A 115343-nucleotide genomic window follows, 5' to 3' on the forward strand; every position below is an offset into this window, starting at 1 on the left:
CGCCGGATTGACTTACCGCAGGCTTCATTCGTTCAATATAGTCCGCATCTTGCTTTGCCTGTAGGGCAGCAGCCCGGTAATTCGTCGTTTTTAACGCTATCGCCATATTATGGTCGGTCAAAGAATTAACCCGGTATTCATGGCGCGCATAGGCCATAATCAAAATCGAAATAGCAAACAAGCCCACAACTTTGTTAAAGTGTTTAAAGGCGTTCCTCGCTTGCTCGTTAAGGTCCCGCCAAATCAACCAGACAGCCGGTATAGCGGGCACGCCCCCTATAAATAACCAAATTGTAACCGTCCAGCTCATTCCTTCGGCGGGCAAGGTGATCCATGCAAGCATACCCGTCAATACCTGGACCAGCACCGCGCCTAAAGCGAATGAATAAAAGAATCGGCGAACATCGAGAATGCGCAGCGTGTTGACGGGCGCCTCCAAGGCAAAAGCACGCCGTCCCGTCAACCAAACCAAAAATAAAGAACTGATCAATACCGCTGCCGATAAGAAATGCAAATAACGAGGCAAGACATTGGGCAACAGCATGGCCGAGAAAAAGCCTTTGACCTCCGGCCAGCGCTCCGGAAATAACATTAAGTTGACGTTGGTCATGAAAATTAAAGGCACCAGCAAAAAAATCGTCGTTTCAAGGAACGCGATGCCGATATGCATTACCTTGAAATCGACAAAACGGTTCCACCAAAACTTGTGCGCATAAGCTGCCAAAAAAGCAATGGTCACCAGTGGAATCACCGCCATCCATACATCGCCCATCAAGGCGCTAGAAGCGTAAAATTGAGGCGCATACAACGTGTTGATAATCAGCAACGGAGCCACCCCCATTACGACAGCCAAGCTTTTGTTCACGGTAATACTGCGCATGATGTAATTGGCCAGCCGGTCGTAATCGGGTACATCTAAACCTTTAACCTGACACACCAAACTAAACAGCGAACCGCCCACCATCAAATGCACGAAAATGATATGTACAACAAAAGAAACGATCAACAAGATTTCCAATAAGCCTTCCGAGGCTGGTAAAGGCAAAGGTATATCGCGTGGAATCGGTGCATTCATTTATTTTCTCCAGGTAGGAAGCGTGATAAATCGGGTAATTGTCCGTACCGTGTCGATCCGGAGATACTATCGGGCCTTGGAATTCCGGTAATTTGAGCACCATGATACGGTTCCGTATTGATTTGCAGGGAGGCCAGATATGCCGCCAAGGCTTTGAGTTCGGTGTCGTTGCCCGGAAAGGGCGGCATGAAATAACGAGCGCCATGCATATTTTCCAAATAGGCGGCAATGACGTCCGCTTCCCAAGGCCGGTCTCCGTACATGCGGCGTAATTGATAGTCGATCCCGTTGACGCCCCTAACGGTATGACAACGCGTGCAGGCAAGAGCGAATATATCTTTGCCTGCCTGCAATCGATTGTCCTCACCGATCTCCCGGTTTGCGGCATAAGTAGCATGCTGAAGGATGCCGTCGCGCTTCAACAACGGGTATTCATCCACGCGTATGCCATTAGCATACATATATTGTCCAATTATAAAGGGTTTGCGAATAAACTCGCGAACACGTTCAAATTGCCCTAGCACGGCAAACAGTATCAATGTCGACACCCCATAGCGGTACAGACTTATTTCACCGGGGCGCTTGATGCTTCCCCGCAATACAATGCCGACATAAATCAGGCCCAGCACCATTAACCATTTGAGACTGTTATGCCAATTTACATATTCTTGTGTGGTAATAGCTACAGGAATACTGTCTAACATGTAAAGTGGCACTACCCGATAATACCAAATAGCGGCAACGACCAAAACCATCAGCCAGATACCTGACCAAAGCGATGTCAATTTAACTGCGGCTTTTTTAAATTGGATTTCACCATGGGTGTAAGCGCGGCGCTGAAAAAGACAAATCAAGCATAAGACAACACTTCCGCCCATCACCATCGCCAATGCGGTTCGAAAGGCCAATTGAGGCAAATACATCGGATTGAACAAACCCGAAAGCAACGTTTTATCGCTTAGCCAATTACCAGGATCCATCATAAAGCCGAGAATCGCCACGATAATTGCCATCGTTATCCAAGAAAAGACCGCTAGGAATATACCTAACCGGCAATGCAGCCATTTGCTTCGGGCATCGGTTTTCGATTTTTTCCAAGTTAAAAAGTACAATAAAATCAAACTGACTTCACTGACGAAAACGATCCATTCCGCGAACCATCCCCAGAAGAAAACCCGTATCAGGCTCCCTATCGCAGCAGGATTGACCAACGCCGCCGAAAACCAAATGCCCACGCCAGTTAGAGCGCCAACTGTAGTCGTCAATATGAATATGACTTTTAAAATGCGAAATGCCAGCATATCCCACTGCTGATTCATGGTCTTTATCCCTTTATATTCGAACAAAGCCACAAGCGGCAAAGCACCAATCGCAAAAGCGTGATTTATAATGACATGCAAAATCGCATCGAAAGCAATCAGCATTCGATTACCTAAAAAGTCAATATGAAAAATTGGAAAATCCATTGATTACCTCTAAATGTAGGCCGGTTCTTAACTGAAATTGCTGTTACCGGCTTAAATAATCGGCTTAACCCATCCTTAAATAATTGCCAACCATAGATTATCGATATCCCGACATAATTTATTCTTATGGCACTGCATTTGTTAAAGCAGGGTTAAAATGTTTATCGTGTAGTTTTTACGTTCTTGTTACCTACTGCATTCTTACTGAATAATCGTTCAATTTTGTCAAGTATGGTGATGCCTCTATCAAGGAAAGCCATGATCCCATCCTCTCCTGGGGGTCTTGACGGCAGTTCGAACGCCAAGGTTGGCGTGCAACCGACATCCTCGCTAGGCATACTTCACATTTTCTCGTTCTTAAACGGTTTTTCGGCCAAAAGGGAGTAAAAAACCGCTGGTCCCGAAGAAAGATTGTGCAAAGCTCCGGCCACTCGGTCATTTTTATCGACAACAATTAACGTGCCATTATGCCTGTCATTCAAGCCGCGTATGGTCAATTGTCCCGGCGACTTTCTAAGTCTTGAAAGATAAGGTTTTAATGAGTCAGATCGAATCATGCTGAATTAAAACCTTCCATCGCCCCCCCCCTAAATCTTGAAGCTTGAACGTCCAATAAATTTACACTGTCGAAAAAATAGACAAGATGAATTCAGTGCCGAGCAATCGAATACCTTCCTCTATCGCTTATATTTGTATTATTTAATCAATTCGCAACATTTTCAGATCATCTTTAAGTGTCCGGATTTCGTCATTAAGAATCCCGCCATCGCTCCTTAACCGGATAAGCAGACATTAAAAACATCTCGATAGGTCGCTGCTTTACGGATATCGCGAATTGCAGTAGTATTGCCGGGCATTTCATCCCTTGTGATCTTTGTATTTTTATATTTTCGACCGGGCACCAGTAGATAATTTCTTACCGGTATTAACGTTTTCCATCATTCATTGACCGACTCATGTCAACAAACGAAACGCTGCCTTCCAATTTCATTCGCCAGATCATTAATAGCGATCTGAAACAAAACAAAAACGACGGCAAAGTCGCCACGCGGTTTCCTCCGGAACCGAACGGCTATTTGCACATCGGTCATGCCAAATCGATTTGCTTGAATTTCGGCATCGCGGGTGAGTATCAGGGCACCTGCAACCTTCGTTTCGACGATACGAATCCCGAAAAAGAAAGCGTCGAATACATGGAAGCGATCGAACGCGACGTGAGTTGGCTAGGCTTTCAATGGCACGAACTTCGCCATGCCTCCGATTATTTCGAACAGCTTTACGATTACGCCGTCGAGTTGATTCAAAAAGGCTTGGCCTATGTCGATAGCTCGACACCCGAACAAATGCGTCAGCATCGGGGCACGCTGACCGAACCCGGCAAGGAAAGCCCGGACCGCAACCGACCTATCGAAGAAAACTTGGACTTGTTCACGCGCATGCGCGCTGGCGAATTTGCCGACGGGCAATACGTCTTGCGGGCGAAGATCGACATGGCTTCGCCGAACATCAACATGCGCGACCCGGTCATTTACCGAATTCGCCGCGTACATCATCACCGCACCGGCAACCAATGGTGCGTTTATCCGATGTACGACTATACGCATTGTATTTCCGACGCGATCGAAGGCATCACGCATTCGCTGTGCACGCTCGAATTCGAAGACCATCGACCGCTCTATGACTGGGTACTCGACAACATTACGATTCCCTGCCATCCGCAGCAAATCGAATTCGCGCGACTGCAACTCGAATACAGCATCGTCAGTAAGCGTAAACTGAATCAACTGGTCATCGAAAAACATGTCGGCGGCTGGGACGATCCGCGCATGCCGACGCTCGCCGGCCTGCGCCGCGCGGGCGTGACGCCGGCCGCGATCCGCGACTTTTGCGAACGCATCGGCATCACCAAAAAAGATTCGTGGATTGAAATGGCCGTTCTGGAAAACTGTATCCGCGAAGATTTGAATGAAAATGCCCCGCGCGCGATGGCGGTGCTAAGCCCGTTGAAGCTGATCATCGATAACTATCCGGACGACAAAGTCGAAGCGCTCGAGCTCGGCAATCATCCGCAAAAACCGGAACTCGGAACGCGTAAAGTCGAGTTCAGCAAGGTTTTATATATCGAACAGGACGATTTCGCCGAAAATCCGCCGCCTAAGTACAAACGCCTAGTCGAAGGCGGCGAAGTTCGTCTACGCGGCGCCTACGTGATCCGGTGCGACCGCATCGTCAAAGACGAAAACGGATCAATCATAGAGCTGCATTGCAGTTACGATCCGGACACATTAGGTAAAAATCCGGAAGGTCGTAAAGTCAAGGGCGTGATTCATTGGGTCAGCGAACGCCATTCCGTACCTGCTGAAATACGCTTGTACGATAGGCTATTCAGCCAGCCGAATCCCGATTCGCTCGATAACTTTCTGGACGCTTTGAATCCGGATTCGCTGGAAATACTAACCGAATCGCGCGTCGAGTCGAGCCTTACCGATGCGCCGCCTGAAAGCCGTTTCCAATTTGAACGCATGGGTTATTTCTGCCTTGATGCGATAGACAGCACTCCCGGCAAGCCGGTCTTCAACCGAACCGTTACGCTACGAGATACCTGGGGAAAATAAATACCTAGTTCAACCGTTGAACCTAAAAAGAGCAGTTGAGAGCCTCAAACTACCGTTCGCCCTGAGCCCGTCGAAGGGTCAACGGTAGTTTGAGGCTTCACCACGACGGTGAAAGTGTTGTAGACCCTTCATGCTTCGACTTAGCTCAGCACGAACGGTCTACAACACATGTCAACTGCTCTTTTTACTGTGAAAGTTCGTAGATATAGACTCTTTATCTAATTTTTCGATATACGGAGCTCGTCAGAGAAAATGCCGGTTCCGGAGAGGGTGCGGTTGCTCGACCGACAGGCGTCGGCGGGCACTGCCGAAATTTGAAGTGCGAAAGGTATAAAAGCCGCAAGCCACATAAATCATTGCTTTCAAAAAAGCGCATTTTGAGGTTGAATAAGATCAAACGCATACTTTTTAACATCTTGAATTTAAATAAATTCCAAATTAATAATCGCTGCTATACTGCTCTATCGAAATTCAAATGTCAGCATTAGCGCATGGAAGCGCCTGGGTGTTCGCAAAGGTCCTGACGTCATGAATGCTGAGCATTCACGTCGTTCTTTGACGGGTACCCCAGCGCCGAAATTTGACTATCAAATGGGATAAATCCCATCATCACCCCACTGACTGTATGCCCCTTGACTTCAATCAAACCCCCTTCGGTACTAGCCTTCGTCGATGGGCGCCTCAATTACTGACCGGCCTAATGCTTATTATCGGAGTCGGCACTACCGCTTTTTTTTGGCAACACGCACGCGAGGAGAACTCGGATAGTCTAGGCACCGCCTTCGAATTATCGGCAAATCAAATTACCCAAATTATCGGCAACAGGATCGATATCTATATAGTCCTCATGAAAGGGGTCAAAGGCTTTTTTGAGGGTTCGGACGACGTCACTTTAGAGGAATTCCGCGACTATGTGAGCGCGCTGCAAATCCACAAAAACTTGCCCGGCATTCAGGCAGTAGGACTGGTGATACCTGTCGCGCATGCCGACAAAAACCGGCATATCGCCGAAATTCGGCAACAAAACATACCGAACTACCAAATCAAACCGGGTGGCGATCGAGAACAATACGCCCCCATTACCCGTCTCGAACCCTCGACAGCAGAAAACCGGAAAGCCTTGGGATTCGATGCCTACACCGTGCCCGCCGCACGAGAAGCCTTGCAACGGTCGCGCGACACCGGCGAAGTCATCATGACTTCAAGAGTTATTCTCGTACAAGATGACGATAAAACCGATACATACGCCTTTGTGATGTATTTACCTATCTATAAACTCGATTCGATAAGCGACCGGCAATCGGCCATTTCGGCCTGGGTCGACGTCCCTTTTCGTATCAACGATCTGATGGTCGGATTACGCGAAGAACTCAACCCGACTATCGAACTCGAAATTCATGACGGAGAGCCCCTATCGAATCAGACGCGGATATATCACTCGAGTGACTTAGCCGCGGATCGGCTATCCGGCAACCGCAGACTGGAAACACGACGTCAAATCAATATCGCAGGTCGGCAATGGACCTTGCTAATGCGCACCACTCCGGCTTTCGAAGCCGGCATCGCCCAACATAACCCTGCATTGATCGCTAAGACCGGTATAGCGCTGACACTGTTACTCGGCATACTAACTTGGCAACTTGCCAAAAACCACAAAAGCACTAAACAGCGTTACCGGCAACTCTTCGATCAATCGAGCGACGGCTTACTGGTGATGCGCCGAGCCGACCATGGCTTCATCGACGCCAACCCTTCCGCATTAAGACTGCTGGGTTATCGCCATGAAGAACTGTTGCACCTGCAGTTACAAGACATCCTGACTCACGATGAATTGCCGAAATCGACTCCCTGCGCCGATAAAATCATGTCCGATACGGCGCATGCTGAAGAATGGACTTGTCTGCGTAAGGACGGCTCCGAGTTTACAGCTGAGGTCTGTGTTCACAAACTTGATGCCCGGCATTGTTTCGCGATCTTACGCGACTTGACAGAACGCAAAAAGGCCGAGCAACGCATCGAACGCTTGACACAGCTCTACCAAGCACTTAGCGAAATTAATCAAGCCATCGTGCGCACGGGAAACCAGGTCGATTTATTCCAATTAGCCTGTCGATGTGCGGTTGAGCGTGGCGGCATGGCGCTTGCCTGGGTAGGTCAACTCGACAGAATGGACTCCCGAATCAAATCCGTCGCCGCATTCGGCGAGGGAATAGAATATCTTAAAGATCTGACATTATCTTCCGACCCTTCAATTCCTGAAGGCCGCGGCCCCACGGGCACGGCCTTACGTGAAAACCGCGCTATCATAGTTAGTGACTATATCAATGATCCGATGACTCAATACTGGCAGGATAGGGCCAAACGATTCGGCTGGGCTTCGGGTGCCGCATTCCCTATTCAACGTAACGGCGAAGCCTTTGCGATACTGACGGTTTACCACGACCAACGGGGCGCCTTTGATGATGAAGTCGTGAGTTTGCTCAATGAAATCGCCATCGACATCGGCTTTGCTCTGGACAATGTCGACCGAGAAAATCAGCGGCTAAAACTACAACAAGAATTGTCTAGCTATTATCAGCACATTACACATATCATCGATGTGAACCCGGCCATCATTTATGCGCTAAAAGCACAATCTCTTGATGAGAACGATTTCGTGATCGATTTTATCAGCGTAACCGCGCGGAACATGACCGGCTATCCACTTGAAGAATGGCACGCACCCGGATTCTGGATCACTCATGTTCATCCGAATGATCGACAACTCGCATTACAAGCCCAGCAGCGCTTACTGAAACAAGGCAGAATTAATTACCAATACCGATTCTTGCATGCCGACGGTCATTATTGTTGGATTCACGATCAATCGATCCTACATCGGGATAATACCGGACAACCTTTGGAAATCATCGGCACCTGGCTAGACATCACCGAACAAAAACAGGCTGAAGAGAGGGCTCATGAACAAGCACGTCTGCTAGCCGAGTCGCAAGCTATCGCTCATGTCGGCAGTTGGGTTATCGAGATACCGAACAATCGAGTCATTTGGACCGAAGAATCCTATCGGTTATTTGGTCTTTCTTCGGGAAAAGACCCGTTCACCCTCGATTACTTTCTTCACCTGCTGAATCCCGCCGATATCGAAACGATGCAAACCTGGATAGCGGACTGCTTAGCCGGAAAACAGCCCGAAGGCATCGAATTCAGAACACGTCCGATAAAAGGCAGATGCCGCTGGATATTCGGAACAGGCGAACTCGAAACCAAAGAAAACGGCGAACCACTGCGCATTATCGGTACCCTTCAAGACACCACAGAACGCAAAATTGCCGAAAACGCTTTACGGGATAGCGAAGCGCGCTATCGTCAACTTTTTGCGGCCAATCCTTTGCCGATGTGGGTCTACGATCTCGACAGTTTGGCATTCCTTGCCGTCAATGATGCAGCAGTTATACAGTACGGTTATAGCCGAGAAGAATTTCTAAGCATGACGATAGCGGACATTCGCCCTGTCGAAGACCTCGAGGAACTATACGAGAATATCCGGCAAACCGCTCTAACCATGGATCAATACAACGAAGCATCCATTTGGAGACATCGCAAGAAGGACGGCTCCCTAATCTGGGCCGAGATAACCGGCCACACGCTAACATTCGAAAACCGCAATGCCGAAATCATTCTTGCCCACGACGTTACTGCGCGCATCAATGCGGAACAACAATTACGGCTCCATGCACAAGTCTTTCAATCCAGCCAAGAAGGCATCATCATCACCGACGCCGAAAACAACATTATTTCGGCTAATCCCACCTATATCGAACTCAGCGGATACACAGAAGAGGAAGCGCTCGGCAAGAATCCCCGTCTGATCTCGTCAGGTTTACAAGATAAGTCATTCTACGAAAACATCTGGCAGGAAATCCATCAACGCGGACATTGGCAAGGCGAAGTCATCAATCGCCGCAAAAATGGCGATCTGTATCCACAGTGGCTTTCGATCACTGTGATTCGTAATCCGCAAGGCCGAATCACTCATCATATCGGCATCATGAGCGACCTGACCGAACACAAAGCGGCCGAGGAGCGCATCCAATTTCTGAGTCATTTCGACATATTGACTCAATTACCTAACCGTAGTCTGCTCCGCGATAGAACCGAACTAGCAATAACCGGCGCCAAACGAGCGAATGCCCGCATTGCATTGATGTTTATCGATCTCGACCGCTTCAAAATCATTAACGATTCGCTAGGCCCCACTATCGGCGACCGGTTACTGGTGGAAATTACCGCTCGACTGGTCGATCATTTACATCCTAACGATACGTTATGCCGACAAGGCGGCGATGAGTTCATTTTATTGATGCCGAACACCGATACCGAAAGCGTCGCCCACGTCGCTCAAACCATTCTACAACTGATCGCCCAACCGTTTGTTATCGAAGATCATCGTTTGACACTGACGGCCAGTATCGGCATTGCCGAATTCCCCCAAGACGGAAACAATTTCGAACAGTTGTCGCAAGCCGCCGACGCCGCCTTATTCCGCGCCAAGGGGACCGGTCGCAATAATTTTCAATTTTTTACACGACAATTGCACGAACAAGCCAACCGGTTATTACAAATCGAAAATGAACTGCATCTAGCCCTTGAGCGAAATGAACTGCTGCTCTATTATCAACCGCAGGTAGATGCGAAAACTTCGACGATTATCGGTTGCGAAGCATTGGTTCGCTGGCAACATCCCGAAAAAGGCATGATTCCACCGGGACAGTTTATCCCTATCGCCGAAGAAAGCGGCTTGATCTTGAAAATAGACGACTGGGTGCTAAAAACCGCAATTCGCCAAATCGTCTCGTGGCAGGCTGAAGGCCTGCCCGTCGTTCCTGTTTCTGTTAATCTGTCGGGACTGCAATTTCAACAAGCGTCACTCTATGAAACAGTCGCCCAACTATTACAGATGAATCGGCTCGACCCGGCAATGCTGGAACTCGAATTAACCGAGGGTATAGCAATGGACAATTCCGAACGCACGATCAGCCTACTCCGTCGATTTCATCAGCTCGGCATCTCACTTTCGATCGACGATTTCGGAACCGGTTATTCGTCGCTCGCTTATCTCAAACGTTTCCAAATAGACAAGCTTAAAATCGATCAATCGTTCGTACGCGAGCTGGGCCGCGACCCGGAAGACGAAGCAATCGTCAGTGCCATCATCGGCATGGCCAAAAGCCTGGGTTTCAAAACCATCGCCGAGGGCGTAGAAACACGCGATCAATTGGAATTTTTACTCCATAATCAATGCGATCAAATTCAAGGCTATTATTTCAGCAAACCGCTACCGGCAAACGAGTTCGCCGAACGACTGCGCAGCAATGATTTATACATCGGTCAAACTAGATAAGCAGCAATTCCCAGTTTGAGCAGTTTCGCCGACTTTAGGGTGTGGGGTATGCCTGTCGAGAAACGCCGTAAACCCATCCATGAGGGCTTGGCGGCAGCTAAGCGCCAAGGATGGCGTGAATGCAGATTGTGCAAGAGCAAAAATCTGTCCCGCTGCCGACATTCTCGCCAAGCATACCCACACCCTTTTTGATCTCCCAATTGGATATTGCCGCAAGATAAGTCATTCAAGCACATGCCCTTTACCTGTCAAATTCCGATGCGGGTATACCTTTCGCACTTCAAATTTCGGCAGCGCCCATTGGCGGGCGCCCCGGTGCCGAATTTTGATCTACGATAGGTATAAATAAATCTCTGATCTATACCGATCGCATATTTCGGCACGAGCATTTGGAGGCGCCGAAACTTAATGTCATAGAAGTATGACTTTATTGCGTTTTACAACCTGATATAATAATTACTTAAATATTTCGATAAATTTCTTTAAGATATACCTTTCGCAATTAAAATTTCGGCGATGCTTAGCGCCGGAGTGATCGGTCCCTCACTTAATGCTAGGTGAGAGACCAGCATGGATGCTGGCATAGAGCCTACATGGAAGTATTCACTCAGCACCTAAATTGCATAGCCATTGACCATGGTTAATAGCCTTAGATAATTAGGTGCTGGGTTCACAGAGTCCTTCGACGGTCACCCCCCGGTGCCGAATTTTGATCTACGATGGGTATATAAGCCTGCATATTCCTGTAAAATCCTTTTCCAGCCATCAATTCCCATCCTAATTTCGGGGTACGTCTAACCTATGTTACGTAAAATACTGATTGCCAACCGCGGCGAAATCGCCGTACGCATCATTCGCGCCTGCGCCGAAATGGGCATTCGCTCCGTCGCTATTTATTCGGAAGCCGACCGCTTCGCCCTTCACGTTAAAAAAGCCGACGAATCCTATTGTATCGGCAGCGAACCGATGTCCGGTTATCTCAATATTTATGCTTTGGTGAATCTGGCGGCAGCGACAGGCTGCGATGCCATTCACCCGGGCTACGGCTTTTTGTCCGAAAATGCCTTATTCGCGAAAGCCTGCAAGGAACGAGGCTTGATCTTCATCGGTCCCGATGCGGAAGTCATACATCGTATGGGCGATAAAACCGAAGCACGCAAAGCGATGGTTGCAGCCGGCATTCCGGTCACTCCTGGCTCGAGCGGCAATCTCGAATCGGTTGAAGAGGCATTAGAGATGGCCGAATCAATCGGTTATCCGATTATGCTGAAAGCGACTTCCGGCGGCGGCGGCCGTGGCATACGTCGCTGCGACAATGCCGAAGAACTGCAGCGCAATTACAGCCGCGTAATCTCAGAGGCTACCAAAGCCTTCGGCAGCGCCGACGTGTTTCTTGAAAAATGTATTGTTAACCCGAAGCATATCGAAGTACAAGTACTGGCCGATCACCACGGCAATGCGATACACCTCTACGAACGCGATTGCTCGATTCAGCGCCGCAATCAAAAACTGATCGAAATTGCGCCGTCGCCGCAACTCGACGAAGCGCAACGCCAGTACATCGGCGGCTTAGCCGTGATCGCGGCAAAATCGGTCGGCTATACCAATGCCGGTACCGTCGAATTTCTGCTCGACGATAACGACCGCTTTTATTTCATGGAAATGAATACGCGCGTTCAGGTCGAACACACGATCACCGAAACCGTGACCGGCGTCGATATCGTCGAGGAGCAAATCCGTATCGCAGCCGGTTTGCCGTTGCGTTTTAAACAGCACGAAATCGTTCGTCGCGGTTATGCCATCCAGTTTCGCGTCAATGCCGAAGACCCGAAGAACAGTTTTCTACCGAGCTTCGGCAAGATTACACGTTATTACGCGCCGGGCGGGCCGGGCGTACGCACCGACACCGCGATTTACACCGGCTACGAAATTCCGCCGTATTACGATTCGATGGTCGCGAAGGTCATCGTTAATGCGCTGACTTGGGAGGACGCGATTCAACGCGGTGAGCGAGCGCTCAAAGACATGGGCTTATTCGGCATTAAAACGACGATTCCGTATTATCTACAGATCCTGAAACACCCCGAGTTCCGCACGGCCTGTTTCAATACCGGTTTCGTCGAACAGCACGGCGAACTCGTCAATTATTCTAACAAGCCGCGCCCCGAAGTGCTCGCGAGTGTCATCGCTGCGGCGATGGCCTCACATACCGGCTTGTGATTTCCTGATTCAAAAAACCGACTGCCGACAAGATTCAATAGGATACAAAATGCCAAAAGTTCATATTACCGATGTGATATTGCGCGACGCCCACCAATCGCTGATCGCGACACGACTACGCACCGAAGACATGCTCCCTGCATGTGAAATGCTCGACAATATCGGCTACTGGTCGCTCGAATGTTGGGGCGGCGCGACTTTCGACGCATGCCTGAGATTCCTAAAAGAAGACCCGTGGGAACGTCTCAATAAACTGAAAGCCGCGCTACCGAACACGCGCCTGCAAATGCTGCTAAGGGGGCAAAATCTGCTCGGTTACCGCCACTATTCGGACGATGTCGTTAAGGCCTTCATCGAACGAGCCGCCGCGAACGGAATGGACGTCTTTCGCATTTTCGATGCGTTGAACGACGTACGCAATCTGCAAACCGCCATAGAAGCCGCCAAGGCGACCGGTAAACATGCACAGGGGACGCTATGTTACACGACCAGTCCCGTGCATGATGTAAACAGTTTCGTGACATTAGCCAAGGAGTTGTCCTTGATGGGCTGCGACTCGATCGCGATCAAGGACATGGCCGGCTTGCTAACGCCCTACGCAGCTTCGGAACTGGTCAAAGCACTGAAAGACACGATCGACTTACCGTTGCATCTACACACACACGCCACTTCCGGACTCGCCGAAATGTGTCAAATCAAAGCCGTCGAAGCCGGCTGCGAGCACATCGACACCGCACTGTCGTCCTGGTCCGGCGGCACGAGCCATCCGCCTACCGAAAGCCTGGTCACGGCGTTGAAAGGCACCGATTACGATACCGGTCTCGACCTCGACAAACTGCAAACCGTCAACAACTACTTCGCCGAAGTGCGCAAGAAATACCGCCGCTTCGAGAGCGAATTCACCGGTATCGACACACGCGTACACGTCTTTCAGGTGCCGGGAGGCATGATCTCGAATCTCGCGAACCAATTGCGCGAACGCAATGCACTGGACCGAATCCAGGAAGTTTACAAAGAAATTCCCGAAGTTCGTAAAGATCTGGGCTATCCGCCGCTGGTCACGCCGACATCGCAAATTGTTGGCACGCAAGCCGTATTGAACGTATTGACCGGTAAACGCTATGAAACGATCACCAACGAGGTCAAACGTTACCTGCAAGGCGGCTATGGCAAGGCACCGGCCCCGGTCAACGAGAACCTACAAAATAGAGCCATCGGCAAGGAAGAGCCGATCGACTGCCGACCGGCCGACTTACTCAAGCCCGAGTTCGAGCATTTACGTACCGAAATCGGCCATTTGGCGTTGAATGACGAGGACGTGCTCAGCTATGCGATGTTCCCGGAAGTCGGCAAACAGTTTCTCGAGCAGCGTTCGAACGACAATTTGGTTCCCGAACCGTTGGAAATTGAAACTCAGGCAACCGATGCCGTGCAAAAAGCGCCGACCGAATTCAATGTCGCGCTCCACGGCGAAGCCTATCATGTCAAAGTGACCGGTGCCGGACCCAAAAACCAAAGTCTTCGCCATTTCTATTTCATGGTCGACGGCGTGCCGGAAGAAATCGTCGTGGAAACACTCGACGAAATCGTCCTGGACGGCGGCACGCAGGGTGCGGTAAAAAGCACGATTTCAAGTAAACGCCGCAGGCCATCCTCGGAAGGCGATGTCACAGTCAGCATGCCTTGTAACATTCTCGAAGTCTTGGTTAAAGTCGGCCAATCAGTCACAGCCGGTCAAGCTGTTTTGATTACCGAGGCGATGAAGATGGAAACGGAAATCACCGCACCGATCTCGGGTACCGTAAAAGCCGTGCATGTCGTCAAAGGCGAACCGGCCAATCCGGATGAAGTGTTGGTAGAAATCGAGGCCGCATAAGAAAATGACTGAAACGGTTTTTGCCGACGATGCCGCAATCGCTAAAGCGGTTGAATTGTTGAATCAAGGCCGTTTAGTCGCCTTCCCAACCGAAACGGTTTACGGTCTCGGCGCCGACGCCGGCAATGCCGAGGCCGTAACCGGCATATTCAAGGCCAAAGGCCGTCCGGCCGATCATCCTCTGATCGTTCATATCGCAAACCCCGCCCAGTTATCGGACTGGGCAAGCACGGTGCCGGCAACGGCTCAATGCCTGGCGAAACGCTTCTGGCCGGGACCGCTAACCTTAATCTTGAAGAAACGTCCCGAAGTGCCGAATACAGTCACCGGCGGACAAGACACGGTAGGCCTGAGAATTCCCGATAACCCGGTTGCCTTGCGACTCTTGCGAGCATTCGGCGGCGGCATTGCCGCACCTTCAGCCAATCGATTCAAGCGCGTCAGCCCAACGCAAGCCTCGCATGTCGCCGAAGAACTTGACGGATTGGTCGATTTGATTTTGGACGGCGGACCTTGCCGAGTCGGCGTCGAATCGACCATCATCGATTTAAGCGGAGCAAGCCCCTTGCTGTTAAGGCCCGGCAGCATCACTAAAGCCGAAATCGAACAGGAACTGCAATGCGAATTGACCGTGATAAGCACTACGAGCAACGATACGCCCCGTGCGCCCGGACAAATGGCCGTGCATTACGCGCCAACAACCCCGACTCGTTTGTGCCCTTCCGAGCAACTTAACGAAACGATTAGGCAATTGTCCGAACAAGGAAATAAAATCGGTTTACTGGCATTTCGCTTCGAACCGAACTTATCGATGACTATCATTCATTTACCTGAAACTGCCGAAGCTTATGCACAAGGTTTGTACGCAGCCCTACGCGAACTGGATCGCCTAGGATTGGACGTCATTCTGGTCGAACAACCCCCAGAATCCAATGAATGGCATGCAATCAACGACCGTTTGAAAAAAGCGGCTGCGGCATTTTAGTCTTGGCCACACTGCTACGGAAAAGTCCTTAATGGCAGTAATTCTAAGCCCCTGGTTTTCGTTCAGTTTCTTGGGCCTGGATCGCTGTTATCACAACGGTATTGACGATATCGTTTACGGTACAGCCTCGGCTTAAATCGTTGACCGGTTTATTCAAGCCTTGCAAAATAGGCCCGATGGCAATCGCTCCGGACGAGCGCTGAACTGCTTTATAAGTATTGTTGCCGGTATTTAGATCGGGAAAAATAAATACGTTCGCTTGCCCTGCCACCTCGCTGTCCGGCATTTTGGTCTTGGCAACACGGCTATCGATCGCCGCATCGTATTGAATCGGCCCTTCCAGTTTCAATTCCGGTTTCAATCGTTTAGCCAATTCGACTGCCGACCTAACCTTATCGACCGCCTCGCCTTTTCCGGACTCGCCGGTTGAATAAGAAAGCATCGCAACGCGTGGCGTGATATTGAACATACTCGCGGTTTGCGCGGAACTAATCGCAATATCGGCTAATTGTCTGGAATTAGGATTCGGATTGACCGCGCAATCCCCATAAACCAGCACCCGGTCTTCCAAGCACATGAAAAAAACGCTAGAGACGATCGATGTTCCCGGTTTGGTTTTGATGATTTCAAAGGCCGGCCTGATCGTATGCTGGGTCGTATGTATTGACCCGGAAACCATTCCGTCGGCAAGATTATGGTGTACCATCATCGTCCCGAAAAAACTGACATCTGTCATAAGATCAAACGCCAATTCGTAATGAACGCCCTTATGCTTGCGTAACTCGAAATAAGTTTCGGCAAATTTCTGACGCAGTTCGGAAGTCATCGGATCGATAATCTCGATGTCTTCTAATTGCAAAGCCATCGCAGCGATTTTTTGCTTGATCGTTTCTTCATTACCTAGCAGCGTCAACTTGACGGCTCCCCTAAGGAAAAGAATTTCGGCCGCTCTTAAAATGCGTTCTTCCCCGCCTTCCGGCAATACAATGTGTTGCGGATTGGCTTTGGCGCGCTGCAAAATTTCATATTCGAACATGATCGGCGTCACGCGCGGCGTTTTGCGCGTAAACAGGCGCTGCTGCAGCTCCTGCATGTTGATATTGTCTTCGACCAAACTCAAGGCCGTGGCGATCTTGCGTTCGTTATTGGAATTTAAACGCGCATGCACTCGAGTAACATTCATCGCTGTCGTGAAGGTGTCGGTGGCGACGCCTAAAACAGCAAACGGCAAAGCACCCAATCCTTCGATTAAATATTGCACCTGCGGCGCGGGCTCTTGCTCTCCGGTCAGCAATAAACCGGCAATTTGCGGATAACTTTTCGAATGATAAGCCATCAAACAAGCCAGAATGATATCCGAACGATCCCCGGGCGTAATGATCAAATCGCCTTTCTCAATGTAGTCGAGAAAATCCGAAACTAACATCGCCGCAACCTTGTAGTTATAAACTTCAAGGTTGAGCGTTTCGAAATCATGCGATAAAAACTTTGCATTCAACGACCTGGCAATATCGCCCATACTGGGCTTTTCCAGTGACGGTTCGGAGGGTACGACATAAACAGGAAAGTTGGATTGCGGATCGTGTCCGAATTGGTCTCTAAGTTCGCCAACCTGAGCCGCCGGAACACTGTTGATCACCGTTGCCAACAGGACAGCATTTTTTTCCTGAATATCATGTCGGAGCCCGGCCAAAGCATCGATTATTTGTTCATTGGATCGATTGCCTCCTTGAATAATTGGCATCAACAGACAATCTAAATTGTTCGCGACATCGGCATTAAAATCGAACTCAAAAATCGACTCGCCGCTTTTATAATCGGAACCGACACAAATCACATGATCCGATTGAATTTTTAAGCTTCGGTATTTAGCGAGAATCAGTTTTATTAAATCGTCATAACGATCATGAGCCAATAGGCGCCGAGCTTCCTCATCGGTGCATCCGTACATCGATTCGTACGGCCACTCGAGCTGATAACGATAGGTTACCAGTTCAATCAAGTCGTCCTTTTCCTCTCCTGCATGAATAATAGGCCGAAAAAAACCGATCTTTTGGGCAAGTCCGGAAAACATTTCGATCATGGCCAACATGATCACCGATTTACCGCTGCCCTGCTCGGCACCGGTTATATAAATATTTTTAGAAACTTGGGACATTTTTGTTTAAAGAATCAATTATGGAGAAAGAATTATTTCTGGTTCCCACGGTCCTCCGTGGGAACCCATACCTTGGTTTGTCGAGGCAAGACCGGTATGCATCCCAAGCAGGGGCGGTAGGAATGATGAAAGAGGCTGAATGATGTCAATAGTCTTTAGGGTTTCGCAATAAAAACATACTTCCTGAAACTATGAGCTTTGTAGTGACTTCAGCAACTCATACAAGGCGTTATCGTTTTGCCATATTTTGCAAGCAATTGTATTTTTTGGGCTCTGCCATGCCCGGGTTTATCATAAGACTAATGCGACAGTAGCGAGTTAATATATTCCAAATCATTTTCGCTCAGACTGCTGGCTGCTTGTTTCAGGCGAATACTGTTGATCAGATAATCGTAACGGGAGCGCGCATGATCTCGTTTTGCACGATAAAGGTTTCTTTGTTCGGCTAATATTTCCACCATGGTTCGAGTACCGACATCTAAACCGGCCTCGGTTGCTTCCAACGCACTCTCCGCCGACTTAACGGCCGATTGCAATGCGCCGACGCGACTGATACTGGCATTCACGCCTCGGTAGGCATTGTTCACCTGACGTATCACGGCGCGCTTTGCCGCGATCAGATTTTGTTTGGCCGCCTCAAACTCTTGCCTTGCTTGCCGGGTACGCGAATTCACCGCACCGCCTTCGAATAGCGGCACATTCAATTGCAAACCGATGCTTTGCGTGTCGCCGCGAAAACCGAAAGTACTGGTATTATCCGACACGCCATAGGAACCGACGATATCTAATTGCGGCAGATGACCGCTGTTTTGCAAATCGACGGCCTTCCTGGCAAACTCTGCCTGATTGAATGCCGAAATGATAGAAAAGTTGCCGTTTAGCGCCGCATCGCTCCATGCCTTCATTTCATTGGGCTCAGGGACAATCAACGGCAACTCTTTTCCTATGGGACTAAGCTCCTCGTCAAATTCGCCGATGATTTCACGCAAAGCTTCCTTTTGATTATCGAGGTTATTATCCGCTTCGATTTCATTAGCTAAGGCTAAGTCATGAGCAGCCTTCGCTTCATAAACATCGGTGATCGCAATCAAACCGACTTCGAAACGCTGCTGAGCTTGTTCCAGTTGACGAGCAATCGCATTTTTTTCGGCAACCGCAAAGTCTAGACCGTCCTGCGCAGACAACACGTTGAAATAAGCCTCGGTGATTTTGACCATTAAGTTCTGTAGTTCCGCTAAATATTCGGCTTCGGTCTGAGCAATTTGATTATCCGACTGGCTTAATTGAATCCAGTGATCCCAATGAAAAACCGGCTGCACAAAATTAAGGCTAAAAGTGTTATTCCAAAACTCTTGATTAGTCTGCGGACCTCGAAAATCGAAACCGGCACCGGCTTTTTTGTTGTGAAGCCATTCCCGGCTACTAGCCCCGGTAGCCGAAAGACTGGGCAACAAACGAGCAATTCCTTGATCCTTGGATTCCGCGTTGGCATACTGCCGTGCAAGCGCTTGCTTTAATATCGGATCGTTTTCAAGTGCTTGCGTATAAACCTCAACAAGATCTTGCGCAAAGGACTGACTTTGAATAAGTAAAGCAAATAGCCCTACGACGGCGCTTTTAAAAAAATAAAGCTTGCTACTATTCATTTATGGATGAACCCGGTTTAAACATATTAATTCGACCCATGTCTCCATCCTGGAACACAGTAGGTGTTAATTCTAACACCTACACCCTAAAAAATTTCGTTACTATTTTATTTTCTCAACGACTGATTATAGGAATTATCCGTAACCAATAATAAAAGTAAAATTAGAAGTTTAAATAGCTCATTTAAAGTAAAATTTTGTTTTATATTTTTTATTAATGTTCTTTAAACCTGTTGCCATGAAAAAAATCGAACACCTTCTCATTATCGTCATTTTCAGTATACTTTCCAGCGGTTGCGCCAGTTTCGGACGAGGCATCGCCGAAGCTTATTTCCAAAAACAAGAAGCCGCCGATACCCGATTATGCGAAGTTACCGGCAGTCCTTTTGAAGGTATCAAACCGCATCTAAAAAATCCGATCGGCAAAATGAAAGTGCTGATAGTCCATGGTGTCGGCGATAGACTGCCGGGCTATTCAACGCAATTTCTCGAAAAGCTTGCCAAATCGCTGAACTTAACTGTCAGAGCTAAACGTAACAAAGATATTTTTTTGCGTGATCCTTTGGACGAATCGAAAAAACTCGGCAATTTGAGAATTCATCGCTTATTGAATAAGGAGCGAGATCAAGAACTGTTGTTTTACGAGCTCACTTGGTCCGAAATCACCGCTCAACAAAAATCGATTCTGGCCTATGACAACTCCGGCGAGTACTCCTTTCGCCGCGCCGAGGTCAACGATGTATTGAAACGTTTTTCCAACGATACCGGACCCGATCCGATTATCTATCTCGGCGATAGCCGAGAAGATATTTTGATTTCATTTACCCAATCGTTTTGCTGGATGACTAAAGGCCTATGGGACGATTTACCCGACCAGCAGGCAAAAAGCTGTACTTTCGACGATTTAGCGGCGGTTGAAAATTTAAAAAACGACCAATACGCGGTCGTATCACATAGTCTCGGCAGCCGAATCACAATCGATGGATTGCAACGGCTTGCCCGCTTTTTCAGCGATAGCAGTTTCAGGCCGGAACTCGACCGCCCGAAAGAATTGGTAAAAGCCCTGCAACAAAAAATCATTCCGATATACATGATGTCGAATCAACTTCCGATGCTGCAGATGGGGCGGCAATTACCGGAAATCACGGGCCAACAGAGTGCCTTTTGCAGTCCCGAAGGCGAACATTATGATAAAAGAATTCTGAGCGAAACACCGATTATCGCCTTCAGCGACCCGAACGATTTATTGAGCTATGCGATACAGCAGAATTTTGTCGATAGATTCATCGACTCGAGACTGTGCGCTGAAGTCACCAACATTAACATCAATGTCGCAAAAATATTCGATGCTTTCGGCTTGGGGAAATTTGCCAATCCGCTCGACGCCCATATCGGCTACACCACCGACAAACGGGTAATCGCAATGATCGCCAAAGGCATCGGCAACGCCAATACTTCCAAGCTGGTCAAAAAGCGTTGCAGTTGGACCGAAACAATCGATTGAAAGACTATGCCAGCTATGCTATAAATCACTATATTAGAGCCCACTAATATTAAAATAAATTGACCACTTCTTCCACATCCTTCAATCACCCACTAGACCGCCTTGTCGCTTACGCGCTGCAGGGCGGCCTGCCGGTATTCTTTTTTACTCTGTCTTTGGCGCTCGGCGCGATTGCGCTGACATTTACGCCGCGCGAGGAAGAACCGCAAATCGTCGTGCCGATGGCCAATGTCATCGTTGCCGCGCCAGGCCTGTCCGCAGGACAAGTCGAAAAGCAGATTACCTTGCGCTTGGAAAAACTGCTGACTCAAATTACCGGTGTCGAACACGTTTATTCCCGCTCGAGCAATGGTCAAGCTATCGTAACTTTACGCTTTTTTGTCGGCGAGGACCGAGAAGATGCCTTACTGAATACCTATAACAAACTCTATTCGAATCAGGATCAAATTCCGGCAGCGGTAACCGAATGGCAAGTCAAACCGGTCGAAGTCGACGACGTTCCGATCGTATTGGCTTCGCTTTGGAGCCGGGCGCCGGACTTGTACAGCGACTATGAATTGCGCCGCTTTGCCGATGAAATCACCGTGCAATTGCAGCAGATCGCCGACACTAATCAAATCAACGTGGTCGGCGGGCGTGCACGGACGGTAAATGTCATGCTCAATCCGCAAAGCATGGCCGCCCGAAAAACCACGGCTATAGAAATCGCAAGCGCCATTCGACAAGCCAATCAACTGCATAATGCCGGACTCGTCTCGGTTAATAATCGTTCGATTCAATTGCAAGCGGGCGATTTCATCAGGACGACCGAGCAATTGAGCGCACTGGTCGTCAATATCGTCGACGGCATTCCGATTTATTTGCGCGATGTCGCCGAAATCACCGACGGCCCGGAAGAACCGGATCATTACAGCTGGATTCAGTTTGCCGACGGGCACCCCTTATCCGCCGATTTCAAGGACGATTACCCGATGATCACGATCGCGGTCGCAAAAAAACGCGGCGCCAATGCGGTCGCGGTCGCCGAGAATGTGCATCGTAAATTGGCGCAGTTGCAACAAGAATTGCTGCCGCCCGAAATTGGCATCGAAGTTTTGCGCGATTACGGCCAAACCGCCGATGAAAAAGTCAATAACCTGACCACGAGCCTGGCGTTTGCTGTGGTTACGGTGGTGTTATTCATCGGTATCTTTCTTGGCTGGCGCCCTGCCCTCGTGGTCGGCTTGGCGATTCCGGTCTGTTACGGCGCAACCTTGGCGCTGGATATGTTTTTCGGCTATACGATCAACCGCGTGACCTTATTCGCTCTGATCCTGTCGCTCGGGCTGCTGGTCGACGATCCGATCACCGGCGTCGACAATGTCGAACGCTATATGCGTCTTGGCCAAGGTAGCTTGAATGAACGTATCGTCGCGGCGATCGCCGAAATCCGCCCGGCGCTGCTGATGTCGACGATCACGATCATTCTGGCCTTCATTCCGCTGGCCTTCATTACCGGCATGATGGGGCCTTATATGGCGCCGATGGCATTCAACGTGCCGGTAGCGGTCATTCTATCGACAGTCACGGCCTTCATCGTAACGCCGTGGCTAGCCGGCAAGGCTTTGAAACCGGCCGAAGACGATCTTGAAACGACAACCGGACCTAGCCGCTATGAAAAACTGATCGAACCGTGCATCGCCAATCGCAAGTCGGCTTGGATCGTCATCATCGCGATGCTGGTCTTGTTCGTTTTGACTGCACTACTGCCGGTATTGCGCCTAGTACCTTTAAAATTACTGCCTTTCGACAATAAGAACGAAATGCAGATCATCGTCGACATGCCGGAGGGAAGCACGCTCGAACACACCGCGGCCGTTACTCGTTCGGCCGCCGCAATTGCGGCACGACTGCCGGAAGTCAATGCGATCGCAGCTTTCGTCGGCACCCCGTCGCCGATCGACTTCAACGGCTTGGTCCGACAATACGATTACCGCATCGCGCCGCATTTGGCCGACATCCGCTTGACCTTGGCACCGAAGGAAGAACGCGAACATCAATCGCATGCCGTGTTATTAAGACTTAGAGCCTTGCTGGCGCCGCTCAATGCCGACGGCATTTCGATCAAGGTCGTCGAAGTTCCGCCCGGCCCGCCGGTCATCAGCACACTGGTCGCGGAAATTTACGGCGGCACACTGACGCCTTACGAACGACAACGCCAGGCCGCTCAAGTCGTCATGAATAGAATGGCGAAGGAACCCTTTGTCGTCGATATCGATTCGAGTGTTGAAGACAGTCAACCGCGTTGGCGTTTCGAAACCGATAAGGAAAAAGCCGCGCTGGCCGGAATTTCCACCGAAAACCTCGCAATGAACTTAGGCCTTGCGAATCGAGGCCATATTCCCGGCTATTTCCATCTCGAACGGGAAGTCCGCCCTGTCCCGATTAAACTCAGGCTTGCGCAAAGCGCTCGCAGTAGCCGGCGCGATCTGGGCGTATTACCGATCAAGCCCGATAGAAATCCGGCCGCCGAAGCCTTGATGCTGGCCGAACTGGGCTCCTTCGTCGAATCCGAAACCGATAAATCGATTTATCACAAAGATTTAAAACCGGTCGTCTATGTCATGGCCGAATTGGAAGGCCGCACGCCCGCCGAAGTGATCGCGGATATCAATGCCGATTTGAACGGTTCGAAAACCTCGGCTCCGAATTGGAATAGCCGCACGTTTCTAAATTCCGGCGGCGGCATTCCCTGGCAATTGCCCGACGACATCACGATCGGTTGGGGCGGCGAAGGCGAATGGAAAATCACGGTCGACGTATTCCGCGACATGGGCATCGCCTTCGCTTTCGCGCTGGTCGGTATCTTTTTCGTATTGCGGATACAGACCGCCTCGACCACATTGTCGCTGATCATCATGTCGTCGATTCCGCTGACCGTGATCGGCATCATGCCCGGCTTCTGGATGTTGAATCAATTCGGAGAACGTTTTATCAACGGCAGTCCCGACCCGGTCCTATTCACCGCAACCGCGATGATCGGCATGATCGCTCTGGCCGGCATTGTAGTCAGAAACTCGTTGATTTTGGTCGAATTCATCACACAAGCCAGAAACGAAGGACTGGGATTGAAGGACGCCTTACGGCAAGCCGGCAACATCAGAATGCGCCCAATATTATTGACCGCCGGAACTACCTTACTCGGTAACCTAGTTATCGTGCTCGACCCAGTATTCAGCGGCTTGGCGATAGCGATTATCTTCGGCATCATCGCCTCGACATTGTTTACGTTGTTCGTGATACCTGCCGTTTATTATTTGATCTATGCCAAAAGCGAGAACGCCACAACATGACTAGCCACAATATAACTTTATCGAATAATCTAAAGACGCTGGCTCTATCAGGTGTTACCCTACTGATCTTGTTATTGATGATTCTGTGGATGGCCGGCGCCTTTCAAAGCAAAATCAAACCCGAAATCTTAGCAAGCAGCCCGGCTTATCAAGGCCCTAGTCTAACGGTCGAAAGAGTGACGGTGCCGGTCTTCGAAAAGGCCACCGGCACGCTGGAATCGAAGCAGTCCGGTGATATCAGCGCCCAAGTTCAAGCACGCATCAAAACGATTCATGTCAAATCGGGCGATAGCGTCAAGCCGGGCGATTTATTGATTACGCTCGACGATGAAGCCATTGCCGCCCGAACCGCGCAGGCGAGACAAAACATTAATGCGCTGAACGCGCGCCTGGCCGGCGCCGAGTCGCATTATCTGCGTACCCGAAAACTATTTGCACAGGAAAGCGCAACTCAAGCGGCTCTAGATGCGGCCAAGAGCGACTATGAAAGCCTCAAATCGCAACGCGCGGCGGCCGGATCACAGCTACAAGAAACCAGCTCCATTCAGGATTTCAGTAAAATCAGGGCCACTTTTCCGGCCCGAGTCATCGACAGGCACGCCGAGCCTGGCGAAGTCGCCTATCCGGGCAAAAAACTGCTGACGCTTTACGATCCGGCGGCGCTTCGCGTCGAAGCCTTTATCCGCGAATCGGTCGCAATCGGCCTACAAACCGGACAGTCACTCGAAATCAGTATTGAAGCATTGAAACTGACCTTACCTGCGGTCATCGAAGAAATCGTCCCGGCCGCCAACCCCGGCGCACGAAACTTTTTAATCAAAATGCGCATCGACAGCCGCCCCGGCTTGTACCCCGGCCTGTTTGTCCGAATCCGCATTCCGCAAGGCGAAGAGCGATTGCTTTCGATTCCGCAAGACTATGTGCATCAAGCCGGCCAACTCGATGTCGTCTGGATACTAAACAACGGCCAAATCGAGCGCCGTTTCGTCCGCCTAGGCCGCACCTTGCCGGACGGCCAAATCAAAGTCGTGTCCGGTTTATCCGGCGGCGAGCAATTGGTTCCACCGAAACGCGCATTGGCTGAAGGCGCTTGAACCGGGTCATTGTTTCTCCTAAAGCTTTCGTAACAAAAAACTTCCCGATTATTCATCGTTCCTACACTCTGCGTCACTTCCACTAAGTTAAGGAAAACCCGTCATTCCGCCAGGGATTGGCGGAATCCAGGGCCAAGGATGGCAATGCCTAGCGCCACTTCCATGCAACATGGATATCGACAACCCATACCGATATGACGAATAAAGCCATAAACGCACCATAGAGTAGGCACTAAGTTGGCGCGCTTATGAGCTTTCACCCTCCGAGATTCGCAGTCTTGCTCGCCGCTACTTAGGCGACCCCATCCGCCCTGATCCCATTCCCCAAAAATGATTATACCTTTCGCACTTCAAATTTCGGCAGTGCCTGAGGAGGCCAGCAATTCCCAGTTTGAGCAGTTTCGCCGATTTTAGGGTGTGGGGTATGCCTGTCGAGGAACGCCGTAAACCCATCCATGGGGGCTTGGCGGCAGCTCGAGCGCCAAGGATGGCGTGTAGTAGGGCAATGCAGGAGCAATTGCCGAGGAGCAAAAATCTGCAAGCGCCAAGGATGGCGTGAATGCAGATTTTGCAGGAGCAAAAATCTGCCCTGCTGCCGACATCCTCGCCAAGCATAATACCCCACACCCTTTTTGATCTCCAAATTGGGAATTGCTGCTGAGGAAGCGCCTGGGTGTCCGGTCGATTTTCGCTCCTGCAAAATCGACATTCACGCCATCCATGGCGCTCATAAAGGCTTTGCCAGTATGGTGCTGGCATAGAGCCTACATGGACGTATTCACGGCGTCCTTTAGCGGACACGCCGGCGCAGAATTTTGATCTACGACGGGTATATCTTCTATATCCTAATCTATGTGTGTTGGCGTACAGAGCGTGTCCGTTTCTAAGCGTATGGTGTGCGCTAAGCGTTGGGAGCACATTCCACGCTGTTTTGGTAAAACTCATAATTCCCGAGGGGTTTATGAATAAGAATCAAGCATAAGGCCTTGTTGGAAAAGCCAAAAGCAACGTTAAGGAAGCCTTTGGCAAAATAATGGACAGCCAGAAAATGGAAGAGGAAGGCAATGTCCAGAAAAACCTCGGCAAAGCCTGCGCGGGTTTTGGCGATTCCATTTAATTTGTAAGGAGTTATTACATGAAACAAAACATTAAGAACACATTGGCTGTTACCGCACTGATATTAGGCGGCAGTTTGTTCAGCATTCATTCACAAGCCGCACTAGTTGGTATCGATGGTAGTTCGTCTATCGGCACATCGGGTGCAACCATCACGGGAACCGATTTAAGCAACCCGGGGTTCATAACGATTGTTTTGCCTGTCTACGGTATCAATACAGGCGATTACAGTGATTTTGTCACTGGAACCGTTTTTTCGCTGGCCGGACCATTAAACCTCTCTGATATTTCGTCATGGAATATTGTCGGTGATGCAACCTTACAAGGCTCCTATACGGCAACTGAGCTGGCTATCATTTCTCAGAGCGCCGACTTTCTGAATGTCTTCACTAGAGGAATATATTATCCAGGCAACCAGGTAGGTACTCAGGTTGGAGGGTGTGCAACGGGAGGAAACTCATGTGATAATACCGATACCAGCCTCCGATGGAGTTTCACGAAAACCGGAGATTCAGTATCGGCAAGCGGTACGCTGGCTTCACCGGCGATCCCTCTAACCTCCGTCCCAGAACCTGGCAGCCTGGCGTTATTGGCGATAGGCTTGACCGGTCTAGTGGCCAGAAGCCGTCGTCGCTCGGCTAATCAAATAGCTGCTTGACGGGAGGCCTGTTTCAATATCCAGCTTCTAGATTGATGCTCGAGCAGCAATTGCTCACTGTCGCTTTAATCTACAGTAAAAACGGAAACAGGGGTGGCGCCAGGGCATAAGCGCCAACTTAAGGAAGGAACTCGTCATTCCGCCAGGGATTGGCGGAATCCAGGGCCAAGGATGGCAATGCGTAGCACCATATCCATGCAACATGGATATCGACAACCCATACCGATATGTCGAATAAAGCCATAAACGCACCATAGAATAGGCACTAAGTTTGCGCTTATGAGGATTAACCTTAAACTGTCCCGCGTTAAGTGAGTAGCCCATAAATTTACCTTGACAAATACTCTGTGACCGCAATAACGGATTATGAAGCATGAATGGTCTACAACACTTTCGCCGGCATAGTGAAGCCTCAAACTACCCTTCAGCCTTCTACAGGACACCCCTGAGCGCTGCCGAAGGAATCAAGGTGAGCGGTTAGTTTGTGGCTCCCAACTGCTCTTTATAGGATTACCTGATTAGCAAGATGCTTCAGCTTGCTGAAGCTAATTGTCCGAGCAGTGGCGAGTCGTAGCCACTTCTGCGGGACGGGTTATTTAACCCGTCCCCAACGTTTCGGTTTGCCCTAAACATTTCGGCTGACTTCGGCCAAAGTCAAAACGTTTAGGACGGGGTTGCAAACCCCGTCCTGCTAGGGACATGCTGGTTTTTGGGCTTTAGCTGAAGAAACTTGCTAATCAGGTAGGATTATGAGTATTCGGTTTATTACATTAAAGCCTTAAACTCCCGGTACCAGCGGGCTAGTTGCTCATGATAATGATGGGCTTCGTATTTCGGTCCGTTGTAATATCTGGCGACACTCCGAAAATCAGCCTCTTCAGGCTTTGCTTTTTTAACCGCGTCTTTTCTGCCGGTTAGGAATCGCGCGACAAAAGCCACCTGTTGTTCGGCCGGCGCGGTAAAAAGCTCCGTCGCCGATTTCGCTCCGACCATTTTGAAATTAGCTCCCATGATCTGCCCCAATCCGAGACTCATCGATTGCATGCGTAGTTCTTCCAGCGGCACGTCGGGATGCTGTTTGTTCAAACGCGACAAATAATGCTGTTCGAATCTCGGTCTTATGACGCCGGCGGTTTCTTGACGAATGATCGCTAAAATCCATTCGGGGCGGACTGTAACGCCTTTTTCTTGCTCGACTTGTTTCGAAGCCTGTTGCGCCATTTCTCCATAGCGACCGAGAATGCCCCGGCAATCCAAAAAACGCCTTTTATGCAATGCATTCAAATGAAAGATCGCATCATCGAACCGCCCGGTCATGATATGTCCGGCGTCAATCCTATCTAGCATGGCTTTGAGCATTTTTTCCAATGTAGTCAAAGTCAATTTGGCATCCGGTATGACTGTAATTAAGGATCGCGCGGTATTCCACTGACACTCGTAGCATATCGTTTTTCGGCTAATCGCCGGATTCAAATCGTGCTCGAACTGAAACTGTGCTACCGCACGATTGGTGCCGCGGCCGAAATCGCCATCGATCGAAAAGGCGCCGGTCGATGTCGTCGAATAACCCAAGAAAATCAGCAAGCGCTGAATCGCCTTGATACCGCTTTCGCCGGCCGATGTTCGCGTCAACGAAGCATCGCCGTTCAAAAAACGCTGTAGATCGTATCGCCATTGGTCGTCATGATCATTTGCATCTGCGATAATCTTTTCGATTCGCGCATCATTCATTAAGGTCGTTATAGTCATAGCATCAAACTCCAAAAAAGAAATGAACTCATCATCGTTAGCATGCGTACCAATTCACGCTGTCAATAGAGGTTTCAAAATTTTCTGCGAGAACTCAAAGTCGCTCTTCGCATCGCTGTCTATCCAATCAATTTTTGTAAGACTGCTTTTCAGTAAATGCTCGGCCGTTTCTCTATCCGTCTGTTTATCGAACAAAATGATCAGCTTGCGTAAATGCGGCATAGCGGCGAGTACACTAAGTTCATAACTGCAACCTCGCCGTTCCGAACAATAACCCCTTAAATCCATCAAAACACAATTCGCTCGATGCGCCAACACGGACAATACCCTCTGCCAAGTACCGTCGAAGCAAAAAAAATCGTTGACACGAAACCGCCCATCCAAGTCAGGTAACAAATCCAAATCCTGCAAAGCTTGTTGCAATCGCGCCTCGCTGCTGATGAAACGGTCTTGTATATGTCCGCTCAAAAACGTAAACAATTCGTCAGGCTCAAGCGTGCGCAATGATAAATCCTTGCCTGCTATCAACAAGGTATTGCCGGAATAACGCCACCGCTCGACGACTTGATCGAATAACGTTTCAATACGGTCATCCGACCGAAACACGCGCAATAGCAACAATGTCGGCGCTTGATGACGTTGCCGCAACACTGGGGTCAACACAACAAACGACAGAGGAATAATAACCCAGGCAAATAAGACTAAATACGCCTGAAAACCGAGCGAATGACTAAGCACCATCGCATGAAAAAGCAAGGCAATAGCCCATAAACCCAGGGCAAACGCATTAAAAATACTGTTAAAACATAGAGTTTAGAGGTATCGTATCGGAATTTTGCGTATGTTACCAACGGACTGCAGTTTAATTAAGCACTTTTCCAACGTGACTGATCCCCGAATTGAACGTAAGAAACTTCATCAGTTGATGGATATCATTGTACTCACTGTTTGCGCCTCGTTAAGCGGTGCTGAGGGATGGGAAGCCATTGAAGAGTTTGGCCATAATAAATTAGATTGGTTAAGGCAGTTTGTACCGTTAAAGAATGGCATTCCATCGCATGATTGCTTGGCGTATGTCATTTCTCGATTGTCACCGAAAGAATTTCAACGTTGCTTTATAGATTGGGTGAACGCCATTCGCGAAGTGATACCCGATGAAGTGATTGCGATAGATGGCAAAACCGCACGCCGTTCGCATGACCGCAAACGCGGCCAAAATCCGTTGCACATGGTCAGCGCCTGGGGTTGTGCGAATGGATTAGTGCTCGGCCAAGAAGCGACCGAAGAAAAGTCGAATGAAATTACCGCAATCCCGAAGCTATTGGCTTTGCTAGAACTTAAAGGTTGTATTGTGACCATTGATGCCATGGGCTGCCAGCGCACGATTGCTGAGCAAATCGTCGATCAAGGCGGTGATTACTGTTTGGGCCTGAAAGGCAATCAAGGCGAATTGCATGAAGCCGTCGAGGATTTTTTCAACACGGCCAAGCAAGCGAATTTTAACCACGTCGAATACGCTTATCACGAAGAAATCGACAACGACCATGGGCGTTTAGAAATCCGCCGTTATTGGATTACCGAGGAGCTTTGTACGCTCCCGAAAACGGAGCTCTGGAAAGAATTACGCAGCATTGGCTTCGTGGAGCGCGAATGCCACATCGGCGATAAAGTAACAATCGAGCAGCGTTGTTTCATTAACAGCATTAAAGCCGATGCGCAGCTATTTGCGCGGGCTGTGCGCCATCACTGGGGTATTGAAAACCAATTGCACTGGCGCTTAGACGTGGTCTTTCGAGAAGATGACAACCGAATTCGAAAAGGTAATGCCGCTGCGATTATGACCACCATCCGGCATATCTGTGTCAATCTGTTCCAGCAAGAGGAATCTAAACTCAGCATGAAAAAGAAAAGACTCAAAGCCGCCTGGAACGATCGCTACCGCGCTAAATTGCTGTTAGGAAAGTAATTTTAATGCGTTTGCCCTGCCCATAAACCGGAGAACAGGTATAAGGGTTCCGAAAATAGTTTTTTGCGATAAGCCGTAGCAACGCTTCTCGCCAGTAGACGAACCGGATAATAAGCCAACAGCCATGGTGCAACACTGAACAAGATAAAAACGAAATAAGCATTCGTTGCCGAAACCCAATCCATTACCCAAGAATCCGGTTCGTCCCCCAGCGCTTGTTCGAGAACACTTAAGCAGGTCAGCGATGAGGCGGCCAATAAAAAAAACACGACCAACAAATAAGGTCCGACGGCGCGTAATTTCGGACCGGTCATAAAAAACACAAAGACTAATAGCGGCACCTGCTGACCGAATAACCAAAACATCATCTCGATCGAAATCTGTCTGTCGTAAGAGCTTACAATAACCACCATGCCGGCCAATAACATATAAGACACAGATACGATCAGAATTCTCCATCGCGACCAACGCTCCAACAATCCTATTCCCGGCACTAACGGCCACGCATAAACCAAAGTCAGAATCGTCGTCCGGCGCCAACTATAGGCCTCTTCCACATAAGCTACCTGTGCGCTAACGGCAACAATTATTGCAACGATAGCCGAAACCAGCGTAAATGCGATGCGTAACCGCCAAAGTGCATGGGAATTCTGCCGAAACAAATCGACACCTTCGACCGAAAACCGGTCACCCTCACTATCGGCCAAAAACGTTGAATCGGCCTTAGAGTTTCTTGATAAATAACGTCCGGGAGCTATGAGCTTTGCTGAGGGTTCGGTAACTCGCTTGACAGGACGCCGTGAAATAGGAAAGTTATTTACGACCAAATCCTTAGCAACCGAGTCATCGGGTGCATCACCAACCATCATCAGCTCGAGTACTTTATTGCGATAACGCCGAGCAATAAGCAGGCCCGCAAACCAAGACAATATCAGTGCGGCAATTAATGCAAAAAAAAGCTGCCCGTCCAGTAAATTCATAAGACCTCACTTTATACCTTTCGCACTTCAAATTTCGGCAGTGCCTGAGGAGGCGCCAGGGTGTGCGGCAAAGGCATTGCCAGCATGGAGCTGGCATAGAGCCTAGAGGGATGTATTCACGGCGTCCTTTGACGGACACCCTGGTGCCGAACTTTGATCTGCGATGGGTATATCTTCGGTCCTTAATTTCGCATTGCCGGCCTGTATTGCACACGGTTTGTTTATTTCAAACTTAGCAATCGCGCCAGTCGGCCTCGTTCCAAAAACAAACGATCGAAAAGCAGCAAATGCAGCTTGGCCATGAGGTAGCCGGTCAACGCAATCGCGACCTTGATGACGATGCTGCGAACCTCTTCTTTAGGATTCAACCACTTCATCGCCGGTAAAAATAAAGCCGCCACGAGGCCCACCAGAGCAAGCACCAATCCGCCCACCGACATTGAAAATACGATGCTGTGCCATTGCGAAACCACCAATTTGTACAACATCCACAGCATCAAGCCGATGGCGGCAAACGCAGCGATTTTCAAAGCGGGCATCAGATGCCAGGCCTTGAAAAACAAGCCGTTGCCGACTTTCAATTGCAAATCAAGGTCCTTTCTTTGCACTGTCGCCTGTTGCCCTGGCTTTTCGGCCAGAATGTCTTTCAATTTCAAGAATTCCCAATTTCTTTGGGGTGCTGCATGTATGTCGAAATCGCCCCAGGTACCTGGATTCCCCTCCGCCTTGTGCCTCTGATCCAAATCCTTCATTTGCCGCTCCGCCATCAAATAGCCGCTTGCCATCAGCGAATACGCTTCCACTTCGGTAAACGAATCAAGATCGGTGCGTAGTGCGGCAATTTTATCCTGCAGATCCTTGGCGATACCGTAAGACGTCAGCTGCTCTTCACTAGCTTGCTTACTGGGATTGTCGCAGCCTATCCAATCCAAAGGTTGCGTCGCCAAATCTTTTCGGGTATGTACAAAAAACAAGCCCTCCAACGCCTTGCTATCCAGACGTGCCTGTAAATCTTGATACTGGGCTTCGCGAATTCTGTCCTGCAACACCGACACTGTCCGCAATACCACGCCGCCCGGATCGTCGGCCGGATCATACGAATCGTTCAAATGCCCGCTGGCGTCACTGCATAAAATCAACGTGCATCCTTCCGCTATCAAGCCCTGGATGCCTTGATTATCGAAGACGCCGCCATCGATCAATTTGACGGCACGCTCCGGATACAAACCCTCCAATACGAGCGGTTCGAACAAACCGGGCACACAAGAGGATGCCGCCGCTGCATGACCCAATCGGAAATTTTTCAGGCTTTCTTCCGGCGCTTGCCAATAATACAGCCGACGATAGCGATCATTGCTGTCGATATCGATCAACCCTGGCGGTTCGCCCATCCAACTGGCGGTAAAGAACCAATTATGGCCGGAGTTCAGCGAGGTGGTATTCAGCATCAAAATCGGCACCTTAGCCCGCCGTCGCCAGTTATGGAAATTAGGCCTGAATTCCTTGCCCTTGAACCTGCCTTGTGCGGGTTCCACCAACAAATCCGGCATTTTGCGCGGCAGATCGGTTTTACCATCGTCCACTTGAGAATACAATTTACTTTCGTAAAGCTCGCCCAATTTATGACTGCGCGTATAACGCTTGGAAAACAACATCCTGACATTATCGATAAAATCGTCGAAAGCGCGCATACGGATGTTGCTTTGTACGCCCCGTAAAAAATCCTTTTGCAGCTTTTCGATGATATCCAAATAATCATCGCGATTGAGTTTCTTCGTCGAATCTTCAAGTAGCTTCTGCACTTCCAGATAATAATGAGCACCCAAAATACTACCGCCCGAAACGGTGGACAATACATCGACACCGCGAAGCGCATCGGCCTCTGCCAGTCTGGCCAATACCCCCAAATGGAAGAACGATGCGCGGAATCCCCCGCCCGACAAAGCCAGCCCGACTTTGCCGCGATAACACATCAACGCATTGGCCGTTTCGTCCCCCAGCAGTTGGCGCAATGCTTGCCAAGCTTCATGCCAAACATCAGGTTTTTCCGTTTCCGCGGGCACATCGAGACCTCGAATTTTCGCCAAACTCACCCACTGTCTGAACGTGGATTGAATCTCCCATTCTTTCGGTTTTGTCGCACGCGCCTTGGCCAACCATTGGCCCGCTTCGGCATAATTTCCCAAACCGAAATTCGCCTCGCCGATCGTGGCCGAAAACCAATAATTTTTGGACAGGTCGGGATCGTTTTGCCGAGCCGACAAATTCTCCAAAATCTTTTCGCGCAGACCCGATGCCTCTTTTCGGAATTTTTGCGCTTCCTTGGTCTTTATGTCGTTTCGGTGCTCCAGGCTTTCGGCGCGCGCCGCGAGTAAATCCAAGATGTATGCCGCGTTATTCGCAGCATAACCCAAATCCCGTTCCGGATCGGTTTCAAAAGCTGCCCGATAAAACGACAGACTTTCATAAAGATGGTCTATTTGTCCGCAGAATTCCCAGAGTCTTTTATACACCGCTCCACCCAACGATAAGGTTTCAGCGTCCCGTTTTTTGGAGTCGCGCAGACCGATAGATTCCAGCAATGTCAATGCTTCTTCGAAGCGATGCTTGGGATAGCGTTCTTCGTCCTTATAGGTGCATAAGGCCAATTGTTGAACGACCCAAATGTCTTCCGGATAAAGGTCACGAGCCTTTTCCAACACCCTACGCGCTTTACCGAATTCCAACTCGCCTTTCAGTTCTCCGATCAGTTCTTTTAAGCCGGTTAAATCAGGAAATTCGCTTCCCGATAAAATTTTGTCCGCCGTTTCGACTGAATTCATCATCCCACCTCTAATTGTTATTGTTGGTCAACTCTACATATTGCGTGAGCAAATCTTTCAATTTTATCGCTTGAGTTTCGCGGGTTTTCTGCATCCAATTCGGCACGTCCATGGCTTTGGCCTGGGCGTACCATTTAGCTGCCGCCTGTTTGTCACCAAGTCCTATCGCCGCTTCAAAGAGCGTGGCGATCACCCAATAACGACCATGCTTATCTTCCAACTTATCGACTAACGGGCTCGCGTATCGAATGACATCTTTACGCACGCGTTTGGCATGCACAAAGTCCGCCAAAGCCTCGTCGCGATTACCGTCTTGCAACGCGTGAACGGCCCGCTGATTCAATAGGTAAGCCAGATTGATACCGTTGTAATGGTCCTGTTTAATATAAAAACCGCGTTCATAAGCGGATATGCTCTTTTCCAGGCATTCCGGACGACTGCATTCCTCCCACATGCGTTTATGTATCGCGCCCCATAAACCCAGCGTCTCAGGATTGTTGGAAGTTTCCGGGGTCAATACTTTGAGAATCTCGCAGGCCGCATCCAACGCCTCGAAAACGGAAGGTTGCTTGCTTTTATAAGTTGCCAAGGCCAATTGCTGAACTACGAACGAATCGTCGGGGCGCATTTTATTAACTTCTTGCAACAAAAGTCTGGCCGACGAAAAGTCGTCGTTTTTGATGCGCTCCATTGCCTTGTCAAGCATCGTCTTGGCGCTGGGATTATCCTCCCCGACGATTTGCGCGACCGGGCTCGACGAAGTTCCAGCTAACGTAATGGACGGTTTCGGTGCGGAAGGTATAGCCACCGATTTAAACAGTCGCGATGATAATTGCGGAGGCTTCAATTGCGGCAAATAGGTATAGACAGGGCTGTCGGTTACGGGGTTGCCGATAATTTGTTTGATCGCCTCCTGTAACTCTTTCATGAGGCGCCGAGCTTCTTTGTAGCCGACCTCTTCTCCTAAATGTTTATAGCGCCGAATTACGATATGCGACATATCGAAAGGGCTTTTAAACTGCTCTTCGGCTAAAACGATGGTCGTATGCGGTCGCAAAGCATAACGCACACCGAGTTCAAAAGCTGCATTGACGTTGTAAGTGGACAGGTCGGCAATGACCAGATCGGCATTCAATAGGCGTTCGTACATCGGCACATCGATCGTACCGGAATGAACGATTTCGTCGGCGCGAACACATTCCAGCCCCGCCGACTCGACCGCCGTTCTGATGATTTCGTAAGAGGCATCGAGATCAAGTTCCCGGCCGTTGGTGTAATCGATTTTCTTACCGTAGCCTTGTATGACAAAACATTGTTTCATACTCCTCCCTTTATATACCTTTCGCACTTCAAATTTCGGCAATGCCAGAGGAGGCGCCGGGGTGTTAGGTCGATTTTTGCTCCTGCAAAATCGACATTCACGCCATCCATGGCACTGGCAAAAGCTATGCCAGCATGGAGCTGGCATAGAGCCTACACGGACGTACACGGCATCCTGTCAAGCGAGTTACCGAACCCTCAACAAAGCTTACAGTTCCAGGACGTTATTTATCACGTAATCCTTATGAAGGTATGGGGTGCGGCTAGCACAGTTTTTCAATCAAAACGGAGTAAACATCCTTACGAAATATTTCGGTTTACGATGATCGACCGTTTATTCCATACCGCCCCGTCTATTGTTGATCCAAGCGTCAGTAAAAGCAATACGATCCGTGAAGCACTTCACCACAATTCCCGGGTATTCAACCAATACACCTGACCGGCCTTATCGTTCACTTCATGATACATATGCGCCGTTCCTCCCGGGGCATCTCCGCCCTCTCCGTTCCAGAGACAAATGAAGCGCACTTTTTCCGTGCCGTAAGCCAATGCCGAGTATAGCAGCCAAAGGTTGCAGCGTTCATAAGGATTGACACCCTCAGGCAGCGGACCCAATTCGACCGGTGCGGTTTTAATTTTTGCGTGCGGTTTAATCGCGAAGTAACGGTCCCGCCAAGACTCACCTCCTGTCAACACCGATCTCTGAATGAATGTCGGTTCTTCAAATGGCAACAAAAAATGGAGCCTTACGTCACGTTGCAGGCAGGCTTCGGCAAACAGAATATCGCCGCCGCAGGCGCCTTGCGTTAATGCCAAGTCTTCCGGGCCCGCTCCAAGTGTATCGAGGGTATCGGCTATTTTTTTCGCGGCGACAGCTTCCTTATCGGCTGGAAATCTGGGTTTGTCCCGATCCGGCGCATCGATCATATGTCCGCTGAACAACAAAACCTGACGCGGCCTCCATCGGCTTTCATTTTTTCGAAATGGATTCATGCATACTCCGGAGCTAAGCAAGCCATAACATTTTTATATACCTTTCGCACTTCAAATTTCGGCAGTGCCCGAGGAGGCGCCGGGGTGTCCGACAAAGGCTTTGCCAGCATGGAGCTGGCATAGAGCCTACATGGACGTATTCACGGCGTCCTTTGGCGGACACCCCGGTGCCGAATTTTGATCTACGATGGGTATAAAACTCATCCAACTCATGCACCAAAATAGGGAGTCTGTTTCAATAAAACGTTACTTTTGGGCATTAAAAGCCATTGTTTCGTATTGATGCCGACTATCGCGCATTGACCGCGCTGCCAAGTCAAATAATTTATTATTTAATATCAATAACTTATTTGATTTTAGAAAATTTGGCATAGGAAGTGCTTCAGTATAAGTAAGCAGAAATGCTTTCGTTGTGTGTCCTCCTCCTTTGTGATTGTTTGTTAAGGCCTTGGCGCTTTATTCTTTCGAATAAAGCGCCTTTTTTATGCGGCAAATGACTTATTTTTTAAGCCTGTTGCGGCATTTCAGCCTTACGCTCCTCGCCTTTGCCGATCGTTAGCAAGTCCCAAACCAACAAGACTAACCCGCTTGCCGTGATCAATCCGAAAAACAAACGCCACGTCATCGCGCTTTGGAAGGCCGGCTGAGACTGCGCGGCGAAATAGCCGCCCCAAGTCGAGCCTTCGACGGCACGCTCGATAAACGACTGCTCATAACCGGCAATCAATAACGCAATCGTCATCCCAAGTACACCGGCATTCAGTAGACCCAAGGCCCATTTCCAGCGCCAGGCGTTTTTGATGCCACCGGCCATCCAGACATCGCCTCGCCAGTGCTGTATCGCCAAATAAAAGAATGCGATATTGATCGTCGCATAGGCGCCGAAGAAGGCCAAATGTCCGTGCGAAGCCGACCATTGCGTGCCGTGCGTGTACAAGTTGATCTGCGGCAGCGTATGCATGAAGCCCCAAACGCCCGCTCCGAAGAAGTTACCGAAGGCTTGCGCGATGATCCAAGCCAACGCCGGATGGTTGCCGGTTTTGAACGAATGCGCGCCGGCGTCATAAACCGCATGCACGACCATCGCGACCAACGGTATCGGCTCCAGCGCCGAGAAAAAACCGCCGATTGTGAGCCAATACTCTGGCGTGCCGATCCAAAAATAATGATGTCCCAAGCCCAGAATGCCGGACCCGAACATCAACGCCACTTCGATATACAGCCAGGTTTCGACGATTTTCCGCCGCACGCCTAACAGTTTCATCAACGACCAGGCCATGATCACGCCGACCAAGACTTCCCAAGTCGCTTCGACCCAAAGATGAATAACCCACCACCACCAATATTGTTCGTGCGTGATATTGGTCATGTAGAACATACCTGCCACATACAAGCCGGCCAATGCGACCAAGTCTAATGTCAACACACCTGCGATTCCGGACCACTTACCTTTGCTGAAGGTCGCGACGACATTGTAAAAGAACGTCAACACAACCGCGACGATGCCGATATCGGCCCAGCGCGGCGCTTCGATATATTCGCGGCCTTCGTTGATGAACCATAGACTGGAGTCCTTGCCCGGCCCGATTTGCACGAGCAAATAAACCAATACGACAATCGTTACTGCCCCGGTCAACACCCAGAACGCAATATTGCCGTATTTTAAGCCAACAATTTCGGTACCGCTTTCATCTTCCAACAGCCAATAGATACAACCGAAAAAGCCGTAGAGCATCCACACAATCATCGCATTGATATGCACCATACGATTGACACTGAAATCCAAAATTTCATAAAGAAAGCCCGGAAAGATAAATTGCAGCGCAGCCAACAGACCGAACAGAATTTGCGCACAAAACAAAATCACCGCAACGATGAAATATTTTACCGCCAGTTGCCTGCCCGGACTCAGCGTACTACTATCCAGTTGCACCCAGTTCTGAAAATCCTGCCAATAACCGCGCGACCGGTCAACCAATACGCCCGCGTTTTCAATCACACCCGCTAATCCACCCGATTTCATGATCAATCCTCCGCGTACAAGGTTTTAAAGTTATAGGGAAAGCCGTTCGTGTCGATACTCGACATCCATTTCAAAAAGGCTACGACGCCTTTAGCTTCGGCTTCGGTAATGCCCAAATTCGGCATCTTGCGTCCTGTACCGAAAGTACGCGCGTTCTTTTCCGGGTTCATTAAAAACTGAAGCATCATGTCCTCACGCATCTCAGGACTGATCCAGCCTTGATCCAACCAGGCTTTAGTCAAATCCGGCGCGTAATAGGCGCCGTTACCGAGTAAGGTATGGCAATTCATGCAATTTTTAGCCTGTGTGGTCTTTTTACCCAAATCGACTAACTCTCTGGCTTCTTCTTCGGTGTACTCCTTACCGAATAACAGCTCTTCTCCGCCGATGACCGGCATAAATTTATTCAATTCCTTATCGAATTGATAATCGATTTTTTTATTGATCACGTCATAGGCAGGCACCCTCTGCGTTCCTGCCGTAGTTTGTTTGAGTGAATCGAATGTTAATACGACTAAAATTAAAAACGATCCGGCCGTTACCCAGATCGCGGTTTTTTTCCAGAATGACTCCGATGCCCACAGCGGTGTTTCATTCATCGCTCCTCCTCTTATTTATTGTTATAGCGACCTCTTCATCATGATGCGTTTTAACACATAGATGCCAGATGCCTATCGGTGCAAAAAAATAGCCGATGATCATCAAAGCGGTGACAATCAGCCAGTAACCCGAAAAATTCGCGGCATTCGACAATACGCCCACCGATACGACCAGCACGGCGTAAGAAAAATAAGCGGCAATTTTGATTCGGGAATTCGGATTCACTTTAGACCAAGCATAGAGCAGCGCATAGCTTGCGCCGGCTAGAATGATCAAAGCGGATGAAAAAAAAGTGATGAAAAAATCTTTTAAGGCGACGGGTTCGATCATGAGCGACTCAAGAATTTGCGCAGCGAAATCCGGCTGGCATGAATGAAAATGATGGTCTCGCCGATTGACGGAACCCCAAAAAATAACCGAAAGAGGTTCGGTTATTTTTGCTTAGGAACGGGTACTAAGGCTCAACGTGAGGCATCGAACCATTGACAAACGTAATAGAAAAAACAAACCTCGAAATAGGTACGCGATGCGTACCCTACGAAAATCAGGGGATGTATCAGTCCAGTGTAGGCGATGCGACATGAAATGCATCGGAATAAATGTTTTGTAGCGAAGCGCCGTTTAAGTAGGCCATTCTTTTCGCCTGATTCACCATGTCCGGATGGCCGCACAAATAGACGCGCCAGCCTTTCAGGTCGGGAATGTTTCCCATTGCAACATCGTTAGCGCGGCCGTGCGCGACGCCTTCCGGCGCATCGCCTCTCGATACGCAAGGAGTATAGTGAAAGTTCTCGTATTTTTCAGCGAGTTCACGCATCTCGTCGATCCAATAGAGTCCATCCACATCTCGACTGCCATGATACAAATGGATAGGACCGCTATGCCCCTCCTCCAAGGCTTCATGGATTATCCCCGCCAAAGGCGCTAAACCGCTACCGGTACCGATCAATAATAGGCTTTGTTCCATTTTATCGGGCAAATAATAACAAAGGCCCTGGGGGTCGGACACGGAAATCGTATCGCCGACATTCAATTCCTGATGCACCCATTCGCTGAACTTTCCGCCCGCCAACCGGCGAATATGAAAAGACAGTTTTTCGGCATGTCTTCGGCTATTGGAGATCGAATAACTCCGAATCAAACCGTCCGCACGTTTTAAATTGACAAATTGCCCTGCATAATAATCCAGTGCGTCCTTGCACTGTATCGTCAATAAAACAGTCTCAGGATTGAGCAATTCCTTTGCGACAACCGTGCCTTCGGTAAAGTATTCGGGTTGATGGCCCAGAGTAATCGACATGTCCTGTTCGGGATAGCATAAGCAAGCCAAAAAATGGTTTTGCTTACACAATACATCTTTCAAGCCCTTTTGCGCGTGAGCGGGGGGGGAGACGTCCAAACTGCGCACCATGCAGCTTTGGCAGGCGCCTTGTTTGCAACTAAAGGGAATATCGACATTGTCGCGCAATAAGGCTTCAAGAACCGTTTCACCCTCTTGGCAAGCAGTCTCATGTTCGTCCAATATGATTTTTTTCAGGGCCATCGTCAAAACTTCCCTTAATTATCTGCCTAAAACATCGTTGCGGGTACTTTCTGCAATCGAAGCGACTTGTTCGATTAGGTTGTCAGGAACGTTCAACTCTTTCAATGTTCCGCCTAAATGTTCCATAACGGCATCGAAATGCGAATCGTCCAACCCCATTTTGACTAGTCTAGCATGTGCGTTGCGCATATCGGCGCCGGTGTAACTATTCGGTCCGCCGAATGCCATCGTTAAAAACGCTTTTTGTTTCGCCGCCTGTTGCTCCATGTCGACATTATCGAAAAAGCGATTGATTCGGTGATCCGCTAATACTTTACGGTAAAAAATATCGACTGCCGTATTAACAGCCGCTTCTCCACCGATTTGTTCAAATAATGATTGATTAGGTGTAGCTTCACTCATCGTTATCTTCCTTTGTTTATGTTTATATTTTTATCGCTGAGCATCAAAGGCTCAAGGGCAAGTTTAGTCTCGATACCATGCTTTTGCAATATTTATATTACAAAAGTTACATATTTGCATTTCTATGATATGCTTGCCGTTTGAAAAGCCTAAAAAATCTAGGCGCAATAACGATTATTCTAAGGGGAGGAGGTTTTTTTGACAAAAGGAATCGGTACGCGACGCGAGCAAATATTGCGATTGCTGCTCGAATCACGATTAGGCCTGGGTATTGATGAGATTGCCGAGCAGCTAGATATTTCCAGAAATGCGGTTCAACAACATCTATCCAGCCTTGAACAAGAACAGTTGATCAAAAAAGACATATTCAAAAGTACCGGCGGACGGCCCTCCCGAAATTATGTCTTGACCGAACACGGCATCAATTATTTTCCGAAACAATATTCTTGGTTTTGCAACCTAGTCCTGACGGAACTTAAATCCGAAATGTCTGAAGAAGCTTTTAGACAGTTCATGTGGCGGCTCGGCGTAAAGTTGGCCAATACACTGACTTCTCAATTCAGCGACAAAAAGCCCGAAGAAAAAATCGTGGCTCTAATCAATACCATGCAAAGCTTGGGCTATCACGCATCGCTCGACACTAACACCGGTCAGCCCGTCATTAAAGCATCCAATTGCGTCTACCACGACTTGGCCCAACAATTTTCGGACCTTTGCGATTTCGATCATGCCTTGATTTCAACACTGCTCGATCGACCGATCGAACAAACCGCCTGTATGGCTCGCGGAGATTGTTCTTGCACATTTTTAATCAAATCCGAACCGTCCTGCTGACGTATTTCAAATCGAAAGTCACATTTCTTCGATAACGAACAGAAATAGCAACATACCGAAAATAAATTTGAAACCGAAGTTAACATACCAGCCATTCCCAATTTGGAGATCAAAAAGGGTGTGGGGTATGCTTGGCGAGGATGTCGGCAGCAGGGCAGATTTTTGCTCCTCGGCAACTGCTGAGTTACATGGATGTAATTAGTGCAGAAAATGCAGGAGCATTTTTCTGCCCTGCATCGCCTAAAGCGCCTACTGTTGGTGCCCTACTACACGCCATCCTTGGCGTACGAGATGCCGTCAAGCCCCCCATGGATGGGTTTACGGCGGTCCTCGATAGACACGTCCCATACCTTTTATTCTTAGACGGTTTTTCGATCAAAAGGGGGTAAATCAATGCCGGACAAGGCAAAAAGCCTCGTCCGGTCCGCTCTCAATAATCTTCTTGCATAATTCCCATAGAATCGAGCTCATGAAGGTTTTGTAATTGCGCATCCGGCACCAGCGCATCATGTAGACTCGTAAAAAGAATTCGCTCATTAAAACTCGAACTCTTTGCACTTAACAATTGTTCTCGCAGAGCCGGCTTGACCAAGACTCTAACCAGCATCGAGCGGCCTTGCAGATATTGCACGACTTCATCTAGCATCACGATAGCACTCAGATCCATCAAATCCACTCGCCGGCAATCGAGTATCACCTCCTCGGTATCCATGATGCTGTCGACCGCCTCGATGCGGTCCAGCATATGACTGGTCGAACCGAAAAACAGCGGACCCTTGATCGACATAATTCTAACGCCCCTCCCTGGTTTTTCAGTCAAATGATAATCATGATTGGTCTCGAAACTAATGTCGGCTTGCTGTGCCAAACGCCACGTCAACATCCCCATCGCCAAAATCACGCCGACCGTCACGCCAATGACCAAATCTACTAACACGGTCAGTAGCAACACACAAAACATGATCATCAATTCCGAACGGGTCGAGCTCGACGCCAATTTGAACATTCTGTAATCAATGATATTAAAACCGACCTTGATCAAAACACCGGCAAGCACCGGTAACGGAATTTGACTAGCCAGCGGCGAGAGTTCAAGCAATAACAGCAATAGGAATAAAGCATGCATCACCGAGCTCAGCCTCGTTTGCCCGCCGGCCTTGACATTGACCACGGTGCGCATCGTCGCTCCCGCACCCGGCAAGCCGCCGATAAAAGCACACAAAATGTTACCCAAACCTTGCGCAATCAACTCTCGATTGGGCTTATGATGCGTGTGCGTAATCGAATCGGTTACCAATGAAGTCAACAAGCTATCGATACTGCCCAACAAAGCCAACGTCAACCCTAACATAAACACCGAGGACCAATGTTCCAGACTAAAAGACGGAAAATGCAAATCAGGCAATCCGGCCGGGATATCGCCGATCACGGCGGTTTCAAGGCCCGCAAAGACCGCCAGTTGGGTACCAATAAAAAGCGCCAACAACGGTGAGGGAATGAAGCGGCTGATTTTGATCGGCGTCAAAAAAACAATTGCCAATGTCAGCGAACCCAAAAACATCGAATCGAATCGGATCGATTCAATGACTGACGGTAAATTAAACAAGGCCGATAGTGTCGAGGAATCCGGTGTACCGCCTAAAAGCGGCGCCATCTGCAGAATAATGATGATCATGCCGACGCCGCTCATGAAGCCGGAAATCACCGGATAAGGAATAAACCGCACCAAGCCGCCCAACCGCATAAAACCGAACAAGATTTGTAACAAACCGCCAATCAAAACAACGGCCAACGCCAACTGAAAATTCCCTCCGAAAGTCGTCAGAGCCGAAGCAAAAACGACCGTCATCGGCCCAGTAGGTCCACTCACCTGTAATTGAGTACCGCCGAAAACGGCGGCAACCAAACCTAACGCAATCGCACCATAAAGACCGGCTAATGCACCAGCACCGGATGCGACACCAAATGCCAGCGCCAACGGCAATGCTACGACACCGGCCGTCAACCCGCCGAATATATCGCCTTTCAGCATCGCAAAAGAATAATTTTTCATAAAGCCCAGTACCAAAAAATCAACCCTTAAAAATCAAGCAATAAATAATCCAACTTGGGCTTCACAAACCTACTTGATTAATAATGAGCATTTAAGAAATAGATCACAAGGACTTATAAACCAGCAATTCCCAGTTTGAGCAGTTTCGCCGATTTTAGGTGTGGGGTATGCCTGTCGAGGAACGCCGTAAACCCATCCATGGGGGCTTGGCGGCAGCTCGAACGCCAAGGATGGCGTGAATGCAGATTTTGCAGGAGCAAAAATCTGCCCTGCTGCCGACATCCTCGCCAAGCATACCCCACACCCTTTTTGATCTCCAAATTGGGAATTGCTGCTTATAAACCTAGAAAAGCATTTCGCTATAAAAATCATGTAAGCGTTCTCGTTCCCACCGCTCCAGCGTGGTAATAACTGTCATTAAGTTAAGGGAAACCGTCATTCCGCCATGGAATGGCGGAATCCAGCGCCATGAATGGCAGGCTTTTGATGCACGTTCGAGCCTGAAGCCAGCATTACTTATTCTGTAACGGCTTAATGTAATGGCAATGTGCGAGGGAATACATACCGATCTTGCCTCAGCCGAGGTATGGCTTCCAAGGAGGAGCACAAGAACCGGAAAATCCTTACTCATAAATAATGCCAACCCAGCAAACACGTCCGAATATAATCCGGCGCCAGGCGCTCTTGTTCCAGCCGCGTTTTTTCGTAATACCGACTTTGCAAACGTTCGAACAATTGCCGCTCTGCTTCGGTCAGATATTCCGGCAGCTTGCCTTGAGGGCATTCTTCTTCGACCATGCGCTTTCGATGCTCGAGCAGAGTATCCTCATCCATCATCAGCGCCTGCAAATGCGGTTGACGCCGGCGCGCGTCGCTCAAAATCGTCAAGCCCCAGCTATCGATATCGCCCCAGTAAGCGATACTTTTCTGCTTGAGCCACTCGGCATCCATCCAGGCGGTATTTCTGCCGCCGCCGAATACCGCGATGGTGTCGTCCAGTTTTGGCAAAGCATAACCGCTTTGCTTATTTTCGACGACCAGAATGCGGCCGGCAGGCAAAACATGGTTTTGCAGCGTCCGCGTATCCATTTGCATGATCGGCAAACCCGCCAGTCGTTCGCGGCTTTGCCGGCACAGCGGACGCACCAGGAGCCAACCGCTCGGATTGGCGATACAAGCCAACCAATTCGACAAGCCGCCTTGTTCAGTCACCTCGCCCTCATGAAGCCGATCCGCCAAGGCTTCGATCAGTCCTTGATAATTCTCGACGAACTTGGTATCGACGCCCTTCAGCGGCAAAGCGCGCAAATAGGCGCCCTGCCCCATGCCCCGACGTAACTGCGGCAACAATTGCGCCAATAGCGCGCTATCATCCGGCGCCATGCTTTCCAGAACGGACAATTGCCTGATCAAAACGGAAGACAGACGGGCATCCAGATTCAACAGCGGTCTCATCAACTGCTCCCATCGCTGTTTTCTGACTTCGGCTTTCGAACCCAAAACGGCTATCAACGCCGACATCGACTCGATTTGCACCGCAACGGGCAGCGTTTGCTCGCCCAGTTGCTGGAATTTTTTAATTTGCCAGTCCACTTGACTCTGATTCGGCCAGCGCTTCCAGCTTTCGATAAAGCGCAGGAAATGCTCCAGATCGGCCAAGGCCTGAGCGCCGGTTGGCGCTTTGAGCGCTATACGGATAGGAAAAGGACGGTCGCCGCTCAATCGACCGCGAAGGTTCTCAGTATTCAGCCATTCCCGAGTTCGCAACTGCTCCAGCACATTATCCGGCAACAACCCCCACCGATTCATTACTTACGCTTTTGCTGATTGACTTGCCGATAAATTTCATTGAGCCTGGGCGTCTCCAATCCGGCTCCCCCGGCATACTGCAGAGCGCGCTCCAAGCGAAATCGAGCGCTACGGCCGAGGCAATTTCTGTCGGGACAATCCTCGATGCCTTCGATCATGCCGGCAATCAGCTTTTCTGCAGACAACGCTCGACCGCTCAGCCATTCCAGAATAGCGACTGCTTCCAGAGCAACTTCCCGGACGAGTTCGCGATGCCACATCCACAAATCTCCGACCGTACCGCCGCACGACAAACCGCAGATATTGACGGTCATGATATAAAGCGATTTACGCAGAAGTTGATATAACAATTGATCTTCATCTTTCAGCAAGCGCGTGGGAATATCGATTGCTTCCAATGCCTGCATCAAGACATCGGCACGAGGGCCATACACCGGCGTATAGAGAATATTGGTCAACGCCATCCCCGGTTTCTTTTCAAACCAGACTACCGCAACGGTCGGATTATCGATGCCGTGCCGTTGCCAATGACGAGGCAACAATTCGTTTTGCACGAATCCGACTCTATCTCGCCAGGACTCGGGAAGATCCTTCAATATCCCGTCCAGCTCGCTTTCTTGCACCGTAATCAAAACGAGGCACGGTGTCGGTATATGATCAGCCGCGTCAGAGATTGCCGTTTGCCGGGTAATCGGATAAACCGGATGTCCGCAGCGTAAAAAACCGCGAGCGAATTCGCCGCCTAACTCTCCGATACCGATTAATACAATAGGTGCTTTCATAGTCATAACGAAATTGCCGGACAAATGGGCGATGTTAAACAATCAGCCTTAGCAACTCAATCATCTCGCCTATGCTTCGGGTGTCAATACCACGTCGAATGCTTCGGCCTGTTGCCGCAAACGCTCGTCGATCTCTTGCCAAGTGACTTCGCACAAACTACTCTCATGCGCCGCGCCGTCGCGTTCGGCAATCAACAAAGAACGAGCCGACTCGCGCGCCAAATTTAGGTTCTTGTAAGGCGTGATCAAATTGACATGAATATGGAGTTCCTTGAAGATACGCAGCACCCGGCGGCTAACCGCTTCAGCCGTATTCGAAAAGGCTTCGTCGAGAAATACGGTGCTGTAAACCGGCCTATCGCTGCCGTCCGGCGTCAATACATAGGCCAAACTCGCCGCGACGATGGTGCCCGCGAACGATTCTTTTTCCCCGCCGGATTTCCCGCTGGACGACATCAACACATCGCGAATCTTGCCGTCTTCCGCGCCGATTTCCTCGGCATAAAACGACAACTGATGACGCGGGTCGAGCAAACGCAGACTTTCCTGCGTATTGGCCGTAGCCGGATTACTGGCCTTGTCCAGAATGGCGATGACCTGCTGCAAGCCGGCGAAACGCGCTTCGTGATCGTCGCTGGTCAATTGCTCCATGACCTTGCTCAACAGACGATTGAAATGCTGCACATGCTCGTATTGCTCGTTTTTCATGCCCAATTGCAAATAACTTCCGGCCCGGAATTCGGTCCGCTCCAGCACCCGATTGATCGTTTGGATGCGCTCGTCGATGTCTTCCCGCTCCGATTCGATTCGTGTGCGTATCCCCGCTAGCGATTGCGTCGCGTGTCGGTTCAGCCGTTCGCGAAACTTTTCCACGAGAGCCGGCAAGCCTTCTTGCTCCAGTTGCGCTAAATGCGCCAGATAATCCTGCAGACTCGCCAGATCCCCGCCCCAATCCGCGGCGACGATTTCCCATTTCGCGCGAAAACCGGTCATGATGCCGACCGCCGATCGGCTGGCCCGGTCTTTGCGGGCGCGAACGACTCCGCGTTGCTGTTCCATATCGCGACGATAACGTTCCTCGATTTTCGCGGCTTCCTCCAGTTGCGCGTCCTTGAGCACGCCTATTTTTTTCAGCAATGCCGCGCGCAAATCGTCGGCAACGCCGGTTTCGGCGAGCTTCAAGGCTTGTTGTCTGTTTTTTTCGGCGTTTTCATGGTCCTTACCGATCGCGCTCACGCGTCCGATTTGACCATCCTTTTGCTTTTGCAAATCATGCAATGCCGTTTTCGACGCTTCCCAGCGCGCCTTCGCGGCGGCTAAGTCACCGCCGGCCCGTTCCAATTGTTCGATATCGTGTTTATGCTCCACGATGCGGTTTTGCCAATACGGCACATCGATATCGGCCCAACGAAATTGGCTTAGTTCTTCCCATTGCCGGTCGCGCCGGTCGACCGAATCCATGGCTTCGCGCGCCTTGCCGACCGCCTTACCCAACTCGATGATTGCTTGTTTCAAGCGCTCGACATCCTGACGCAACAGATCCAAGCGGCTTTTGTTGGAAAATCCCAATTGCCAGGCGCGGCGGTCGTCGATGCGCTGCTGATCTTTTTTCTCGAAGCGGCCGCGATCCATATGCATCAAACCCTGCCGCGTCATTGAAAAAGGCGTCCGGTCGAGCCGTTCGGTACTTTCGACGCAGTGCAGATCGAAACGCGCCAGGTGCCGTTTCAACCAGTCTCGGTACGGATGATCGCGCCAGACCAGTTTGCGCAAATAACCGTCGGCTTTGAATTCCGGCGCCTGGTCGAGCTCTCGAACGACTTGCACGCGCACATGCAAGCCGGTGTGACGTTGATTCAACCAGCGCGTGACCAATGAAAAATCGCTTTCCGGCACCGCCAGCGTCGTACGCAGCCCGCCCAACGCGCGTTCTATCGCACCCTGCCAAGCGCGCTCGTCTTCGCGCACGTCCAGCAATTCGCCGATGAACATCAGCTTGCCGCGATCCAAGCCGAGTGCTTCGGCCATTTCATCGCGCAGGATTTGAAACTTGGCGTCGATATTGGAATCGGGGCGTGCCTCGATTTCGCCGATTTCGTCCTGCAAGTGCCGTTGTTGTTCCTGAGCATTACTCAGTTTGGCGGCCTCCGCGGCGAAATCATTCTGGACTTGCGTTTTTTCGTTGGCGATGGATTCTCGGGCCTGTTGCGCCTGACGCTGGTTGCCTTGAAAAACCGTTTCTTCGAGACTGCCCTCCAATTGCAAAGTACCGGCGACTTGCTGATAGCGCGAGGCCTTGAGATTGACCTCGGCCAGTTTAGCTTCCGCGGCCTGTAAGTCTTTCTTGATGAATTCGATACGCTCGCCGCCGGCTTGCAGATAATCGGCATGGCATTGCTCGGAGCGCTCCGCGGCTTCGTTCACTTGAATTTCCAGCCGTTCGAGATGATCCTTGGCCTGCTGCAGCGCCGAAGCGATGGTCTCGATACGCAACCGCCATAGCCCGGCGCATTGTTCGCCGAACCAAGCCGACAGGCCGTCCAATTCGGCATCCAGCTTTTGCAAATCCTGTTCGGCGCGCTGCAAGTCTTCGGTCACGCCGGGCAAATCCGCCAAGGCATCGCGCTGCTGACGGGCGTCGAGCAACTGCTTGTGAATGCCGACCAGATCGGCGAATTCGTCGACCGCTTTACGCGCATCGTCGCGCACATTGCTGGGTTCGAGCACCAGATCGCGGATCAATGAAGTCAGATCGTCGATTTTCTTCAGGCCCAAAGCCCTCGCCAATAACGCCGGCGCATTCGGGTTATCCATGTGCAACAAGCGCCGGTAGCGTTCCTGATATTCGGAAAAACGGTCGTCGCAAGCGGTAATCATAGGATCTTGGCGTAAGAACTGTTTCAACGCGCGCGGATCGCCGTCACCGAAGGCGTCGAGCAATTCTTTCAGGGTCACATTACGGCGTGCGACTAGATAAACCCGCTTTAGATCGCCTAGGGCATTACCGGCATGCGACATCCAAAACAAGGCCGCGAGCGTTATTTGCGAACCGTCGTCGGCCTGATAAAAGGCGCGAAGTCCGGTGACGACCGCACCTTCGCGCTTGCTCAATATCCGAGTTCGGCCGCCGTCGTGAGCGCTGCCGAAACTGCCGCGAATATAGCTCATCAAACTTCGGTCGCTCCGGTCGCCCTGAGCCGCCGCGACATTAAACGTCGCCTTACCGGCCGGCAGCAACAAGGCCATCAAACCGTCCACCAGAGTCGATTTTCCGGCGCCGTTGTCGCCGGTGATCAAGGTACCACCGGGATCGATACGGGCCGTATGCAAACCGTGAAACGAGCCCCAGTTATAGACCGACAATTCTCGCAGCCGGATCGCACCGCAAGCGAACAAATCGCGAACTTGCGCGCTAGGCACATCAGCCATCGGAAGCCTCCTGTTCTTCGCTCAGGCTGGCGCCGGTCGCCAGCTTCAGATATTCTTCGAGCATTTGCTCGAGAAAGGCAGCATTGACGACATAACGAATCACCGGCGTGATTTCAAAACGCTCTTCATCGCCGCGCACCGCCGCCAAAATTTTCCGGTCTTTCATGATTTTCAACGCCCCGCTCAACTGCCGCCGGTCGCTGCGACTGCTGTTAGTCAACGGCAGAAACGGCCGCAACGCGACATCGACGCGGTCGATATCGATAATGACGCGCTGCTCGCCGGCGTTTTGCCGTTCTTGATAATGCTTGCGCAACACCAGTAGCAATAAGGTATCGTACAGAGTTAAGGTTCGCCTGACGATCAGACTACTGATTTCATCGTCCTCGTCGAGTTCTTCCACTTCTTGTTGAAGTAAAATAGCCAGTCCCGCTTGCTCATCCAGCAACAGGCGCAGATACATATCGGCCAGATGGGCTTCGATTGGCGCGCGGTAGCGGCACAAGGCCTCGAATTGCAGGCGTTTATTGTCGGCCATGATCACGCCGTGGCGCAGCAACCCGACTAAAGCACGGCGCGCTTCGGACGGCAATCGGCCGGAATCGGCTTCCGTCTCGCCGCCGGCTTCGGACTGCTCTTCGAGCGCGAGGGATTCATCTGTCTGCTGCGCGTTTGAAACCTCGGACGGCTCGATTCGGCCGCGAAGCAAATCGAACAGATCGGGCTGTTCGGCAGAATTTCCGGCCAGCGGTTTATCGAAAAAACTCACAAAATCAACTCCTCAAGTTGTTCGGGAAATTGCTCGGCACTGAGCAAATAATGCGGAATTTCCGCTTTGAGACGCTGCCCGTTTCTATCTTTGATTTCCACTGTCTCCCTGCCCTGCAATTCGGTCGCGCCGACAGCGCGCGCAACCCTGAGAAATGCGATCAATTCTTCCAGGCCGGCCTGAATCGGCTGACGCGCAACCAGGCCCGCGATACTGAGCGGAATTCGGCTGGCCCGTAATGTTTTGCGCAATTTTTCCGCGACAGCCAGCACCTGCACCGCATGCAATTGACGCAACATCGTCTCGCTGGGCGTGGCGTTATTGATGTGTTCTTGGACATCGCGCGTGTCGAGCTGTTCCTCGGGCATTTTCAGACACCAAGCGTCCGGCGATTGTATTTTGACATGGCCGCTGTCGAGTCTCAGACTCGTTTCGTGACGCATCGAAATATCGGCTTCCTTGAAACCGACCGCCAAGCGCTCCAACTTGCCGAGCAATCGGTCCACGGCGCGCATTTCACCGGCCGCTCCGCTTTCGACGAACTGCCGCAGATTTTCCTCGGTACGGCGCCGCACTTGGAATACCCGTCCGCTTTCGCGGCTCAATTCGCGCATCAGTTTGCCGAGAAAACGGGCCTGTTGCTCGCTGAGATTGTTCGCGGCCGGACGGCTTAAAATCGCTTTCAATTGTTCGCGCAATTCGGTACTGCGATTTTGATCGCACAATAATTGAAAGAAACCGTCGAAAGCCCGGCCTGCATCGCTTGCAGCCAGCAGTTGCTCCTGTTCTAACAGATTCAGAATCACGTCGCCTCGGCTGCCGCCGGATTCGATCATTTGCACGCGCAGGGTCTGGTCGATTTGCCGTATTTCGTCTTCGACACGGCGAAAATCGCCGGTCAACACCGCCGCCAATTGATAAATTTCGATAATCCGCTCGCGCTGTTCGGTATCCGATAATTCATGAACGATACCGGCCTCCAATTCGTCGAGTTCCCGCTGAATTTCGGCCTTGCGCGATTCCAGCAATTGAATGCGTTCGGCCGGGTCGGGACTGATCGCGACCGATAGATCCCGTACCGCATCTTGCACGATACGCAAATGCGACGCGGTGGCGTTGGTCTCACGCTGATCCAATTGCCGGCAGAAACGCAACGCCACCTCGCAAGCGTCGGTTTTGCTCAATTGATCGTCCAACTCGCGCAGCCAACCGGCTTGAATCCATTGCCGCAAATAGGTTGCGGCATTGACCTCGACTTCAATAATACCCTGTTCGCGCCAATGCTCCAGTTCGGTATCGAGCGCCATCTTGGCGCGGCCGAATGCGATTTCGTCGGCTTCTTCGAACAAATCGGCGACGAAGGCGAGTATCAACGGCGCATTGTCCGAACGCAACAAACGCCAAGCGGCATGCTCTTTGTGCAATCGGCGAAATCGGGCGTTTAGTTCGTGGAAACTCATGAATCAGTTTTAAGGCGCGGAATAAATTTTAACTGGGGATTATATCGTGTATCGACGTAATAAATCGCCTTGATAATGACAATCTATTATCCATTGCATTAAAACGGCGTTACACTGTCAATGAGCCGAGAAGGAAGATAGTATCGTGAGATTCCCTACCTAATCGACATTCATTTATTCAGTAGACGAGGCTCCAAAATGGCAAACGAAGGTTATCACGAAGCAATAGAAGAACTCTCCGATGCAACGCGCGATATGCATCGGGCGATTACCTCTTTAATGGAGGAACTGGAAGCGGTCGATTGGTATAACCAACGCGTCGATGTGTGCAAAGATAAAGACCTCAAAGCGATACTCGCTCATAACCGCGATGAGGAGAAGGAACACGCGGCGATGCTGTTGGAATGGATACGCCGACAAGACCCGAAATTCGACAACGAATTGCGCGATTATTTATTTACCGATAAACCGATCGCTCATTGATCAACCCAGCGGAGAATCAAAATGACTTCAAACGTTCCCAATGTAGTTTTCAAAACCCGCGTACGAGACGAAAGCATCGGCGGCGATAATCCTTTCCGATGGCAAGATGTGAGTAGCGACGACATTTTCAAAGGCAAAAAAATCGTGCTGTTCTCCCTACCGGGCTCATTTACGCCGACATGTTCGAGCACACACTTACCCGGTTACGAAGCAAAATACCAAGACATCATCGATCAAGGCGTCGATGATGTCTATTGCTTAAGTGTCAACGATGCCTTTACGATGTTTCAGTGGGGCAAGCATCTGGGCATCGAGCATGTCAAAATGCTGCCCGACGGCAATGGCGACTTTACCCGTCTGATGGGGATGTTGGTCAAAAAGGAAAATCTCGGCTTCGGCTATCGCTCTTGGCGTTATTCGATGCTGGTCGAGGACGGTAAGATCGTCAAACTGTTCAGCGAACCCGGCTTTTCCGACAATTGCCCGGACGACCCGTTCACGGTTAGCGACGCGGACACGATGCTCGATTACTTAAAATCATAATTTAACTATTCGCTCCCTTATCCATCTATCCAAGAAAATGCAAATGACTGATTACGATTTCGAGCTTTTTGTCATCGGCGCGGGTTCGGGAGGCGTTCGAGCTGCACGAACGGCCGCCAACCTCGGCATTCGCGTCGCCATCGCCGAAGACCGCCATCTGGGCGGTACCTGCGTCAATGTCGGTTGCGTGCCTAAGAAATTGTTCGTCTATGCCTCGCATTTTCGCGAGGATTTTGAAGCGGCTAAAGGTTTCGGTTGGTCGATGACAAAACCGGACTTCGATTGGCAACGCTTGTTGTCGCAAAAAGATCGCGAATTGGAACGGCTGCAAGGCATATACGGCAGTTTGCTCGACAAGTCAGGCGTAACGCTGATCGAAGGCCGAGCGACATTGCTTGACGCTCATACCGCACAAGTCGGCGAAACTCGATACCGCAGCGAACGCATTCTAATCGCGACCGGCGGCAAGCCATTTATTCCCGATTTTCCGGGCAACGAACATGTCGTCAATTCCGATGACATGTTTGCCTTGGATAATCTCCCGAAACGGCTATTAATCGTCGGCGGCGGCTATATTGCCGTCGAATTCGCCGGCATCATGCACGGCTTGGGCGTTAACACGACATTATGTTATCGAGGAGAGCAAATTCTGCGGGGATTCGATCACGATATTAGAGCATTCGCCGATCAGGAAATGCGAAAAAAAGGCATCGACATTTTGCTCAACACCAACATTAAATCGGTCACCCGGACCGAAAACGGCTGTGAAGCCCATACCGACCGGAACCAAATCATTGAAGCCGATCTGATTTTATATGCGACCGGGCGAAAACCGAATACTGCGGGATTAGGACTGTCCGAACTCGGCGTTGCGCTGACAGAGAACGGGGAAATCGTCGTCGACGACCGATATCAAAGCAATATTCCGTCGATATACGCGCTGGGCGATGTCACCGGCGGACTTAACCTGACACCGGTCGCAACCGCCGAAGCAATGGCTCTGGTCAACACTCTCTATACCGATAAACCCACTTCGGTCGATTACGACTATATCCCAACGGCGGTATTCAGCCAGCCGAATATCGGCACTGTGGGGTTGACCGAATCCGAAGCCAAGGAGCGATATTCCGATATCGAGATCTATAAATCGGTTTTTACGCCGATGAAACACACGCTGTCCGGTTTCGATGAAAAAACGATGATGAAAATGATCGTCAGAAAAAGCACCGATCGGGTCCTAGGCATCCACATGGTCGGGCCGGAAGCCGGAGAAATCATACAAGGCATGGCAGTCGCAATTCGGGCCGGCGCGACCAAGGCCGTCTTCGACTCGACGATCGGTATTCATCCGACTGCAGCCGAAGAACTTGTCACGATGCGCAAATCTGTAGGCTGAAACGTGAATTTAAGAACGGATGAATAACTTCTTTGTAAGTCTTTGGCAACAAGCGGGCCTGCAGACACTGTTGAGTCGAGCCGTTTTCAAAAAACGTTCAGGGGACCCTAAAAGGGTTCTAAAAGGGGTCAGGTTACTTTTTGATTAATAGTAATCGCTAATTAAAGCCCCCTCCTTTTCTATGTAAGCTCTTGCTAACCGGTTTCGAGAGGCTAGAGCTTCTCGTTCCGCATTCCCAAGCAAAGAGCTTGGGAACGAGCGGAAATAAGGAAGTTATTTACGACCATATCCATAGTACATCCAGCCCGATTCCGATAAGATAGCGCCCACCGAAGTCACTCGTCCCTCACCGATAGCTCTGCAACCTCCAGCAGTGCTTTGATATTTATTTTTAGCTATACCTTTCGTACTTCAAATTTCGGCAGGGCAGTGCCTGAGGAGGCGTGCGGCAAAGGCTTTGCCAGCATGGAACTGGCATAGAGCCTACAGGGGTGTATTCACGGCGTCCTTTGACGCCCCATAAGCGCCAACTTAAGAATCTAAGTATTTGATTAAGCAAGACTAACGCCACCTCCCCGACCTTCAATAATGAGTTCCAAAACACGATCCGGCAAACCCTGAAGCTTTCTCTTGCGCGGACGTTCACAAAGGCTTTTTACGTGGTCATCAATAAAGCGCTTATTTTTTGGAAAANAAGCCGTAAGTCCTGCCTTGATCTCATTGGCGATCGTGCGCCATAAACGCCAATGGGTAATCGAACGATCACCGTCCATTGTGGTGGCCGCCCGGCCGAATCGGCGCTGCGCTATTTTTTGAGTCACTGCAGCAAACAGTAACTTGCCGTGCAAATATAAATCCGCCAGCTTGCTGTCTTTTCGGGCGCGTAGCCGGTCGATATCGAGCAAGCTCTTTAGCCGCTTTATGACCAGCTCCACTTGCCAGCGAACCCGGTAGAGCTCAGCGATTGATTTCGTGTCGAGCAGCGCTTCGGGGAGCGAAGTAAAAATCAACACCCAGCCGCTCAGCATCAAGGTCTTTTGGCTCGCCGTGCGACCTTTATCACGCGCGCGTTGTTTCGCTTTGCGGCGTGCTTGCGCCGCCTGTTCCGGCGGTAACGGCATCGCATGCACCACGCCTTCAATACGTTTGTCTTGATGGCACAGATAAACGGGTATCGCACCCGGCTGACCATTCAAATCGCGTATGCGCTGTTCCCAATCGATTTTAACACCTTTCGGTTCGTTGCACCGTTCGTAAAGGGTCATGCTGTGTGGATTGTAGCGCAGTACGACGTGGCCGCCGCGATCAATGAGCGGGACTAAAGACTTCGGTTGGTTGTAGCCTCGATCAACCAACGCGACATCACCTGCAGTCAACTGATAGTGATCCAAGCTCTCGCCGACTTTATCGGTCGTGACGTTGACCTCGCGAAGTGTCAAGCTCATCAAGTCGATCGCCACATGCAAGCGATACGTTGTTTCTTTCGCGCCGGGTTCTTGCACGGTCGAACCGTCAATCACAATGAAATTCAAGGAGCCATTGTTGATCTGTTTATCCAATCCGAACACACGCTTCAGTAACGACTTGATCCACACCACGCAGGCCGCCAGTCGCTTGGTCACCGCCGTGTCGCTCAAATAGCCTTGAAGCTTGGCAACTTCGCCGGCACAGCTGCGCAACGACAAGTCCTGTCCGCAATACAACAGGACTAACTGCAATAATTGCAACGGTGATCGGATTTTCCGTGCCCGTGCAAACGCCTGTAATTCATAGGCCTGCTCCTGGAAATCTGCCGGGAGCTCTTGCAAAAATTCATCAAAAGGCGTATCTGTTAGCTGTGGCTGCTTCATAGGGATTTTCACTTTCGTCGGTAAAAATACTCTATGTTGTGGCCACACTTTTATTTTTCAACTACAAATCAACGTTTTATGCCTTAAGTTGGCGTCTATGCTTTGACGCCCCCCCCCCGATGCCGAATTTTGATCTACGATGAGTATTATTTTATAACCGAAGAATGTTAAAGCCAGGTTTACAGACCCAAAGGCCTAGACTGAAATGAAAAAGGTTTTTCATGCCCGGATTTTTTTCTAAACAACGTATAACCGCCTCTCCCGACTACAACCGCTGGCTGGTACCGCCCGCCGCTTTGTCGGTGCACTTGTGCATCGGCCAAGCTTATGCATTCAGCGTATTTAACGAACCTTTGACTCGGGTGATCGGCGGTTCGGCTTCCGCGCCGGACGACTGGAAATTAACCGAGCTGGGCTGGATTTTCAGTCTGGCCATCGTGTTTCTGGGAATATCGGCCGCATTCGGCGGTAAGTGGCTCGAAAAAGTCGGGCCGCGCTTGACGATGTTCGTGGCCGCATGCTGTTTCGGCGGCGGTTTTTTGATTTCGGCATTAGGCGTTTTTCTACATCAAATCTGGCTACTTTATTTAGGCTATGGCGTCATCGGAGGCATCGGCCTCGGTTTAGGCTATGTCTCGCCGGTTTCGACCTTGATCAAATGGTTTCCCGACCGGCGCGGCATGGCAACCGGCATGGCGATCATGGGTTTCGGCGGCGGCGCGATGATCGGCGCGCCGCTTTCAGTGTTACTGATGGATCATTTCCAATCGACCGTATCGGTCGGCGTGATCGAAACATTCTTGACGATGGGCGGTTTATATTTCATATCGATGACGATCGGCGCATTGACGATTCGCACGCCGCCGGAAGATTGGCGACCCGAAGGCTGGAAACCGCCAGTACTGCGTAACAAGATGATCACGCATCGCCATGTCCATATCGATCAGGCCTTGAAAACGCCGCAATTCTATTTGCTGTGGCTGGTTTTGTGTTTGAATGTGACGGCAGGTATCGGCGTTTTGGGGCAGGCTTCGGTGATGATTCAGGAAATATTCAAGGGACTCGTCACGCCGGCGGCCGCGGCCGGTTTCGTCGGTTTGTTAAGTCTATTCAACATGGGCGGACGTTTTTTCTGGTCCACCGTGTCCGACTATATCGGGCGCAAGAGCACTTATTTTGTATTTTTTGCCGTCGGCGCAGGGCTTTATGCGGCTGTTCCTTCGGTCGGCATGACCGGAAACATTGCCTTGTTCATTCTACTTTACGCGGTTATTTTGAGCATGTACGGCGGTGGTTTTTCATCGATTCCCGCTTATTTGGCCGATATTTTCGGTACGCGTTATGTCGGCGGCATTCACGGCCGACTTCTAACCGCATGGTCGACGGCCGGCGTGTTGGGCCCGGTTTTGGTCAACTATATCCGAGAATTTCAGATCGCCCAGGGCATCGCAAAAACCGATGCCTATAACGTCACGATGTATATCATGGCGGGCATCTTACTCTTGGGCTTTTTCTGTAATTTATTGATCAAGCCGGTACATGAAAAGCATTATATGCAACACGATGAATTCGACGAACTGGACGGCGCTTATCCGCTCGATGAATATCGGAACACGAACCCTTCAACATTAACGAAAACCGCTTCGTGAGCCGCCGATGAAAAACAGCAAACCTTTTAAACCCGGCCAATGGGTTCTGTTGCTAGTATACTGGCTTTATGTCGCCATTCCTTTAGCTTGGGGTATTTGGTCGACTTTGCGTAAAGCGATGGTTTTGTTTAATTAACCTGAGTTCGGGTTAAGAAACCGAGCATTTGATAAACCCACGGATCACCAGGAAACCCGACATGAAAAAACATTTATTTAAATCCACCCTGCTAATTATACTTTTGAGTGCAGCAACCCTAGTACCGGCTACGACTTATGCGCAAAAACCGGATTGGCAGGATTCCGGCAAACCTCAGAAATCTAAAGACAATTTCAAGAAGGGCGATAAACGTCAACACGATCAGCCGCGCGGCGGTGGCGATAAGCGCCAATCCGGAACTGAACGCCATAGCGCCGGCTCGTCCCGTCAAGACAGAGGAGCCGACATCAGACAGGGTGATTATTTCGGCGACCGGCAGCGCATTATAATCCGCGATTATTACTCCGAACAATTCCGTAGAGGTCACTGTCCTCCAGGGCTCGCAAAGAAAAACAACGGTTGCCTGCCGCCGGGTCAAGCCAAAAAATGGCAAGTCGGCCGGCCACTGCCACGAAATGTCGTTTTCCATGATCTACCGCCGGCTGTCGCTTTGGAGCTCGGCCCTCCTCCCACCGGTCACCGGTTTGTCCGTGTGGCATCGGACATTTTAATGGTTACAACCGGCACGGGCATGGTAATCGATGCGATTCAAGATTTGGGCGGATTTTAAAAAGCTAATCGAATGAAAAGAATTTGCGTCTACTGCGGGTCAAGATCCGGAAAACGACCCGAATATACTCTTGCCGCACATCTTCTCGCGAAGGAACTTGCGCTCCGTAGCATCGGTTTGGTTTACGGCGGCGCCCATATCGGGGTCATGGGACAACTTGCCGATGCCGTATTGGCGCAAAACGGAGAAGTCATCGGCGTGATTCCTCAAAACTTAGTGGATAAGGAAGTCGCTCACTACGGACTAACCGATTTGAAAATTGTCGGATCAATGCATGAACGAAAGGCATTGATGGCCGACCTTGCCGACGGCTTTATCGCTTTGCCTGGCGGACTAGGTACACTGGAGGAATTATTTGAGATACTGACTTGGGCGCAACTGGGCTTGCATCGAAAACCCTGCGGCCTGCTCAATATCGACGGCTACTACGACGGCTTGGTTTCATTTTTGGATCATGCCGTTGACGAACAATTCGTCAAACCGGTCGACCGGTCGATGCTGTTGATTGAAAAGCATCCAAAACAATTATTGGATGCCTTTTCAACCTATCGAGCGCCGTCGGTCGAGCAATGGCTTGGCCGGGAGGCCACGTAAAGATTGCATCCCTTTTGATTGAAAAACCGTCTAAGAATAAAAAGCAACGGTTCCAGTTAAGTTATTTTTTGCATATTCCTAAGCAAACTGAAACGGCTTTCTTGCTCTCAGATTAGTAAGAAAAACTATTTGAAGTAATCCCAAGGATACTCGGGTTTCAAAATTGGACGAAAACCGGCCGGCAATGGAAACGGAGCGGAAAGAAACTCATAAACGCCCACCAAGGTACGCGTAACCGTCATGCCCAAGCCGATAGCCAATCCCATCGGTATTCCGATTGCAGGACCCTGAGCCTGGCTCTCCTTGACCATGTTCCCCGGAATCTCGAGCACTCCGGTCGTCATCCCGGCTAATCCACGCAACGATTTGTCGGCTGCGGAATAAGCATTCGCGTATTGCGCAGAAAACATCATAAAAACTGTGAAAAAAACGATGACATATTGCCTTGGAATTTTCATATCCCCTCCTTATACAACATTTAAATTAAATAAATCCTATTGAATAACAGCATTGTTAATTCAGCCTTAACAGGCCAATACTGCAGCGAGAAATCAACATTATTGTTGCGATTGCAAATAGTTTTGCAATCCGATTCTATCGATTAACCCCAATTGCTGTTCCAGCCAATGCGTATGATCGTCCTCTGTGTCCTTTAGCATGCCTTCCAAAATTTCTCGGGTCTGATAATCTTGCGCCGATTCGCAAAAGGCGATGACCGACCGCAATGAGGTAATGACCTTTAATTCCAATTCAAGATCGTTTTTCAGCATATCCGAGACATTCGCACCTACCTTTAGAGGCTCGCGCTTCGATAAATCCGGCGTGCCTTCCAAAAATAAAATGCGCTTGATTAATGCGTCGGCATGGGCAGTCTCATCTTGCACTTCATGAGCAATGCGTTCGTAGAGTTTACCGAACCCCCAATTTTCATACATACGAGAATGAATAAAATATTGATCGATTGCCGTCAATTCGCCGGCCAATAATTCGTTCAAGCGCTCGATAACTTGACTATTACCTTTCATCTGTAGCTCCTTAATTCGTAACACATTGAACCGATGCAACAACTTAAACGGTTATGATAATGTCACAGGATAATACACTTACCGAAATAGTGTACACATAAATTAAAGCCGATCGTTTTAGATCTGCTTCGTGAACATTACGGTTAGATGATTTATTTAAGGTAGAAAACAATAGACAATAAAAAAGGCCTACGACCAAAGATCGTAAGCCTTTAATAAGTGGCGTCCCCAGGGGGGTTCGAACCCCCGTTACCGCCGTGAAAGGGCGGTGTCCTAGGCCACTAGACGATGGGGACTAAAACGGATCGGTATTTTATCAGAACCGATATCTGAACTTTTTTGTGCGAAATGGCGTCCCCAGGGGGGTTCGAACCCCCGTTACCGCCGTGAAAGGGCGGTGTCCTAGGCCACTAGACGATGGGGACTTAAGACGCTAATTCAATTGGTGGAGCCAAGCGGGATCGAACCGCTGACCTCAACACTGCCAGTGTTGCGCTCTCCCAGCTGAGCTATGGCCCCTCACTTGAGTCCGCATATTCTACAGGAATTTAAATTCTTGTCCAGCTTTAATTTAAAGACTTAATAAAATCCACGGCACGAACTAATCGCGCCAGTGTTTTTTCGCGCCCCAACAACGCCAATGTCATATCGATCGGGGGCGACACCGAAGTCCCGCAAACCGCTACTCGCAGGGGCTGCGCGACTTTTCCCAAATTCAGCCCCAAGGTCTCGGCTAAATTGACGACAATTTGATGCAAAACCTCTCCCTGCCAATTATCCAGTCCGCTAAATTGATCATGCAACTGCTGCAAAACATCAGCACTCTCCGATTTGAAATTCTTTTTTGCAGCCTTTTCGTCGTATTCATCGAAGTCCTTGTAGAAATAGCGACTGATCGTCGCCATTTCGACCAGGGTTTTACAACGCTCTTTCTGAACTTTGACTAACTCAACCAAATCCGGTCCGTCGGTAGGGTCGATACCCTGCTCGCCCATGTGCCAACTCAAATGCCGTGCGACATGAGCCGGATCAGAGTTCATGATGTATTGATGATTGAGCCACAATAACTTTTCCGGATTGAATGACGATGCCGACACATTGACGTCTTTTAGTTCGAAATACTCGATCATTTCGTCCAGGCTAAAAATTTCCTGATCGCCATGCGACCAACCCAACCGAACCAGATAGTTCAATAGCGCTTCGGGTAAATAACCTTCATCCCTGTACTGCATCACGCTGACCGCGCCATGGCGTTTGGACAGTCTCGCGCCATCCGCGCCCAATATCATCGGCAGATGTGCATATTCCGGAATCGGGGCACCCAACGCCTTCAATATATTCATCTGTCTCGGCGTATTGTTTATGTGGTCGTCACCGCGAATCACATGCGTCACTCCCATATCCATATCATCGACGACGACACTGAGATTGTATGTCGGCGATCCGTCGGAGCGTGCGATGATCAAATCGTCTAATTCTTTGTTCGAAACGACAATATCGCCTTTCACCAAATCCCTGATAACCACCTCGCCATCACTCGGATTCCTAAATCGAACCACCGGCATGACGCCTTCAGACACGCCCGGAGTTTCCCGGCATTTGCCGTTATAACGAGGCTTTTCCTTATTCGCCATCTGCTCATTACGCAGCTGTTCCAGCTCTTCTTTACTGCAATAGCAATAGTAGGCATCACCCTGGTCGAGCAGTTGCTGTATGACGGCTTTGTAACGTTCGAACCGGTGCGTCTGATAGAAAGGTCCTTCGTCGTACTCCAAGCCTAACCAAGTCATTCCTTCCAAAATCGCATTAACCGATTCTTGCGTCGAACGCTCCAGATCGGTATCTTCGATCCTCAAAATAAAACGGCCCCCGTGCTTACGGGAATACAACCAAGAAAAAAGCGCGGTCCGCGCGCCGCCGATATGAAGATAACCCGTTGGACTCGGGGCAAATCGTGTTTTTGTCGTCATTTGTTACTTATTCGTTTTCAATAAAATCTTTTTTGCATATTCATTTGGAATTTGCTTGGAAGCTCGCAGGCGTATTGCCTGGTAGTTAAAACCCACACTACCCTTCGGCGCCTCATTTTTACCCAGAATAGCCAACGAAGCGCCATGGCCTTTTGCCGCTGCTTTTTCATACCATTGCGTGGCTTTTTTGACATCTTGTGGCATGCCTAAACCTCTATCGTACATTGCAGCAACTACGACTTCTGCTTCGAGCAGACCTTGCTCAGCCGCCTTAAGCATCCACCCGGCGGCTTGTTGCTCATCGACTTCAAAACCATCCCGACCCAATAAATATAAAGCGCCCATTTTAGCTTGCGCAAGCGCATCGCCCTGTTCAGCCGAAGCCTGAACAGATGATTTAGCACCGACCTCTTCAGCATGAACCATTCCTATCTCGGCTAAAGCCAACAGACAAGCTATCGTTGTTATTTTAATCATTCCTCTAACCTCATGCATCGATTAACGACTGAGTTGCTGACAAAGTGCTTCCGGCAACAAATGTTTTACTTTTCGACACGCCGAAACCAAACAACTCTAAGAATAAGTATTATTTCACGACATAGCCCTGAGAGGAATTAATCATTCAGTAAATTCAAAATTCTGCACTCTTCTTGGAAAGAATTTACAATTCTTATACCATTGAGCGAGCCTTATCTCACGACTCACAATTGACCATTATTAGCTATTTGTCTTGAATAGCTATTTATTCGAGAATACACTTTGAGAAGCAATCTGCGTAACTTAAATGATCGACCTTTACCGACTAAACGATATTCGTTTCCTTTACGTTGACAAGGTAGCTCTCACACTGCCTTCGCTTAGTGTCAAAACCGGTAAAATCACTGCATTGATCGGCCCTAACGGTTGCGGGAAAAGCACCTTACTGAATATATTGGCTTTTTTAGATTCGCCACAGCAAGGCAGCATCGCCTTTAAGGGAAAAACCGTTCGTTCAAAGAAACAACTGCAAGCATTAAGAAAGCGTGTTGGGCTACTAACCCAAAAACCATATATGCTTCGAGGTACGGTAGCTGATAATCTAAAACTTGCGCTAAAATTACACGGCGTACCGAAACCGCTTTGGCAAAACAAAATTAACGAGACTCTCAATCGTCTCGATGCCATTCATTTACTCAACCAGCAAGCCAATGCGCTGTCGGGTGGAGAACTGCAAAAAGCGGCTCTTGCACGCGCACTGATTAACGATCCCGAGGTTTTGTTATTAGATGAACCTTTCAGTTATTTAGATGAAGCCGCGAATGTCATGCTTGAGAAATTCATCCAAGATTACAGCACCCCCACTCGTAACTTGATTTTTAGCACCCATAACCGACTGCAAGGCTTAGCGCTGGCCGACGAAGTCATAACGCTCATTAACGGCAGCCAGGTTCAAACGCCGTTACTGAATTTGTTTCATGGTCATCTGGACAATCATATTTTTAATACGGGTAAACTGAGTGTCGTTTTAACCGGGGACATCGAAGGATGTCGGCACATTTCGATCGATCCGCATGAAATTGTCTTGTCCAAAGAACCTTTTTGTTCCAGTATTCGCAACCAATATCCGGGACGTGTCACATCGATTGCGGAGGAAATGGGCAAGGTGAGAGTCAATGTTTCAGCCGGCGAAATTTTTCAAGCTCTAATTACCTTCGAAGCGTTACATGATTTAAAGTTGCAATTGGGAGATGAAGTTTGGGTTAATTTTAAGTCGAATTCGATCGTAACATTCTGAGGTAAATATGCTTTTACATTTCTTATCTCATAAGCGAGTTGCCGAATTCTCAAAAAAGCTCATAGCTCCAGGATGTTATTTGCCACGAAATCCTTAACCATAAATACCTCCTAATTAAACGACGGCTATAGCAAAGCATAAACGCCATAGCCCGCTCACTAACCGGATGCCAAATAAAATGCGTCCTTATTGACTCTTTACATTTTTTATTTTTCATCAGCAGCAGTGACGACAACAGATTTGACGAAACACCTATCCCGCCGGCACTTCATTCGATGCCTTACCGCACTGAGCCTATCACCCTGGCTTCCCGGCTGTGAATCATTGTTTGCTCGACGAATTGCGATTGCCGCTCATGCTTGGCCCGGTTATGAATTCCTGTTTCTAGCCCAGCGCGAAAAATGGTTGGATAGCTCCTTAGTCGATTTGATGGAAACAACCTCTGCAACCGAATCATTAAGCGCACTGATCGAAGGCAAGATTGACGGTGCAGCATTGACACTGGACGAAGTTTTAACGACACGCGCATCCGGCTTGCCGCTTACCGTGGTTTTGGTATTTAACATTTCAGCTGGTGCGGATATGCTGCTAGCTAGACCATACATAGTAAAATCAGCCGATCTCAAGGGGCAGCGCATCGGCTTTGAAAAAGGCACGGTCGGCTCGCTATTGCTTCACAAAGCACTTGATGCCGCGGGCTTGTCAATGGCTGAAATCACAGCGGTTCCCTTGACAATCGACGCCCATTTTCAGGCCTGGCAACAGCAAAAAGTCGACGCCCTAGTCACATACGATCCGATTGCCAGCCGTTTGTTACGCGAAGGTGCAATCAAGCTTTTCGACAGTCGAAAAATTCCTGACACTATTTTTGATGTGTTGGCTTTTCGAACCGATCGTTTAGACTTTAGTCGATCACCAGCCATTCGCCATTTGGTCTCCGCCCATCTTAAGGCGTTTGAGCATTTGACCAAAAACCCACAAGATGCTGCATACCGAATGGCACCGCGCTTTAAATTATCGCCTGCTCAAGTGCTTGGCACATATAAGGGTTTAGTCATTCCCGATCGAAGCAACAATCGACGCTTACTGGAAGGGTCGTCTCCAATTCTGCTAGACAGCGCACGCAACCTTAGCATCTTCATGTACGAATCGGGAAAACTACCGCACGAGAACGACTTAACCGATTTGATTGACCCAAGCTACTTATGATTAAAAGCGAACTACCCGACCGTCCTCGGCCGATTGCAGCGCACCGACAATAATCCGGCAATTGGTCTTTGCGTCTTCAAGCGAGAGCGAGGGTGCCTTACCTGTCAAAACGCAATCACTGAAGTGTTCGATTTCCAAACGGAAATGATCGGCGATTGGGAGTATCTCCTCAGATTGGCGCCCCCCTTCCGTCCACCAGGAAATGATCGGAATGTCGCCCGGATTTTGCCAAACGCCATGACACTTCAAACCGCCTTTTGTGCCGACAACTTCGTACTCGCAGCGCCGCGCGCGCTCAAAACTGAAATCGAAATGCGCGTATTTGCCGTCGCCAAAATCGAGCACACCGCTACACGCGGTATCCGCGCCGCTTTCGATATATTTGGCAACGGCAGTGACCGACTCCGGCATTCCATCGAAAAACAGCCTGAGCGAATGAATCGCATAACAGCCTATATCCCACATCGCCCCGCCGCCCTGATCGATACTATCTGCGATCCGATACCTTCTGGCCGGTTTCATCATGAACGAAAAACTCGCACGCACCGTTTTAACCTCGCCGATCTCTCCGGAACGTAGAATATCCAAGGCCCGCGCATGCTGCGGATGAAAACGGTACATAAAGCCCTCCATGACCGTCACGTTATGGCGACGCGCAGCAGTTTCTATCGCTTCGATATCCGAAACTTTCAACGCCATCGGCTTTTCGCACAATACATGCTTGCCCTTCTCGATCGCGCGCAAGGCCCATTCGGCATGCTCGCGATTCGCCATCGGCAAATAAACCGCTTCGATTTCATCGTCATCGAGAATCGCTTCAGGGCTATCGTAAGCGCGAACACTTTGCTGATGCGGCGCATATTTCGCCAAGGTTTCCGCCGCGGCGCCGGGACGGCGACTGCCGATCGCGACCAATTCGGCATTGCTCGCATCGACGATCGCCGGCATCAGCCGCTCGTTGACCCGTGCCGCGCCTAAGATACCCCAACGCAATTTTTTGTGTTCGTTCATGATTCTCCTCCGTGTTTACTTATCAATTTTCAACCATTCCGCCAATGCGGTCTTGATTGTTTCGGTTCTAATTTGGTGGCGATCGCCATCAAAATGCATTTCGGCAATTTCGGCAATTGCACCACGCCGCTGCCAAGCAATGTAAACCGTGCCAACCGGTTTCACCGAAGTGCCGCCACCAGGCCCGGCAATACCGGTTACCGCAATTGCCCAATCGGCCTGACTGTGATTCAATGCGCCCCCTGTCATCTCGCTCGCAGTCTCGACGCTGACCGCGCCATGATTTTCGATCGTCTCGGCCCGGACGCCCAGCATTTGTAATTTGGCGGCATTGCTGTAAGTCACGAAGCCTCGGTCGAACCAAGCCGAACTGCCCGGTATTTCGGTAATCGCTTGCGCAATGCCGCCGCCGGTACAGGATTCGGCGGTTGCCAGCAGCCAACCGCGTTCCTTTAGGCTAAACCCTACCAAGCGAGCCAATGCGGTGATTTCGTTCTCTGTATTTAATGGGACCAATGGGGCAAGACCTAATCAATTTAAGGATATCGTGACGAATAACTTTCTGAAACCATGGCTTTGTCGCGGGTTCGGTTAGCCTGCATTAAAAAATAAGAAAGTTATACCTTTCGCACTTCAAATTTCGGCAGTGCCTAAGGAGGTGCCGGGGTGCTCGGTCGATTTTTGCTCCTGCAAAATCGACATTCACGCCATCCATGGCGCTCGCAAAGGCTTTGCCAGCATGGATGCTGGCATAGAGCATGGATGTATTCACCCAGCCCCTAAATGCCATAGCCCATCGGTCATGGTTAATAGTCTTACTAATTTAGGGGCTGGGTACTTTGACGGGCCCCCGGTGCCGAATTTTGATCTACGATGAGTATATCTATGACTCAATCCTAAGATAAAATAATATCTATGAGTATAAAACAAACCAGCAACCAACACACCCCGATGATGCAGCAATATCTGCGCATCAAGGCCGAACATCCCGACACGCTCGTTTTTTACCGGATGGGCGATTTTTATGAACTTTTTTTCGACGATGCAAAAAAAGCCGCCCAGATTCTCGATATTACGCTGACGCAGCGCGGCCAGTCGGCCGGTGCGCCGATTCCGATGGCAGGCATTCCGTATCATGCCGCCGAAGGCTACATCGCGAAATTGTTGCGCCACAGCGAATCGGTCGCGATTTGCGAACAAATCGGCGATCCGGCGACTTCGAAAGGACCCGTTGAACGAAAAGTGGTACGCATCGTCACACCCGGCACCGTTACCGACGAAGCCTTGCTCGAAGACCGCAAGGATAATTTGCTGGTGGCCCTGCATGTTGCCGATTCCAAATTCGGTATCGCCGCTTTAGATGTGACCAGCGGACGCTTTGTATTGCAACAACTGGATTCGGCCGACACGATGTTGAGCGAAATCGAACGTCTGGACCCGGCCGAGCTATTGGTCAGCGAAGATATCGCTCTTCTACAGGCTTTGAAGCAGCGCAAAGGCATTTGCAAGCGCCCGCCTTGGCATTTTGAGCCTGACAGTGCGCGTCAACTGGTATTGAATCAATTCAACACGCACGATCTATCAGGCTTCGGTTGCGAAAATATGCCGATGGCTATTGCCGCGGCCGGCTGTCTGTTGCAATACGTCAAAGACACGCAACAAAGCGCCCTGCCCCATATTCAAGGCATTCGGGTCGAAAACAATTCCGACGGCATTCAACTCGACGCCGCTAGCCGCCGCAATCTGGAACTGGACACGCATCCGACAGGCGAGCTGCGCTACACCTTATTCGGCGTACTCGACAAAACCGTCACCGCGATGGGCAGTCGTTGTCTGCGCCGCTGGATCAACCGACCGCTCAGAGACCAAGCCATTCTGCAAAGCCGATATTCGGCAATCGAATCGCTATTGTCCGAACGGCTTTTAGATGCCGTTCGCAATCAATTGAATGCGGTCGGCGACATCGAGCGTATCAGTTCTCGCATCGCACTCAAGTCAGCCAGGCCGCGCGATTTGATCGTGTTACGCAATACGCTGGCCGTTTTACCGACATTGCAGCCCTTGCTATCGAACACCGACAGTCCGGAGCTGATGCGTCTGGCCGAGCAAATCGCCGAACAACCTGAGTTATCGGCGCTGTTGCAACGAGCCATTATCGACAACCCGCCTGTTCTAATTCGCGACGGCGGCGTCATTGCCCCCGGCTACCATGCCGAACTCGATGATCTGCGCAACTTAAGCCGCAATGCCGATCAATTTCTGCTCGATATGGAGGAGCGCGAAAAAACCGCGACCGGCATTAGCGGCCTAAAAGTCAATTACAATCGCGTGCATGGTTACTATATCGAGATTTCAAGATTACATGCCGAGAAAGTTCCGGCACACTACCACCGTAAACAAACGCTGAAAGGCGTCGAGCGCTACATTACCGAGGAATTAAAAACCTTCGAAGATAAAGTTCTGAGTGCGAAAGAAAAATCGCTGGCATTCGAAAAATTGTTATACGATCAATTGCTGAACACGCTCGGCGAGTCATTAACCGATCTGCAGCAATGCGCGCAAGGACTCGCCGAACTGGATGTGCTGGCGGCATTTGCCGAACGCTCCGAAACATTGAATTTGACTCGTCCGCAATTGACCGACAAGCCCGGCATCGATATCGAAGGCGGACGACATCCGGTCGTCGAGCAAGTCTCCGACATTCCGTTCGTCGCAAACGATCTTAAACTATCGCCTCAGCGCCGCATGCTCATCATCACCGGCCCGAATATGGGCGGTAAATCGACTTATATGCGCCAGGCGGCTTTGATCGTACTGATCGCTCATATCGGTTGTTATGTTCCGGCCAAGGCCGCAACGATCGGCCCGGTCGATAAGATTTTCACCCGCATCGGCGCTTCGGACGACTTGGCCGGCGGACGCTCGACTTTCATGGTCGAAATGTCGGAAACAGCCAACATTCTGCATAACGCAACCGAACAAAGTTTGATATTGATGGACGAAATCGGCCGCGGAACCAGTACTTTTGACGGTTTATCTTTGGCTTGGGCTTGCGCCGATCATTTGGCAAAAGTCACAAAGGCATATACCTTATTCGCGACGCACTATTTCGAGTTGACGACTCTAGCGGACGAGCAAAAACCGATCCATAACGTCCATCTCGACGCGATCGAGTACGGCGACAAAATCGTGTTTCTGCATGCTGTCAAGGAAGGCCCGGCGAGCCAAAGTTACGGGCTGCAAGTCGCCTCACTGGCCGGTGTTCCGGCAACAGTGATCGACAAAGCCAAATTGAAATTGCAGCATCTGGAAAACAACACCTATTATCAAAACCAAACTGAATCGGGCAATCAGCAATTGGATTTATTCGCGACCCAAGAATGCCATCCGGCAGTCTGTTTGATCGAGGAGTTAGACCCGGACAACCTAAGCCCGAGGCAAGCCTTGGATACGCTGTATCGTTTGAAAAAGATGGTGGAGTGATTTTAGACTCGGGCGATAACGTAAACCCAGTGAACATGGAAGGCCGATAAGCATTACATCTATTTATACCTTTCGCACTTCAAATTTCGGCAGTGCCTAAGGAGGCCCCGGGGTATTCAGTCCCTCACCTAACGCTAGGTGAGAGATCAGCATGGAGCTGACATAGAGCCTACAGGGACGTTTCACGGCGTTCTTTGACGGGCACCCCGGCGCCGAAATTTGATTAGCAAAGGGTATATTTACGACCACCTCCTACATAGAATTTGGTCATAAATAACTTCCCTATTTTAGTGGGTTCGGTAACTCGATTGGCAGTTGTCGGCGGCAGGGAAAGCCGCCGTCAAGCCTACAAGGACGTATTCACCCAGCCCCTAAATTCCATAGCCCATCGGTCATGGTTAATAGTCTTACTAATTTAGGGGCTGGGTCCTGCCAGGCGAGTTACCGAACCCTCAACAAAGCTCATAACTCCAGAAAGTTATTTTTAGCGAAATCCATAGACGTTCCAGCCAGCACCTAAATTCCATAGCCCATTGACTATCATTAACTCTTAGATAATTTAGGTACGGGCCTTTGACTGATATAAACCGAACTTAGGTTATTTAATTAAGAAATCCCGCATCATCCCCATATCTTCATGCTCGAGATTATGGCAGTGATACATGAATAGTCCTTTAAAGTCATTAAATGGTTTCAATACGGTCACTTTCTCGCCGGGCATCACCAGCACCGTATCCTTCCAACCACCCCAGACCAATCCACCGGCAATCGTTCGGTGCGCTTCTCTCGATTTCGGGTTGACTTGGCGTTTGATGATTTGAAATTGTTCGCCGTGTAAATGCATTGGATGAGGCATCGGCATACCGCTCATGCCGCTGTAGCCATTGTCGAATTCGATGACTTGCAAACTATTGACAGGAATGATTTCATCGTCGCGGACATCGTCCATTTTGTAGGAACGCCCATTCAATAACGCCGACATGTGCCGCATCGACAATCTAATGGTTCTTGGGTCTTTGTTATTCGCAGCATCGCGAACATTCAACTTAGGTATCGTGGATAAGCGCTCAGGTAAACTCTGCGACGATTTACCGGCTTTAATCACTTTAACGTTAAATAAAGAATATTCACTACCCGACGGCAGATCGGAAGAGTGCATCATGCCCATACCCCCGCCCATCATGCCGCGCCGTCCTCCGCCCATCATTCCGCGACCGCCACCCATCATGCCCATGCCGCCATGACCGTGTGTCGCAATATCGAACGACAAGCTGCGCATGCTTATCTCAGAACCCACCGAACGACCGCTGAAATCGGCCCAAAGCTCGATTCTTTCGCCTGGAGCCAACATCACATAGGAATACTGCTTCGGCCTTTCCAGCAATCCGCCGTCGGTACCGATCACAGTCATTTTACTGCCGTCCGACCAGGCCAGTTTATAGATCCGAGAATTCGATCCGTTCAGCAACCGGAACCGATAGGCCTGTCCCGCGACAGGCAACACATAATCGGGCCGGCCGTTGACAAAAATCCGATCGCCGAGAAAGCCCTGCATGCGTTGCATCATGTGGTCGCTGTAGACGAGCTGATTATTCTTATCGAAGCTTCTGTCTTGGATAACCAACGGCAGATCAAATTCGCCCTTGGGCAAATTCAAAGCCCGTTCTTCATCGTCATGCACAATAAACAAGCCGGCAAGCCCCGAATAGACTTGTCGGGCGGTGACGCTATGGGTGTGAGCGTGATACCAGTAGGTTCCGGCACGATTCAGAATTTCGAATTCATAGATATAAGATTCGCCGTGACTGACCGCGTACATCGGATTTCCGTCCATGTTGGCCGGCACATGCAGTCCGTGCCAATGCAAAATCGAATGCGCCGGTAAATTGTTATTCAAATGAATTCTGACTTTTTGGCCTTTTTTCAGACGAATCGTCGGCGCAAGATAAGTATCGGGATGATTTTTTATCGATGTAGACGGACCTTTGAGTACTTTAGCCCGCACTTTCCAAACTCGAGTTTCAGGCCCTTCGAAGACAGAAACCTGCGCGATATCCTGCGTCAGTTCAATTTCGACATCGGGATGAAAATTCGCGGAAGGGGTATTGACCGCTTTAAAGGCTCCGGCCGATTGCGCCCAAGAGGGGTAAGTCGCCGCACCGGCTGCCGCAAATGCGGCATATTTTAACCATTGTCGACGTTGTTGATTGATCGGAGAGTTCATCATCTGCACCTCATGGACTTATAATTTGTTAGTATATTAGCAAATTATAAAATAATAGCAATTTAGACACGTCTATCGAAGCGCATTGCCATAAAAGCCGAAAAAATAGCCGCACGAAATATATACCTTCCGCACTTTAAATTTCGGCAGTGTCTGAGGAGGCACCGGGGTGTGCGGCAAAGGCTTTGCCAGCATGGAGCTAGCATAGAGCCTACAGGGATGTATTCACGGCGTCCTTTGACGGACACCTTGGCGCCGAATTTTGATCTACGATGGGAACATTATAGAGCATAATCTGCCTAGCACACCCACTGTGCATCCATGAGGCGGTGCTACACTTTAATGCCCGACAGTCGACAGTTATAAAATACACGTTTCAAGCGCATCCACAACCTAGCCGGATTATTCCAGCAATTCCCAATTTGGAGATCAAAAAGGGTGTGGGGTATGCTTGGCGAGGATGTCGGCAGCAGGGCAGATTTTTGCTCCTCGGCAATTGCTCCTGCATTGCCCTACTACACGCCATCCTTGGCGTAATGCAAAATCTGCATTCACGCCATCCTTAGCGCTTGCAGATTTTTGCTCCTCGGCAATTGCTCCTGCATTGCCCTACTACACGCCATCCTTGGCGTAATGCAAAATCTGCATTCACGCCATCCTTGGCGTTCGAGCTGCCGCCAAGCCCCCATGGATGGGTTTACGGCGTTCCTCGACAGGCATACCCCACACCCTAAAATCGGCGATACTGCTCAAACTGGGAATTGCTGGGATTATTCTATAAACCTTTTTCTTCTCGCAATACTTCAACCAGTTGTTTGGCCGGTAAATAACCCGGATATACAGAACCTTGTTCGGTGACGATCATCGGCGTTCCGCGCGCTTCGAAATCGTTACCGAGCTTCATATGCGCATCGACCGGATTGGTACAGGTCTTGGCTTCGAGGGTTTTCCCTTGTTTGGCTTTGGTCAAAGCATCATTACGATCTTCCGCACACCATACCGAAACAGCTTTAGCATAGGAATCCGACCCCTTCCCTGCTCTCGGATAAAACAAGTATTGAACCGTAATGCCTTCGGCCATATATTGATCGATCTCGGAATGCAGTTTCCGACAATAACCGCAATCGATATCGGTAAAAATAAAAACTTTATGCTGACCTAATTTCGGCTTGAACACGATCATTTGATCTTGTCCCAACTTTTCCAACGTATTCTTTCGCGTATTAGCTATTTTAGCTTCGGTCAAATCGGTTCTAGATTCCAGGTCGATCAAGCGCCCTTGTAATAAATATTTACCGTCATCGGAGACATAAAAGATGGTTGCGCCCGCCGTGACTTCATAAACTCCCTTCACTTCGGAAGGTTTTATCAATTCGGGGGTGAAATTTGGCATCGACTTTTTCAAAGCCGCTTTGATGGCCGCTTCATCGGCTTGAACAACGTTCATGCCTAAAGCCAAGCCAAGCAATACCACTGTTTTAAGTATTTGTTTCATAACGTTTCCATATATTCAGAATGACTAATGCGTTTGTAGGACTGTCTACCGAGTGCTTTGTTCATTACCCTATGAAAAATAGAAGTCACTATTCAGCAGTTTTCTATTGGCTTGATGTTGACTGTTGATTTATGCAGACAACCTGTTAAATCAACAGCCTAAATTATTAACGTACTTTAGGACTTCGTGACAAATAAGTTACTGGAACTGTGAGCTTATAGCGGGTTCGGTATACCCTTTGCTAGTCAAATTTCGGCATCGGGGTGCCCGTCAAAGGACGCCGTGAATACGTCCATGTAGGCTCTATGACAGCATCCATGCTGCCAAAGCCTTTGCCGAACACCCCGACGCCTCCATACGCTAATGCCGAAGTTTGAAGTGCGATAGGTATAACTCGTTTATCAGGCCAAAATTTGACTAGCAAAGGGTATACATTAAGCTTTAAGCGGCTTTTTCATTGAAACAAACGTTCTAAATCCAAAAATAGAGCCAATACCATCAACGACAGTAGCAACAAAATACCGACCTGTTGTAACGCAACCTGGAATTTTTCCGAGACGGGACTGCCTTTAATCGCTTCTATCGCAAAAAACAACAAATGACCGCCATCTAAAACCGGAATCGGCAATAAATTAAGCACGCCAAGACTAATGCTAACTTTCGCTAAGAAAGACAGGAATTCGACAAACCCTCGCTCTGCGGAAAGGCCCGCAAACTGGGCGATACTAATTGGGCCGCTGAGATTTTTCACAGAAGCATTACCGAGAATCATCTGACCCATCATTTTGAGTGTTGCGGTACTAAAAAAAATGGTTCTCGAAACAGCCCCCGTCAGAGCCGGCCAAAGCGGCAAATCATTGCGTACTTGCAACGACGCCATCAAGTCTTCAGGAATTTCAACGGCCGCACCGATTTTACCAACGGTTATGTCGTTTTCGACCACTTTTTGAGGCGTTATTTCGAGACTCAATTGCACGCCTTGTCTTTCAATAGTCAGGGCAATGGCAGTTCCGGGCCGGTCCTGCACATACTCGACCCATTGCATCCAAGTATTGATCGCCTCACCATTCGCGGCGACGATCAAATCACCGGGCTGTAATCCGGCATCGGCTGCCGGCATGGCTTCCAACACTCGTCCGACGACCGGTCTGAGCTGCGGCATCCAAGGCTTGAGACCTAATTTATCGTAAAGTTTATCCGGCTCCCTACGCAATTCTTCAGGAAGGTTAATAAGCCGCGAATGCTGCTGTTCATCAATGTTTTTTACCGTAACATCGACACTTTCTCGACCGGTCATGGCAGCCGAGAAAATCGACTCAATAACCTCCGCCCAAGTCGCAGTGTTCTTTTGATTGACCGCTACGATCTCCTCTCCTTCGAGCAAACCGGCTTCGGCGGCAAGCGTATCCGGCTCAACATGACCGATAATCGGACGTAAGCCGGTTTCACCGATGAACAATACGATCCAGAAAAACAGCACGGCTAGCATTAAATTGAATAATGGTCCGGCCGCGACAATCGCCGACCGCGCCCACAATGGCTGACGGTTGAATGCGAAAGGCAAATCTTCGTCGGCCACCTTGCCTTCGCGTTCGTCAACCATTTTGACATAGCCGCCTAGAGGTATTGCCGAGATGGCATATTCGGTCGACGCAGGCGATTTCTGATAAGACCATATGACCTTGCCGAACCCGACCGAAAACTTTAGCACTTTGACGCCGGTTTTACGCGCGACCCAAAAATGACCGAATTCATGAAACGAAACCAGAATACCGATCGCGACAATAAAATAAAACAGCGTACTCATTAATCCGGTTAATGCTTAAGTTCTTCGACGATACGCTCAGCCACTTCCCGGGCTTTGCTATCGGCAGCCAAAACAATATCCAGCGTATCCGCCGGATCGGCTTCGAATTGACACATGCTCCGTTCAATGATGAAAGGAATGTCGGTAAAACGAACTTTCTCGTCTAAAAAGGCAGCAACCGCGATTTCATTGGCTGCATTTAACACAGCCGGCATGATCCCGCCTGCCTCGACGGCTTCGATAGCCAAGCGCAAACAAGGGAAACGCTGAAGATCGGGCTGTTCGAAATCCATATGTTTAACGTCGAATATATTAAGCGGTGCAGCACCGGAGTCGAAGCGTTCCGGCCACGCCATCGCATGCGCAATGGGTATTCGCATATCGGGATTACCCATTTGCGCCAACACAGTGCCGTCGACATAATCGACCATCGAATGAATCACGCTTTGCGGATGGATCACCACCTGAATTTTGTCCGGCGACATATTGAATAATAAACAGGCTTCAATCAATTCAAGCCCTTTATTCATCATCGTCGCAGAATCAACCGAAATCTTGCGCCCCATATCCCAATTGGGATGCGCGACGGCTTGATCCGGAGTAACATCAACCAACTCTTCTACCGGCTTAGTTCTGAACGGGCCGCCCGAGGCAGTCAACAAAATACGCCTCGCTTCCTTGGCTTCTTGACCCGCACAGTAATCAGCCGGCATGCATTGAAAAATCGCATTATGCTCGCTATCGATCGGCAGCAAATGCGCGCCGGACTCGGAGACTGCTTTCATAAAAATATCGCCGGACATCACCAACGCTTCTTTATTTGCCAGCAATACGGTTTTACCGGCTTTAGCAGCTGCCAAAGTTGGTAATAAACCAGCCGCGCCGACGATTGCCGCCATTACCGAATCGACACTATCCAATGTGGCCACTTGCTGCAACGATTCGGCTCCCGATAATACCTTAATATCGGATACCGGCGATGTAGCAATGCGCTCTGCAAATTGTTTAGCCTTATCTTCATCAACCACGACAACATAGCCAGGACGATGGACGATGCATTGATCGTACAATAAATCGATATTATTGTTCGCGGTCAGCGCAACGACTCTATACCGATTCGGATGACGAGCCGCGACATCCAACGTGCTGACACCGATGGAACCGGTTGCTCCCAGTATGCAAATACCTTTCATTAAAATAACTCTCTAATCAGCAGAATACCGGCATAGAAAAACGGAATAGCGGCCACCAAGCTATCGATCCTATCTAACAAACCACCATGTCCCGGCAAGATAGAGCCTGTATCCTTAACGCCCTGCTGCCGTTTTACCAGACTAAAAAATAGATCGCCGTATATCGAAATCAAAACGGTCAAGACCGACAACAAAACAAAGTCAGAGCCGATCATCAAATTAAACCCGAATACCAAACTCAAAACGATTGCACTGACAACGGCGCTTCCCAAGGCACCATAAAATCCCGCCATGGTTTTGCCCGGACTGATTTCGGGAGCTAGCTTGGTAGCGCCGAATTTTTTGCCGACAAAATAGGCCGTAATATCGGCAATCCAAATCAGCAGCAGAAAATACATCACCATATCGGCGCCGTAAAATGCGCGCATACGATATAAAAACATCCACGCAAAAAACAGAATCAACCAGCCGGTCAAGCCCTTATAAACAGTTTTTAATTCAAGTTTCAGTAACGCATCCGACGCATTCCTGATCAGAAACATCACCACTACCCAAAATAAAACCGGTAAAATAACCAGCCATTCCAATAAACCGGACTGCGCCCTAACTTCCGGCCAATCGAAAATTTGCGCCAATACTTCCAGAAAATAAGTCCAAAAGTAAACACCGCCCATCGGCAGAATGAGTAGGGCAAGAAATAAAATCCGCATCAATGGACTGTCAATACCGGTTAAGCCTGTCCACTCCCATGCGGCAACCAACATAACCAGGGCAACAACCAGAGTGAAATAAGGTATTGGCAATAAATAAACGGCCAACACGACCAATGGCGCAAGAATCAGAGCCGTAATAATTCGCTGTAGTAACATTTTATAATTATTTTCAAGTCAATTGAGTTAGAGGGTAACCGCTTTATTGAGGATTTGCTCGCCGGTATGCCCGAAACGCCTTTGCCGAGTTCTAAAGCTTACGATAGCTTCCTCCAGCGATTGCCGATTAAAGTCGGGCCATAAGGTCGGCGTGAAATATAGTTCGGTATAAGCTAACTGCCAGAGCAAAAAATTACTGACCCGTTGTTCACCACCGGTTCTGATGAATAAATCCGGTTCGGGCAAATCGGCGGTTGATAGATGTTGAGCGATTAGTGTCTCATCGATTTCTTGCCCGTCGAGTTCGCCGCTTTTAATTTTTACAGCTATTTTTTTAAACGCTTCAGACATATCCCACCGCCCACCGTAATTGGCCGCAATCACCAAAGTCAAACCACTATTATCGCGGGTTTGAGCCTCGCCTTCGGTAATTTTAGCCTGCAATTTTTCGGAAAAAGCCTTTCGTTCGCCGATAAACCTTAAACGAATGTTGTTCCGATGCAACTTATTAACCTCTCTTTGCAAGGTCGAAATAAACAAGTTCATCAACATCGACACTTCGGACTCCGGCCGACGCCAATTTTCGCTGCTGAAAGCGAATAATGACAATACTTCGATATTCGCTTCGGCGCAATACTCAACAATGGCTCTAACCGCCTTGACACCGGCTTGATGCCCCATTGCACGAGGCATATGCCTTTGTTGCGCCCAACGCCCGTTACCATCCATGATGATTGCGATATGGCGAGGGTTTGGGTTCAAGTCCGGAAGCGTTTCGAGTTCTGCAGACATCAATCTACTCCATTAAATAGACATTAAGTCCGCTTCTTTTTCTTCCAAGTGCTTCTCTATTTCTTTGATGTATTGGTCGGTCAACTTTTGAATTTTATCTTCGGCCGCGCGAGCTTCATCCTCGGATATCATTTTTTCTTTTAACGCGTCTTTGATATCGGAATTGGCATCGCGGCGAATATTTCGTATCGCTACTCGTCCATTCTCGGCTTCTTGTTTTACGACCTTGACCAGATCGCGGCGACGCTCCTCGGTTAACGGCGGTAACGGGATACGAATCACATTACCATTCGAGGAAGGGTTAAGTCCTAAGTCGGAAGCCATTATCGCTTTTTCGACGGCCTTAACCATGGTTTTCTCCCATGGTGTAACCGTCAAAGTCCGAGAGTCCTCGGTCGCTACGTTCGCTACCTGAGAAAGCGGTGTATCGACACCATAATACGGAACAGTAATTTGATCCAATAGGCTCGGATGCGCCCGGCCTGTTCTGATTTTGGTAAATTCGTGCCTCAGCGCTTCGACACTTTTGCCCATTCGCTTAGCCGCATCTTGTTGAATATCGCTTATCATGCTTGTGTTCCTCGTTCAATCAGTGAGCCGATATCTTCGCCCTGCATCAGCCGCATTATTGCGCCTTGTTCAAAAATATTCATCACGCGCATCGGCAAGTTGTTATCCCGGCACAATACCAATGCTGTGGCATCCATGACGTTTAAGCGTTGATCCAACGCTTCGTCATAGGTCAATCGCGGATAAAATCGAGCATCCTTGACCTTTTCGGGATCGGCCGAATAAACACCCTTAACCTTGGTTGCCTTAATCATCAACTGAGCATTGATCTCAATCGCCCGCAGACTGGCTGCCGAATCCGTAGTAAAAAACGGATTTCCGGTTCCAGCCGCAAATATCACAACCCGACCTTTTTCCAGATGCCTAACTGCTCTGCGGCGAATAAAATCTTCGCACACTTGATTAATCTTTAATGCGGACATCACTCGCACTTGCATGCCTAAATATTCCAAAGCATCCTGCATCGCCAACGCATTGATTACCGTAGCAAGCATGCCCATTTGATCGCCGGTCACTCGATCGAGGCCCTCGGAAGCTTTTTGCGCGCCGCGCAAAATATTGCCGCCCCCGACAACTAGCCCAACCTGTATCCCAGCATCACATAACTCTTTAATTTCGCCGGCCAAGCGCTTCAGGATATCGGCATCGATACTGCCGCCCTTTTCGCTCATTAAAGCTTCACCGCTTAGTTTCAATAAAATTCGCTGGCAGATTAAATTTGTCATTATTGATTTTCAAGTTAGGGAATAGTTAATTTTAGTAAACCTTTCCCGCATCTAAGCCCGCCTTCAATTTCCATAGCAATAACGAGGCGTGGCTTGCATTCCTATTTCGAAAATAACCGATGCGAGAAAGGATACTTCCGAATTAACGTTTCATAATCCACTCGGAGTATAAAAACGAATCCCCGGATAAACCGGGGATTGAATTATGAGCCTCTGACTTGCGCCATGACTTCTTCGGCAAAATTTTCTTCTTTTTTCTCGATACCCTCACCAACTTCGAATCGGGTAAAGCGAATAACGGCATTACCTTTGGACTTAACCAATTCGCCGACAGTGACTTTGTCATCTTTAACGAAAGGCTGACCCAATAAGGTAACTTCGGCAAGAAACTTTTTGATTCTTCCACTCACCATTTTTTCGATAATCTCGGCCGGCTTACCACTTTCCAAAGCTTGCGCGGAAAAAATTTCTTTTTCTTTCTCAATCGCTTCCTGAGAAACTTGATCTTCTGAAACGCAAGCCGGATTGATTGCCGCAACGTGCATCGCAATGTCCTTACCTAATGCGTCATCGGCTTTTTGCAACGCGACTAATACGCCGATCTTACTGCCGTGCAAGTAACAAGCAGCACCGCCGTCGGTCAAATTGTATTTTTCAAAACGTCTAATCGCGATATTTTCACCCAGTTTTGATATCAGTTCGCGGCGAACCTCGTCGATCGTCTTGCCGTTTGGCAGTTTCAGGTCCAACACTTGCTCGGGTGTTTGCACATCCGCGTTTAAGATAGCGTCGGTAACATTGTTGACGAAATTGACGAAATCGTCACCCTTCGCAACGAAATCAGTTTCGCAATTGATGTCGGCTATCGCCGCTGTTTTAGCATCATCGCTGACTTTTACGCCCACCACGCCTTCCGCTGCGGTACGTCCGGATTTTTTATCGGCTTTTGCTAAACCGGCTTTACGCATATTTTCGATAGCGATATCCAGATCGCCGTTTGCTTCGACCAATGCTTTTTTGCATTCCATCATACCGGAACCGGTTCTTTCCCGCAGTTCCTTAACCATTGCAGCTGATATGCTCATTTCTCGTTTTTCCTCTTTATTCTTAACTATAAAAAACGCCTCCTGTTAGGAGGCGCTTTTCAGTTCAATGCGCCATTGCATTCGAAGAGCTAATTGCCCTTCACCGCACCGGCGCTTACTCTGCGCTTGCTTCGACCTCTGATTCCTCAACAAAATCATCAGCCTGAGCCGATAAGCTCAATGTCGCGGATTTTGCTTCCAACACTGCATCCGCTACGGACTCGCAGTAAAGTTTAACCGCTCGAATGGAATCGTCATTCCCCGGTATGATGTAATCAACGCTTTCAGGAGAATTGTTCGAATCGACGATACCTACTACAGGAATGCCCAGTTTTTTCGCTTCGCCGATCGCGTTTTTCTCATAGCCGACATCCAAGATGAACAATACGTCGGGCACGCCTTTCATATCCTTAATGCCGCCCAAGCTGCGTTCGAGCTTTTCCAATTCACGCTCCATACCGAGCGCTTCTTTTTTGCTAAATTTATGATATAGCGTTCCGTCCGCCTTCATCGCTTCCAATTCTTTCAGACGATTGATCGATTTTTTGATCGTTTTGAAATTTGTCAGCATGCCGCCCAACCAACGATGATCGACGTACGGCATTCCGCAACGCTTCGCTTCTTCGGCGACTGCTTTACGGGCTGCTTTTTTGGTGCCGACAAACAGGATAGTACCTTTGTTTGCGGACATTTGACCCAGATAGTTCATTGCATCGTTAAACAATGGAAGCGATTTCTCGAGGTTGATAATATGAATCTTGTTACGGGCCCCAAACAGGTAATTAGCCATCTTGGGATTCCAGTAACGAGTTTGATGTCCGAAATGAACACCTGCTTCCAACATTTGACGCATTGACACTGCTGCCATTTTTTTCTCCTAAGGATTATGTGAAACTTAACGTTTCGTTGGGTTACGCCTCCGCCTGCCCGCCTTGACAACCCCTCCTTCAAATTAATCAAGAAAGGCACCCTACCAAGCGTGTCGACAAACGTGAGTATTTAAAACACAAAAATGAACTTGCCTTTATATCATAATTAGATTTCAACAACAATTAATTCTCTGCTAAACTGGCAGAACTTCTTCTCTCTCCCAAGTCTTTCAATTACTGCAACCTCCAACACTTATCAACTCCTTAACGAGTTTGTTCAATCAAACCCGTTATACTAGCTTCCTTGCCAACAAACAGCCGTCAAATCATGGGTATCATCATAAAAACACCAAGTGAAATCGATAAAATGCGCGTCGCCGGCAAGCTCGCCGCCGAAGTACTGGAAATGATCGAACCGCATGTTGTACCGGGCGTCACCACCGATGAGCTTAATCAGATTTGCCACGACTATATTGTCGACGTTCAACATGCAATCCCGGCACCGCTTAATTACCACGGATTCCCTAAATCGATATGCACTTCAATCAACCAGCAAGTGTGCCACGGCATACCTGGCAATAAAAAATTAAAAAGTGGCGATATCGTGAATATCGACATCACAGTCATCAAAGACAACTATCACGGCGACACCAGCAAAATGTTTTGCGTAGGCGAAGTAAGCCCTCATGCCAAGCGCCTTGTTAAAATGACTCAAGAAGCACTATACCGGGGTATCGAACAGGTCATACCAGGCGCAACCTTAGGCGATATCGGTCACGCAATACAAAAATTCGCCGAATCCAATCGATTTTCCGTCGTACGAGAATTTTGCGGTCACGGCATAGGCCAAAAATTTCATGAAGAACCGCAAGTGCTGCACTACGGCAAACCGGGAGAAGGCATTTTACTTGAAGCCGGCATGATTATCACGATAGAACCAATGCTTAATCTAGGCAAGCGTCACGTTAAGGTATTAGCGGACGGCTGGACTGCGGTTACCAAAGACCACAGCCTATCGGCGCAGTGGGAGCATACTATCCTAGTCACTGACCACGGCCACGAAATCCTGACATTGAGACAGGAGGAAATGTGACAGAAACCTTAGCCCATACCCGCTATTTTACGCAATCCGATTATATTGCCGCTTTTAAACAGCTCATTAAATCGAAAAACCTGGAGTTTAAGCAGGCATTTAACCCCCAAGAACCGGTCACGCCTTTGCTGGTTGCCAAAGCCGAATTCGTAGACGACATCCTCATTAGCGGCTGGAATCATTTTCTCGGCGGATTCGCCGATCAATTAAGCTTGATCGCTGTAGGAGGATATGGGAGAAAAGAATTGTTTCCCTTTTCAGACATCGATATCGTCGTCTTATTAGATAAGCAGGCTTCTGCGGAAACCCAAGCAGTGCTGGGGCAATTCGGTAATTTCCTTTGGGATATCGGTTTAAAACCAGGCTTGAGCGTACGTACAGTCGAAGAATGCATTCAATCCTGCACCGACGACCAAACCATCATGACCAGCTTAATGGAAACCAGGCTATTGTGCGGCAATCCGAACTTGTGCGCAAAAGTGCTTGAACCGATAAATAACGGTGAGATATGGCCGTCAAACCGTTTTTTTGCAGCCAAAATGCAGGAACAGGAGCATCGCTACTTTAAGTTTCACGACACCGCTTACAATCTCGAACCCAACATCAAGGAAGGCCCCGGCGGACTTCGCGATATGCAGGTTATTGCCTGGGTTTTTAAACGCCATTACGGCTCCTCAACTCTGAAGGAATTGATTAAATACGGCTTCTTGCCCGAATCCGAATATGAAGAACTGGTCACTGCACGTAACGTACTCTGGCGTATCCGTTACGCGCTTCATCTATTGACCGGTCGTTGCGAGGATCGCCTGCTATTCGACTTTCAACGAGACGTGGCCGAACAATTCGGATTCAAAGGCATCGACCCGAATCAATCCGTCGAAGAATTCATGCAGCATTACTATAAAACCGTAGTCGGCTTAGAACGACTCAACGAAATGTTGCTGCAATTATTTCACGAGCGCTTCATCGGCGGCGAAACCACCTATCAACAAATTCAAACCAAAACCGCTAAACTCATCGCCATTAACGGCTACCTGGAAGCCGAAACGGAAAGTTTTTTCGAGGACAACCCACTGGCATTATTGGAAATCTTCCTAGTACTCCAACAAAACCCTTCGCTAAAAGGCATCCGATCAAAAACGATTCGCTTAATCCGTAAAAGCCTGCACTTAATCGACGATCAATTTAGAACTAACAAGCACGCCAATCATCTATTCATCGAGATCTTACGCCAACCGCGAGGCATCACGCACGAACTTCGGCGAATGAATCGTTATGGCGTACTCGCCGCTTACCTGCCCAGCTTCGCCCACATCGTCGCCAGAATGCAGTACGACTTATTCCACATTTATACCGTGGACGAACACACCTTGTTCGTGATTCGCAATTTACGACGCTTTTCGTTGGAAAAACACACCCACGAACTGCCTTTTTGCAACGACATTTTTTTGACGATCCCGAAACCCGAACTGCTTTATATCGCGGCGTTGTTTCATGATATAGCAAAAGGCAAAGGCGGCGATCATTCGCAAGTTGGCGAAGAAATCGCCCAAGCATTTTGCCTGCAGCACGACCTGTCCAGGCACGATACCAAACTGGTTACTTGGCTAGTTCGCAATCATTTGATCATGTCGATGACCGCCCAGCGCAAGGACATCAGCGACCCCGACATCATTCATGAATTCGCCACCCAAGTCGGTAGCACCGAATATTTAAATCATCTGTATTTATTGACTGTTGCCGACATACGCGCCACTAATCCGGAACTATGGAACTCTTGGAAAGACGCATTATTGAAAGAACTCCATAGCGCAACTTACAACGCCTTGCGCCGCGGCCTCAAGAACCCGATCAATATCAGCGACAGACTCGAGGAAAATAAAACCGAAGCCTGGGAAGAACTGCTGAAATTAGGCATCTCGGAAGCGACTATTCACGAGTCATGGAAACATGTCGGCGATGAATACTTTCTTAGATATACCGCCGAAGAAATCGCTTGGCAAACGATTGCGATTGCATCCTGCGACGAACAAGATCTGCCGCTGGTGTTATTACGCCCTCAAACTCAACGAGGCAGTGCGGAAGTCTTTATATACACTCGCAACGAAGACTTTATCTTTTCAATCAGCACCGAGACCCTCGATCAACTCGGCCTTACGATCCTCGACGCAAGGATCGTTACCACCAGCGACCAATATGTATTGAACAGCTTCCAAGTCCTCGAACAATCAGGCAACCCGATCAAGGATTTACACCGAGAAGTGCATATTTGCACAGCGCTCCGTAAAAACTTAAAAGAACACCACATCAACAAACAAAAAAACATTCGGCGCCAATCGAGACAAGCCCGGCATTTTCCGATACCAACAACGATTACCTTTCACGAGGATCCGCAACGACGCTTTACGGTCATGGAACTCATTACAACAGACCATGCGGGGCTACTATCAAAAATCGGACATGTGTTCAACGATCACAACATTCAACTGCACGACGCCAAAATCACTACGATAGGCAGCCGAGCAGAAGACATGTTTTATTTTACCGACTATCAATCCAACCCAATTCAAGACCACGAAACATTACAAAATTTGGAGCAAGCCATTCAATCCGCATTACGCGACCATCTATAGACCTAGATAAAGCATTTCACCATGAAGATCATGAAGAATAAAAAGTTAATTCAATGACTTGCTATTCATTTGTATAGAGCTTTCGCTCACCAACAAAATTAGCGAGAATATTTAGGTAATTTCTTGAAATCCTTTATAAACTTCATGTGATTCATGGTTAGATTGCCGAATTTAGGATAACCCTTTCGTTAGTCGAATTCGGCTCCGGAAATACCCAGTAAAGTCGCTAGCCGGACGAATTTCGGATCCAAGCAAAATCCCCCTGCTATAGATCATAAAGACGACATCGTAACCTCGTTCGAAGCCAGTCGATTTTCGATAAAACGAATAAGATTCTCATAACCGTCACCTTCAAGATCCTTATATCGCATACCGATTTCGCAACGATCGCTCGCTATCCGGCGGGAAAACTCAACATTACAACGCGCCTTTACCTGCAAAGGTCGATCGCCGGTAAGCGGCAAATCCAACCAAGCATTTAACTCCACCGGGCGACCGTTTCGGATGTAACATCCGCCCGGAGTCATCAAATTCCGCTGCAGAATACTGCATTGAATCGAGAATCCGTCACTAGAAGTATCAATCGCCAATACTTTAAGACGCACACCTTCTTCGTTGGTAACCACAACAGGCAAATGCGCAGCAACACGAGGATAAATTTTCTTTTCCATAGCCATCTCCGATCAACCAAATATTGTCATCGAAATTCTAGTCTATATCTTTTTTTTTACCAGAATAAATATACAGTTGTCGTTTACACCTCATTTACTTAATAAGATTACTCAGCCGCGTAACAACCACTCTCAACGGTATTCTCGAGTACACCAATCCGAATAACCCGCCCCCGTTATCAGAGAGTATTTCATGACCTACCGATATGAAATCGATCGAATCGAGGCCTTGACTTTAATCAACCTCTACGAAAGAATCTCCTGTATAATTTTCAAACAGGTTATGTTCTTTATCACTTGAATACACGACCGGAAAAGCGTCTCATAAGCCAGAAAGCATCAAGCGTTACCGATAATGTCGGCAACCACGAGGCAGGAGCCGCCAGTAAACTGCAAGCTACATATAACAAACTCTATCTAAACGTTATCTAAACGTTTTTTCAGTCGATATGGAGTAAATAAACTTTCGCACTTTTTCCGAGTCACAGTGACTCGAATCATGTGTTTTTTCAGAGGCCTTCGCATGCATAAAAACTTCCTTACCCTACTCTGCGGCGCCATGACGCTTATTGTTCCACTCGAACTACAAGCAGCTAATGATTTGCCGCCTTCCACTAAAATTGAATTAGGCGAATCAGAAGAAGTCTGTTCCGATTTCACTTCACCGAAATGGAGAGATGCTCAAGTCATCGACGGCGTTGCGATCCAAGAATCGAGACTTTGCAACCCCGACAATCCGGCCGACATTGCAGCCTTTGTTAAAGGCACGAATAACATCAGCATGTCGACGTTAATGGATACTCAATTGGCCGCTGATGCGATCATCAAAACCAATGACGTCGACGGCGACGGCGACCCCGACCATATCATCATAAAACTCGAAATCGTCGAATTAAACGGTCACTCTCCCGACAGTACCGAATTGACCACTCAATTCGACATTGCTCCGGGCGTACAACCCACCTTTTGGGTATTCGCTCCTAAAACACGCGACATGTCGACACTAAGCCTTTACGAGCCGCAAGCCAATCCTCTGCTCCGCGTACCTTCGCCAACTATACGCGTCGAAGAAGGCGACACCGTCTGGCTGGTTGTCGAGAACACACACCACATGCCGCATTCATTACATCTACACGGCGTAGATCACCCTTACATGGACCATAGCGGCAGCGGCAATGACGGCGTTGGACAAACCAGCGCAATGGATATTATGCCCGGCGAAAGTAAAACTTATGTCATCAAACCACGCCAGGCCGGCACTTTTTATTATCACTGCCATGTACAACCGCACACCCATATCCCAATGGGATTGCAAGGCCTTTTCATCGTAGAGGAAAACCGCCCCAACAACTGGGTGCAAACCTTCAATGTCGGTAATGGCCAAGTTCGACACCCGTCGGTAGCGGTTCAGGAAAAATATGCTCGCGAATACGACATGCATTATCAGTCGGCGGACAAGGAATTGCATGAACTAGCTCGCTCGGCCAACGACCCGCGCCTACTCGCACAAAAACTGAACATGGAATACGACGTCACCGAAGCGACCGACGACTATTTCATGCTGAACGGCCGCTCATTTCCTTATACGATCAGGGAATCTTTGGTTGAAATGCAGCCGAACGAAAAGGTCAAGCTTCGCGTCCTGAACGGCCATACCGAAGCACTGGGCCTTCACGTACATGGACATCGTCCTCGCGTTACGCATTACGACGGCATCGATAACGGCCCCGGCTCGTATATCATGCGAGATGTTCATACGATGGTTCCCGCCCAGCGTCTCGATCTCGAGCTAGACGGCACAGACGACGGCTTACATAGCTTTGGCGAAGGCGTTTGGATGATGCATGATCATGTCGAAAAATCATTTACCACCAACGGTATCGGCGAAGGCGGCGATATTAGCTTGGTTGTTTACAAAGATTTTCTTGACGAAAAAGGGATTCCGAAAATGCAAGGCTGGACTCTGGCACCTTATTTCACGAAAGAATTTTGGCAAGGCAAATACCCGCTTTGGCAAGATTACGACAAGTGGCGCAGCTTAGGCCTGCCTGACGCTCGCGGCTATAAAGCCCCATTACCGTCTCCGCCGCAAATGATGCTTGAAGGTCCTTCAGACACTCGATCATCGGCGTCCACAACAAATTCGGAAAAATCGTTTATCGGCGATTTATTATCCGGATTGGTTTTAGGCATTCTCGCTTATATGGCTATCGTGCGGCGCGAAGACATTTTCGCCTTGTATCACAAGCTAGCTAAAAAGCCGGCCTAAATCCGGCCCATATCGACCCGCGGAGCTATTCCGCTGGTCGATATCGCGGCCTCAACCCAAAAAAGAGTCGAACCTAAATCGACTCACCCTTTGCCAATTTGGGCAACCTACCATCCAATCCCATCGCGGCTCGCATAACTTTTTTCTTGACCGGCACGACACGCTCGGCCAAACCCAAACCCAAATTGCGCAAAATCCTAACCGGCATGATCTCGTTGCTGAAAACCCGGTAAAAAACATCCATGACCGTCATCATTCTTAGATTGTCTGCACGCCTTGACTTTTCATAACGCTTCAATTCGGCAATATCGCCAATATCCCGACCCGATCGATGAGCATTGACCAACACCTCAGCCAACACCGCCGCATCGAGCAAACCGATATTGACGCCTTGACCGGCCAATGGATTAATCATATGCGCAGCATCACCAACCAAAGCGATGCCGGGCCTCACATAACTCTGAGCGTGCTGCCGTTTCAACGGAAACGAAGCGGTACCCAAAACAGTATTGATTCTGCCAAGACAATCCGGAAACGCCTCGGTCAATTCGTTCAGCAATTGCTCGCAGGGCAAGGATTTTAATCGCTTGATTTCACCAGGAGAGTTATACCAAACCAGCGACCCGTATCGACCGGTTAACGGCAAAAAAGCCTGTGGACCGCTCGGCACGAATCGCTGCCAAGTAATATCCTGCTGGGGATAATCGGTTGCCACATAGATCACCAGCGCATGTTGTTTATAATCCCAACCGGTCACCCCAATCCCGGATACCTGTCGAACTTTGGAATTCCCGCCGTCGGCGCCGACTAAAACATTCGCCGTCAAAACCGTACCGTCATCCAGCTCAACCACCGAACGATGGCCTTCGTCATCCAAGCCATAATCGATGCGCTTAATACTAGCCGGACAAAATAAACTGACGTTATCAAATTCCTGCAAACGCTCCAACAAGGCCAATTGGGTTACCCGATTTTCGACGATATACCCCAACTCGTTGTAATCAATGTCGTCACTGCAAAATTCGGTATCGCCGACGGTTTCCCATACTCGCATACGCCGGAAAGGGCAATAACGGCGATTCAAAACACCCTGCCACGCGCCGACCGCCTCCAAAATATGCCGCGAAGCGATACTCAACGCGGAAACCCTGAGATCATGGGACTGGTCTGAAGTAAACTCATTGGGGAATACATGCTCGATTACGGCGACCTTAAGACCGCTTCCGCCTAACCCGCAGGCCACTGCGGCCCCAACCATTCCCCCACCGACCACTACAACATCAAAATTCATTTTCTTATTTGGAACCCGTAGTTAACTATTTTCTAATATACCTATCGCACTTCAAATTTCGGCGATAATTAAGGATTTCGTGATAAATAACGTCCTGGAACTATCAGCTTTGTCGAGGGTTCGGTAACTCGCTTGACAGGGCACCGTGAACCCAGCACCTAAATAAGCCATGATTTTGAATCATTGCCAATGACCTATGGAATTTAGGTGCTGGGCCTTTGACGGGCACCTAAATATATCGCGAAACCCCAACAATTGATTAAGACTATAACAATTTGCATCTAAATGACTTAAAATGCGACTCATGATATCATTTGCAGGTTTCTCTGAACGCAATTGCCTGCATTACTTATCGCATCGCCAATGCAAACCGCTCTTTTTGAAAAGTTTGACTTTAGCATGCATTGCGAGAAAAACGAACTACTAACGCTGTTGATCGCAGCATGACTGGAACGGGCTGGATATAATGACTGAAATTTCCCGAATAAACCTCAAAGAACCTTTGCTTTACGACGCCGATCTTTCCCAAGATAGCTGCGGCGTGGGTTTTATTACTCATAAACAAAGCAAACAGACTCACGAGCTACTTGTCAAGGCGCATGAAGCACTATGCACGATTCCGCACCGCGGCGGCATGAGCGCAGAAGGCATCGGCGACGGAGCCGGGGTGAATGTCGACCTATCATTGAAGTTTTTTCGAAAAATCACCGGAAACAGTAACCTGCAACTCGGAGAATTTGGCGTCGCCAACTTTTTCTTTCCGGAAGATCACGAGCGTTACGATAGTTTCGCGATCGAATTGATCGAAAAACATCTAACTCGATTCGGCCTGCCGGTCATTACTTGGCGAAACATCCCGGTAGACAGCCAAGTCATCAACGAAGCATCCAGAAAAGCGCAACTACCGATCAAGCAAGTAATTTTCGGGCGCCCGGAAGCTTTAAAGACAGCGACTCATAGCGAATTCGAACAACTGATTCAAAGCGCATTGCTGGATATCGAAGCCGATGGCTTTACCCGCGACGAATTAACCGGTTTCTACCCGCTATCGATGAGCTCGAGAACCCAGGTTTACAAAGGCCGACTGAATTCTTTCGAAGTAATACCGTATTTTATCGACCTCTACGACGAAGATCATGAAATACACACCCTATTCTTCCATACTCGATTCTCGACCAATACCGCTCCGGCAACGATGATGGCGCAACCGTTCCGCTACATGGCGCATAACGGCGAGTTAAACACCGACAAAAAAAACCGACTCAGTGAAAATGCGATCGCGCGCCTACACAACAAACATATCGTTTTCCCGTGCGGACAATCAGACTCGGGCCGCCTCGATCAAACACTGACTCGCCGAATCAATGAAGACGAACTCGATGTCGTCACGGCCGTGCTGGCGATGATGCCGCCTGCCTGGGAAAACGACACGACCCTGTCTCCTAAAGTTCGTGCGATGCTCGAGTATTTCAGTCTTTATGAAGAAAAAAATGACGGCCCCGCCGCCCTGATTTTCTGTGACGGCATACGCGTCGGCGCGCGTCTAGATCGTTTGGGGCTCAGACCTTTGCGCTCGGTTGAAACCGAAACCTATCTAGCCGTTATGTCGGAAGCCGGCCAAATCGACTTTCCGCCCAAAGACGTTATCAAACGTGGCCGTATCGAAGCCGGGGGCATGGTTTATTTCGACCACAGCACCGGACAGATTTATAACAGCCATCAAGTCTTGGAAACACTCGCCGGACAGAAAGACTATGAAGCGATGCTCCGCGAACGCAGCCTGCATATCGGCGAACTGCCAAACGTCTCCTTCGATGAATTAACCCCGGTCAACAGCCAATTCAACATCGATCAACAACACACGGCTTATTCGCTAAATCAGGAAAGCTTTAAATTCCTGCTTGATCCGATGTTGAGTACCGGTCTTGAAAAAGTTTCCGCAATGGGCTACGGAATTGCTCCGAATGCGCTTTCCGATGCCGAAGGCGGCATGTCCCGTTATTTCAGCCAGCGCTTCGCCCAAGTCACCAACCCGCCGCTCGATTCACTCCGTGAAAGCGACGGTATGACCTTGCGCGTAGCGCTCGGCGCCAAACCGACCTTTTCAGAGGGCAACAGCAAGCAATTAGTCATCGACTCGCCAATTCTGCAAAGAACGCATTTGGAACAAATCCGCAGGCAATCCAGTGTCAAGACCATCACATTGGACATGCTATTCACGCCGGACTTCGAAAACCCCAAAAATAACGAAGACCTTCTCGAGTCGGCGGTACGCGCCGTTTGTCAACAAATCGAACAAGCAGCCCGCGACAACACCGGCATCATCATTCTCAGCGACACCGGTATCGGCCGCGATAAGGCGGCGATTCCCGCCCTGCTGATGGTTGCCGCGGCGAATCAACACTTGGTCAAACAGGGACTGCGCTTCCACTCGTCACTAATTGCCGAAACAGGACAAGTCGCCAGCGCTCACGACATTGCAACAATACTCGGCTTCGGCGCTTCAGCAGTCTGCCCAATCAGCGCCTACAATCGTGTCATCAGCCAATTCACGCCCGATAAACAACAAAAAGCCCTGGATAATTTTAAAAAAGCGGCTGAAAAATCGCTGATGAAAACCATGGGCAAGTTCGGGCTCTGCACCGTGGAAAGCTATATAGGCGGCGAATTTTTCGAATCGAATTATTTGGACACCAACGAGCCGCGCCTGCAACCGTATTTCCCGAATATCAACGCGCCGGTCGGTGGCGTGCGGTATGCCGACATTGCGAAAAGCGCGGCCGAATGGCATCGCAAAGCATTAAGTATCAAGGACGAAAAAGATATTCCTTTCATCGGTTTGTTCAAGGAACGGCAAGACGGCGCAGGCCATAGCTTCGGCAACCTTGCGGTCCGGGAATATATCAACATGACCGACGAGCCGATCTTGTATATTCCTCAGGACAAATCGCCGGAAGCCAGCGATACCGCTTATTTCGATTTCGGTTATGAAAAACGCACGCCCGAACAAATCGATAATTTCGGCATAACACCGGCTTATCGCAGTTTTGCCAAAAACCTATATCAAGAGCGCGACAATCGCCCGGCCGCATTACGGGATATCATTGACCTACCGGCCGATATCAGCCAAGCGCAAAGCACGGCCGATTTCGACCGTATTTTGGGTAAGCAAAGCTTGCTCGGAAACAACAATTACATGATTCACGGCATCGCGGTTGAACGAATCGACGGGGTTAATTATTCAATAACCTTGCCTGAAAACAACAACGAAACGCGGCTGACAGCTCTTGCCGAACATTTCAAAAACCGTTTCGGCGATAGCGCCGCAACGATCAGCGTTACTAACAATGCCTGTGCAATCAAGCTCTCAGATAGCGACAATCCTTTCGGGCAATATTTGGCCAATATAAAAACGGCCCGTTCTCCGATAACATTGGCCGACGTTCAACCAGCTCATCAAATCACCGCCCGGCTCGCTTCGGGAGCGATGAGTCACGGTGCTCTGATCGCCGAAGCACACGAGGCTGTAGCGCAAGGCACCAACATTGCCGGCGCTCTCAGCAACTCCGGTGAAGGCGGCGAACACTCGAGCCGTTTCAACACGCTACGTTCGAGTAAAATCAAACAATTTGCATCGGGCCGCTTCGGCGTCTGGGCAGGTTATCTGGCCGATCCGAATATCGAAGAGATAGAAATTAAAATAGCGCAAGGGGCTAAACCCGGCGAAGGCGGTCAGCTGCCGGCACCCAAAGTGTCTGTCGAAATCGCGGCATTGCGCGGCGGCACGCCGCAAGTCGAGTTGGTCAGCCCGCCTCCGCATCACGACACCTATTCGATCGAAGACCTCGGTCAATTGATTCACGATGCCAAGGCGGCCCGCGTTCGCGTCGTCGTCAAACTCGTTTCGTCCGAAGGCATCGGAACAATTGCAGTTGGTGTCGCGAAAGCAGGCGCCGATGTCATCAATGTGGCCGGCAACACCGGCGGCACGGGAGCGGCTGCCGTCACGAGCCTGAAAAACACCGGTCGTTCTGCTGAAATCGGCATCGCCGAAGTCCATCAAGCCCTCGCCTTAAACGGCTTAAGGGACAAAGTCATCTTACGCTGCAGCGCCGCGCATCAAAGCGGACTCGATGTCGTCAAATCTGCGATATTGGGCGGCGATTCCTTCGAATTCGGCACGACGGCTTTGATGATGCTGCGCTGCGTAATGGCCAAAAACTGCAACATAAAGTGTCCAGCCGGCTTGACCACGACGCATGAGGAGTTTAAGGGCGATCCGAGAGTACTGGCGCAATATTTCATGAATCTCGCGCATGAAGTCCGCGAAATTCTGGCGGTACTGGGCTATCACAGCCTTAGCGAAATTCGCGGCCAAACCGATTTATTGCATTTAATCAATCACCCGTCTATTGTCGGACAGCTCGATTTCACAAAACTACTGACCCAAGTGCCGGTCGTCAAAGTCGAAAAACCGATTTATCTCGAAGCGAACTTCAGCATCGACGACAAAATCATCGAGCAAGTTAAATCGTCGGTGATTTTAGGCAATCAGACGCAAATCGTTATAGAAGGAGATGACTTCAAACTCAGTAATCGCAATAAAACGGTCGGAGGCCAGACTGCAATCGATATCGAACGCATACTCGCTTACGATTTAAACGAAGAACAAGTCGCTCGTTCGAAAACGATTTATACCAACCAACACGGACGGCGATATCTTGCGCCAGACTCGGTCGTTGTAAAAACGACCGGCTCGGCCGGGCAAAGTTATGCCGCCTTCATGAATGACGGCATGCGCATGGAACATACCGGCACCTGTAACGACGGCGTCGGCAAATCGGCATGCGGCGGCACCTTAATCGTTGAATCTCCAGGCGGCGGGATCAAAACTCCCGGTAATAACGTACTGATCGGTAACTTTGCGCTGTTCGGCGCGACCGGCGGCAAAGCCTTTATCAACGGCGAGGCCGGCGACCGTTTCGCAGTGCGAAATTCCGGCGCGATGGCAGTCGTCGAAGGCGTCGGCGATTTCGCCTGCGAATACATGACCAACGGTGCGGTACTGAATCTCGGCCACTTCGGCAAGGGCTTCTGTAACGGCATGTCCGGCGGTAATGCCTATCAATACGACCCTGAAAACCTGTTACCGAGGCTTTACGACAAGACTTCGGTCGAACTACACGACCTAGCCGAAGACACCGATAGAGCACGGGCGCATGAACAATTCATATTGTCCATGCTGGAACAACACGCCGATTATGCGAACTCCAGCAAGGCCAAAAATATTCTGAAAAATTGGAAAACCGAACGCAAACATTTCAAATTCACGATTCCGCTATGGTTATATAGAACACAGACAGCCGAGTTTTTAAGCCAAACCATGGATCGCAAAGCGATGATCGAAGAATTGGCGGTCTCCTACGCAACACGCCAAATCGAACAAATGAAATCGGCTTATCGGACAAAACAGCCATTATTCGGCGGCGCGATTCCCGGTTACGGCGAAACCGACACCAACTTGACCTTTAGTCTGGTTAACAGTTACGCGGTCATTGATAAGGCATTCCGGATAGCCGGCGAGCAATTGAACTTCAAGTCCGCCACGCCGACACAAGAAGCCTTGGAAAAAGCGGCTTGGAAATTAATTGAGTCCCGTCCGCGTAAAATTCAGGATGCGTTGGTTAAAGAGACTCGCGAAGCTTACAGTAATTACAGCGACGATCAACTGAGCTGGCTGTTGGCAAGCAAGCGCCTTACCGATTATAAAACCGCCTTGGCCAATCGTGATGTACAAAGCATCTACTCGATCGGCTCGACCGCTTGGATCATTGAGCAGGACACTATCAACCGCGATGCCTTGGCCGGCATTCCTGGTGTCGAACAATATCTTGCGGGACTGGTCGGTTCCAATATTATTCAGGAAATGATGGCTCCGGCTTCGGCATAATTCAATCGCACTTTTTACCAGTACCGGCATAACCTGTGAGAAATCACGGGCATGCCGGTATTACGTTCATTAATTTGTAACTAAACATGATGAAAACACCTCATATTCCACTCGATGCACCTTACAGCGACAGTCAACGAGCCTGGCTCAGTGGCTTTTTCGCGGGCATGCATACGCAAATGATACAAAGCGCCGGCAGCAAGAGCCAGGCCGACGCTCGCATCATTCATATTCTTTACGGAACGCAAACCGGTAACTCCGAAGCCTTGGCAAACGATGCCGCCGCATCCGCAAAAGCCCACGGCTTAAAACCGATCGTCAAAAGCATGGACGAAGTCGAATTGGATGCACTCGGCAAGATGGAATATCTCTTGATCATCACCAGCACTTACGGCGAAGGCGAAATGCCGGACAATGCGCAAATGCTTTGGGAAGCGATTTCGTCCGATGCGGCACCGTCGTTGCAGCACATGAAATATTCCGTACTGGCGCTCGGCGACACGAGTTACGATCAATTTTGCCAAGCCGGCATCGAATGGGATCAACGGCTTGCCGAACTCGGCGCCGAACGTATTTATGACAGGATCGACTGCGACGTCGACTTCGAGGAACCGGCCGAATTGTGGATTTCAGAAGTGATCCCACATATGGCCGAGGGCGCCTCGACGACCATTATCGTCGACTCCGACGCAGCAATGGTCGAAGCGCCGAAATATAGCCGTAAAAACCCGTTCCCGGCCAAATTACTCGTCAATCGTCTGTTGACCGCCCCCGAATCATCGAAAGAAACACGACATTATGAAATCTCGATCGCCGGTTCAGACCTAAGCTACGAAGCCGGAGACGCGTTGTGCGTATTCCCGACCAATTGCCCGGAACTCGTCAAAAACATCCTACAAACAATCAACTGTTCAGGCGAAGAAGAAGTCCCGGTCGATGGCGAATTAATGCCGCTTAACGAAGCGCTACGCGTTCATTTCGAAATCAAATTGCCATCCAAGGAACTGATCGATGAAATCGCTCGCCGCTCCGGCGATCAGGAATTGAATACGTTGCTTGAAGAAAACGATAAGGAAAAATTGACGAATTATCTCTGGGGCCGCGATATTCTAGACTTGTTGTTGCAATCCCCGGACATGGATATCTCTGCGGCCGAATTCATCGCCTTGCTGAAACCGCTACAACACCGTGCCTATTCGATATCGTCGAGCAGTAAAAAACACCCGGATGCCGTACATCTAACCGTCGCCAGCGTCCGTTACCAAAGCCACGACCGCGAACACAAAGGCGTGTGTTCAACCTTCCTGGCCGATCTCGTCGATGAAACGACCGATGTCCGCTGTTTTTTCACGCCGAACAAGGTATTCCGAGTCCCGGAAGATAACAGCCTGCCGATGATCATGGTCGGCCCCGGCACCGGCGTCGCACCTTTCCGCGCATTCCTGCAGGAACGGGAAGTACGGCAAGCAACAGGTAAAAACTGGCTATTTTTCGGCGACCGTAATGCCGCGACAGACTTCATTTATCGAGAAGAACTCGAAGCAATGCAAGCCTCCGGTCTATTGACACGGCTCGACCTGGCATTTTCCAGGGATCAGCAGGAAAAAATTTACGTTCAAGACCGAATGCGCGAACACGGCGCGGAATTATTCGCTTGGCTCGAACAAGGCGGCTATTTCTTCGTCTGTGGCGATGCCTACCGCATGGCTAAGGATGTCGATAAAGCGTTACACGATGTGATCGCCGAACAGGGAAAAATGACCGAACAGCAGGCAGTCGATTATGTCAATCAATTGAAAAAGGATAAGCGCTACGTTCGGGACGTTTATTAATCCTGGTACACACGTAACCACTGTACACCAACGATTCCAAAGTCGAGGACTATTGATTGCCACACCCATCGGAGATCAAAATTCTGCGCAGGGGCGCTCGTCAAAGAACGCCGCAAACCCAACACCTAAATTCCAGGCCAATCGGCTATTCAATTACTCAGATAATTTAGGCGCTGGGCTTTTAGAGCCTCCCCCGGTGCCGAATTTAGGTTTATCGCTCCCGATCGAAGCCTGCCTCAGGCTTCATCTAACAGGTTTGTTTCATGAATGATTTTATTCCAGGTCAACGCTGGATCAGCAACACCGAATCCGAATTGGGTTTAGGCATCGTCGTCGAATCCGAGTACAACCGAGTGACAATGCTCTTTTTGGCTACCGGCGAGCGCCGCGTGTATGCGAAAGATAATGCCCCCCTGACGCGCGTCATTTTCAGCGAAGGCGATACCATCGAGTCTGCCGATTACAGTAAATTGACCGTGACCAAAGTCATCGAACGCAATGGTCTGGTGACATATGTCGGTAAAACCGAGGAGAACCGGGAGATAAGCCTCGATGAAATGGAATTGAACCATCATATCCAATTCAATAAACCGCAAGATCGCTTGTTTACCGGGCAATTCGACCCGAGTGCTTGGTTTCAATTGCGTTATCAAACATGGCAGTACTGCCGCGAACATCAACAATCGCCGGTCAAAGGCCTACAAGGCGGACGGACGTCGCTGATCGCGCACCAATTATTCATCGCGCATGAAGCCGCCGGGCGCCCGACGCCTAGAATCATGCTTGCCGACGAAGTCGGCCTCGGCAAAACCATCGAAGCCGGATTGATTCTGCATCACCGACTCAATAACGGATTAAGCAATCGGGCCCTGATCATCGTACCCGAAAGCCTTCTTCATCAATGGCTAGTTGAAATGCTCAGGCGCTTTAATCTACGTTTCAGCATTCTCGACGAAGCGCGCTGCCTAGGTATCGAAAACATCGATATCGACTATATCGGCGAATCCGAACCGTCGACTGAAAATCCGTTCAACACCGAACAATTGATACTCTGCAGCCAGGAGTTTTTCGCGCAACATCCGAAACGGCAACAACAAGCGTTGGATGCCGGTTGGGATATGATCATCGTCGATGAAGCCCATCACTTGCAATGGAGCGAAAACTCGGCCAGCCCGGAATATTTATTCGTCGAAAATCTCGCCGCATCGACGCCCGGATTGATTTTATTGACCGCGACACCGGAACAACTCGGCAAGGAAAGCCACTTCGCTCGATTGCGCCTGTTGGACCCGAATCGATTCTATAGTTTCAGCGCCTTTCTCGAAGAAGAAACACACTTTCAACCCGTTGCCGAAGCCGCCAAATCGTTGCTGGCTAATCAAGCACTAACGCCGGACGAAAGAGCCCATTTAGCGCGCCTGGTCAAGCACGACCATGTCGATACTCTACTCAAAAACCTGGACGATCCGAAAAAATCACAGCTCGCACGCGAAGAACTAGTGAAGATTCTGCTCGACCATCACGGTACCGGCCGGATTTTGTTCAGAAATTCCCGGCAAACCGTGCAGGGCTTCCCTGACCGAGAACGTCAAGGGTACACTTTGAACGGAAGCTCAGAATCCTTGCAGGAAGACCCCCGTACACTTTGGCTCGTTGAAAAAATCAAAGCTTTAGCGGGTCAAAAAGCATTATTGATTTGCCGGCATGCGCAAACCGCGATCGAACTCGAACACATTGTCGAAAAGCGCTTCGGCATCGCTGCGGCCGTCTTTCATGAAGGCATGTCGATCATCGAACGCGACCGCGCGGCGGCCTATTTCGCCGACCAAGAAAGCTCGGCTAGACTACTGATCTGTTCCGAAATCGGCAGCGAAGGCCGCAATTTTCAGTTTGTCCATCATTTGATCTTATTCGATCTACCGGACAATCCCGACCTGTTACAGCAACGCATCGGCCGCCTCGACCGCATCGGTCAACGTCACATCATCGAAATTCATGTACCCTATTTGACCGGCAGCCGCGAACATACCCTATTCCGCTGGTACGACGAAGGTTTGAACGCCTTCCGTCACAATACTTCGGCGGGACAACGCGTCGCCGAGCTTCTGCATGATGAACTGCACACCGCGCTCGAAAAATACGATAGCGAATCGCTCGACAAACTGATTGCCAAAACTCAAACCCTAGCGCAACAAATCGAAACCGAACTGCATAACGGCCGCGATTTGCTGCTCGAACTCAATTCCTGCCGTAAAGATGACGCTCAAGAACTGATCGATCGACTCAAGCAACAGGATAATGAAGGCTTGCTATGGCCTTATATGGAAGACGTCTTCGAATGTTACGGCGTCGATACCGAATTCCATTCGGCCGATTGCTACATTCTAAGACCCAGTGAACACCTGCGCATGGCGCATTTCCCCGGACTTTCCGAGGACGGCTTGACGGTTACCGTCAACCGCGACATTGCGCTGGCCCGCGAGGAACTGCAATTTTTAACCTGGGAACATCCGATGGTCGCCGCTGCGATGGATATGATTCTGTCCAGCGATACCGGTAATGCCGGTGTCAGTGTTGTCAAGCATAAAGACCAAAAAGCCGGCCGCTTCTTATTGGAATGCTTGTTCATCGTCGAATGCAGCGCCCCGCCCGAACTGCAAATAGGACGCTTTCTGCCGCATACACCTATTCGCATCTTAATCGACCAAAACAAGGCCGACTTAACCGATACGATCGAACATATCGAGTTGATCGACTCTGGCAAAAAATTCGACAAAACACAGATCGTCGCTTTTTTGAACAGCCAACGAAAACACCTGACTACCCTGCTCGACATCGCCGAACAAAACGCCCAAGCGCAAATGAACCGGTTGATTACGGACAGTCAAAAAAACATGCTGGAGACGATGACCGGCGAAATCAAACGGTTGACTCGGCTAAAACTGGTCAATCCGTCGATTCGCGAAGATGAAATCGAATTCCAGAAAGAAACCGCGATGCTCTTGCACGAAAATATTCAAGACGCGCAATTAAGACTCGATGCGGTCAGATTTATCATTACTAGTTAAAAAACACCATTCGTAATTATTCAGCATAAGTCATGTATGAGAAGGTGTCAGGCATTAATTTATAAGGCTGTCTGCAACAGGACGTTGCAGTCAGAGCTTACAAGGATGTATTCACGCGTCCTTAGAAATCAATGTCTGACACCAACCTACCGCATGCGCTGAATAGTTACCACCATTCAATGAAAAAAGTCACGATAGAAAATTACCGCACGGATAAATTCTATCTCCGCATCGTTAAGGCAACGGCGGAATTACTGACCGATCAAGGTTATGTTGCGCCGGTTCGGCTTTTCAAAAAAATGGAACTTTTGACGGAACAGGACATCGCCGCCTGGCGCCGGGGCCGATTGCCTTATTTGGAACAAGCCATACGCTGCAATCTTGCTCAAGCCAGCCGGATTCTACGAATACTGAGATTCCATGCACACGACCTTAATCTCAAACCCTCGAATACGGTGTATCTAAGCAAGCAACCAGACAACCGAATACCGCTCAAATTCACCAAGTACGGCGACAAAAAACTTGAGGAAGCCTACACCACACACCTGGTTTCGCCACGCTTGAAAGCGGCCGAGCAACCTGCCGAAACTATAGGGGTAACCAAGGAATAACCGGCTGCGAGGAGCCAAGCATTAAAACTATGCAGGACTTTAAGCATAGAATCCTACACTAATCAAACCCTAAGGGCTTGCATTAACATTGACGGGATTACCATACCGTGCTCCAGCGATTGAGTGGTTTTGCCATCGCGCTAGATGTCCAACAACGTACCTCAAGGAGGTCAGTATAAGGGCGAGAGCTGGAGCTTGGGAAACAGCAAAAAATTGAACTAAATCTCACCTCGATCTAACCTCTTTCCTCTTTCCTCTTTCCTCTTTCCTCTTTCCTCTTTCCTCTTTCCTCTTTCCTCTTTCCTCTTTCCTCTTTCCTCTTTCCTCTTTCCTCTTTCCTCTTTCCTCTTTCCTCTTTCCTCTTTTTCTATCAAGCCCTATCGACCGAAAACGCCAAGACTTGCTCGATCGACTCGGCACCGATCATCACCATCACTAAACGATCCAAACCGATCGCCATCCCGGAGCAATCGGGCAAACCCGATTCGAGCGCCCGTAAGAAGCGCCGATCTTTGTCAACAGGCGGCAGCCCATTGCTGGCTCTAAAGTCGATTTCCTTATCGAAACGGGCCTCTTGCTCGTCGGCATTACACAATTCGTAAAAACCGTTACCCAATTCCACGCCGTCGATAAAAATCTCGACACGGTCGGTTATTGCGGGATTATCGGCATTCAGGCGCGCGAGCGACGATTGACAGGCCGGAAATCCGTAAACCATGCATAAACGGTCTTCTCCCAGATGAGGCTGCACGCAATGACTGAAAAGAAAATCCAGCCACAGCGCATGATCGTTTTCACAAATCGAAACGGCTTCAGGCAAGCCGGCGCGCTCGGCAAATTCCCGGTAAACGTAGGCCGAAAACGTTAGCGGATCGAGGCCGGTATATTTTAGAAAAATTTCTTGGTAATGAACGGTATGCGTTTGCTTAAGTGTTTTGAAAGGCTTCGCAACAACCTGAATCAACCGGTCGATTTCCGCCATTAATTGAAATAAATCGAAGCCGACTCGATACCATTCGAGCAAGGTGAACTCGGGATTATGAAAACGGCCGGACTCGCCGTTTCTGAAAGCCTTACAGATTTGGTAAATCGAACCATAACCGGCTGCCAGCAAACGCTTCATCGCGAATTCTGGGGAAGTCTGCAAATACAGCGTCTGCCGATTCGGATGAAAGCAAAATTCGGTACTGAAAAAGGCTAACTGCGGATCTGTGCCGATGCCATGGCAGAGCAGCGGCGTTTCGACCTCAAGGACTTCCAATTCGTCGAAGAACCGGCGAATCGCAGCCAGCATTCGCGCCCGCTGACGCAAATACTCCAACGAACCGGTCGGTAGCCAATCGTCCTGCGTCACTATTCTTTGACGCGCGAGACATATTCGCCGGTGCGGGTATCGACTTTGATCACTTCACCTGTTTGCACGAATAACGGTACGCGAACGACCGCGCCGGTTTCCAATACGGCCGGTTTACCGCCGCCACCGGAGGTATCGCCGCGCACGCCCGGATCGGTTTCGGTAATCGCCAATTCGACAAAATTGGCCGGCATCATAGAAAGTGGGACGTCGTTCCATAGCGTCACGGTACACATATCCTGATCCTTGAGCCAAAGCCCGGCATCGCCGACGGCTTTTTCATCAGCCTGATACTGTTCGAACGTATCCGGAACCATGAAGTGGCGGAATTGACCGTCGTTATAGAGGTATTGCATCTCGATATCGACCACATCGGCGCCTTCAAGCGACTCGCCCGATTTGAATGTTCTTTCGATGACTCGTCCGGTTTTCAGATTTCTAATCTTAACCCGATTGAATGCCTGGCCTTTACCCGGCTTGACGAATTCGTTTTCGATAATCGCTGCGGGATCACCGTCCAACATGACTTTCAATCCGGCTTTAAATTCATTGGTACTAAATGTGGCCATATTTTCCTCACGACTGCCAATTAAGAATAAAGAAATAATTAAAAATAAAAGCTCGCCATTATAATAGACGGCCGAACTGTTAGAAACTCGAAATCGCATCCGATGACCAAAAACCCTCCGTTTGTCCCGAAAATTTCCTGGCAACAAGAGCTTACCGAAGCCTTCACGACTTTCGAAACGCTTTGCGCTTTTTTGGAACTCGACCCAAAAAACTTACCGATATCGGAACAAGCCGCGAAGCAATTTGCACTGAAAGTACCGAAAAGCTTTGCCGAAAACATGCATAAGAACGATCCCAACGATCCTTTATTGCTGCAAGTCCTGCCGATTCACGATGAAACCCTCGCCTACCCGGGCTTCAACGACGACCCGGTCGGCGATCTCATGGCTACCCGCGAAAACCATATTTTGCACAAATATCAAGGCCGAGTTTTGATGATCAATACCGGAACCTGCGCGATCAACTGCCGATATTGCTTTCGCAGAAATTTTCCGTATGCCGATTACCAACTCGGACGCCAAAAGCAAAACCGGGCCATCGACTATATTGCCAACGACCCGAGTATTTCAGAAGTCATTCTCAGCGGCGGCGACCCTTTGTTATTAAGCGATAGCCGTCTAGCCGAACTCATCGAGCAGCTAAATGCGATCGAACATCTAACCCGCATCCGCATTCATAGCCGCATCCCTATCGTGCTGCCGTCGCGAATTACGGATGAATTAATCAAAACCCTGAATAACGCACGACCAAGCGTTACGATCGTCATGCACTGCAATCATGCCAACGAGATTAGCCCTGCCGTCGAGATCGCCTGCCGAAAACTTAAGCATGCCGACATGATGCTCTTCAATCAGGCTGTTTTGCTGAAAAACATCAACGATAACGCCGAACAATTGTGTCGGCTTAGCGAAACCTTATTTCACAACGGCATCGTACCTTATTATTTGCATTGTCTCGACAAAGCAACCGGCACCGGACATTTTGAAGTTTCCGAAGCAGAAACTTTAGGCTTATACGAAGCCATGCAAAAATACCTACCGGGCTATCTAGTTCCGAAATTGGTGAGAGAAGTGGCTGGGGCACCATACAAAAAACCAATCGAAGCATCGGAACGTGTACTTTAAAATTTAGGCTATGTTCGCGTTATTAGTTGATACTTTTGAACTTAAACCCAACATGAACCCCAAGGATTCGACTCTGAATAACTTTTTTTTTCAATATCGCGCCAATGGCTGAAAGGAGGGTACGGTTGCTCGATTGACAGGTGTCGGCAGCAGGGCAGATTTTTGCTCCTGCAAAATCTGCATTCATACCATCCATGGCAATCAGATTCCGCCGTCAAGCCTACATGGACGTATTCACGGCGTCCTGTCAAGCGAGTAATCGTACCCTCTTCCACGCTCAGCGTATTGGAAAGCAATCATTGACTATTTCCTAAGTGGTTTATTTAGTAGGAAAGAGAATCGTTTCAACTGCTAACGCGAACATAGCCAAAATTTACAGGGACGAAGTGCGGATAATTTCTCAACGAAAAAAAACATAGAGTCTACAATGTAACAGCTTAATGAATTGTCAAAAGTCAGATACGATGAAAAAATCTGAATCACTTCCTTTTACGTTGGAACAAGACGCGGTAGCCGATTGGTTAAGTCGACTCGACGTAAAAGATTCCATTGCCTCAGGCGCAACGCTTTATGCGGCATTAAAAAAAATACCGCATATTCGATTCGGCGATAAAGATCTGCTGGCCGTACTCGATACCTTAACCCCGTCGGTCTTACATATTTCCGATAATTTGATCGCATCATTATTACCATCGATCATTGCCGAAGGCTCGGTGAACCCAAAATCCCGCAAACTTGCCAGACTCAGTAGTCAATTGTTACGTAGCCACTGCCTTGCCTACTGCCATGCATCTACGGCCCAATCCTTAAACGAAAAACGCAAGGCTCATGCCATCTTTACGGCCATGCAAATCGCCGGACTGACAATGCGAACCAATACATTGTTTTCGGAGCGGAATTCCTCGACGCTTTGGCAAAAGACGGGAAAACTCTATCGAATCGCACGCAATGAACAATTAATCCCTATTTCGTTATCGAGCAAAATTCCGGCATTTAAAGTGCATAAATCGATATCGTCGGTGTTAAAACGCAATCTGTTGTTCGCATTATTCGACCCTTACCCTGCACCAGCGCAACGCATCATCGCTTATTTCGATCTCGCCGATCGCATTGCCGATTTAGTAGCGTTCGAAAAATCACTGAACCCGTCTTATAACTTTTACTGGGACGGTTGCGATAAAACCTTGCATCAAGACATTCCTGATATCCCTGGCGAAAACGGCCTTATTTTCAACACCGAGGAGGTTGCGCAGCATCTTTCAGGCCTAGCACCGGAAATGGAGGGGCAAGACGATTTATATTTCACGTTACGTCAAAAAATTAGCGGCTACCAAGATATTCTCGATTCGGTGATACTATCAAAGCCCACAGCTTATTGTTATACCGTCGGTATGACGGCAATAAGCGAACGGCTGAAGCACCTTGAAAGGATTTTTAAGATCCATCGATTGAGCGGCCCAATGGACAAAGCCGAGGCGCTGAGCAAAATGGAACTAATCCCGATGGAAAGTGAATTCAAAATGCTAAGCCCTCGCCAGCTGCATCTATCGCAAGAAAGCGGCAAAAGCATTAAAGTTGAATGGATTAATATACAACAGACGAAGTTTACGCAGTACCTCCTAGGTCATGCAAAGAACGAACGACTCACCGCCGGCCAACCGATTTTCCTCTACAATCAACAAGAAATACCTTGCATCGGCATAATCCGAAAAACAATCAAAAGCTCATCCCCTATACAACAGATGTTGATAGAAACATTACCGGGGGAAGCCAATTCCGTTCAATTCCGCATTCAAACAACGACTATCGAAGCCTTATTGGTCGATTCGCCGTCAAAAACCGAAACCGTCTTATTGCCGCCCGGCAAATATTCGACAGGAGACGAATTGGTCCGGGTCGAACAACTCGACAAACGTTATTATCTCAACAAGCTGATCGAAGCCGGGGAACATTTCATGCATTATCGGATCGTTTCCGATTAGCGACACCGTGCGGCACATGAGCAGCGGCAACATGCCGTGCAGCCGATTCGCAATGGCCTTGCTGATCGTCGAAAAAGATATCCGCACCGAAAGCGTCCAAGAAAGGGCCTTTCGGCATGCCGCCTAAAAATAAAGCCTCATCGATTCTGATACCCCAAAGTCTAAGCGTCCTAACCACCCGTTCGTGAGCCGGTGCGCCTCTCGCGGTTACTAAAGCCGTTCGAATCGGGACGGCATCCGGATCGAACTGAGCCTGGATACGATGCAGAGTACTCAAAAACTCCTTGAAAGGGCCGCCGGGCAGTGGATTTTTGGCTTGACTGCATTCGTTTTCGGTAAATGCGCTTAGACCGCGCTCTTGATAGATACGCTCGGAATCGTCCGAAAACAATACCGAATCGCCGTCGAATGCGATACGCAATTGATCATGAGACTTTTTCAGCGAAGAACCCGACAATATCGTCGCGGCCGCATAACCGGCCGCCAAGGCGTTAGCGACGTCGACCGCATTCGACGAAAGAAACAAATGCGCGCCGAATGCACGAATATATTCGTAAGGCGAAACACCGCTGGTAAACGCCGCGCGGGAAATATCGAGCTTATGATGCGCGATCGAATTAAAAATTCTAAGACCGGTATCGGCACTGTTGTGAGACAACAAGATCACTTCGACGATCGGGCCGCTTTTGCTGATGGCGTTCAACGCTAGAAACTTCTTGACCAGTTCATAACCGAAACCGGGCTCCAAAATCTCATCCTCATGCTCGATCTGGTAACGGCAAAAAGCCTCTTTACCTTCCGTTTCGAAGATCCGATGCGACTCGTCCAAGTTGAACAAAGCCCGGGATGAAACCGCAACAACCAGTTTTTGATGCGTGATCTCGATCGGCGCCGTCATATCATCGGCACTTAGGAACGAGCATGAAATAACTTCGATAACTGTTGGAAGGGGTTCGGTGGCTCGCTTGACAGGTGTCGGCGGCCGGAATAGCCGCCGTCAAGCCTACATGGACGTATTCACGGAGTCCTGTCAAGCGAGTCACCGAACCGCCACAATGCGTAATGCTTGTAGAAGTTATTTTGTACATATTCCTTATTTTTTACTGGTATTAAAGGTATACGACCTAACAATGCCGTTATTGTCGAAGCGAATGACCAAATCCTCGGTTTCGGCCGGCCCGAATAAAGAATATTTATATTTTCCGTACGTCCAAGTGTGACGACCGTCTTCCATGCCCATCCGCCATGGCTGACCAAACATTTCCCGTACTTGATTTTGAGTCGTCTCGCCGATTTTCAGATCCATCACCCGCGATGCGGCAAAATCCTTACCGACCGTAGCGCAACCGGAAAGCCCCGCGACACCTATCGAACCAGCAAACAACATGAGGCTTAAATTCAAAGCCCGTAAAGAAGATAAACCAACAATATTCATAGCAATTGATCCTAGTCGATTAAACAATTTGATAAAAACAGCATGGAAAAGCCATCATTCGACACGATTCCAACGCGAGAGTCGTATTTGAATATTGAGCTATATTAACTGTTTACAAGGGTTTTATGCATCTTATTTATACACGCCCCTAAAAACCGCGTTCAAACACCATGAAACGGCGGCCGCTCAAAAGCTGTAAACAGGCACTCGCGGAAATGTCGAAAAAATTCGCCCAGCGATAATGAAAAAGCTTTCATCACCCCGGAAAAGAATTTGCTTGGGTTAGCGAGGAGGCACTTTCATAGTAAAATGAATTAGGCGTTAAAAAAAAGGTCTGAAACTAGCATCAATAAACACCGTGAGCCCAGGCTATGAAATGGTTTATCCTCTTTTCCGCACTCTTCTTATCGGGATGTTCCAGCCTGCCCGTGGCGATACAAAAAGCACCGGTACCAGACATTCAATATACCGAAACCATCGATCGCATCGACACCTATAAAAATTATCGAGTACGCTGGGGCGGCACAATTATCCAAGTCGACAACGAGGAAAATCTTAGTCGACTACAGATTCTTCATTACCCGTTGGACAGATTCGGAAGACCGCAAACCGACCAAGAAGCCTCAGGCCGATTCATCCTGGAAACTCCCGAATTTTACGATCCTGCCGTTTACCGTAAAAACACCCAAATCACCGCCGCCGGCACTCTGAAAGGCAGCGACACGCTTAAAATCGGCAACAAATCACTGAATGTGCCCGTCGTTGAAATCCAAACGGTTCATCGTTGGCCCGAACGCACGCAAAGAGATTGCCGTACCGATTTCGGAGCAGGCTTCGGTTACGGACCTTACCCCTGGGGCTTTTATCCTTATGGATACTACCGCTACCATCCTCGTTTTTATTATCCGTGGTATTAATCCCAATTTCGGCATAAACGCTTAATGCACCGGGAAATAAATTTACCATGTGTTTCATGGTTAAACTGCCTAATTTACTGTGAAAGTTCGTAGATTGAGACTCTTTATCTAATTTTTCGATATGTAACACAATGCCAACTCCGAAGAGGGTGCGGTTGCTCGATCGACAGGCGTCGGCGGCAGGGCAGATTTTTGCTCCTGCAAAATCTGCATTCATGCCATCCCTGGCAATCAGATTCCGCCGTCGAGCCTACATGGACGTATTCACGGCGTCCTGTCGGGCGAGTAACCGCACCCTCCCACGCCCTCGCACTTTCATTTACTGGGGCGATTGCCTGGCTTTCATGAACGTTAGGATTATAAAACACACTCCCTGTCCGCTTTCTCGGCGGCGGCACGCCCGTTTGCCTCACTGACTTGTCGACTGAAATACAAAGCCGCGCCAAATAGTACGATACAAAACAAAATCGCGCTTTTCAGCCCGACCAAAATCTGCAACAAACCGATTGCCATCAAGCCGAACATGCCGGCCAACTTCATCGATAAGCCCCAAAAGCCGAAATACTCGGCGGAACGCGACAACGGCGAGAACAAGCCGATCAGAGTTCGAGTCGACGATTGGCAAGACCCCAGACTCAACCCCGCGACACTACCGACGAATAAAAAAACATATTGCGCTTGCCAAGCGACATTGAACTGAGACTGCATCATTTCAGTAAACACAGGCGTCAGATAAATCATTGCGATAGCCGATATCCACAATATCAAAGTCAGTCGATAAGTAAACAACGCACCCAACTTATCTTGTATGAAACCGAAAGCCACCGCCCCTAACGCTGCGGTAATCTGCACAATAATGAACATCCAAGTTCTGACCTCCTCGTCCCAACCGATAATTTGCGCGCCGTAGATGAATGCATACGTAATGATGATATATATACCGCTCATCGCGAAAAAAATCGACACCAACATTACCGCTAGGTCGCGGTGATCCTTGATATGTTCAACCGTATTGCGAACTCGGCCGATACCAATACGGAAATATCCCGTTCCGGGCGGTAACGAACAAGGCACGCCACGCTCCTTGACCCATAAAAAAGTCGGAATCGCCGCAACCAAAAAAAATACGGCCGCCCAAGGGCCCACCCAACGAATGCTTTCAAAATTTTCGGCGCTAACTTCACCCAGCACCAACAACACAAAAATCGCCGAAACCATACCGCCGACATAACCAAGCGCCCAACCGAAACCGGAAATTTTACCCAAATCATCCGGCGGGCCGAGGTCGGGCAAAAATGCCGCAATAAATGCTTCGCCGATTGAATATGCGAAATTGGAAATAATCAACAATAATACGCCCAACCACGCCAAACCCGGTTCGACAAAATAAAGCGCTGCCGTACTGAACACAGTCAATAAGTAACTACCGAATAAAAAACGTTTCTTATTGGCTGTGTAATCCATAACCGCGCCTGCTATGGGCGAAAAAATCACGACGCCCAAATAACCGATCGCCAAAGACACACTCCAAAGCAGATTACCAAGCCGGTAATCGGGTGCATCGCCGACGATCACTCGCGTAAATAAATCGCCGAAGACGACCGTTACAATCAGCAAGGTATAAGCCTGATTTGCAAAATCGAACATCGCCCAACCGAATATTTCTTTATTCGACGCTCTAACACGTGGATTCATTGCCTTATTCCTGACTTGAAATGACTGACTTTGAGAAATTCTGAGTGATTCCCGTAAAACCGACATTATAGACTCGGAAAATAAATTGATTTGTAAGTATTAAGGAACGAGCATGAAATAACTTAGACAACTGTCGGAAGGGGGTTTGGTGACTCGCTTGACAGGTGTCGGCGGCAGGGATAGCCACCGTCAAGCCTACAGGGACGTATTCACGGCGTCCTGTCAAGCGAGTCACCAAACCGCCACAAAGCCTACTACTTGTATAAGTTATTTTGTGCATATTCCTAAGCTCCTTCGCTGTATCTCAAACTCCGGCTTGGGAACGAGCGAAAAACCTTTTTCGACAATGATGGTCGAAATGAAACACTTACTCCAAAAATCTTACTTTGCGAGTCCGAAACCCTAACAACATATTCGAGTAAATTATGATGAATAAAATACGAATAGGCCAAACCGTCCCACTTTTGCCTGTATCCGATTGGATACAGGGAAACCCCATTGATTTAACACAGCAAAACGGGCGCGTCGTACTGATCGAAGTCTTTCAACTCAATTGTCCCGGCTGCTTCCTCTATGGCTTGCCCCAGGCAATAGAAATGCATCGAAAATACTCCGATAAGGGCCTGACGGTCATCGGCATATCAACGGCTTTCGAAGATTTCGATAAAAACACGCTGGACAACTTAAAGCTTTTGGTTAATCAACAACAGGTCATCGGGCATTCCTATCGCGTCTTAGCCGAACATGATTTGTTGGATGACGGCAAGCTGTCCTATCGGGTCCCATTTCCATTGGCGATGGACCGTTTGATCGAACGCCGGGCAAACTTCACCGACGAAGAAATTACCGAGTTCATAAATTCGCGTATTCCCGATTTCGAGCAACAAAGCGATCTGCAACGCGAGCAAATCCGGCAAAATGTAGCCTTTTATCTTGAAGGCCTTAAATACCGTGCCGAAACCTTCGAGCTTTTCGATCTGCAAGGCACGCCGTCCAGCATCCTGATCGACAAAGAAGGCAGGTTGGCCGAATGCTTGTTCGGACATGATCCCGAACTGGAATTCAGGATTCAAAAACTGCTTGAAGCAGAAATACAAAAATGATGTTTTTTGCCATTCAGTTGGCAAAGAATTATCGACGCATCAGAAGCCCTTATCGGACCAGTTCGCAACCAAACCAACCCGATCCGATCATCGCGACGAAGGCGTCGCTCCCACAAAGGGTTTCCAAGCGCTTTGGGAGCGACGCCTTCGTCGCGATTTCGAAGCCCGGAGGGACAGTTATAAAGAAAAGATATCGAAGCCGCCCAGGCTAAATAAACTACACAACCAAAAAAGATTCAAACATCCTCGAGCATCTTCAAGATCTGTTGGGCTTCTTCGATACCGATGAATTTTTCATCTTTGCCGACAGCCCGCTCGAGATGCTGTTTCGCCCGTTTGTGATCGCCTTGTTTGAAATACACCATACCCAACCGGTATTGAGCGATCGCCGACTCGGGTGCTAGCGCAGTGACTTTCAACAACAACTCTTTCGCTTGTTCGTAACTGCCTTGCTTATAGGCCAACACGGCGACCGTAAACAACATATCGGGATGACCCGTTTTCGCCAAAGGCGCGGCCAATTTAGCGGCACGATCCAACGTTGCGCTATCGCCGCCCAGTTCGGTCAAATAACGGACCCAATTATTCAAAGCAACGGCCGAAGTCGGTTGCATACGGTAATTTTCCTCCAACAAGGCAAGCGCTTTATCATGAGCTCCGTCGCGGTGATAAAGCGCAACCAAATCGCCGGTCAACGTCGTCGATGCCGTTTTTTCGATGCCTTTTATCAAAACTTCGACCGCTTTGGTTTTATGGTTTTGATTGAGATAAATACCGGCCAAATTGCGGTACGGACTTTCCCACTCGGGCTTGATATCGATCGCCTTGTTGAATGCGGCGACCGCATCGTTCGCTTTGCCCGCCGCGGCCAACACGCCGCCCATCAAATTGTAAGCGACAAAATGCTCGGGTTGCCGCTTCACGGCTTCTTGAAGCTTGGCCAAAGCGCGGTCCGGCTTATTCAATTGCAGCTGGGTATTGACCAATTGCGTCAACGGTTCGATTGCATCGGGTTGATTGACCAACGCATCGGCAAAGCGCTCGACCGCCTTTTCGGAATTACCTTCGGCTTGGTATGACAAACCGGCCAGATAGTACCCCGTCGCTTCATCGGGAAAAGCTTGCTGCACGGCGTCCGATACTCGACGGGCTTGCTCCCATTGCCGTTGAGACAAATAAATCTTGAACAAAGCTTCCAATCCTTTTTTATGATTGGGATCGGCTTGCAACAGCGCGCCGATTTGCTGAACGGCTTTGCCGGGATTACCAGTAGTGAGCAACAATTCGGCCAATTCAAGCCTCGCATTCTCGTCGGCCGGCTGCAATTGCACGATTTTTTCAAGATTTTCCAGCGCCGGCACCGGATCTTGATTTAACCGATGAGCGGTGCTCAACAATTTCAATACGGCAACATCGTTCGAGCGGTCCGCCAACACTTCACGAAAGTCTTGGATCGCGTCGGTCAAGCGGCTTTCGGCGAGCGCCAACTCGCCGCGCAAAATCAAGGCATCGCTTTGTTTGGGCTGTTTGTGCAACACGAATTCGAGTAATTCGGCAGCTTGACTGTTTCGGCCGGTATTGGCGTAGAGCCTAGCCAAGCGATTTTCGGCATTGATGCCCTGAACGCCGGAAGAGTCGGCCTCGACTATCTCCAATAACGCTTGCTCGGCTTTATCGGTCAGATTTTGTGCCAGATACAAATTAACCAAGCCGAACTTCAACACAAAGTCGTCGGGATATTCTTCCAAGAGCGGAATCAATTCGGCTTCGGCGATTTCCGGCCCCCGCTTTTCGGTCAAGAAATCGAGCAGATTGACAATCGCTTGCCGATTGTCAGGCAAATCGATAACGGCATCGCGCAGTACGCTTTCAGCCTTGTCGAGTTGATTGTGCTCGATCAAAAACAAAGCCAATCGCTTACGGTGCAACAAGGGTTTCGGTTCGATTTTAATAATGTCTTCGAATGTTTTTTCGGCCTTGTCGAAAGCTTGAGTCTTGACGTATAGATTGACCAGCATCAAGAGTAACGAAGTATCGTCGGAATTTTGATCGGCATAACCGCGTACAAACTCGATCGCTTGATCCAGTTTGCCCGATTTGGCCTTGAGCGACGCGAGCAGCAATACAGCCGGAACGTCTCCCTGCCTTTTCGCGAGCGCGGCTTCCGCCTTAACGATCGCGGCATCGCTACTATTTTGCGCGGCCAAAATCCCAGCCTGCAAAACCAAGGCATCGGGACTCTCGGCATCGATAGCCAACGCCTGTTTCATCAATGTCTCGGCATCTTGGACTTGACCTGCCAACAGATAGATTTGTCCGAGTTTGACGCGGGCCTTCAAATGTTTCGGATCGGCATTGACGACCTGCCGGTAAAGGTCTGCGGCTTGTTGTACATTGCCCAACTTTACCGAAGTCTCGGCAGATTCGAACAAGGCTTCAACTTGATCCGGCTTGAATTCGAGCGCCTGTTCGAAAGCGGCAAGGGCTTGCTCGTAATCACCCGCTTTAAATAATTGCTTACCTTGTTCGAGATATTCGTTCATTTGACGTTCGGTGTCGTCGCAGGCAGTCAAGGCTGCGGAAGAAAGGATGATAAAAAGAATGGAACGGTACTTTCGTATAAAAGACTTCATGAATAGTTTTTTGGTTCTGAAATTCGGGCACTCCTGATGGATTTTCCGATTGTAGTTTCTCCGCATTCTCCTAGTGCGGAAGCGGTTTGGAGAGATAATTGGTATAAGTTTTTGCTCCTTCCCAAGCTCTAGCTTGCACTGCCATTAAGATATCGAAACCCCTGTCATTCCGCCAAGGAGTGGCGGAATCCAGTGCCATGGATGGCAAGCACTGAATACATCCGTGTAGTCTGGATGTCGGCAATCCATGCCGACATGACGGCTTAACATAATGACAGTGAGTTTTCTGGTTCCCACGGTCCTCCCTGAAAATCCATACGTTGGTTGCCGAGACAAGATCGGTATGCATTCCCACGGAGGACCGTCACTGTCATTAAGTTAAGGGAAACCCGTCATTCCGCCACGGACTGGCGGAATCCAGTGCCATGGATGGCGGGCTTTTGAAGCACATTCGAGCCTGAATGCGGAAAATGCCAGCATTACTTATTCTTTGGCGGCTTAACTTAATGGTAGTGACGGAGGACCGTGGGAATGAGGGAATACTTTCACAGTCTCTGGAGCTTGGGAAACAGCGGAACAACGCTTTCACTAAAGGTATTCTATGTACAAAATGCCCTGCTGTCTTAGCCAATGAGACTTCGATGACTTTTATTGCGACCCGCCTTTGGCGGCTTCGATATCGCGATCTGGGGATCGCTCCCACATCAGAGACCTCAAGTGCCACCCGGCAGGACGGGTTTTGCAAACCCGTCCGTAACATTTTGATATTGCTATCGTTAGCTATTCCTTCTTTAGCTGCCTTCCTCTTGACTTTGAATATCGTCAGGCTCTTGAATTTCTTCAGGTTTTGAATCTTGAGCGGATTCCTGCATTTCATCTACGATTTCTGTCTCTTCGTAAACTTCTTCAGGCTCGGTCTTGCGCCTGTATTGTTGCTCGATCAATTTGTCTTCGTATTCCTGAATGATGTTTTCGAGTTCAACGCTTTTGAATTGAAAAACCGGCTCGGCCTGCACTAGTCGCGCCCAAAGACTTTGCCCGCCATAATC

At 49.3% G+C, this 115343-nt stretch carries 82 protein-coding genes and 3 tRNA genes (2 of these 85 only partly in view); 32 read left to right on the plus strand and 53 right to left on the minus strand.

Annotated elements, in window-relative coordinates:
- Together METBU_RS0109420 and METBU_RS0109425 are read right to left on the minus strand one after the other, a co-directional pair.
- A protein-coding gene (locus METBU_RS0109420; protein ID WP_017840382.1) for a c-type cytochrome crosses the window boundary here: on the minus strand, positions 1-1075 show its 5' portion. Its footprint begins 233 nt before the window's first position; the window shows 1075 of its 1308 coding nt (coding positions 1-1075); it begins with the start codon at positions 1073-1075; the stop codon falls past the left edge of the window.
- Positions 1072-2541, minus strand: coding sequence for a c-type cytochrome (locus METBU_RS0109425; RefSeq protein ID WP_017840383.1), 1470 nt, complete (start codon positions 2539-2541; stop codon positions 1072-1074). Before METBU_RS0109425 ends, METBU_RS0109420 begins: the two co-directional genes overlap by 4 nt.
- A 956-nt stretch (positions 2542-3497) precedes the next feature.
- Between METBU_RS0109425 and METBU_RS0109435 the strand changes: the two genes are divergently transcribed.
- The 5 genes from METBU_RS0109435 (at position 3498) to METBU_RS0109460 (ending at position 15638) form a co-directional block, all read left to right on the plus strand.
- Positions 3498-5156, plus strand: a complete 1659-nt coding sequence (locus tag METBU_RS0109435; RefSeq protein ID WP_017840385.1) for a glutamine--tRNA ligase/YqeY domain fusion protein — start codon at positions 3498-3500, stop codon at positions 5154-5156.
- 700 nt (positions 5157-5856) lie between these two features.
- Positions 5857-10557, plus strand: coding sequence for an EAL domain-containing protein (locus tag METBU_RS25270; protein WP_017840387.1), 4701 nt, complete (start codon positions 5857-5859; stop codon positions 10555-10557).
- An 801-nt stretch (positions 10558-11358) separates the two neighbouring features.
- Positions 11359-12777: an acetyl-CoA carboxylase biotin carboxylase subunit gene (locus METBU_RS0109450; RefSeq protein ID WP_017840388.1), complete on the plus strand. Its 1419-nt coding sequence runs from the start codon at positions 11359-11361 to the stop codon at positions 12775-12777.
- Positions 12778-12826: 49 nt separating this feature from the next.
- Positions 12827-14653: a sodium-extruding oxaloacetate decarboxylase subunit alpha gene (gene oadA, locus METBU_RS0109455; protein WP_017840389.1), complete on the plus strand. Its 1827-nt coding sequence runs from the start codon at positions 12827-12829 to the stop codon at positions 14651-14653.
- Positions 14654-14657: 4 nt separating this feature from the next.
- The gene (locus METBU_RS0109460; RefSeq protein WP_017840390.1) at positions 14658-15638 is read left to right on the plus strand and encodes an L-threonylcarbamoyladenylate synthase; all 981 of its coding nucleotides are present in this window, start codon (positions 14658-14660) and stop codon (positions 15636-15638) included.
- Positions 15639-15681: 43 nt separating this feature from the next.
- On the opposite strand, the gene pta is transcribed toward METBU_RS0109460, so the two are convergent.
- Positions 15682-17796 carry a phosphate acetyltransferase gene (gene pta / locus METBU_RS0109465; RefSeq protein WP_017840391.1) on the minus strand — a complete coding sequence of 705 codons (2115 nt, stop codon included), beginning with the start codon at positions 17794-17796 and terminating at the stop codon, positions 15682-15684.
- A 299-nt stretch (positions 17797-18095) separates the two neighbouring features.
- Positions 18096-19442, minus strand: a complete 1347-nt coding sequence (locus tag METBU_RS0109470) for a TolC family outer membrane protein (RefSeq protein ID WP_017840392.1) — start codon at positions 19440-19442, stop codon at positions 18096-18098.
- A gap of 238 nt (positions 19443-19680) precedes the next feature.
- Here METBU_RS0109470 and METBU_RS0109475 point away from each other — a divergent pair, with 238 nt between their 5' ends.
- The 3 genes from METBU_RS0109475 to METBU_RS0109485 are packed head-to-tail and all read left to right on the plus strand — an operon-like array spanning position 19681 to position 25372.
- On the plus strand, positions 19681-20946 hold the full coding sequence (locus tag METBU_RS0109475) for a hypothetical protein (RefSeq protein WP_026130119.1): 1266 nt from the start codon (positions 19681-19683) through the stop codon (positions 20944-20946).
- A 59-nt stretch (positions 20947-21005) separates the two neighbouring features.
- Positions 21006-24278, plus strand: a complete 3273-nt coding sequence (locus tag METBU_RS0109480; protein ID WP_040575313.1) for an efflux RND transporter permease subunit — start codon at positions 21006-21008, stop codon at positions 24276-24278.
- Positions 24275-25372 (plus strand): efflux RND transporter periplasmic adaptor subunit, encoded by a 1098-nt coding sequence (locus METBU_RS0109485; RefSeq protein WP_017840395.1) that lies wholly within the window; start codon positions 24275-24277, stop codon positions 25370-25372. The genes METBU_RS0109480 and METBU_RS0109485 overlap by 4 nt, the downstream gene beginning before the upstream one ends.
- A gap of 410 nt (positions 25373-25782) precedes the next feature.
- Here METBU_RS0109485 and METBU_RS28045 read toward each other — a convergent pair whose 3' ends face one another.
- Positions 25783-26103 (minus strand): hypothetical protein, encoded by a 321-nt coding sequence (locus tag METBU_RS28045; RefSeq protein WP_186005679.1) that lies wholly within the window; start codon positions 26101-26103, stop codon positions 25783-25785.
- A 404-nt stretch (positions 26104-26507) separates the two neighbouring features.
- Between METBU_RS28045 and METBU_RS0109495 the strand changes: the two genes are divergently transcribed.
- Positions 26508-27146, plus strand: coding sequence for a PEP-CTERM sorting domain-containing protein (locus tag METBU_RS0109495; RefSeq protein ID WP_017840396.1), 639 nt, complete (start codon positions 26508-26510; stop codon positions 27144-27146).
- A gap of 765 nt (positions 27147-27911) precedes the next feature.
- Here the strand turns inward: METBU_RS0109495 and METBU_RS0109500 are convergent.
- On the minus strand, positions 27912-28895 hold the full coding sequence (locus METBU_RS0109500; RefSeq protein ID WP_138767101.1) for an N-acetylmuramidase domain-containing protein: 984 nt from the start codon (positions 28893-28895) through the stop codon (positions 27912-27914).
- A 54-nt stretch (positions 28896-28949) separates the two neighbouring features.
- On the minus strand, positions 28950-29651 hold the full coding sequence (locus METBU_RS23855; protein WP_138767100.1) for a hypothetical protein: 702 nt from the start codon (positions 29649-29651) through the stop codon (positions 28950-28952).
- 85 nt (positions 29652-29736) lie between these two features.
- Here METBU_RS23855 and METBU_RS0109510 point away from each other — a divergent pair, with 85 nt between their 5' ends.
- Positions 29737-30861: an ISAs1 family transposase gene (locus METBU_RS0109510; protein ID WP_017840399.1), complete on the plus strand. Its 1125-nt coding sequence runs from the start codon at positions 29737-29739 to the stop codon at positions 30859-30861.
- A 2-nt stretch (positions 30862-30863) separates the two neighbouring features.
- Here METBU_RS0109510 and METBU_RS0109515 read toward each other — a convergent pair whose 3' ends face one another.
- The 9 genes from METBU_RS0109515 to METBU_RS0109560 form a co-directional block, all read right to left on the minus strand.
- A complete protein-coding gene (locus METBU_RS0109515; protein WP_017840400.1) occupies positions 30864-31841 on the minus strand; it encodes a hypothetical protein in 978 nt (325 codons plus the stop codon).
- Between the two features lie 221 nt (positions 31842-32062).
- The gene (locus METBU_RS0109520; RefSeq protein ID WP_017840401.1) at positions 32063-34663 is read right to left on the minus strand and encodes a patatin-like phospholipase family protein; all 2601 of its coding nucleotides are present in this window, start codon (positions 34661-34663) and stop codon (positions 32063-32065) included.
- Positions 34664-34673: 10 nt separating this feature from the next.
- A complete protein-coding gene (locus METBU_RS0109525) occupies positions 34674-35984 on the minus strand; it encodes a TRAFs-binding domain-containing protein (protein WP_017840402.1) in 1311 nt (436 codons plus the stop codon).
- Between the two features lie 401 nt (positions 35985-36385).
- A complete protein-coding gene (locus METBU_RS0109530) occupies positions 36386-36976 on the minus strand; it encodes a hypothetical protein (RefSeq protein ID WP_026130121.1) in 591 nt (196 codons plus the stop codon).
- A 505-nt stretch (positions 36977-37481) separates the two neighbouring features.
- Positions 37482-38999, minus strand: a complete 1518-nt coding sequence (locus METBU_RS0109540; protein ID WP_017840406.1) for a cbb3-type cytochrome c oxidase subunit I — start codon at positions 38997-38999, stop codon at positions 37482-37484.
- 2 nt (positions 39000-39001) lie between these two features.
- Positions 39002-39598: a c-type cytochrome gene (locus METBU_RS0109545; RefSeq protein WP_017840407.1), complete on the minus strand. Its 597-nt coding sequence runs from the start codon at positions 39596-39598 to the stop codon at positions 39002-39004.
- Positions 39591-39929, minus strand: a complete 339-nt coding sequence (locus METBU_RS0109550) for a hypothetical protein (protein WP_014147647.1) — start codon at positions 39927-39929, stop codon at positions 39591-39593. The genes METBU_RS0109545 and METBU_RS0109550 overlap by 8 nt, the downstream gene beginning before the upstream one ends.
- A 226-nt stretch (positions 39930-40155) precedes the next feature.
- The gene (locus METBU_RS0109555) at positions 40156-41142 is read right to left on the minus strand and encodes a 2Fe-2S iron-sulfur cluster-binding protein (RefSeq protein WP_017840408.1); all 987 of its coding nucleotides are present in this window, start codon (positions 41140-41142) and stop codon (positions 40156-40158) included.
- 18 nt (positions 41143-41160) lie between these two features.
- Complete coding sequence (locus METBU_RS0109560) at positions 41161-41544, minus strand: group I truncated hemoglobin (RefSeq protein WP_017840409.1); 384 nt, start codon at positions 41542-41544, stop codon at positions 41161-41163.
- A gap of 198 nt (positions 41545-41742) precedes the next feature.
- Here METBU_RS0109560 and METBU_RS0109565 point away from each other — a divergent pair, with 198 nt between their 5' ends.
- Positions 41743-42378 (plus strand): helix-turn-helix transcriptional regulator, encoded by a 636-nt coding sequence (locus METBU_RS0109565; protein WP_017840410.1) that lies wholly within the window; start codon positions 41743-41745, stop codon positions 42376-42378.
- Between the two features lie 430 nt (positions 42379-42808).
- Here the strand turns inward: METBU_RS0109565 and METBU_RS0109575 are convergent, their stop codons facing one another.
- The 7 genes from METBU_RS0109575 to METBU_RS0109600 all read right to left on the minus strand — a co-directional run bounded on the left by METBU_RS0109575 (position 42809) and on the right by METBU_RS0109600 (position 52680).
- The gene (locus tag METBU_RS0109575) at positions 42809-44431 is read right to left on the minus strand and encodes a SulP family inorganic anion transporter (protein WP_017840412.1); all 1623 of its coding nucleotides are present in this window, start codon (positions 44429-44431) and stop codon (positions 42809-42811) included.
- Positions 44432-44774: 343 nt separating this feature from the next.
- Positions 44775-45062, minus strand: coding sequence for a hypothetical protein (locus METBU_RS28050; RefSeq protein ID WP_175421664.1), 288 nt, complete (start codon positions 45060-45062; stop codon positions 44775-44777).
- Positions 45059-46240: a DUF3322 domain-containing protein gene (locus METBU_RS0109580; RefSeq protein WP_017840413.1), complete on the minus strand. Its 1182-nt coding sequence runs from the start codon at positions 46238-46240 to the stop codon at positions 45059-45061. Before METBU_RS0109580 ends, METBU_RS28050 begins: the two co-directional genes overlap by 4 nt.
- Complete coding sequence (locus METBU_RS0109585; RefSeq protein WP_040575595.1) at positions 46240-47022, minus strand: ketopantoate reductase family protein; 783 nt, start codon at positions 47020-47022, stop codon at positions 46240-46242. Before METBU_RS0109585 ends, METBU_RS0109580 begins: the two co-directional genes overlap by 1 nt.
- A gap of 69 nt (positions 47023-47091) precedes the next feature.
- Positions 47092-50451, minus strand: a complete 3360-nt coding sequence (locus METBU_RS0109590) for an ATP-binding protein (protein WP_017840415.1) — start codon at positions 50449-50451, stop codon at positions 47092-47094.
- Positions 50444-51220: a DUF4194 domain-containing protein gene (locus tag METBU_RS0109595; protein ID WP_017840416.1), complete on the minus strand. Its 777-nt coding sequence runs from the start codon at positions 51218-51220 to the stop codon at positions 50444-50446. Before METBU_RS0109595 ends, METBU_RS0109590 begins: the two co-directional genes overlap by 8 nt.
- Positions 51217-52680: a DUF3375 domain-containing protein gene (locus METBU_RS0109600; protein WP_017840417.1), complete on the minus strand. Its 1464-nt coding sequence runs from the start codon at positions 52678-52680 to the stop codon at positions 51217-51219. The genes METBU_RS0109595 and METBU_RS0109600 overlap by 4 nt, the downstream gene beginning before the upstream one ends.
- Before the next feature lie 198 nt (positions 52681-52878).
- Between METBU_RS0109600 and METBU_RS0109605 the strand changes: the two genes are divergently transcribed.
- From METBU_RS0109605 to gor, 3 genes are read left to right on the plus strand one after another with little or no spacing between them, the layout of a single operon-like run.
- Positions 52879-53163, plus strand: a complete 285-nt coding sequence (locus tag METBU_RS0109605) for an encapsulin-associated ferritin-like protein (protein WP_017840418.1) — start codon at positions 52879-52881, stop codon at positions 53161-53163.
- Positions 53164-53184: 21 nt separating this feature from the next.
- Positions 53185-53706, plus strand: coding sequence for a peroxiredoxin (locus METBU_RS0109610; RefSeq protein ID WP_017840419.1), 522 nt, complete (start codon positions 53185-53187; stop codon positions 53704-53706).
- A gap of 43 nt (positions 53707-53749) precedes the next feature.
- Positions 53750-55102, plus strand: a complete 1353-nt coding sequence (gene gor / locus METBU_RS0109615) for a glutathione-disulfide reductase (protein WP_017840420.1) — start codon at positions 53750-53752, stop codon at positions 55100-55102.
- Between the two features lie 551 nt (positions 55103-55653).
- Here gor and METBU_RS23860 read toward each other — a convergent pair.
- On the minus strand, positions 55654-56952 hold the full coding sequence (locus tag METBU_RS23860; protein WP_017840421.1) for a transposase: 1299 nt from the start codon (positions 56950-56952) through the stop codon (positions 55654-55656).
- A 221-nt stretch (positions 56953-57173) separates the two neighbouring features.
- Between METBU_RS23860 and METBU_RS0109625 the strand changes: the two genes are divergently transcribed.
- The 4 genes from METBU_RS0109625 (at position 57174) to METBU_RS0109640 (ending at position 59962) form a co-directional block, all read left to right on the plus strand.
- Entirely contained in the window at positions 57174-58601 is a 1428-nt protein-coding gene (locus METBU_RS0109625; RefSeq protein ID WP_017840422.1) for an L-lactate MFS transporter, read from the plus strand.
- Between the two features lie 7 nt (positions 58602-58608).
- On the plus strand, positions 58609-58737 hold the full coding sequence (locus METBU_RS29005; RefSeq protein ID WP_017840423.1) for an MFS transporter small subunit: 129 nt from the start codon (positions 58609-58611) through the stop codon (positions 58735-58737).
- A 61-nt stretch (positions 58738-58798) separates the two neighbouring features.
- On the plus strand, positions 58799-59368 hold the full coding sequence (locus METBU_RS0109635; RefSeq protein ID WP_017840424.1) for a hypothetical protein: 570 nt from the start codon (positions 58799-58801) through the stop codon (positions 59366-59368).
- 12 nt (positions 59369-59380) lie between these two features.
- Complete coding sequence (locus METBU_RS0109640) at positions 59381-59962, plus strand: LOG family protein (protein ID WP_017840425.1); 582 nt, start codon at positions 59381-59383, stop codon at positions 59960-59962.
- A gap of 125 nt (positions 59963-60087) precedes the next feature.
- Here the strand turns inward: METBU_RS0109640 and METBU_RS0109645 are convergent, their stop codons facing one another.
- From METBU_RS0109645 to METBU_RS0109675, 7 genes are all read right to left on the minus strand, one after another.
- Entirely contained in the window at positions 60088-60420 is a 333-nt protein-coding gene (locus METBU_RS0109645) for an exosortase system-associated protein, TIGR04073 family (RefSeq protein WP_014147631.1), read from the minus strand.
- Between the two features lie 99 nt (positions 60421-60519).
- Positions 60520-60987 (minus strand): bacterioferritin, encoded by a 468-nt coding sequence (bfr, locus tag METBU_RS0109650; RefSeq protein WP_017840426.1) that lies wholly within the window; start codon positions 60985-60987, stop codon positions 60520-60522.
- Between the two features lie 220 nt (positions 60988-61207).
- Positions 61208-61283, minus strand: a tRNA-Glu gene (locus METBU_RS0109655).
- A gap of 53 nt (positions 61284-61336) precedes the next feature.
- Positions 61337-61412: transfer RNA gene (locus tag METBU_RS0109660), tRNA-Glu, on the minus strand.
- 18 nt (positions 61413-61430) lie between these two features.
- Positions 61431-61506: transfer RNA gene (locus METBU_RS0109665), tRNA-Ala, on the minus strand.
- Positions 61507-61553: 47 nt separating this feature from the next.
- The gene (gene gltX, locus METBU_RS0109670; RefSeq protein ID WP_017840427.1) at positions 61554-62957 is read right to left on the minus strand and encodes a glutamate--tRNA ligase; all 1404 of its coding nucleotides are present in this window, start codon (positions 62955-62957) and stop codon (positions 61554-61556) included.
- 3 nt (positions 62958-62960) lie between these two features.
- Positions 62961-63434 carry a tetratricopeptide repeat protein gene (locus METBU_RS0109675; RefSeq protein WP_138767096.1) on the minus strand — a complete coding sequence of 158 codons (474 nt, stop codon included), beginning with the start codon at positions 63432-63434 and terminating at the stop codon, positions 62961-62963.
- A 307-nt stretch (positions 63435-63741) separates the two neighbouring features.
- Here METBU_RS0109675 and METBU_RS0109680 point away from each other — a divergent pair, with 307 nt between their 5' ends.
- Both METBU_RS0109680 and METBU_RS0109685 read left to right on the plus strand, forming a co-directional pair.
- Entirely contained in the window at positions 63742-64731 is a 990-nt protein-coding gene (locus METBU_RS0109680; protein WP_017840429.1) for an ATP-binding cassette domain-containing protein, read from the plus strand.
- A 225-nt stretch (positions 64732-64956) separates the two neighbouring features.
- Entirely contained in the window at positions 64957-65940 is a 984-nt protein-coding gene (locus METBU_RS0109685; protein WP_026130124.1) for an ABC transporter substrate-binding protein, read from the plus strand.
- Here the strand turns inward: METBU_RS0109685 and METBU_RS0109690 are convergent, their stop codons facing one another.
- Both METBU_RS0109690 and METBU_RS0109695 read right to left on the minus strand, forming a co-directional pair.
- Positions 65941-66951 (minus strand): Gfo/Idh/MocA family protein, encoded by a 1011-nt coding sequence (locus METBU_RS0109690; RefSeq protein WP_017840431.1) that lies wholly within the window; start codon positions 66949-66951, stop codon positions 65941-65943. It lies immediately after the preceding gene.
- A 15-nt stretch (positions 66952-66966) separates the two neighbouring features.
- Complete coding sequence (locus tag METBU_RS0109695; RefSeq protein WP_138767094.1) at positions 66967-67467, minus strand: CinA family protein; 501 nt, start codon at positions 67465-67467, stop codon at positions 66967-66969.
- Positions 67468-67866: 399 nt separating this feature from the next.
- Between METBU_RS0109695 and mutS the strand changes: the two genes are divergently transcribed.
- Entirely contained in the window at positions 67867-70434 is a 2568-nt protein-coding gene (gene mutS, locus METBU_RS0109700) for a DNA mismatch repair protein MutS (protein ID WP_017840433.1), read from the plus strand.
- Between the two features lie 598 nt (positions 70435-71032).
- On the opposite strand, the gene METBU_RS0109705 is transcribed toward mutS, so the two are convergent.
- The 10 genes from METBU_RS0109705 to rpsB all read right to left on the minus strand — a co-directional run bounded on the left by METBU_RS0109705 (position 71033) and on the right by rpsB (position 82062).
- Positions 71033-72658: a multicopper oxidase family protein gene (locus METBU_RS0109705; protein ID WP_017840434.1), complete on the minus strand. Its 1626-nt coding sequence runs from the start codon at positions 72656-72658 to the stop codon at positions 71033-71035.
- 775 nt (positions 72659-73433) lie between these two features.
- Positions 73434-74153, minus strand: coding sequence for a DsbC family protein (locus tag METBU_RS0109710; RefSeq protein WP_017840435.1), 720 nt, complete (start codon positions 74151-74153; stop codon positions 73434-73436).
- A 454-nt stretch (positions 74154-74607) separates the two neighbouring features.
- Positions 74608-75960 carry an RIP metalloprotease RseP gene (gene rseP, locus METBU_RS0109715; protein WP_017840436.1) on the minus strand — a complete coding sequence of 451 codons (1353 nt, stop codon included), beginning with the start codon at positions 75958-75960 and terminating at the stop codon, positions 74608-74610.
- 8 nt (positions 75961-75968) lie between these two features.
- A complete protein-coding gene (ispC, locus tag METBU_RS0109720; protein ID WP_017840437.1) occupies positions 75969-77153 on the minus strand; it encodes a 1-deoxy-D-xylulose-5-phosphate reductoisomerase in 1185 nt (394 codons plus the stop codon).
- Positions 77153-78022: a phosphatidate cytidylyltransferase gene (locus tag METBU_RS0109725; protein ID WP_017840438.1), complete on the minus strand. Its 870-nt coding sequence runs from the start codon at positions 78020-78022 to the stop codon at positions 77153-77155. Before METBU_RS0109725 ends, ispC begins: the two co-directional genes overlap by 1 nt.
- 27 nt (positions 78023-78049) lie before the next feature.
- Positions 78050-78814, minus strand: coding sequence for an isoprenyl transferase (locus METBU_RS0109730; RefSeq protein WP_017840439.1), 765 nt, complete (start codon positions 78812-78814; stop codon positions 78050-78052).
- Between the two features lie 12 nt (positions 78815-78826).
- Positions 78827-79384: a ribosome recycling factor gene (gene frr / locus METBU_RS0109735; protein WP_017840440.1), complete on the minus strand. Its 558-nt coding sequence runs from the start codon at positions 79382-79384 to the stop codon at positions 78827-78829.
- Positions 79381-80109, minus strand: a complete 729-nt coding sequence (gene pyrH, locus METBU_RS0109740) for a UMP kinase (protein WP_017840441.1) — start codon at positions 80107-80109, stop codon at positions 79381-79383. Before pyrH ends, frr begins: the two co-directional genes overlap by 4 nt.
- Before the next feature lie 203 nt (positions 80110-80312).
- Positions 80313-81194, minus strand: coding sequence for a translation elongation factor Ts (tsf, locus tag METBU_RS0109745; RefSeq protein ID WP_026130125.1), 882 nt, complete (start codon positions 81192-81194; stop codon positions 80313-80315).
- Positions 81195-81309: 115 nt separating this feature from the next.
- On the minus strand, positions 81310-82062 hold the full coding sequence (gene rpsB, locus METBU_RS0109750) for a 30S ribosomal protein S2 (RefSeq protein WP_017840443.1): 753 nt from the start codon (positions 82060-82062) through the stop codon (positions 81310-81312).
- Between the two features lie 329 nt (positions 82063-82391).
- Here rpsB and map point away from each other — a divergent pair, with 329 nt between their 5' ends.
- Together map and glnD are read left to right on the plus strand one after the other, a co-directional pair.
- Positions 82392-83156, plus strand: a complete 765-nt coding sequence (gene map, locus METBU_RS0109755) for a type I methionyl aminopeptidase (protein WP_017840444.1) — start codon at positions 82392-82394, stop codon at positions 83154-83156.
- Entirely contained in the window at positions 83153-85789 is a 2637-nt protein-coding gene (gene glnD, locus METBU_RS0109760) for a [protein-PII] uridylyltransferase (RefSeq protein WP_017840445.1), read from the plus strand. The genes map and glnD overlap by 4 nt, the downstream gene beginning before the upstream one ends.
- A gap of 272 nt (positions 85790-86061) precedes the next feature.
- Here the strand turns inward: glnD and METBU_RS0109765 are convergent, their stop codons facing one another.
- On the minus strand, positions 86062-86460 hold the full coding sequence (locus tag METBU_RS0109765; RefSeq protein WP_017840446.1) for a pilus biosynthesis protein PilZ: 399 nt from the start codon (positions 86458-86460) through the stop codon (positions 86062-86064).
- Between the two features lie 523 nt (positions 86461-86983).
- On the opposite strand from METBU_RS0109765, the gene METBU_RS0109770 reads away from it, so the two are divergent.
- A complete protein-coding gene (locus METBU_RS0109770; RefSeq protein ID WP_026130126.1) occupies positions 86984-88729 on the plus strand; it encodes a multicopper oxidase domain-containing protein in 1746 nt (581 codons plus the stop codon).
- A gap of 73 nt (positions 88730-88802) precedes the next feature.
- Here METBU_RS0109770 and METBU_RS0109775 read toward each other — a convergent pair whose 3' ends face one another.
- Positions 88803-90020 (minus strand): FAD-dependent monooxygenase, encoded by a 1218-nt coding sequence (locus METBU_RS0109775; RefSeq protein WP_026130127.1) that lies wholly within the window; start codon positions 90018-90020, stop codon positions 88803-88805.
- A 466-nt stretch (positions 90021-90486) separates the two neighbouring features.
- Here METBU_RS0109775 and METBU_RS0109780 point away from each other — a divergent pair, with 466 nt between their 5' ends.
- The 4 genes from METBU_RS0109780 to METBU_RS23865 all read left to right on the plus strand — a co-directional run bounded on the left by METBU_RS0109780 (position 90487) and on the right by METBU_RS23865 (position 101481).
- Entirely contained in the window at positions 90487-95970 is a 5484-nt protein-coding gene (locus METBU_RS0109780; protein WP_017840449.1) for a glutamate synthase-related protein, read from the plus strand.
- Between the two features lie 89 nt (positions 95971-96059).
- On the plus strand, positions 96060-97802 hold the full coding sequence (locus METBU_RS0109785) for a sulfite reductase subunit alpha (protein WP_017840450.1): 1743 nt from the start codon (positions 96060-96062) through the stop codon (positions 97800-97802).
- Positions 97803-98065: 263 nt separating this feature from the next.
- Positions 98066-100870, plus strand: a complete 2805-nt coding sequence (rapA, locus tag METBU_RS0109790) for an RNA polymerase-associated protein RapA (RefSeq protein ID WP_017840451.1) — start codon at positions 98066-98068, stop codon at positions 100868-100870.
- Positions 100871-101001: 131 nt separating this feature from the next.
- A complete protein-coding gene (locus METBU_RS23865) occupies positions 101002-101481 on the plus strand; it encodes a hypothetical protein (protein ID WP_138767093.1) in 480 nt (159 codons plus the stop codon).
- A 218-nt stretch (positions 101482-101699) separates the two neighbouring features.
- Here the strand turns inward: METBU_RS23865 and METBU_RS28055 are convergent, their stop codons facing one another.
- Genes METBU_RS28055 through efp form a run of 3 tightly spaced genes read right to left on the minus strand, consistent with a single transcriptional unit; the run spans position 101700 to position 103404 of the window.
- The gene (locus tag METBU_RS28055) at positions 101700-101855 is read right to left on the minus strand and encodes a hypothetical protein (protein ID WP_017840453.1); all 156 of its coding nucleotides are present in this window, start codon (positions 101853-101855) and stop codon (positions 101700-101702) included.
- Complete coding sequence (gene epmA / locus METBU_RS0109805) at positions 101852-102775, minus strand: EF-P lysine aminoacylase EpmA (RefSeq protein ID WP_235726458.1); 924 nt, start codon at positions 102773-102775, stop codon at positions 101852-101854. The genes METBU_RS28055 and epmA overlap by 4 nt, the downstream gene beginning before the upstream one ends.
- A gap of 59 nt (positions 102776-102834) precedes the next feature.
- Positions 102835-103404: an elongation factor P gene (gene efp, locus METBU_RS0109810; protein ID WP_026130128.1), complete on the minus strand. Its 570-nt coding sequence runs from the start codon at positions 103402-103404 to the stop codon at positions 102835-102837.
- Between the two features lie 102 nt (positions 103405-103506).
- Here efp and epmB point away from each other — a divergent pair, with 102 nt between their 5' ends.
- Both epmB and METBU_RS0109825 read left to right on the plus strand, forming a co-directional pair.
- A complete protein-coding gene (epmB, locus tag METBU_RS0109815) occupies positions 103507-104529 on the plus strand; it encodes an EF-P beta-lysylation protein EpmB (protein ID WP_017840456.1) in 1023 nt (340 codons plus the stop codon).
- A 464-nt stretch (positions 104530-104993) separates the two neighbouring features.
- Positions 104994-106511: a hypothetical protein gene (locus METBU_RS0109825; protein WP_138767091.1), complete on the plus strand. Its 1518-nt coding sequence runs from the start codon at positions 104994-104996 to the stop codon at positions 106509-106511.
- Here the strand turns inward: METBU_RS0109825 and METBU_RS0109830 are convergent.
- The gene (locus METBU_RS0109830; protein ID WP_017840459.1) at positions 106483-107409 is read right to left on the minus strand and encodes a 5'-nucleotidase; all 927 of its coding nucleotides are present in this window, start codon (positions 107407-107409) and stop codon (positions 106483-106485) included. The genes METBU_RS0109825 and METBU_RS0109830 overlap by 29 nt on opposite strands.
- A gap of 195 nt (positions 107410-107604) precedes the next feature.
- Entirely contained in the window at positions 107605-107946 is a 342-nt protein-coding gene (gene bamE / locus METBU_RS0109835) for an outer membrane protein assembly factor BamE domain-containing protein (protein ID WP_017840460.1), read from the minus strand.
- A gap of 371 nt (positions 107947-108317) precedes the next feature.
- Here bamE and METBU_RS0109840 point away from each other — a divergent pair, with 371 nt between their 5' ends.
- The gene (locus tag METBU_RS0109840) at positions 108318-108863 is read left to right on the plus strand and encodes a Slp family lipoprotein (protein ID WP_026130129.1); all 546 of its coding nucleotides are present in this window, start codon (positions 108318-108320) and stop codon (positions 108861-108863) included.
- Positions 108864-109220: 357 nt separating this feature from the next.
- On the opposite strand, the gene METBU_RS0109845 is transcribed toward METBU_RS0109840, so the two are convergent.
- Positions 109221-110558 carry an MFS transporter gene (locus METBU_RS0109845; RefSeq protein WP_017840462.1) on the minus strand — a complete coding sequence of 446 codons (1338 nt, stop codon included), beginning with the start codon at positions 110556-110558 and terminating at the stop codon, positions 109221-109223.
- A gap of 425 nt (positions 110559-110983) precedes the next feature.
- On the opposite strand from METBU_RS0109845, the gene METBU_RS0109850 reads away from it, so the two are divergent.
- Positions 110984-111661 carry a peroxiredoxin family protein gene (locus tag METBU_RS0109850; protein WP_017840463.1) on the plus strand — a complete coding sequence of 226 codons (678 nt, stop codon included), beginning with the start codon at positions 110984-110986 and terminating at the stop codon, positions 111659-111661.
- A 236-nt stretch (positions 111662-111897) separates the two neighbouring features.
- Here METBU_RS0109850 and METBU_RS0109855 read toward each other — a convergent pair whose 3' ends face one another.
- Both METBU_RS0109855 and METBU_RS23870 read right to left on the minus strand, forming a co-directional pair.
- On the minus strand, positions 111898-114294 hold the full coding sequence (locus tag METBU_RS0109855) for a tetratricopeptide repeat protein (RefSeq protein ID WP_017840464.1): 2397 nt from the start codon (positions 114292-114294) through the stop codon (positions 111898-111900).
- A 791-nt stretch (positions 114295-115085) separates the two neighbouring features.
- Positions 115086-115343: the end of a hypothetical protein gene (locus METBU_RS23870; protein WP_138767089.1), read on the minus strand. 486 nt of this gene lie beyond the right edge of the window; 258 of the gene's 744 nt are visible here — the last part of the coding sequence; the start codon falls outside the window, past its right edge; its stop codon occupies positions 115086-115088.

Source organism: Methylotuvimicrobium buryatense 5G (assembly GCF_000341735.1).
Lineage (GTDB): Bacteria > Pseudomonadota > Gammaproteobacteria > Methylococcales > Methylomonadaceae > Methylotuvimicrobium > Methylotuvimicrobium buryatense.

Bases quoted from the DNA above. Each gene is read 5' to 3' on its own strand.
- METBU_RS0109425 (WP_017840383.1), bottom strand. From the start codon at position 2,541: ATGGATTTTCCAATTTTTCATATTGACTTTTTAGGTAATCGAATGCTG.
- METBU_RS0109435 (WP_017840385.1), top strand. From the start codon at position 3,498: ATGTCAACAAACGAAACGCTGCCTTCCAATTTCATTCGCCAGATCATT.
- METBU_RS25270 (WP_017840387.1), top strand. From the start codon at position 5,857: ATGCTTATTATCGGAGTCGGCACTACCGCTTTTTTTTGGCAACACGCA.
- METBU_RS0109450 (WP_017840388.1), top strand. From the start codon at position 11,359: ATGTTACGTAAAATACTGATTGCCAACCGCGGCGAAATCGCCGTACGC.
- oadA (WP_017840389.1), top strand. From the start codon at position 12,827: ATGCCAAAAGTTCATATTACCGATGTGATATTGCGCGACGCCCACCAA.
- METBU_RS0109460 (WP_017840390.1), top strand. From the start codon at position 14,658: ATGACTGAAACGGTTTTTGCCGACGATGCCGCAATCGCTAAAGCGGTT.
- pta (WP_017840391.1), bottom strand. From the start codon at position 17,796: ATGTCCCAAGTTTCTAAAAATATTTATATAACCGGTGCCGAGCAGGGC.
- METBU_RS0109470 (WP_017840392.1), bottom strand. From the start codon at position 19,442: ATGAATAGTAGCAAGCTTTATTTTTTTAAAAGCGCCGTCGTAGGGCTA.
- METBU_RS0109475 (WP_026130119.1), top strand. From the start codon at position 19,681: ATGAAAAAAATCGAACACCTTCTCATTATCGTCATTTTCAGTATACTT.
- METBU_RS0109485 (WP_017840395.1), top strand. From the start codon at position 24,275: ATGACTAGCCACAATATAACTTTATCGAATAATCTAAAGACGCTGGCT.
- METBU_RS28045 (WP_186005679.1), bottom strand. From the start codon at position 26,103: ATGAGCGCCATGGATGGCGTGAATGTCGATTTTGCAGGAGCGAAAATC.
- METBU_RS0109495 (WP_017840396.1), top strand. From the start codon at position 26,508: ATGAAACAAAACATTAAGAACACATTGGCTGTTACCGCACTGATATTA.
- METBU_RS0109500 (WP_138767101.1), bottom strand. From the start codon at position 28,895: ATGACTATAACGACCTTAATGAATGATGCGCGAATCGAAAAGATTATC.
- METBU_RS0109510 (WP_017840399.1), top strand. From the start codon at position 29,737: ATGTTACCAACGGACTGCAGTTTAATTAAGCACTTTTCCAACGTGACT.
- METBU_RS0109515 (WP_017840400.1), bottom strand. From the start codon at position 31,841: ATGAATTTACTGGACGGGCAGCTTTTTTTTGCATTAATTGCCGCACTG.
- METBU_RS0109520 (WP_017840401.1), bottom strand. From the start codon at position 34,663: ATGAATTCAGTCGAAACGGCGGACAAAATTTTATCGGGAAGCGAATTT.
- METBU_RS0109525 (WP_017840402.1), bottom strand. From the start codon at position 35,984: ATGAAACAATGTTTTGTCATACAAGGCTACGGTAAGAAAATCGATTAC.
- METBU_RS0109530 (WP_026130121.1), bottom strand. From the start codon at position 36,976: ATGAATCCATTTCGAAAAAATGAAAGCCGATGGAGGCCGCGTCAGGTT.
- METBU_RS0109540 (WP_017840406.1), bottom strand. From the start codon at position 38,999: ATGAAATCGGGTGGATTAGCGGGTGTGATTGAAAACGCGGGCGTATTG.
- METBU_RS0109545 (WP_017840407.1), bottom strand. From the start codon at position 39,598: ATGAATGAAACACCGCTGTGGGCATCGGAGTCATTCTGGAAAAAAACC.
- METBU_RS0109550 (WP_014147647.1), bottom strand. From the start codon at position 39,929: ATGATCGAACCCGTCGCCTTAAAAGATTTTTTCATCACTTTTTTTTCA.
- METBU_RS0109555 (WP_017840408.1), bottom strand. From the start codon at position 41,142: ATGGCCCTGAAAAAAATCATATTGGACGAACATGAGACTGCTTGCCAA.
- METBU_RS0109560 (WP_017840409.1), bottom strand. From the start codon at position 41,544: ATGAGTGAAGCTACACCTAATCAATCATTATTTGAACAAATCGGTGGA.
- METBU_RS0109575 (WP_017840412.1), bottom strand. From the start codon at position 44,431: ATGAAAAATTATTCTTTTGCGATGCTGAAAGGCGATATATTCGGCGGG.
- METBU_RS28050 (WP_175421664.1), bottom strand. From the start codon at position 45,062: ATGAGTAAGGATTTTCCGGTTCTTGTGCTCCTCCTTGGAAGCCATACC.
- METBU_RS0109580 (WP_017840413.1), bottom strand. From the start codon at position 46,240: ATGAATCGGTGGGGGTTGTTGCCGGATAATGTGCTGGAGCAGTTGCGA.
- METBU_RS0109585 (WP_040575595.1), bottom strand. From the start codon at position 47,022: ATGAAAGCACCTATTGTATTAATCGGTATCGGAGAGTTAGGCGGCGAA.
- METBU_RS0109590 (WP_017840415.1), bottom strand. From the start codon at position 50,451: ATGGCTGATGTGCCTAGCGCGCAAGTTCGCGATTTGTTCGCTTGCGGT.
- METBU_RS0109600 (WP_017840417.1), bottom strand. From the start codon at position 52,680: ATGAGTTTCCACGAACTAAACGCCCGATTTCGCCGATTGCACAAAGAG.
- METBU_RS0109605 (WP_017840418.1), top strand. From the start codon at position 52,879: ATGGCAAACGAAGGTTATCACGAAGCAATAGAAGAACTCTCCGATGCA.
- METBU_RS0109610 (WP_017840419.1), top strand. From the start codon at position 53,185: ATGACTTCAAACGTTCCCAATGTAGTTTTCAAAACCCGCGTACGAGAC.
- gor (WP_017840420.1), top strand. From the start codon at position 53,750: ATGACTGATTACGATTTCGAGCTTTTTGTCATCGGCGCGGGTTCGGGA.
- METBU_RS0109625 (WP_017840422.1), top strand. From the start codon at position 57,174: ATGCCCGGATTTTTTTCTAAACAACGTATAACCGCCTCTCCCGACTAC.
- METBU_RS29005 (WP_017840423.1), top strand. From the start codon at position 58,609: ATGAAAAACAGCAAACCTTTTAAACCCGGCCAATGGGTTCTGTTGCTA.
- METBU_RS0109635 (WP_017840424.1), top strand. From the start codon at position 58,799: ATGAAAAAACATTTATTTAAATCCACCCTGCTAATTATACTTTTGAGT.
- METBU_RS0109640 (WP_017840425.1), top strand. From the start codon at position 59,381: ATGAAAAGAATTTGCGTCTACTGCGGGTCAAGATCCGGAAAACGACCC.
- METBU_RS0109645 (WP_014147631.1), bottom strand. From the start codon at position 60,420: ATGAAAATTCCAAGGCAATATGTCATCGTTTTTTTCACAGTTTTTATG.
- bfr (WP_017840426.1), bottom strand. From the start codon at position 60,987: ATGAAAGGTAATAGTCAAGTTATCGAGCGCTTGAACGAATTATTGGCC.
- gltX (WP_017840427.1), bottom strand. From the start codon at position 62,957: ATGACGACAAAAACACGATTTGCCCCGAGTCCAACGGGTTATCTTCAT.
- METBU_RS0109675 (WP_138767096.1), bottom strand. From the start codon at position 63,434: ATGATTAAAATAACAACGATAGCTTGTCTGTTGGCTTTAGCCGAGATA.
- METBU_RS0109680 (WP_017840429.1), top strand. From the start codon at position 63,742: ATGATCGACCTTTACCGACTAAACGATATTCGTTTCCTTTACGTTGAC.
- METBU_RS0109690 (WP_017840431.1), bottom strand. From the start codon at position 66,951: ATGAACGAACACAAAAAATTGCGTTGGGGTATCTTAGGCGCGGCACGG.
- mutS (WP_017840433.1), top strand. From the start codon at position 67,867: ATGAGTATAAAACAAACCAGCAACCAACACACCCCGATGATGCAGCAA.
- METBU_RS0109705 (WP_017840434.1), bottom strand. From the start codon at position 72,658: ATGAACTCTCCGATCAATCAACAACGTCGACAATGGTTAAAATATGCC.
- METBU_RS0109710 (WP_017840435.1), bottom strand. From the start codon at position 74,153: ATGAAACAAATACTTAAAACAGTGGTATTGCTTGGCTTGGCTTTAGGC.
- rseP (WP_017840436.1), bottom strand. From the start codon at position 75,960: ATGAGTACGCTGTTTTATTTTATTGTCGCGATCGGTATTCTGGTTTCG.
- ispC (WP_017840437.1), bottom strand. From the start codon at position 77,153: ATGAAAGGTATTTGCATACTGGGAGCAACCGGTTCCATCGGTGTCAGC.
- METBU_RS0109725 (WP_017840438.1), bottom strand. From the start codon at position 78,022: ATGTTACTACAGCGAATTATTACGGCTCTGATTCTTGCGCCATTGGTC.
- METBU_RS0109730 (WP_017840439.1), bottom strand. From the start codon at position 78,814: ATGTCTGCAGAACTCGAAACGCTTCCGGACTTGAACCCAAACCCTCGC.
- frr (WP_017840440.1), bottom strand. From the start codon at position 79,384: ATGATAAGCGATATTCAACAAGATGCGGCTAAGCGAATGGGCAAAAGT.
- pyrH (WP_017840441.1), bottom strand. From the start codon at position 80,109: ATGACAAATTTAATCTGCCAGCGAATTTTATTGAAACTAAGCGGTGAA.
- tsf (WP_026130125.1), bottom strand. From the start codon at position 81,194: ATGAGCATATCAGCTGCAATGGTTAAGGAACTGCGGGAAAGAACCGGT.
- rpsB (WP_017840443.1), bottom strand. From the start codon at position 82,062: ATGGCAGCAGTGTCAATGCGTCAAATGTTGGAAGCAGGTGTTCATTTC.
- map (WP_017840444.1), top strand. From the start codon at position 82,392: ATGGGTATCATCATAAAAACACCAAGTGAAATCGATAAAATGCGCGTC.
- METBU_RS0109765 (WP_017840446.1), bottom strand. From the start codon at position 86,460: ATGGAAAAGAAAATTTATCCTCGTGTTGCTGCGCATTTGCCTGTTGTG.
- METBU_RS0109770 (WP_026130126.1), top strand. From the start codon at position 86,984: ATGCATAAAAACTTCCTTACCCTACTCTGCGGCGCCATGACGCTTATT.
- METBU_RS0109775 (WP_026130127.1), bottom strand. From the start codon at position 90,020: ATGAATTTTGATGTTGTAGTGGTCGGTGGGGGAATGGTTGGGGCCGCA.
- METBU_RS0109780 (WP_017840449.1), top strand. From the start codon at position 90,487: ATGACTGAAATTTCCCGAATAAACCTCAAAGAACCTTTGCTTTACGAC.
- METBU_RS0109785 (WP_017840450.1), top strand. From the start codon at position 96,060: ATGAAAACACCTCATATTCCACTCGATGCACCTTACAGCGACAGTCAA.
- rapA (WP_017840451.1), top strand. From the start codon at position 98,066: ATGAATGATTTTATTCCAGGTCAACGCTGGATCAGCAACACCGAATCC.
- METBU_RS23865 (WP_138767093.1), top strand. From the start codon at position 101,002: ATGTCTGACACCAACCTACCGCATGCGCTGAATAGTTACCACCATTCA.
- epmA (WP_235726458.1), bottom strand. From the start codon at position 102,775: ATGCTGGCTGCGATTCGCCGGTTCTTCGACGAATTGGAAGTCCTTGAG.
- efp (WP_026130128.1), bottom strand. From the start codon at position 103,404: ATGGCCACATTTAGTACCAATGAATTTAAAGCCGGATTGAAAGTCATG.
- epmB (WP_017840456.1), top strand. From the start codon at position 103,507: ATGACCAAAAACCCTCCGTTTGTCCCGAAAATTTCCTGGCAACAAGAG.
- METBU_RS0109825 (WP_138767091.1), top strand. From the start codon at position 104,994: ATGAAAAAATCTGAATCACTTCCTTTTACGTTGGAACAAGACGCGGTA.
- METBU_RS0109830 (WP_017840459.1), bottom strand. From the start codon at position 107,409: ATGACGGCGCCGATCGAGATCACGCATCAAAAACTGGTTGTTGCGGTT.
- bamE (WP_017840460.1), bottom strand. From the start codon at position 107,946: ATGAATATTGTTGGTTTATCTTCTTTACGGGCTTTGAATTTAAGCCTC.
- METBU_RS0109840 (WP_026130129.1), top strand. From the start codon at position 108,318: ATGAAATGGTTTATCCTCTTTTCCGCACTCTTCTTATCGGGATGTTCC.
- METBU_RS0109845 (WP_017840462.1), bottom strand. From the start codon at position 110,558: ATGAATCCACGTGTTAGAGCGTCGAATAAAGAAATATTCGGTTGGGCG.
- METBU_RS0109850 (WP_017840463.1), top strand. From the start codon at position 110,984: ATGATGAATAAAATACGAATAGGCCAAACCGTCCCACTTTTGCCTGTA.
- METBU_RS0109855 (WP_017840464.1), bottom strand. From the start codon at position 114,294: ATGAAGTCTTTTATACGAAAGTACCGTTCCATTCTTTTTATCATCCTT.